The following is an 80,865-nucleotide window of genomic DNA, read 5'->3' on the forward strand; positions in this document are numbered from 1 at the left end:
TTGCGTTTTTAGGTTATGGATGTATGATTTCTATGGCATCGACTTCTATTATGATTGATCTTGTTAAAGGTAAAAAAGTTGAGGAAGCAAAGGAATATATTGATATTTTTATACGAATGATAAAAAGAGAAGCGACAGATGAGGAAATAAAAAAGTTGGGAGATGGATTAGTTTTCCAAAATATTCAAAATATGCCAGCTAGAGTAAAATGTGCCACACTTGCTTGGCATACATTAGATGAAATAATATAAATAATGGCTACGTATTTTTAAAAATTTACGTAGCTATATTTTTTATGTTATAATTCTTTGGTAAATAATTTAAATTTTTAAGTTATGTTTTTAAAATGGAGGTTATGGAAATGAATAATTATGATTCTAATGGTGAATTAGAAAAGCATGATAATAATTCAATAGTTAGTGTTGAAAATAAAACTAATGATTATGGACGTTTTGAAAATACTAAGGAAAAATTATCTGGAAGTTCTGTAGGTTATGTTTTAGGATTAATTGGATCAACATTCTCGTTTATAATATGTTTTTTTGCAGGTATAGGAGTAATTTTATTTCAAAATTCATTTGGATTTGATGGTGTGGTTCAAAGATTTTTGGGAGAAATTATTGATGATATTTATGATGAGTTTTTATATTTTGATACATTTTTGTATTCACAAGAATTTTTACAAAATGTTTTTGATGAAATTTTAAAGTTTGGTATTGTTTTATTTGTGATAATTTTAATTGGATTTATTTTAGGCATTATTGGAACTGTAAAATCTTGGAAAAATGTAAGTATAGCATCTTCTTCACTTATGATAGTTGGAGGTGTTTTTTCACTGTTTTGTTTAATAACACCAGGAATTCTTTTAATTGTAGGTGGTGGCTTAAATATGAAATGTGCTGTAGAAAGGTTAAAATAGCATTTTGAACTCGGAAACAATATAAAATTATTTTTTTAGATATGCTCATGTGTAATAATTTTCCATATGAGTATTTTTTATTTATATACAAATGTGTGGTATAATTATTATAAAAATTTTAGTTTTATTAGTAATAATTTTTTTGGAGGTAACATGGAAACTATAGAATGTGGAAATAATAGAAGAGAACCATGTAGAAGTACTGCAGGATATATATTGGGATTAGTCGCATCAAGTTTATCGTTTATAGTGTGTTTTGTAACTGGAATCTTAGTATTTTCGTTTGACGGTTTAATTCAAAGTATATTTGGAGGACTTTGGGACGAATTTTACGAAGATATTTTTATGTTTGATATTTTTGTAGGTTTTGAAAAGTTTTTTATTGGTGTTATGGAAATTAGCACCATAATTTTTTGGATTATGGTTATTGGTTTTATACTTGGTCTTATTGGTACACTTATTTCATTGAGAAAAGCAACAATATTATCATCTTCAATTATGATTATTGGAGGAGTATTTTCCATACTTTGTTTAATATTTCCAGGAGTTTTTTTAATTATAGGTGGAGTATTAAATATAAAATGTGTTAGGCTTAATTCAAAACTTAATGCAGAGTAAATTATTTTGGGAAAAAGGGAGTGTAAAAGGGGTTGAATAAATTTAAAATAACTGAAACTTGTTTGAGAGATGGACATCAAAGTCTTATTGCCACTCGACTTACAACGGATGAAATTTTGCCTATATTGGGCGAAATGGATAAAGTTGGATATAATGCGTTGGAAGTTTGGGGTGGCGCTACTTTTGATTCGTGTATAAGGTATTTAAATGAAGATCCTTGGGAAAGATTAAGAGAAATAAGAAAGATTATAAAAAATACAAAACTTCAAATGCTTCTTAGAGGGCAAAATATTTTAGGATATAGACATTATGCAGATGATGTAGTAGAAAAATTTATATTTAAATCAATTGAAAATGGGATTGATATAATTAGAGTTTTTGATGCTTTAAATGATTTGAGAAATTTAAAAACTTCGATTGATTCAGTAAAAAAATATGGGGCACATCTTCAAATAGCTATGAGTTATTCAATAAGCCCTGTTCATACTAATGAATATTATATAAAATTATCAAAGGATATTGAAAATATGGGAGCAGATTCTATATGTATAAAAGATATGTCAGGAATTTTACTTCCATATGAGGGATATGAACTTATTAGAGAAATCAAAAAAAATATTTCAATTCCTTTAGAAATACATACTCATTCTACATGTGGTTTAGGAGAAATGTTATATTTAAAAGCTGTAGAAGCTGGTGCAGATATAATTGATACTGCAATTTCAACATTTGGGGGTGGAACAAGTCAACCACCAACAGAGTCAATAGTAAAATCATTTGAGAATACAAAATACAGTACCGGGATAGATTTTGAAAGACTGGAAGTTATTGCAGATTATTTTAAGCCTATAAGAGAAAAATATTTAGATCAAGGTATATTGAGTTCAAAATCATATTATATAAATCCTCAGATAATTGAAACCCAATTACCAGGAGGAATGATTTCTAACATGGTAAATCAAATGAAGGCTCAAGGTGCAGAAAATAGGTTTGATGAGGTACTTGAAGAAATACCAAGAGTTAGGAAAGATTTAGGATATCCTCCTCTTGTTACTCCGCTTTCTCAAATGGTAGGGACTCAAGCAGTTATGAATATTCTAAGTAAAGAAAAGTATAAGATGGTTTCAAAAGAGATAAAAGATTATATAAAAGGTTTGTATGGTAAACCTCCTGCAGAGATAGATAGTGATTTGAAGAAGAAAATTTTGGGTGATGAAGAAGAAATTACATGTAGACCAGCTGATTTAATTGAAAATGAATTTTTAAAATTTAAAGAAGAAAGTGCAAGTTTTGCAAAAAATGATGAGGATGTATTAAGTTATATTTTATTTCCACAAATCGCAAAAAATTTTTTGGAGAAAAAATATAATCAAAATGATAAGCAAGTTATTAATATAAACTTAGAGTTTAATTAAAATAGGGAAGGGTGTTTATATGAATATAAACATTAATCTGAAGGACGCATTTATACTTTCAATATTTTGTATATTAATAGTTTTTATTGTTTTGATGGTTATTTCGTTAAGTGTAAATTTGATTAGAATTTTTATGTATAAACAAGAGGATTTGTCTAAAACAAAATATACTTCAGAAATGAAGAAACGATTGGAAGAGAATCATAATTTAAAATTTGATGAAATAAAAGATGATGATATGTTAATTGCGGCATTTGTAGCGTCTATTGATGCTATAGAAGAAAATGATAATAAAACTGTTAGGATTAAAAGTATTAAAAGAATTTAGGAGGTATATTGTGATGAAAATTTATAAGATAAAAGTTAATGGAAAAGTTTATGAAGTAGAAGTTGAAGTTTTTGAAAAAGAAGGAAGTATAGACAATGACAACAGTGTAAAAAGTACCTCCAATTCAGATTATAAATGTGAAAATAAAGGCGAATTAATTAAATCTCCTATGCAAGGAAATATAGTATCTTTAAAAGTAAAGAAAGGTGATAAAGTAGAAAAAGGTCATGTCCTACTGATTCTTGAAGCTATGAAAATGGAGAATGAAATTATATCTAGTGTTTCTGGAATTGTAGATGATATATTTGTGTCTGAAGGAAAAAGTGTAAATAGTGAAGAAGTTTTGTTAGTCATAAAATAGAGGAGATGAAAATTTGAGTATTAATTTTTTAGAAATGATGTATGATTTATATGATAATTCTGGTATAAAGCTTTTGATGAACAATCCTAAAAATTTAATAATGATAGCAATTTCTTTAATTTTTATGTATTTAGCTATATTTAAGAAGTATGAACCATATCTACTTTTGCCAATTGCTTTTGGTATGTTTATTGTTAATTTTCCATTTGTTAGAGGAGAAGGAATAATGGATGAAGGTGGACTTTTATATAATTTATATAAAGGTGTAAAATTTGGTATATTTCCTCCGTTAATTTTTATGTCAATAGGAGCATCTATTGATTTCGGTCCTCTAATTGCAAATCCTAAAAATTTTTTATTAGGAGCAGCTGCTCAAATAGGTATTTTTGTAGCTTTTTTAATTGCAATATTTTTAGGATTTAATGCCCTTGAAGCTGCTTCTATTGGAATAATTGGAGGGGCTGACGGACCAACTGCTATATATTTAACTAGTAAACTTGCTCCCCATCAATTGGGTTCAATTGCTATTGCAGCGTATTCTTACATGGCACTTATTCCAGTTATTCAACCACCAGTTATAAAATTACTTACAACAAAAAAAGAGAGAAAGATAAAAATGATACAGCTTAGGGAAGTATCTCAACGGGAAAAAATAATATTTCCTATAGTTGTAGCATCATTAACTATATTGATTATCCCAAGTTCTGCAACGTTAATTGGAATGCTTATGTTTGGAAATTTAATAAAAGAAAGTGGAGTTGTTCCGCAAATTGTTGAAAATGTAAAAAATGCGTTATTATTTATTGTAACCGTTTTTATTGGGTTGACTGTAGGAGCTACCGCAACAGCAGAAAGTTTTCTTCAGTTAGCAACGATTAAAATAATAATTTTGGGACTTGTAGCGTTTATATTTGGGACTGTTTTTGGTGTATTATTTGGTAAATTAATGTGTGTTTTAACAAGAGGAAAAGTAAATCCAATGATCGGTGCTGCAGGTGTTAGTGCGGTACCAATGGCAGCAAGAGTTGTTCATAAAATGGGGTTAGAAGAGGATTCCTCAAATTTTTTACTTATGCATGCAATGGGTCCAAATGTTTCAGGAGTTATAGGGTCTGCAGTTGCTGCGGGAATATTGCTTTCAATTTTTGGATGATATGAAAAAAGAAGAGTAGATTTATCTACTCTTCTTTTTTTATTTTAAATACTTTATATGAATTACGTATATTTCTTATATATCGATTTATTTTTTCGAATTCTATTCTGAAGTGTGAAGATAATTCAGATAGTTTATTTGTAGAATTTGATATTGATTTTAATATAGAATTATTTGATTTTGATTCATCATGAATGTATTTAATGGATGTTAGTATTAAATTATTTTTTTCGGTTAGTTCTTTTGATTTTAAAGATATATTTTCTAATGAAGTAGATGATTTTAAAATAAGTTCGTTTATAGTTTTTAGATTTTTTGAAAACATAGATGATTTTATAGCATGTTCTTTAAATATGTTTGATGTATCGATTGTTTCAGTATTTATGAAAAAAATTGTTTTAATAATTGTTGCAAGAGTATCTTGTATATGCGATACTGATTGACTTGTTTTGTATGAAAGTTCTCCTATTTCACGTGCAACTACTGCAAAACCATCTCCATGTTCACCGGCTGATGCAGCTACAATTGAAGCATTTAATGATAATAGTTTTGTTTGGTTTGCGATTTCATGAATTTCTTTTAAGATTTGTTTTATTTCAGTAGAAAGTTCATTTAAAAGTATTGTATTTGATTTGAAGTTTTCAAATTTTTGTATTAACGGAGAAATTTCCAAAATAAAAGATTGAATGTTTTCAGTATTTTCTGTACATATTTTTTGAGTACTATGACTAATTTCTTTTACGTTATGAATTTTATTAGACATTTTGTTTATTGATAAATTAAATGAAAAAATTTCATCTTTTACATTATTTGTATTTAAAAATATTTTTTCGTTTGATTTTGATATGTTAAATGTTAATGAGTTTATATCTAAAATTTTTGTTATTATGTCTGTTTTTTTGTTCTCTACTTCTAAAAAAGTTGAATCTATTTTTTGTGATGTCGTTATAATTGATTTTAAAATTTTCTTTATATTTTCAATCATATCTATAAATAAATTTTGTATATATGAAAATTCATTTGAGTGTTGAGAGTAACTAAATTTTTCAGATAGATTTCCTTTAGAAATTACTCTCAAAAAAGATTTGATTGATCTTATTGGTTGCATTAATTTTGATATTGAAAATCCTGTAATAATTAAAGAAAAACCGTATAGTATAAGTGAAAATTTTGTTATGAATGATAGTATGGCATTTTTTTCTTCACTTGTTATTTTGTTTAGAGCTTTTGTATCTAAATCTATACCGATCAAACTTATTATATTGTTATTTGAGTCTAATATTGGTGAATAAAATGAATAATATTCTCCCCAAGAGTTACTTACATATTGTGCTCTTATAAATTTTTTCTTTTTATAGGTTTCCTTAACTATAGCTGTCGGTTTATCTCTTAATACATATCCTGGAGGTAAAAATAATTCTCCATCTGTAGCGTCGATAAGCATGATTTCATTATTATTTTCATCCAGTTTAATTGTATATACATAAACGGCATTTACCATTTTTTTTAGATTTTTTAAAGAGTTTAAACATTTTTCAAAGTTGGCATTTTCTTGAGTGGGATTTTTTAAAAAATCTAAATATGACTCTATGTCAAATTTTTTAATATAATTATTTGATATTACTTGACCATAGGTTTCTAATGTATTTCTGGCGGTTGTATTTAGTAAAAATATTGAGCTTAATAAGAAAAATAAAAATAAAAGCAATAATATTAAAATATGAATTGAAAAAATTTTAATTTTTATGGAATTCCTTTTCAGTGTATAGTTTTTTTGAAGAAAGTCTTGATTAAATATAAAATCTTTCATGAATACTACTCCATTTTATAAAATTATAATTTGAATTGATTTAATTCGAATTTTATTTGGTTTATATTGTCATCTAAATCTTCAAAACTTTTTCTAAATGTTAAAGCATTATCATTAACTTTTGTTATTAGGTTTTCTATTTGCTTTATGGAATTAAGATTAGATGAAGAGTTTGAACTTAAAAATGTTACATTTTCTAAAATTATTTCATTTTTGTTATTGAGTTTTTCTGATGAAAAAGATATGTCCTTTAAAACAATAGTTATGTTTTTAATGGAATTATATATTTCAGATAAATTTGATGAAAATATTTTTGATTTTTCTGAGTGCTTTTTAAATGATTCAAATATTTCAATGGATTCTTTATTTAATAGATTTATAGTGTTGCTTATTTTTACCAGTGTTTGTTGAATATATCCGGTGGATTTTATTATATTTTGTGATAATTCTCCAACTTCTTTTGCTATAACTCCAAAACTTTTTCCATGTTCTCCAGCAGATATTGCAACTATGGATGCATTCAAAGAAAGAAGTTTAGTTTCATTTGTTATTGTTAAAATGTTTTCTAAAATATCATTTATTTTATTTGATAAAATTGTAAGATTTCTACATTCTGTTTGTTCAGTCTTAAATTTTTTAATTAAGATAGAGATTTCTATTAAGAATTCATTTAAAAATTCATTATTGTTTTGACAAATATTTATAGCAGTTATATTTGATTCGAGTATATTTTTAATTTCACTGGTTATTAAGTTTATATCATCTGAAAAAATTTGCATTTTATTTTTCAAATTAAATACTTCTTTATTTACATTTTCATTTGATTTTGAAACTTTTGATATATAGGTTATAGTTGATTTAATTTTATTTACCATTTCAAGAGAGCTTATTTTTACTTTCGAAATTGAAAATTTTATATATTCAAGGTAGATTATAAGACTAAGTATAAAATTATTTATCAGAGATATTGATTTAACAAACAATTTTTGAATTACATTAAATTCATGAGTAGAAAATGATATATTTTTATTTACTGCTAAAATTTTATTTGAAATATTTAAAACTTCGTTTTTGATTATATAGATTGGTTTTAAAATTTTCCAAAGACCTAATGTTGCGATGTATATGTAAAATATTGTTAAAAAAACATTTAATAAGAGTAATATACAAACTGTTTTGATAAATTTACCTAATGTTAATTTTATAAATGTATTTTCTGTAATATTGAAAGCTACAAGAGCTAAAACATTTCCAGCTTCATTTAAAATAGGAGAATAAAAACTATAATAATTTGAATTATTATCTTTTACATTTCCAGATATCATTTGTTTAGAGTTATAGGCTTCTAATCCAAATTTTGAATCGATAGTATCTCCAATTTTAAAATTAACATTGCTACCGTGTACAAGTAGCACCTCTTTATTATCAATTAAGTTAATTGTTGACAAATATACGTCATCAATTCCCAAGTTGTCTGAAAATTCTGAGAGATATGATCTTATATCTTTAAAAACGGGGCTTGATTTTGTTGGAGTTTCTAAAAAATCGTAAGTTAATTTATAGTCGAAACTCGAAGCTAAATTATATAAAACATCTTCATAATAATTAATTAAAACATTATTTGATGTAGTGATAACAATGTTTAGATATACAAAAATTGAAAATAATGTTATTATTGCTATAATTCCAATTTTTTGAATTAACATTGTCCGAAATAGTGTTTTTGATTTTAAATTTTTAAAGAGTATTTTTTGTATGATAATAACCCCCTTAGGTTAGTTTTACTTCAAAACGATAAATTTAAACGATAAATTTAATTGTGAAATATAATTTGGTACATTTTAAAAATTCTTTGTGTTTTATTATGTACCAAAAGTCTACTTAGTATTAAAAAATTTAAAGTTTTATTGTTTTTGAAAATATATAATGATAGAATTTTATATAGATTAGTGAAAATGGAGGAGGTTTTGTATGTTAAATGCAGTTTTATTTGATTTAGATGGTACACTTATAGATACGAATGAATTAATTATAGATTCGTTTAAGCACACGTTTGAGGTTTTAAAGAAACCGGTTCCAACGAGAGAAAAAATTATAAGTTGTTTTGGGGAGCCTCTACATGAAACAATGAATAAATTTTTTGATGATGCGGATGAGGCTGTAGAAATTTATAGAGAGTTTAATTTAAAATATCATGATGATAGAATTTCCTCTTATAAAAATGCTAGTGAAATGCTTGAAAATTTAAAAAACAAAGGATATAAATTAGCGATAGTAACTTCAAAAAATAGAAGTACGGCCTTGAGAGGGTTAAAATATTTGAAAATATTAGATTATTTTGAAGTTTTAGTAAGCAGTGATGAAGTTGAAAATCATAAACCTCATCCAGAACCAGTTTTGAAGGCGTGTGAAATTTTAGAAGTTTCTCCTAAAAATTCTATAATGGTTGGAGATTCCATATATGACATTATGAGTGGAAGAAATGCAGGAAGTAAAACTTGTGGGGTTTGCTATAGTTTTATGAAAGATAAACTTTTAGAAATGAAAGCGGATTATTATATTGATGATTTAATAGAAATCTTGGATATAGTACAAGCTGTATAGAAAATTTGAAAAAATTACTATCTTATTTTTTAATAGGATAGTAATTTTTTATTAATAAATTAAAATCAAATAGTTAATATTAATAGTGAGTTTTAATATGAAAGGAATAAATATGAATACAAATTTGATTTCTTTTAAACAGCAAACTATTTTTAATAGCTATGAAGAATTTCTTAGAGAAGTAGATTTATCAGATAGAGTTTTAATGTTTATGACTTATGACTTTGATGTAGAAAATTTAATACTGAATGATTTGATTTTAAAACTTAAATCTTCTAATACCCGTATTCATAATTTTAAGGTTTTAAATTGTAATCAAACAATGAAAAATGTATTTGATATAGTTAATTTCATGCAAAAGCACGGTGTTGATACGATTATTGCTATTGGTGAAGATTTTTTAGGTGAACTTTTGAAGGCTGTAAATGTTTTTTATAATAATAGAAATATAAATACTTTAGTTGAACTTGAAGCAAATAAAAAATATTTAACTTATGATAAACTGAAGGAAACAATATTTATTCCAACAACAGGTGGATGTAGTGAAGTTCATAAATATTTTAGGCTTATAGATGAGGAATTTTCTCAGGTAACAATTTTTGAGGATTCTATGGCTAAAATAGATAAAATAGTTTTAGATTGTAAAATTTCTAAATTATTACCAATTGAATATGTTATGTATTACATATTTTCAACAATAGCCAATTTAGTTGATATTGTTTTGAATGATAATGTAGGTGAAGATGTTAAAGAAGAATGTAAGAATATTTTGCGTGAATTAACAAATCTTCTAGAAAATGGAGAAAAATTTGGAGATAGTTTATTTTTTCGTGAGAAAATTTTAAAATACAGTATTGAGGTTTCAAAAATAATAGACAATACAGGATATGGAATTTTGTATTTGTATGGAAGTTTAATTGAAAGTGTTTTTTCTATTCCTAGAAATACAATTGATTCACTTGGAATTGAATTTTTACTAAGTGAAATAAACAAAAAGTATTCGCTTTTTTATTTGAGTAAATATTTTAATGTTTGTAGTAAAAAGATGGGATATGAAGAATTTATTAAATCTGTAAAAAAGAGATATGGTGCTAAGGATAATTTGAAATTTTATAAACTTAATAATCAAATTTTAGATAAAGTAAAAAGAGTGGCTTTGAATTTTTTATTCAAACATAAAATGGTTGAAAAGTATAGATCTCTTAATTTTAATGAGGAATTTAATAATAGACTTTTTGAGTATTATTTAGATGGTGTAAATGGTTAAAAAATGATATAGTTTTTCTATATCATTTTTTTGTTTAGTGAGGTAGAAAAATTGAAAAAGGGAGAAATATTTGAATTAGAAATAATTGGAATTAATTTTAGTGGAGAAGCATTTGGAGAATTTCAAGGTGAAAAATATTTTGTTAAAGGTTCTATACCTTTTGAAAAATTAAAAGTACGTTTTATAAAAATAAAGTCAGGAAAAAGAATTTGTAAAATTGTTGAAAGAATTAAAGAATCTCCAATTTCAATAATGCCTGTTTGTGAAAAGTTTGGTCAGTGTGGAGGATGTACATATTTAAATTTAAATTATGAAAATCAAATTAAATTTAAGGAAGAGGCATTAATAAATTTATTAAGAGATGAAAATATAAATTATGAAAAATTTTTAGGTACAATAAAGGCCCCAAGTCAGTTTGAATATAGAAATAAAATGGAATTTTCTTTTGGAGATGAATTTAAAGATGGTCCATTAGAATTAGGGTTACATAAGAAAGGAAATCCATTTGGGGTTGTTCCTACATATGATTGTCATTTAGTAAATCAAGATTTTAGAAAAATAATGAGAGTAACAGTGGATTATTTTAGAAGACTAAATGTACAAGCGTATAAATTGAAAAATCATAAGGGATATTTGAGAAATTTAATTTTAAGAGATGGAAAAGAAGAATTAATAATTTGTCTTGTAACTTCAAGTCAAGAAAATATAGATTTAAATAATTTCAAAAATGAAATTTTAAACTTAGATTTAAATAAAAAAGTTGGTGGGATAATTCATGTAGTATCTGATTCTTTAAGCGATGCTATAGATCCTAAGAAAATTGATATTATTTATGGTAATGATTACATATATGAAGAATTGTTTGGATTGAAATTTAAAATAAATTTATTTTCATTTTTTCAAACTAATACTGAGGGCATGAAAGTTTTATATGGAAAAGTTAAAGAGAATATTAAAAATGATGAGGGAACAATTCTTGATCTTTATTGTGGAACTGGAACAATTGGACAAATTTTAAGTCATGGATCTAAAAATAAAGTTATAGGAATTGAAATTGTAAAAGATGCTGTAATTATGGCGAGAGAAAATGCAAAACTTAATAATCTTGATTGTGAATTTATAGAAGGAGATGTAGCTGAAGTTGTTAAGAACATAAAAGATAAAATATCTTTTATTGTTGTTGATCCTCCAAGAGCTGGGATTATGGAAAAGGGAGTAAGAAACATTTGTAAGTTTAATGTAGAAAATATTATTTATGTTTCATGTAATCCCAAAACTTTAGTTGAAGATTTAAAAATCTTTTTAGAGTATGGATACAAAGTTAAAAGTATACAGGGAGTGGATATGTTTCCAAATACATATCATTTAGAAACTATAGTTGTTTTGTATAAGTAAAAGTTGGTTTTTAAATGGAATAGTATATTGAAAATATACCATTTGTTTGCATAATTTTTACACGGTTGTCAAAGATAAATTTTTAAATATCTCAACATATTTTTCAGACATTTTTTTGTAGCACGAGTATATGTACTTAAAGTTGTTTGTATGTTGTTATGATTTAATTTATATTGAACATATTTAATATTTGCGTTATTTTCAATTAATATAGCTGCATGAGTATTTCTCAATGAGTGGAAATTAAAGATAATATTTAGTTTATAGTTTATTATTTTCTATGCGTAATGGATGAATTAGGAGTTGTAATTGGCCATTCTCTTTTATACAAACCATGTTAACTTTTGGTGAGGGTAAATTAAGATGAGTGGAAATTATTAGGTTATTTTTTATATTGATTTATGTAATATTTCACTATATTTTGATGGCTTGGTTTTTTGTAGAGATAAAATACTATTGAGTTTGTTTTTGGTAAATAATTTTATTTATATTTATTATATTATTTATAAAATCAATGTCATTTCATGTTAAAGTGGGTACTTCTCCAATTCTATATCTAGTATAATATTCAATTAAGATAGGTAGATTAAAGTTGAACCAAATGAAAATTTGGTTATTATTTGTTTGAGTTTTATAACATTCATATTCCGTAAATTTATTATTGTATAAGATTTTCTTTAATAAATTTAGAAGGATAAACAGCGTATTTAAAGAATAATTTAATAAAGGTGTTATATTTATCAAGTGATTTTTACTTATACCTGTTAAAAATTTTTTATTTATAAATTTTTGTAACAAACTTGGAGATAATGATTTTTAATTTATAAATACCGAGATTTGGTTCTATATGGTTTTCTGTTATGTTTTTATAACATTATTGAGTATTATATTTATAATTAATTAAAACATAATTTTTATGCTGATAATTTATATAATCAGATATGGATATATCATTTGTATTTAAATGTTATCCATTTTGATTATATTCTTTTAAAGCTTTCTTTAAATCTGTTTCGGCTTCTTTCTTTTAGTTTTATTACAAACCCATTCTATTTTTTCTGTTGATCCTATCTGATTCAAACGAGTAATATAATTTGTTTCTCTGCTTTTTAATTCTATCAGTCATTTGTTTATTCTCCTTTTAATAAATTTTACATTTTTTTAATTTATTTTATTGTTGAATATTTTTTTGATTTTAACATATGCTTGATTTCTCCTCTTATTTCTCCTCTATCGTAGTGATCTAATTTACTATATAGTTTTATAGTTTTTAGACAGTCTTCTCCATATTTGTTTTTTATAATTAAATCAATATTATAATTTATGTCATTATTTAATTTTTCCATGGTTATGTCATACCCCATTAACCAAACAACATTTACATTTAAAGCTTCACTTAAAATAAAGAGTTTATGCTGATTTGGTTCAACTTTACCTGATAAATATTGGCTAAGATCTGATTTATTTAACTTTATTTTATATTTTGTAGAAATAGGTTTGGTTAAATTTAATATATCTATTTGTTTAAGTTTTTTTGTTTCCATAATTTGTTTTAGACGTTCTTTAGTATTAGAAATTCTAATTTTTATCACCACCTTTTTGTAATATTTTAATTTAATATATTTAAAAGTTCAATAAAATTAACTATATCTTATATATTGTTATTAGAATTCAAAATTTTTAACTAAGATGTCAAAAATTAGTAATATATTGAAAAAAATTATGTAGATTTGATATACTTTAATTAGTTCGATAATTTGAACTTTTATATAGGAAAGAAAGGGAGAGGTTGTTATTGAAGTTTGACTATTCAAAATTAAATTGAAGGATAGTAGAGAAATGTAAAACTCAAGGTAAGTTTGCTTTTTTAATGGGTCTTTCTCAAAAAAACAATATCTTCGAGATTAAATAATAAAACTGCATTTAAACAGCATGAAATCAGTAAAGCAATACAAGTTTTAAGTATTGATAATAAGGAAGTTACTGATTATTTTTTTACTCTAAGAAGTTCAAAATTTTTAACTATATTTATTAATAATAAATAAAAAAAGATTGGAAAAAGAGGAAGCAAAAAATAATAATTATTATACGTTAATATATTACTTCTTTTTTTATCAATCATTTTAAGTTCTAAATATTTCAAATAGTTTTATTAACAATTTTGTTTTTTGAAATATATTTTGATTTATAGTTATTTTCATTTGTAAATTAATTATAGCTATTATTTATTTTAGTATATTATCACATTAATTAGGGTCTGTTATAATTTTTAATTTTAATCCTAATATGTTGAAAAATAATTAACAAAATGTTAATATTATTAATATTAAAGATCTATTTGAAAATAACATCTAATTTATATTTTGATAGGTAATTATTATATGAAATTAAAATTTATAATTATGTTTATAACTACATTTGTATTAAGTATTTGTTTATATTTATATTTAATAAAAGGTTCAATATATGTTGGTGATATGCAAGTTTTTATGGCTAATAAAATTGTACATAGGGGAGCGTTTACAGATATAATTCCAGAAAATTCCTTAGGAGCTTTTGAAAAAGCAATAGAAGAGAATTACATAATAGAATTTGATGTAATGCTTACCAGAGATAATAAAGTTATTGTTTTTCACGATGATAATTTTAAGAGGCTTACTGGATTGGACAAAGAAGTAAAAGATACTACTTATTATGAAGTTGAAAATTTAAGGATAAATAATACAAATGAAAAAATACCATTGTTAAAAGAAGCTTTGGATGTTATTGATGGTAGGGTACCTATATTTATAGAGATAAAAAGTACAGATATTAATGATATTCAAGTAGTAGAAGAAGTTTATGAAATTTTAAAAGATTATAGTGGAGAATATGTAATACAAAGTTTTAATCCTTTTATATTACGTTGGTTAAAAGAAAATGCTCCTAATGTAATTAGATGTCAATTGTCTGGTGATTTTTCAAATGAAAAATTGGAATGGTATAAAAAGTTTATTTTAAAAAATTTATTATTGAATTTTTTAAGTAGACCTCATATAGTGGCATATGAATTAGGTTCATCTAATAATTTATCTTTTAATTTAATAAAAGATAGTATTCCTGTTATATTATGGACAATAAAAAATGAAAGTGAAATGAATTATGCTATTAGTAAAGCAAGTAATGTTATATTTGATTATAATATGTTGCAAAAAGAATAGAATTTTATTTTTAAGGTGAAATTACTAAAATAAATAGAAAATATTATAGTGAAAAAAACCACTTGATAAAATATCAAGTGGTTTTTTAAAATATTCTTTGAAATCCATGCTTTTTCTAATTATAGATATATGTTTTTCTATAATATATTTTTTATCTATATTACATAGGTTAGTATTTTGAATTTGATATAGTTTATACCATCTTTATGTTTGATTAATTTTTTATAAGTAGCTTCATCACCATTAACACAAATTATAACAATGTTTTTTGGTTTATTATTACTTTGGACGATTACAATATTGCTTTCTTTCATAATAGCAGACATAGAGTTACCTTTTATACGTAATGCAAAGAATTCACATTAGATAAGAAACATTTAAAAATTCTACGATGTTTTTGATCTTATTTAATAATACTGTAGGACTAGGAGCAATAATAGACGATTACTTGGTATTAAGTGAAATAAGATTTGAGTATATAAAAGATATATCAATTATAGCATTTATGATAAATGAGAGTTTAAGCATAGTAGAGAATTCTAGACTTGCAGGACTCAAAATACCAGATGTGTTTACTCGGTCTATAGAATTCTTAGATAATATAGAGCTAAGAAATAAAAATAAAAAATAACCTCTTTTCTTTAAGGTTAAAAGAAAGGAGGTTATTTTTATGCAAACTAAAAAGCTCCTTAAACTTTTAAAGGAGCTAACAAAAATATTCAAAAACTTAATATTTTCTAAACAGTTATTAAATTTAATAAAGTATATATTATTGTAATTATAACATTTTTTTTGGATGTTTATATAACAAAATAAATCTATAAAAATAAAAAGAGAGTTAGAAAATACTCTCTTTTTATAGGTTAATTATGAAAAATTTAAAAATACGTATTTAAATTATGCAACTATATTGTAATATATTGTCTTTAAATATTACAAAGTAAATTTATAAAAAGAAAACAATGGAAAATTAAATCTCCATTGTTTGAATTAAAAATATAAAACAGCAAAACAAGAATTTAACTTGTAAGTTTGATAATAATGTAAATTAATTGTCTTAATTAAGAAGGAATTTTTATAATAAAAAATAAACTAAACTAAAAACCCTATTTAGTTTAATCTAAATAAGGTTTAATAGAAAAGCAGAATTAACATCAAAAGTATTAACTATTTATAATATTATTATACATTAATTTTTAAAAATAGTGTTTAAGAACACTTTGTTTGTTTTGTGAGTTTATTTGAATTTTATTATAAATATAGGTCTTAATATAAATTATTTATTTATTTTATAATATTTTTTAATTTTAAATCAAAAAGGGGGTATTAATTCAATACGCCTTACATTATGTATTTGTTTAATTTTCTATGAATGAGAAATTCAACTAAATATTTAAAATATTGTATTCAATTTGATTATAAAATATTGGAGGTGTTTATGTAAGAGATAAAAATAAATGAAAAATTAATTAAATATAATTTTTCGAAGAGAACGGAAAGTGGAATAAATTTAAGGAAGATTTAAAGCAGATAGATAAAGAACAAAAAAGATTATAGAAGAATGATAAATTTTTTTATATAAAAATTTGTTTAACAGAGAAGCAGATAGTGAAGGGTTTAATTATTGCAATGAACAATTAAACTTAGAATTAACTTATTGAGATTATGTAAGGTAATGGGGAATAGTCAAGAATTTAATGAGAAATATGGTATAGATATTAATAGTTTAAAATATTTAGATAAATTTTGGAATTGTGGATACGGAAAAGGTGTAGCTATTATAAATGAAAATAATATGAGAATAGAAATGTGTATTAATAGAGAGAGATTTTAGAAAGACTTATAAAAGTACCTTTATGTTCAGTGGTAATAATTATGAAAAATGGCATAAGTTTAAAAATGATTTAGAAGATATGATTAAAGGAAAGAGATGAAGAAATTCATCTCTTTTTTATTGACATTTTTATAAATTAAAATTAGAATAAAATTGTAATAGTTACAAATTTATAATTATTATTAAAGAGAGAAGGGGTTTCTCATGACTGATAGAATAGAGAATTTGGCAGAATATCTGGTAGAAAATAATATTAAACCTTCTTTTCAACGTATGAAGATTTTTGAATATTTGATAAAAAATAATAATCATCCAACAGTGGACGAAATTCACAAAGAGGTGGTATCAGAGATTCCAACTCTATCAAAAACTACAGTATACAATACGTTAAATCTTTTTATTGAAGCAAATATTTTAAAAGGTCTTTATATTGAAGAAAATGAAGTAAGATACGATGCTATTTTATTTGATCATGGACACTTTAAATGTACTAAATGTGAAAAAATATATGATTTTGAAATCAATATAGATGAATTTCACACTGATGCTTTGAGTAAATTTCAAATCAAAGAAAAGGGTGTTTATTTTAAAGGAATATGTCCAGATTGTATTTAAGAAATTGAATCATGCGTGAGAAACTGCTAGTTACTATTACAAATATTAAATGAAAAAAATTAAATTGAATGGAGGTATTTTGAATGGGTGTAAACGATAATAACAAAGAAAAACTTACTACAGCTGCAGGTGCTCCTGTTGCAGACAATCAAAATGTTATGACTGCTGGGCCAAGAGGGCCAATGTTAATACAAGATGTGTGGTTTTTAGAAAAACTTGCTCATTTTGATAGAGAAGTAATTCCAGAAAGAAGGATGCATGCTAAAGGTTCAGGAGCATATGGAACTTTTGTTGTTACGCATGATATAACAAAATACACTAAGGCTAAAATATTTTCTGAAATTGGTAAGAAGACAGATTTATTTGTAAGATTTTCTACAGTTGCAGGTGAGCGTGGTGCTGCTGATGTTGAACGTGATATTAGAGGATTTGCTATTAAATTTTATACAGAAGAGGGAAATTGGGATTTAGTTGGTAATAATACTCCAGTATTTTTTCTTCGTGATCCACTAAAGTTTCCTGATTTAAATCATGCTGTTAAAAGAGATCCAAGAACTAATATGAGAAGTGCTAAAAATAATTGGGATTTTTGGACATCACTTCCAGAAGCGTTGCATCAAGTTACAATTACAATGAGTGATAGAGGAATACCACTATCTTATAGACACATGCATGGATTTGGAAGTCATACTTTTAGTATGATAAATGATAAAAATGAACGCGTTTGGGTAAAATTTCATTTAGTTTGTCAACAAGGAATTGAAACGTTAACAGATGAGGAAGCAGAAAAAATAACAGGAAAAGACCGTGAAGCACATCAGCGTGATTTATATGAAAGCATTGAAAAAGGAGATTATCCACGTTGGAAAATGTTTATTCAGGTAATGACAGAAGAGCAAGCTTTAAAAATGCCATACAATCCTTTTGATTTAACAAAAGTTTGGTATAAAAAAGATTTTCCATTGATAGAAGTTGGATATCTTGAATTAAACCGTAATCCTGAAAATTATTTTGCAGAAGTAGAGCAGTCAGCATTTAATCCTGCAAATATTGTACCTGGAATAGGTTTTTCACCTGATAAAATGCTTCAAGGAAGATTATTCTCATATGGAGATGCTCAGCGTTATAGACTTGGAGTAAATCATAATCAAATTCCTGTTAATGCACCTAGATGTCCATTCAATAGTTATCATAGAGATGGTCAAATGAGAGTAAATAATAATGCTGGTAGTACTTTAGGTTATGAACCTAATAGTTATGGTAAGTGGCAAGAACAACCAGAATATAAAGAACCACCATTAGCTTTAAATGGTGCTGCAGATCACTGGAACTTTAGGGAAGATGATAACGATTACTATACTCAGCCAGGAAAATTATTTAGATTAATGTCTCCAGAACAAAAGAAAGTTTTATTTGAAAATACTGCTCGTTCAATGGGCGATATTCCAAAAGAAATTAAATTAAGACATATATCAAATTGTTATAAAGCAGACCCAGAATATGGACAAGGTATTGCAGAAGTTTTAGGAATTTCTATAGATGAAATAAAATAATTCAAATAAATTGAAAATGGATAACAAAATATTTTGTTATCCATTCTTTTTATATTTTAAAATTAAAGTTCATCTCTTTTTATGTTCCATTTTACGTAATTACATACGAGTAAAGAGATTATACTGGAAAAAATTAAAATAGTACCTATGTTTATATTACTTTCCATTAAATATCCAAAAATTACTTGACCAACAGGAACAGAAGCTGTTGCAACTGCAGTTGATAGGGCGCTAACACTTCCAAGTATTTTTGATGGAACAGAAGTTTGAATGTAAGTAAGAGTTATAATGTTTCCGATACCCAAACAAAACATTATAATTATTCCACCTAAAGTTATTGTAATTATATTTAAAAAGTGTTTAGGAATTATTAAAAGCAATGTTCCCATAAATAAAATTGAAATAGGCATTAAATAATTCCATTTATAGTGAATCTTAAAATTGAACCATTTTGGTTTTAACGTAATTAAAAAACCACTAAAGAGCATTCCTCCAGCAATAATTCCTTCAATTATTCCGTAAACTTTGGACGAAATATTAAAATATAAATTCATAATAGTTGGTAGCAATATTGAATTAATTGGAACGATACAGATGTTGTACATGCAATATGATAAAATTATTCCTGAAGTTGTAATATGTTTTTTGCGTAAAATTTTCCAAGTATTTATCATGTGAGAATATGAAGATATTAAATTTAAAGATTTTTTCTGTGGTTTTTCTGTCTTTGGAATTTTGATAAAATATTCAAGAATTGCGGAGAATAAAAAACTTATTGCATTGAAAATTATAATAATTTTGATTCCGAATAATCCATAAAAGACTCCACCTAAAACAGGACCAAGAATATTAGACCAAGAGTTTACTTGACTTACATAACTATTTGCAATATGTAAATTTTCAGGTTGTACAACTTGTGGTATACATGCAGTAACTACTGGATTATAGCACGATGAAATTGCAGACAGTAATATCATAACAAGAGCTATTATTATCACAGATTTAATGTCGTAAATTAAGCAGGTATAAAATAATAAAAGCAAAATTCCAGATACTACATCAAGTATAATCATCATGTATTTTTTGTTGTAATTATCTGCTATGATTCCAGCAATAGGAGCTAAAAAAATGTATGGTAAAATTGATAAAGCTAAAATATTTCCATATATTGATGCGTTGCCTGTAAGATCTAATATGTACAAAGAAAGTGAAAATCTTTGTATTGAATTTCCAAATAAACTTATAATTTGTCCAAATAATATTAATGTAAAATTTCGATTAGTTTTCATTAATTATTGAGTAATCCATACAAATTGGATATCCTTTCTTTTTATCTTTAATTAATGTTGCTTCAATTTCGTAAAGTTTCTTGAGATTTTCAGTATTAATTACGTCATTTGGTGATCCTTCAAAAATAATATTTCCTTTTTTCATTCCAACAATATTATCAGCAAATTTTGATGCGTGATTTAATTCGTGAAGTACCATTAATATAGTCATTTTATTTTCTTTGTTGAGTTTTTGAAGCAATTCTAAAATTTCAAGTTGATGAGCCATATCAAGATATGTTGTAGGTTCATCTAAAATTAAAATATCTGTTTTTTGAGCAAGAGCAAGAGCTATCCAAACTCTTTGTCTTTGTCCGCCAGATAATTTTTCAACACTTCTATTTTTTAATTCAGAAATTCCAGTTTCTTCAATTGCCCAATCTATTATATCGTAATCTTGTTTTGTTAATCCAGATAAAAGTTTTTGGTGAGGAAATCGTCCGTACGCAACTAAATTTTTCACGTTAATTCCATCAGGAATGGTTGGAGATTGAGGAAGAAGAGCAATTTTTTGCGCAAGTTTTTTTTGAGATAAATTTTTAGTATTTATTCCATTTAAAAAAATTTTTCCTTTTTTAATTGGAATAATTTTCATAATAGATTTTAATAATGTTGATTTACCACATCCATTTGGTCCAATTAGTATTGTTATTTTATTTTCTGGTATTTTTAAATTTGCACAAGGAATTATAATTTTATCGTTGTATGCTATTTGAAGATTATGTATATCTATACTCATTGACTTAACCTCCTATTTTTTATAATTAAAAATATAAAGTACGGCACACCTAAAATTGATACAATAATTCCTATTGGAATTTCGATAGGAGAAAATAAATTTTTAGCAATAGCGTCTGAAATTATCAATATTATTGAGCTAATGATACCAGATAATGGAAGCATAATGTTATGAGAATTTCCAACAATTTTTTTTGCAATTTGTGGACCTAAAAATCCTAAAAATGCAATATTTCCTGCAACAGATGTTGCAAGTGCAGCTAGAAATGAAGAAGTTATCAAGAAAAATATTATTTCTTTCTGTACATTTACACCAATTCCATAAGATAATTCATCACCAAGAATAATGACGTCTAAAGTTTTACTTTTAATTAAAGTAATTATAATTAAGAGTAGTATTATAGGAAATGTTAGTAAAATATAATTCCAATTGCTTCCCCATAAACTTCCGCTTATCCATGTTAAAACTTGATTATAGTCTCCTTTTGATATGCTTAATTGATAAAAAGATATTAGGGCAGAAAATCCTGCATTTATACCAATTCCAGCTAAAATAAAACGTATTGGGTGAAAATCTTTTTTATATGCAAAAATGTATATCAATAATATTGAAGACATTGCACCAACTATTGCAACTATGGGTATTAGGAGAGTTGTTGATAATGATAATTTTGAATAATAGGCGGTGCTTTTAGATGAAATTAAAATTACAACAAATAATGCAGCTCCTGTGTTTATACCTATAACTCCAGGTTCTGCTAAAGGATTTTTTGTAATTGTTTGAAGAATTCCACCAGAAAAACTCAAAGCAAATGCAACAACAATAGCTAGTATGATTCTTGGAAGTCTTAATTGATAGATGGCAAAATTTTGAGCAGAGGTTCCGTTGCCTAAAAGCGTTTGAATTATTTCATGAAAAGTAAGTTTATAATTGCCAATACTTAAAGATATAAAAACTAATGTTATAAGGAGAATTGTGGAAGACAATAGAATTATTTTTGATTTTTTCATTTAATTGTTCTCCTTTCTAACAAGTAATAAAAATATTGGTACACCAATTAAAGTTGTGAATAATCCTATTGGAAGTTCATATGGTGCTAAGATTGTTCTAGAGAGAATGTCTGCAAAGGTTAAAAGAATACTTCCATATAAAAATGATAGAGGTACTATATTTTTATAATTGTTTCCTATTATTTTTCTGATGATGTGAGGAACAAATAATCCTACAAAACTAATGTTGCCAGCAGTTGCTACACAAACTGCACAAATAGGAATTAAAAAGATTATTGTTTTTAATTTTATTTTTGAGGGAGAAATTCCAAGACCTGTAGCAGATTCGTCTCCTAGATTTAATAAGTTTAAATTTTTACACATAAAAAAGGATGCAATACAAAAAATTCCACCAATTACAATTAAAAATAAAACTTGTATCCATCCACTTTGATTAAATGTTCCAGCTATCCAAAAAGCTAACTCCTGAGATTTGTTTTTAAGAAGTGCAATCATAGATGCTAAGGATAAAAATAATGTACTTATGGCAGTACTTGCAAGTAAAACTTTAGAAATATTTTGATTAGAAGTATTGATTGCAAATAAAAAAATTAGTATGCCACTTATTGATGCTCCAATAAGTGCCATAAAAAAATTACTATAAATTCCACCAAATATTGGAAAAATACTAGAGAGTGATATTGTTAGAGCGGCTCCTTGAGTAATTCCCATTATTGAAGGATCAGCAATTGGATTACGCATTATGCCTTGAATCATAGCTCCACTTAATGCAAGCATTCCTCCGGTTAATGCTGCACATAAAACACGTGGTATACGTACGTTAAGAATTAATTGTGCATTTAAAGAACCATCATAAAAAAATATTGCATTGTAAATTTCATTTGGGGGAATATTTTTGGCTCCAATATTAATTGAAGCCAAGATTCCTAAAAAAAGTATGAGTATTCCTATTACAGTCAATATAGATAATTTTAGTTTCATATTATTTCTCCATTAGTGAAGGAAATTCGTTAACAAAAATATTTCTTCCAATGCAACTATATCCCATGTTGAAGTACGGACTTGAAGGAAGTTCTATTACATTTCCATTTTTTACAGAGCGTAGATTTTGATATATAGGACTTTGTTTTAAATTTTCAACATCTGTATCTGTACCAACTAAAATTAAATAATCAGAATCTATTTCAGATAAACCTTCGTAACTAATAACTGGCAAACTTATATTTGTTTGTTCAGGTAAATTTTGTGGTTTTGATAAACCCATGTCATCGTATAAAATACTTCCTATTCCTGCGGCATCAAATACAAAAAGTTGTCCACCACTAGCGAGAAGTGCAAGATAAGTTGTATTTTCTCCGTAAGTATTTTTGATTTCTTCCCCTTTTTGTTGTGCATTTTTTTCGTATTGAGAAATCCATTCGTTAGCCACATCTTGTTTATTTAAAATTTCAGCTAATTTATGTAAATCTTGTTTCCAATCTATTTGTTCTAATTCAATCATAACTGTTGGAGCTATATTTTTTAATTGTTCGTATACTTTCTCTTGTGTTTTAGATATGAAAATTAAATCAGGATTTAATTCTAATACGATTTCAATATCAACTGTATCTTGAAGACTATATCCTAAAATTTTTGCATCTTTAAGAGTATCTTCAAGGTAAGATGGAAGTTTTGTATAATCATATGCATCTGAATTTGCAGTACCTATTACTGAGTATCCAAGTATGCTTAAAATATCACTGTTCCCACTTAGATCAACAATTCTTTGCGGATCTTTTGGAATTTCAACTTGTCCAACTGAATCTGTTATTGTTATTGTTTCTGTCATAAGAGAATTAGAATCATTATCATTTACAGTGTTTGAATTTGAACATCCAAATAAAACAATAATTAAAAATGATAGAAAAATATATTTCATCTTTGAAAAAATTCTCATTAAATTGGTAAACCTCCTTAAAAAATTTTTACTATAAACTTTGGTTCGTATTATAGCAAAGGAGATTTTTCTTTGCAATAATAATAACTTTTTACAAATCTAACAAAAATGTAAGTATAAGTTAACAAAAATAAATATTTTATGAGAAAATGTTTGTTTATAATAAATTTTTAAGGGGTGATTTAAGGTGAAAAAGTTTAATGTATTTCAATTGAAAACATTTATGATAATTTTGATGTTATTTGATCATATTTCTTTTATTCCTGGAGCTATTTCTTCTACTTGGAAATTAGTAATACATGCAGTAAGTAGATGTGTGGGAGTATGGTTTGCATATATGGCAGTTGAAGGTATTTTACACACTAGAAGTCGTGTGAAATGTAATTTGAGATTGTTTATAAGTGCTATGATAATGTTTATTGGAAATATATGTTTGAATTTTTTATTTAAAAGTAAGGGAGTTTACATTTATAATAATATTTTTTTAACATTGTTTATGGGATATGGGAGTTTTAGTAATTAATATTTTTTGTTTTGAAGTGGAAGGAATTTTAAAATTTTTAAAGTTAATTTTGGGATGTTTGATTGGGTTTTTAGGATTAATTTTTACAGAAGGTGGACAAATAATAATTCCATTTATGCTTATAACATACTTTTTAAGAAACAGAGAAATGATTAGAAATATTTTGTATGTACTGTATTCAATTTTAATATTAATTTTTTCCTATGTTTCATATGATTCCTTCAAAGAAACATTATTAATGTTATTGTATAATAGCGATTGGTTATTTATATTGGTTATACCTTTTATTTACTTGTACAATGGAGAAAGAGGAAATAATTCTAAATTCAGTAAATACTTCTTTTATGTTTTTTATCCACTGCATTTATGGATTATTAAGTTAATTGAAATTTTAGTAGTTTAAAAATATTTTTTAAAGTGTTTTGTATTAGAGTAATTTTGTTTATATTTCAAAATTTATAGTTATGTTAATTAAAGAAGAATTTTACAGGAGTAGTAAATGATTTTAATTATTATAGTTGGATTAATTTTAATTGGAGTTTTATCTAATTATTTTGGAAAAGTATTTGAAAAATTTAAACTTCCATCTTTAATAGGAATGATTATTTTTGGAATGATTATTGGACCTTCATTTTTAAATTTTGTTCCTAAAGTAATTTTAAATATTTCTTCCTATATAAAAGATATTGCGTTAGTTACTGTACTTTTTATTGAGGACTTGGAATTAGTCTTAATGATATAAAAAAAATTGGAAGGCCTGCAATTTTATTGAGCGTTATTCCTGCAATAATCGAAGGATTTACCATAGCAATTTTGTCTATGGTATTTTTAAAATTTTCATTTATTCAGGGAGGAATTCTTGGATTTATAATAGCAGCTGTTAGCCCAGCTGTTTTAATTCCATCTATGGTTTATTTAATAGAGAGAAAAATTGGGGAGAAAAAAGCAATTCCGAAGATGCTTCTTGTTGGATCATCTGCTGATGATACGGTTGCGATTACATTTTTTACAACATTTATGTCATTATATTTTTCAAAAATAGGAGGGGAAAAAACCTCAATTTTATCAGAGCTTTTAACAATTCCATTATCCATAATTTTAAGCATAATAATAGGATTTTTAATTTCTCTCACGACTAAATGTATTTTTAAATTTTTAAAATCAAATATTTTAAAAGTTGTATTATGTTTTGGGAGTTGTTTAGGAATGAGATGGGTTGAAAATTCATTTCACATAGAAATATTTAATTCACTACTGGCTATTATGGTTTATGGATTTTGCTTAAGAACATTCGCAGAAGAAATATCAAAAGATATTCAAAATAAAATGAATATTATTTGGAAGTATGGAAAGTTATATTTATTTGCTTTTGTTGGAATGGCAATTAATCCATTTTTAGTTGGAAAATATTTTTTGGTTGGAGTAATAATACTTATAATATCTTTAACCTTTAGATCTTTTGGGGTGATTTTATCTTTAATTGGTACAGATTTAACCTTAAAAGAAAAAATGTTTTGTGTTATTGCGTATTTACCAAAAGCAACGGTTCAATCAGCAAAAGCTGGGATACCACTTCAAGCAGGAGTTTTATATGGAGATATAATGCAAGCTATTTCAATTCTTAGTGTTTTAATAACAGCACCAATTGGAGCTATAGGAATAAAACTTACATCAACAAAACTTTTAAATGATGGTTCGTAAAAATTTTCCTATTATCTGATAGGATTTTTAATATTTAAACATAAATTTTAAACAAAAAAGTCTACTATAAAACTTATAGTAGACTTAAATTTTATTGAAGTAGCTCATTTACACGTTTTTGAACTTCATTATAATTATATCCAGCAGCAGTGAGTCGTTTTTTGCGTTCTTCTCCATTTTCCCATTTACCGTCTATTACTTCTCTTGCAATGCTATCTATATCTGAACTTGGAGGTGTATTATTTGAAGAGAGATATCCATTAAATCCACCTTTCATAATTATTGAAGGGAAATCTACATATCCGTAATCTAAATCACAATTATTTTGAATTCCATTTACAGATCCATTTGAAGTATATTGCCATATTCCATAAGGTCCATTGTAATTTAATTTATTTGCATAGTCTGCAACCCATACGCTATAACGAGATGAAACAGTTGGGGATACATATTCTTTTAAATAATCTAACGACATATAAAAGCCTGTGAAATATTTATATTTTTCAAGTTCATTACAAAAAGTTGTAATAATGCTATCACAAAATTCTTTTCCATTGGTAAAGAAGTAAGGTTCTTCCACATCTAAATATATTGGATAGTCAAATTGTTTTCCTTTTATAGCATTCATACAAGTATTAGCCTCGAGAAGTGCATCCTTAGTTGATTTAGCGTATGAATACCAATATGCTCCAACATTTAAATTTGCTTTTTTAGCTCTATAATAGTTTTGTTCAAATAATTTATCAATTCCACTTGAGTGTGAACCATATCCAGCTCTTATAATGACAAAATCAATTCCATTTGCCTTTACTGCATTAAAATCAATATTACCATCCCAAACAGAAACATCAATACCTTTTTTTATCATAGTGAATCTCCTTATTATTTTTGAAATATCTGTAAATTGGAATATCATATGTTTTTTTATTTGGAGTGTGTTATATAAAAAATTTTTTTAACAGATTGATATCAATTATCAAAAAAACTAGACAAACAGTTAAAATAGTGATATTATTTTAACTATCAAAAGAAATGATAATTACTATCAATTTATTATTTGTTTTAAATAATTTAACTTATTTGGGAAAGTGGTTATGAAAAAAATACTTTTATTTTTGGTGTTAATCATATTGTCAGTGGTTTCATTATTTTTGGGAGCTAAATCGATAACTTTTATTGATGTATTAAAAGGAAATGCTCAAAGCTTGCAGATATTTCTCATAAGTAGAGTTCCAAGATTAGTAAGCATTTTAGTTGCGGGTGTCGGGATGAGTGTTTGTGGACTTATAATGCAACAGATAAGTCAAAATAAATTTGTATCGCCAACAACTGGAGCTACAATAGATTCTGCTCAATTAGGAATGATTGTTGCAATTATACTTTTTCCAAGTGCTGGATTAATGGAAAAAAGTATAATATCGTTTGTATTTGCTTTGATAGGTACATTTATTTTTATGATATTTTTAAGAAATATAAAGATAAAAAATGCAGTGTTTGTTCCTTTGGTTGGAATAATGTTCGGGAATGTTATCGGATCAATGACAACGTTTTTAGGATATAAATTTGATTTGTTACAGAGTGTAAGTTCTTGGACTCAAGGAAATTTTTCAATGGTTCTTAAGGGAAATTATGAGTTGTTGTATTTGAGTATACCGCTCATGGTTATTACGATTTTTTATGCAAATAAATTTACGGTTGCAGGAATGGGAAAAGATTTTGCAAAAAATTTGGGATTAAATTATGAAAGTATAGTTAATATTGGGCTTATTATTGTTTCGTTAGTAACGGTGACTGTTGTTGTAACTGTTGGTAGTATACCGTTTATAGGTTTGATAGTTCCTAATTTGGTTTCTTATTTTAAGGGAGATAATATGAAAGGAAATATATTTTATACGGGAATAATTGGAGCTTTATTTGTTTTAATTTGTGACATAATTGGACGAGTTATTATTTATCCGTATGAGTTGCCTATAGGAGTTATGGTAGGTGTTATTGGAAGCGTAATATTTCTCTTCATTGTATTAAGGAGGAATTCACGTGCTGCATAGTAAAAATGCAAATTATATTAAAGTTATATTTATTTTTATAGTTTTAATTTTAATATCATCAATATTGTTTTTAACTTTGGGAATTCATAAAGGAAATTTAAGTTATGCGTTATCTCAACGTGTACCTAAATTAATTGCAATAATTTTTACAGGTTCATTAATAGCATTTTCAACAATTTTGTTTCAAACTACTACTGATAATAGGTTGTTGACTCCTAATGTAATGGGACTTGATTCGTTTTATGTTTTAATACAAACAACTATAGTTTTTTTGTTTGGATCTACTCATTTGTTCATAGTAAGTAAAAAATTAAATTTTTTGATTTGTGTTGCTTTGATGGTTTTGATTTCAACATTTTTATATAACATTTTGTTTAAGAAGGAAAAATCTAATGTTATTTTGATTGTTTTAGTGGGGATAATATTAGGTACGTTGTTTAGTAGTTTGTCAAAGTTTATGCAAATTGTTATAGATCCAAATGAATATTTAACTTTACAAAATAAATTGTTTGCAAGTTTTAGTAATATTAATGTTGATATTTTGATTTTTGCATTGATAATGATTTTAATTATCGGAATGTTTATATTTAAAGATATGAAATATTTAGATGTGATGAGTTTAGGAAGAGATCATGCTATAAATTTAGGAGTAGATTATGACAGGTTAGTTAAAAAATTTTTTATAGTAATTGCTATATTAACCTCAATAGCTACTGCTTTAGTTGGACCAATTACCTTTTTAGGATTGTTGGTTGTTAATGTAACAAGACAAGTTATAAAAACTTATAAGCATTTTTATTTGATAATATTTTGTGTTTTGATTAGTGTTTTTACTTTGATATTTGGACAACTTTTATTAGAGAGAATATTAAAAATTCAAACTCCTGTTAGTGTTGTTATTAATTTAATTGGTGGAGTTTATTTTATGTATCTATTGTTGAAGGAGAGTAAAACATGTTAGAAGTTAAAAATATATCAAAGCTATATGGGAATAAAAAAGTTGTTAATGATGTTTCTTTGAAAATAGAAAAGGGTAAAATAACATCTTTTGTAGGGCCTAACGGTGCAGGTAAAAGTACATTGTTATCTATAATAACTAGACTTATAGATAGACAATGTGGAGAAGTTTATTTGGAAAACAAGGTTATTGAAAATTATGGAAAAAATGAATTGTCTAAAAAAATTTCCATATTAAAGCAATCAAATAACATAAATTTGAGATTAACTATACGTGAACTTGTTAGTTTTGGAAGATTTCCATATTCTAAAGGAAGATTAAAAAGTGAGGATGAAAAATATATATCTGAAGCCATTGAATACATGAGACTTGAAGATATTCAGGATAAATATTTAGATGAGTTGAGTGGAGGGCAAAGGCAGAGAGCTTTTATAGCTATGGTTATTGCTCAAGGAACGGAGTATATTTTTCTTGACGAACCTCTAAATAATTTGGATATGAGTAATTCTGTTCAAATGATGAAAGTTCTTAGGAAATTATGTGATGATTTGGGTAAGACAATAGTTATTGTTATGCATGATATAAATTTTGCATCATGTTATTCAGATTATGTTGTCGCTTTTAAAGATGGTTCTATTGTTAAGAAGGGTACAACAGATGAAATGATAAACAAAAATACTCTTGAAGAAATATATCAGATGGAATTTGATGTCCAAAATATAAATGGAAGGAAAATTAGTATTTATTATTAGAAAGGAAATTTTATGAGTAGAAGAGGATTGAAAAGTTTTTTATCATTAATATTTATGGGATTATTTATGGGAGTTATTGTTTCATGTGGAAGTGAAGCAAATAGTACAGTATCTGCAACTGATAAAGTAGAAATGGTAACTGTAACAGATCAAAATGGTACAGTTGAGGTGAAAAAAGATCCAAAAGTAATAGTTACTTTTGATTATGGAGTTTTAGATATTTTAGATAGTATGGGAATAGAAATAGCTGGATTGCCTAAAGAAAGTCTTCCTAATAGATTTTCTTCAAAGTATTCAGATGAAAAGTACGTGGATTTAGGAGGGCTGAAAGAGCCAGATTTTGAATCTATAAATGCATTGAAACCAGATTTAATAATAATAAGTGGTAGACAAGCCGATATGTATGATAAATTTTCAGAAATAGCACCTACATTATTATTAAGTATAGATGGTGGAAAATATATGGAAGATTTTAAAAGAAACGTAGAAACTTTATCAACAATATTTGGAAATCAAGAAATCCAATCTAAAAAGTTAGAAGAAATTGATAATAAAATAAAAGAGATAAATGATTTTGTAACTGCTAATCAATTAAATGCTTTGACAATAATGGTAAATGAAGGTGCATTAAGTACTTATGGTGTTGGCTCAAGATATGGTTTAATATATAATGAGTTAGGATTTAAACCAGTAGATGAAAGTATTGAAATTAGTACACATGGTCAACAAATATCATTTGAGTATATTGTAGATAAAAATCCAGATTATATATTTGTTATAGATAGAGGAGCAGCTTTAGGAAATGAAGGGACAGCACAATCTATTTTGGATAATGATTTGATAAAATCGACTGATGCCTATAAAAATGGAAGAATATTATATATGGATTCTCAATCATGGTATACAATTGCAGGAGGATTTAGTTCTACAGAAACTATGTTAAATGATATTTGGGATTTTATTAAGAATAATCCTAAATAAAAAATGGTAGTAAATTTCTAAATTATTTGTATAATATAATTTATTGTATTAAAAAACTACATCGCTTTGGTGTAGTTTTTTTATTAAGTTTGTAGAAAATAAAAAATAATTTATGTTAGTTGGAAGGAAAAAATATATGTTAAAAAAATTTATAAGTTATTATGCGCCATATAAAAAACTTTTTTTTATGGATCTTTTAGCAGCTTTTTTGGTTGCATTAATTGATCTTGTTTATCCTTTGATTACAAGAAATATAATAAATGATGTTGTCCCTAACAAAAATATAAGAATGCTTATAATTTTTTCATTAGTTTTATTTTTTATATTTTCGGTTAAAGCAGGATTGAATTATTTTATGCAATATTATGGACATGTTGTTGGTGTGAGAATGCAAGGAGATATGAGAAGAAAAGTATTTACACATCTTCAAAAACTTCCAAATAAATATTTCAGCGATAATAAAACGGGAAGTATAATGTCTAGAATCGTAAATGATTTAATGGAAGTTTCAGAACTTGCACATCATGGACCTGAAGATTTATTTGTATCACTTGTAATGTTAGTTGGTTCATTTTCATTTTTGGTAGTGATAAATGTAAAACTTACTATTATAATTTTTTCATTTGTACCATTTATTGTAATTTTCGCAATACTTAAAAGGAAAAAAATGAGTAAAGCATTTAGAGAGACGAGAATAAAAACTGGAGATGTTAACGCTGTTATTGAAAATTCTATTTCAGGAATTAGAGTTACAAAATCTTTTGTAAATGAAAAAAGTGAACTTAATAAATTTGAAAAAACAAATGTGTTGTTTAAAAAAGCAAGAGAAGAAGCTTACAAAAAAATGGGAGAATTTTTTTCAGGAACATATTTTTTAGTTGATATTTTGGAACTTTTAGTTTTAATAGCGTCGGCTTATTTTACATTTATGGGACACATAACTGTGGGAGATTTTGTTGCTTATGTTCTTTATGTAAAAATGTTTATTCAACCAATTAGAAAATTAATTAATTTCACAGAGCAACTTCAAAATGGAATGAGTGGTTTTCAAAGATTTGATGAACTTTTAAATACAGAAATTGAAAAAGAATCTAAGAACGCTAAAATTTTAGAAAATGTGTCTGGGAATATAGAAATACAAAACTTAAGTTTTAAATATGAAGAGTCTAATGATTATGTATTAAAGAATTTTAATTTATCAATTGAAGCTGGAAAAACAATTGCTTTGGTTGGACCATCTGGAGGTGGTAAAACAACAATTTGTAGTCTTATTCCTAGATTTTATGATTTTAGTGAAGGGGATATAAAAATTGATGGTACAAGTATAAAAGATGTAACACTAGAATCTCTTCGTCAAAACATTGGAGTTGTTTCTCAAGAGGTGTTTTTATTTACAGGAACAATTAAAGATAACATAATAATTGGAAATCCAGATGCAAGTGATGAAGAAATAATTGGTGCTTGTAAAAAAGCAAGTATACATGATTTTATAATTGGGCTTAGTGATGGATATGATACGTTTGTTGGAGAAAGAGGATTAAAATTGTCTGGAGGACAAAAACAAAGAATATCAATTGCTAGAGTATTTTTGAAAAATCCTAAAATAATGATTTTAGATGAGGCAACTTCTGCACTGGATAATGTAACAGAGAGAGAAATACAAGAATCACTTGAAGAATTATCTAAAGGTAGGACAAACATAGTTGTTGCTCATAGACTTTCAACAATTAAAAATGCTGATGAAATAATTTTAATGGGTAAAGAAGGTATTATTGAAAGGGGAACTCATGAAGAATTGATTAATATTGATGGTGAATATAAAAAACTTTATGATAAGGTGTAGTTTATGAAATATGCAAATATTAAGGAAGGAATTTTTATAGAAAGAGTTAATAGGTTTATAGCTCATATTGATGTTGATGGGAAAGTAGAAGTTTGTCATGTAAAGAATACAGGAAGATGTAAGGAAATTTTAGTTAAAGGATGTAAAGTTTTTGTTCAAGAATTTGATTCTAAAATTAGAAAGACAAAATTTGATTTAATAAGTGTTTATAAGGGAAATAGATTAATTAATATTGATAGTCAAGTTCCTAACAAAATGTTTAGTGAATGGGTAAAATTAGGAAATTTATTTAAAGATATAAAAGTTTTTAAAAGTGAAGTTTTCTATAAAAATTCTAGATTTGATTTTTATGTTGAATATGAAGATAAAAAAGCTTTTATTGAAATAAAAGGTGTAACTTTAGAAAATGAGGGTGTTGTTTTGTTTCCAGATGCTCCAACCTCTAGGGGAGTAAAGCATTTAAAAGAATTGGTTTCTGCTAGAGAAGAAGGGTATGAGGCTTATGTTATTTTTATTGTACAAATGGAAGGAGTAAAATATTTTACTCCTAATTATGAAACACATAAAGAATTTGGTGATACATTATCATTTTGTAAAAATAATGGGGTAAACATACTTGCATTTGATTCGGTAGTTTTAAAAGATGAAATTTATATTAAAGATAGTGTAAAAGTTTTAATTTAGTTTTGGAAGGTGATTTTTTTGAAAAAATATATAGCTTATCCTTTTTTATATGATGATCCTAGTGATTTAAAATGTGATTTTGAAATTTTGACTGATGAACTTGCAAGTATGATTGGACTTTTAAGGGCATTTGTGAATCAAAATTATTTAAGAGATGAACTTGAAAAAATAAATGAATTAGTTTATCATTTGAATCCATCACTTAGAACTTTTGTTAGTGTTACACAAGATGATTTAGATTGGGTTTATGAGAGATATATTTTTTATAAAAGTGAAAATGAAAATTTGGTTAAAAGATTTGTTATACCTCAAGGTGGTATTTGTTCGGGGTATTGTCATGTAATACGTTCAAAATTTAAATCTGTTGTTAGACTTTTATATAGACATAAGCAAAATGGAAATGAATTTGATAACATATTATTTAATTTCTTTAATCTTTTGTCAGGATATTTTTTTGCACTTGCAATAAAGTTTAATAAAGATGAGGGAATAGCCGAAAAGGAATTTATAAGTAAAAATTATTAAGTATCTATTTTAAGAATAGATACTTTTTTTATTGTAAAAAAGTTTTCTTACTTAAGTTTTTAATTTTCGAATACGAAAAAAGTTTTAAGTGTTGTTTTATCGAGGTGATATTATGAAAAAAATAATATAAAAAAATTAGCTTTGCTATCTGCTGTTGTTTGTGGTATACAAGTTATTTGTGTTTCAACGGGTAAAGGTGAAGAAGCTAAGGCTGGATTTTTAAGTGGAGCAAGATCGGCGTTATCAAATTTATTAAGAAGAGGAACAAGTTCAGCTTCTAGAGTAAGTAATGTTTCAACAACTTCAACTGTAAATACAGCTGCTTATAGAAAAACAAATTATTATAAGCAAGGTGATAGAAGTAAAATAAGGGTTTTAAATACTGCAGTAAATCAAAAGAACAGTGCTATACCTCTTAAAGATGGATCAGATGGATTATTTCAAATAAAGAAATCATCAAATGGATTTGAACATAGAGTGAAAACTAATTCTGGAGGGTCGTATACAGAAACATACTCCAATGGAGAATTGGTATTGAAAAGCGATAGAAGTGGTGGAAAGTTAACAACAGAATGGATTGGTGGTAATGGGAAAGTGGTTACTAATAGGGAAGTAAGAAGTGGTTCTACTGTAACTACTACAACATTTGATGAGATGGGAAAACAAACATCTTCGATTACTATTAAAAGATAAAATTAGCAAGTTTATTGTTAGGCTTGCTTTTTTATTTACATAAATAATTGATTAAAGAGAAAAATATTTGAAAATGTATTTTTAAAAGGAGTATTTTTATGATACTTAAACCTGATTTTAAGTTTATTACATTTGAAAAAGATGGTACTATTTTTAAGTTTCTAGAAACTGGGGATATATTTGAAATTTTGTCTAATGAAATTATGATAAATATGTTTAATGGAACGGAAAAAGAAGGGTCTTTAAATAATATTTATTTGCGTTTATATAAAAAAGATTTAGTAAAAGCTATTCCTTTACTTGGTGTAAAATCAAATAGTAAAATTTTTTATGATGAAAATTCTATTTTATTTGAAGGAGTAGAGGAAGATTTAAATTATAAAATTAGATTCACTCTTTTGAATAAAAATATTTGGTTTTATGAAATCGATGTTTATGGAAATGATTATGAATTTGATATTTTATATTGTCAAGATATAAGTATAGCTAATAAAAAAGCTTGTATTACAAATGAATTATATACAAGTCAGTACATAGATCACAAAATTTTGGAAAGTGAAAATGGGTATGTTGTGTGTTCAAGACAAAATCAAGATCAAAATGGAAAATTTCCCTATGTTGAACATGGATGTTTAAATTCTAAAATAATTTCATATTCAACTGATCAAATGCAATTTTTTTCACAAGAATATAAATTAACAGATGTACCATTTTTATTGGATAAAAATCTTTCAAAAGAGAATTATCAATTTGAATTATCATATGTTGCAATGCAAACTGAAAAAATGAAATTAAATAAACATAAAAATGTTGTTTTTTATGGATTATTCAAAGAAAATTATGATACTTCAATTAAAAATTTAAAATATTTTCATGAGGTAAGAAATTATTTTGAGGAGCTTAGAAATGTAAAAAATAATTTTAAAGAATTAAATAGAGTTAAAATTAAAAATGAATTTGGTACGTCTTTGTCATCTGAAAAATTTTCTAAAAGTGAAATAGATGAAATATATAAATTGAAAAAATTTGAGGAATACAAAGAAGGAGAGTTATTATCATTTTTTACAGAAAATCATTCTCATGTTGTTTTACAAGAAAAGGAGCTTCTATGTGAAAGACCTCATGGGAATATTATAATAAATGGAATTTATAAAGATAGGTTAAGTACAGAAATTATATCTTCAACAAATTATATGTTTGGAGTTTTTAATGCTCAAATTGTTTTAGGCAACATAAGTTTAAATAAAATGATTTCTGTAAATAGGGGTCTTTTAAATGTTTTGAAAAATACAGGTCAACGTATTTATATAAAAATTGATGAGAAATTTCGATTATTAACTTTGGCTGGAATTTATGAAATGGGATTAAATTTTTCAAAATGGTATTACAAAATTAAAGATGATATTTTGATTATAAAAACTTATACTTTATTTGATTCTCCAAAAATATTTTTAGAAGTTGAATCTCAAAATAATATAAAATATGAGTTTATAATAACAAATCAGCTTGTTATGGGAGAAAATGAATTTGAAAATTCATGTAATGTATCTTCAAGTGGAGATAGCATTAAAATTGAACCTCAATTAAATTCATTTTTTAAAAATACATATCCAAATATTTTTTATGAATTAAGTTTGAGTAATTGTAAGTTTGATTTAAGTGATGATAGAGTTTTTTTTGAAGATAATGTTTCAAGAAATAAAACTCTTATGACTCTTAAAATTTATAGTACAAAAGATTTTAAATTATCGATTTCAGGTTCTTTTGAAAATGAAGTTAATAAAAGTATTACAAGCTTTGATGAAGAAAGAGAGAAATTTAATAATTTTTATTTTGATTTAGTTAATGGATTTAAAATTGAAAGTGAAAATTTAAAATATGATTTAGATAAATTAAATGAAATTATCTATTTTTATGCTCATAATGCACTAATCCATTTTGCATCACCTCATGGACTTGAACAATCAGGTGGGGCAGCTTGGGGAACAAGAGATGTTTGTCAAGGTGCAATTGAATTTTTTATGGCAACAAATAATTATAAGATTGTAAGAGAAATTATTTTAAAAGTATTTTCACATCAATTTAAAGAAACAGGAGAATGGCCACAGTGGTTTATGTTTGATAAATATAATATGCAACAAGATGATTCTCATGGTGATATTATATTTTGGCCAATTAAAGTAATATCTGAATACGTTTTAGTTACTGGTGATAAGTCTATATTTAATGAAAAATGTTGTTATAGAAGTTTTCCAAATTGTGAAATAACTAGTGATGAAACAATTTTTGAACATATAAAAAGAGCAATAGACTCTATTAAAGGAAGATTTATAAAAGAAACTTATTTGATTAGTTATGAAGGTGGGGATTGGGATGATACCCTTCAACCTATAAATGATTTATTAAAACAAAGATTAGTTTCAACTTGGACTATGGCACTTGCTTATGAAGCTATAAAAAAATTATATGAGGTTATAGATGTTAAAGAATTAAAGAATGAACTTGAACATATTTTTCATGGAATTAAAAAAGACTTTTTAAATTTTGCAATAAAAAACAATGTTATAAGTGGATTTATTTATTTAGATGAAAATGAAAGTATTGAATATATAATTCATCCATTAGATTTTAAAACAGGTATAAACTATAGATTGTTACCATTGACAAGAAGTATAATTTCTGAAATGGTTGATTTAAATCAAGCAGAAATAAATGAAAAATTAATTGAAGAGCATTTAACCTTTAGTGATGGTGTTAGACTTATGAGTAATACACCTAAATATAATGGTGGAATTTCTAAAATTTTTAAAAGGGCAGAAAGAGCATCAAATGTTGGACGTGAAATTTCTCTTCAATATGTTCATGCACATATTAGATTTATTGAAGCCATGTGTAAACTTTCTAAAGCTGAAAAAGTTTGGGATGCATTGTTTAAAATTAATCCTATAAAAATTGATGAAAGTGTTAAAAATGCAAGTTATAGACAGAGTAATTGTTATTTTTCTAGTTCAGATGGAGATTTTAAAACAAGATATGATTTTCAAGAGAATTTTTTAAAATTGAAAAAAGGTAGTGTAAATGTTAAAAGTGGTTGGAGAATATATTCAAGTGGTCCAGGAATCTATATAAATCAAATAATAACAAACGTACTAGGAATTAGAGAAATGGGTGATCGGATAATATTTGACCCTATAATTCCAAAAAGTTTTAATGATTTGAAGTTAAGATATAAGATTTTAAATAAGGATGTTAAAATTATTTACAAACTAAATGGTGGAACTAGGACTGAAAAAATTATTTTAAATGGGGAAGAGATTGAGACAATTAACGAAGAAAATATTTATAGAAATAATTTTAAATCTATTTCTAAGAGTATTTTAAAAGATAAGTTGAAAAATAAAGAAAATATTATTGAGATAATAATGATTTAAAGTTTTAAACTTCACAATGATTTGTTGTGAAGTTTTTTGTTTTATCTATAAAGAAATACAAATTATTTTCGAGAAAGAAGTATTTTAAAAATATTTTTGAAGTAATTTTTCTATGCAAAAGGATTTTTTTAATCATTCTTTAGATATAGATAAAGATAAAAAAGTTTGGATTTCCTAAGTTTGTGTAATTGATATATCTGATACATCAATTTTTATAGTTGTAACTATAGTTGTGTTTATAAATATTTTGGAGGAAATATAACTGAATATAGTGTTTTGTAATTTTATAGATAAGTGAATTTTAATAGAAAATAATTTATATAGTTATTATTTAATTTTTACATGCTTTTATTTATTTTAAAAATAAAATTAATAGATAGGAAATTGATTTTTTTAAAACTCAAAGATTGTGAAATTTTTAAACACATACAATTGTATAGGAAATGTTAAAAAATAGCTATGTAGCTATGTATATGTAATGGAAGCTTTTAAGATTAAAATTTTTTAATTTAAGTTTTATGTGATATTAATCTGAATTTAAAGAAAGTCTAGTTTATTTTGTATATAATTTAAATATGATAAATCATGACATTTAAATTAAGATTGATTTATTATTTGGAGGAAAAAATTATGAAGAATAGTAGAATTAGGATAGCGGCATGTATATTTTCGGTGGCATTACTTTTTGGGATTTTTAATACACAAGGTAGTTCTGATACTTCTTTGGTGGTTGGTGCGACTCAAACAGTTACAGTTGAACAACAAAATGAGTTATCATTAGGGCAACTTAAACAAAAAGCTCTACAAATTGTTCCAGGAAATATTATTAAAACAAAATATGATTATGATATGATGGTTGGAAGAATCGTAGAATTTAAAATTATAGATAAAAATGGAATTCAAAGAGAGGTAGAACTTGTTGCTTCAAATGGAAAAGTTTGGGATATAGATTATGATTATGATGAACAAGGAAATAGATTTATAAATAAAGATTTATTTACTGTTAAATTTTCTTTTGAACAGGCTCAAGAGATAGCTTTAGCAAGAGTTTCAGGAAAAGTTTTAGCTCATAAACAAGATGTTGAACGTGGAAAATTTGTATATGAATTTATGATTCAAGCGAATATGGGTGGAATATTTGAGGTGGATGTTGAAACAGAGACAGGAACAGTTATAAAAGTTGAGCGTGAAGATGATTTTGATTTTTATGATTACGCTTTAAGACCTGTTTTTTTCTCGACACCAGAAGTAGTTGGTACTACAATTACAGACCATAATTCTGGAACAGTAGCAGAAGTTAATACATCTGTTACGGAAGCTCAGGTTTCGGAGACATATGTACCACCAGCACCGATCCCAAATTATGGAACAGGACAAAAGTCTGAAGCAGAGTTAAGGCAAATAGTTTTGGGACAAGTACCAGGAACAGTTTTACATTTCTATCAAGATTGGGATGATGGAATGATTGAGTATAAATATATAATAAAAACAAATTTTGGTGCAATAGTTGAAGTGGAAATATTAGCAAATGGATATATAACTGATATAGATTATGAAGATGATTATTACTATTGGGATTAGAAGTAGAGCTTAAGAATTCAAAATTATTGATTTAATAAACGTATTATTTTAAAATTTAAGGGAGGTTTTAATTATGAATAATAAAAAAGGTTTGAAAAAATTAGTAGGAATTTTATCAGCATCATTAATGCTTTCAGGAATATTTGGAGTTTTTTCAACAATTTCTGGAGATACAGGTACAGCAGTAGTAGCTGAGGCTGCTACTAGGAAAACAGAGAAACAATTAAGGACTATAGTTTTAGAAAGATTCCCAGGAACAGTTCAACGTGTAAAGAGAGATTATGATGATGGCGTTAGGGAATATGAGTATACAATTAGAATGAGAGATGGAGTGGTAGTTAAGGTTGAAATTACTGAGTATGGATATATAACAGATGTTGACTATGAAGGACAATGGAAAAATGGACGTTATTACGATTGGGATTAATAGGTAGAAAGGTTAGTTTATACTAACCTTTTTTTTATAAAATTTTAAGCTTTTAATTGGACTTATGTTATAATTGTAATAAATATTTTGATTAATTTAGGAGAGTATTTATGTATAAAATACTTGTTATAGAAGATGAAGAAAATATAGCTTCTTTTATAAAAATGGAATTAACTTATGAAGGATATGAGGTTGAGAATTGTTACGATGGTAAAGAGGGACTCCATAAAGCACTTAGTGAAGACTATCATTTAGTATTACTTGATTTGATGCTTCCAACTTTAAATGGAATAGAAATTTGTAGAAGAATTAGAAAACTTAAAACAACTCCAATAATAATGCTAACTGCAAGAGATAGTGTAATGGATAAAGTTTCAGGTTTTCAAATGGGAGCAGATGATTATGTTGTAAAACCTTTTGCAATAGAAGAACTTATTGCTCGTATTGAAGCAATTCTTAGAAGAAGTAGTAATAATATTGAAAATCAAAATGTTATGGAGTTTAAAGATATTATTATAAATATAGAATCTAGAACTGTTGAGTGTAATGGTAAATTAATTAATTTGACAACAAAGGAATATGAATTGTTAGTTTATTTAGTGAAAAATCAAAACAAAGTATTAACTAGAGATTATCTTATAGAAAATATTTGGGGATATGATTATGATGGAGAAAATAATATTGTAGATGTTTATATAAGACATTTACGTTCAAAGTTACAAAATTATGATTATATCCAAACAGTACGTGGGATTGGATATGTGGTAAGGTAATGAAAACTATATTTAATCGATTATCTACTTTTTGGCAAATGTCGATTATTACCTTTGTTATAATGATAGGAATATTTATAGTAACATATTTAGCACATTTTTTTTTAGTGAAGGTGTGGATTTTTGATCAAGAAAAAGATAATGTAAGAGCTATATATGATCAGATTGCAATATTTTTTGATATAGATAATATTGATTATGTTAGTTATCTTAGAACTTTTGATTTAATGGATTTAGATCTTGTTATTTATAATGAAAATAAGGAAATTATTTTTATAACGGATAATGTGCCTGAGCTTATATATAAAACTGATGCTCCTTTTGAAGTGTTTATTGAATCTAGAAGTATAGATAGTGATGGTAAAATTATTTTGCATGGACCTATTTATTTAAGAGGATATAAGAATTATATTTACATGGAGAAAGAAATTGAAATATATGAAGACTTTGTTGATAATGTAGTACCTATAATGTTAACTTGTGTATTAATTATAGTTTTATTGAGTTTAATTGCTGGTATATATATTTCAAGAAAATTTTTAAATAGAATCAAAATTCTTAAATCTACAATGGAAAATGTTAAAAATGGAGGAGTTTCAGATAGGGTTAATATAACAAATCCTAGAGATGAATTTGATGAAATTGGAATTGTGTTTAACTCTATGATGGATGAAGTTGAAAAATCTTTTAATCTTCAAAAACAATTTGTTCAGGATGCTTCTCATGAATTAAGAACTCCTCTTACTATCTTAAAGGGTCATTTACGAATGCTTAATAGATGGGGAAAGAATGATAAAGATACTTTAGATAAATCTTTGAAAATTGCTTCAGATGAAATTGAGAGACTTATAAAACTTGTAAATGATTTGTTGTATTTAACAAAAATGGAGAATGAGGTAAAAGAAAATTTAATTAGTAAAAGTATTGATATTAATGGAGTTATTGAGGAGTTAATTTACGGATTTGATGTATTAAAACATGAGGTTAGGTTTGAATTTGAACGAGATGGAGAAGTTTATTTTAAAATTTCTAAGGAGCATTTAAAACAACTTATTATAATTTTTATAGATAATGCAATAAAATATTGTGATAAGGAGCTCAAGATTATTAAAATTAAAACTTATGAAGATGAATTTCAAGTATATATTTCTATTAAAGATAATGGAATTGGAATCAAAAAAGAAGAGATAGGTAAAGTTACTGATAAATTTTATAGAGTTGATAAATCACGTAAATATAATAATAGTTTTGGTATAGGTTTATCTATAGCATCTCAACTTGTAAAATTATATAGAGGAAAATTAGAAATTAAGAGTGAGTTTGGAGTTTCTACGGAAGTAGTAGTTTCTTTTCAAAAATAAAAATAATGGTGTTTTTAAAGACACCATTATTTTTTTATGTAAAAGTAGTAGTATAATGAAATTGAAAATATGAAATTGTTTAAGTATGATAAATTATGGGGTGAAAATATTTATGAATGATTTAAAATGTGAAATAATATGCGTTGGAAGTGAACTTCTACTTGGTGATATTGTAAATACAAATTCTTATTTTATAACAAAATCTTTAGCAGAAATTGGGATAAGTGTTTATTATCACACTTCAGTTGGTGATAATTTTGATAGAATTTTAAATTCCTTTGAAAATGCCTTTAATAGAGGTATGAATTTAATTATTACATCAGGAGGTCTTGGACCTACAGATGATGATATAACTAAAGAAGCATCAGCAAAATATTTTAATAAAGATTTGATTTTAAATGATGAGTGTGTTAAAGATTTAGAAAATATATTGAAAACTACGAAATCAAATATAACGGAAGCAAATTTAAAACAAGTTTATATTCCAGATGGTGGAGAATTTATTAAAAATGATGTTGGTACAGCTCCAGGAGTAATTCAAAATTTTGATGGGAAAATAATAATAAATCTTCCAGGGCCACCTAGAGAATTGTATCCTATGTTTAATAATTATGTAAAACCTTATTTGGAAAAATTTACTAACACGAAATATTATTCAGAATTTTTAAGGTTGTCAGGGACTAATGAAGGAGAAATAAATAAAGATTTAACGGACTTGTTTGAAAATGAAAATCCAACTCTTGCTCCTTATGCCAAAGAAGATGATTTAGTTTTGAGAATTACAGCTAAATGTAATGATGATTTGCATGGTAAAAATTTAATAAAACCATTTAAAGATAAAGTTTATCAAAGAGTTGGTAAATTTATATATGCAGAAGGAGAAGAACAAATAGAAGAACTTTTGTTTAAAGAGTTATTAAAGAGAGGATTTAAAATTTCTTTTGCGGAATCTTGTACAGGTGGAATGATTTCATCAAGGTTTGTAAATTTTTCTGGGGCTTCACAATGTTTTGATGAGTCGTTTGTTACTTATTCAAATGAATCTAAAATTAATAATATCGGTGTTTCAAGTGATGTATTAGATAAATTTGGAGCTGTAAGTAAAGAAACGGCCGAAGAGATGGTAAAAGGGCTTGCAAATAGAACAAATTCTCAAGTGTGTGTTGCTGTAACAGGAGTTGCAGGACCTAAAGAAAGTGAGAATAAACCTGCTGGACTTGTTTATATTGGAATTAAAATTTCAGATGAAATATATGTAAAAGAATGTAGATTTATAGGAGATAGACAACGAGTTAGAGAAAAATCAACTTTTGAAGCGTTAGTAAGTACCTATAATATTTTAAAGAATTTATAGTTATTTTAGGAGGAAAGATGAAAATACTTCACACATCAGATTGGCATATTGGGAAAAAGGTTAATGAATTTTCGATGTTTGAGAATCAAGAATATGTATTTGATCAAATATACCAAATTATAAAAAATGAAAAAATAGATGTTGTAATAGTAGCAGGTGATTTATATGATAAACCAATTGTTGATACAGAATCGGTTAAATTTTTAAATAATATTTTAGTTAAAATTGTTAAAGAATGTGGAAGTAAAATAATATTGGTTTCAGGTAATCATGATAGTTCGGATAGAATTTCATTTGTTAAAGAATTTTTGAAAGATTCAGGAATTTATATAGAGGGTAAGTTTAATGGAGAAATTAATAAAATTGTTCTAAATGATGAATTTGGAGAAATTAATTTTTATCCTCTTTCTTATTTTGATGAGATACATATAAAGCATTTGTATAATGATTCTTCTATAAAAACTTCTGATGATGCACTTAAAAATATAATTAATCGATTACATGTAGATTATTCAAAGAGAAATATATTTATTGGACATGGATATTTTTCAAATAAAAATGGAGATAAAATGATTGAAAGTGATTCGGAACGCAGACTTTCAATTGGTGGACAAGAAGTTATGGACGCTTCTATATTAAAAGATTTTGATTATGTAGCTCTTGGACATTTACATGCAAGCCAAAAAGTTATGTATGATCATATTAGATATGCAGGTTCTATTTCTAAGTATTCTTTTTCTGAGATGAAACATAAAAAATCAGTTACTATTGTTGAAATGCTTCAAAAAGGGAACTTAAATATAAAACAAATAGAATTGAAACTTAAGTATGATATGAGAGAAATTGAAGGATATTTAGATTCGTTAATAAGTGAAGAGTTTTATAAAAATTTAAATGTTATGGATTATTATAGAGTAATTTTACATGATTCAATTGGGTTGTCTGACCCTGTTTCAAGGCTTAGAAAAATTTATAAAAATGTTATGGAAGTTAAGTTTAAAGATACTCAATTTGATTTAGATATGGAATATCAAGTAAGTAATGATGATTTAGTTTCAAAATCTGCTTTTGAATTGTTTGAAAATTTTTATAAATCTGTTTCAAATAAAGAATTAAATGATACTCAAATAAAAATTATACAGGATGTAATTAAAGATTCAGAAATTTCAGAGTATTGATGGGAGGAATTTAAATGATTCCAGTACGTTTAACTATGCAAGCATTTGGACCTTATAAAGGAATTGAAAAAATTGATTTCACAAAATTTTTTAATGATAGATTGTTTTTGATAACAGGAAATACTGGTAGTGGAAAGACAATGATTTTTGATGCGATTTGTTATGCTCTTTTTGGAGAAGCGAGTGGACAAGATAGAAGAGTAGATACTTTTAAAAGTCAATTTTCAGACAAAAGTGTTGTTACATATGTTGAGTTTGAATTTTTTCATAAAAATAAAAAATATATAATTACAAGAGAGCCTGAGCAAATTAAAATTTCTAGAGGGAAGGAAATTCATCATAGACAATCTGCCAAAATTATATTTGATGATGAAGTTATAACGGGAATAAAAAATGTTAATCAAATAATAAAAGATATTTTGGGAATAGATTATTCTCAATTTAAACAAATTGTTATGATTGCTCAAGGTGAATTTAGAAAATTAGTTTCTGCAGATTCAAGAGAGAGAGAAAGTATATATAGAAAAATTTTTAACACCATGAATTTTGAAAGTATACAAAATATTTTAAAGGAAAGAGCTTCAGAACTAGATAAAAAAGTAGGTTCTTTAAACGAAAAAATTAATGGTTTACTAGATTCGATTCAATCTATAAAATCCATTTCTTATGAAGAATTATCTATGGAACAAATACTCAAGATTTTAGATGAGGAAATTTATAATTATAATTCTCAAGCTAGTAAATTAACTGAAAATAAAGAATTTTACAAGAAAGATATTGAAACGCATAATATTTTGTTTAATAAATTTAAAGAACTTATTAATTTTGAAAAACAGTTTAGAGAAATAGATATTCCAACATTAAAGCAAGAAGCAAACTATTTAAATAATGTTAAAAAAACATTTTTGATTCGAGATAAAGAAAATATTTTAAATAATTTGGAAATTACATATAAGGGATTTATAGATGAAAAAAATATTTTGAATAATAGTTTGATAGATTATGAAAAGAATTTAAAGAATTATGAAAAAGATTTGGAAAATAATGAAACAAATAATATTAAAATTCAAAATTTAAATAACAAAATTATTGAACTTGAAAGTTTAGAAAATATAATAGACGAAAAAATTAAATGTGAAAATGATATTTTAAATGAACAAGATAAAATTAAGTTTTTTAATTCGAGAAAAGAAGATATTTTAAAAAACATTTATAAGCTGGAAAATCAAAAAAATGAAATTTTAAAATTTGAATTTGAAAATAAGGATATAAATTTAAAAATTTTGGACATAAAAAGTAAAATTACTCATTTTGATTCACTGAAAAATTGTTTGGTTAAATATGATGAAAGTTTAAATCTTTATAACGAAAGTTTTTTGAATTATGAAAACATAATACCCTCATACAATGAAATTTTTGAATTGTATAACAAAAAAAGTGAAGAACTTAGAGAGTGTGAAGAAATTTATTTAAGAAATCAAGCTGGAATTTTAGCAAAAAATTTGGTTGATGATTCTCCATGTATGGTGTGTGGTTCTAGAGTTCATCCTAAGAAAGCTGAATTATTTAATGATTCAATTGATGAGGTATTTGTAAAAAATTTAAAGTTGGAATTTAGTGAATTGGAGACTAAAAGAAATAACATTAACGAACAAACAATATTTTTAAAAAATCAGCTTTCAGTTAGAAAAAGCAGTTTAGAAGAAAAATATAATGAATTGTTATCAATAGATACACAGAGAGAATTTATAACATTTTATGTATTTGAAAATAAAAAAGAGTTGTTAAGCGAAATAGATTTAATTTTAAATGATTTAAAATTTAATCTTGATGAAAGTAATAATATTTATGAAAAAATTTTAAAATCTAAAGATTACATGGTAGATATAGAAAATGATTTAAAAATTAATCAAAGTGAAAATGAAAATATAGATAAAGATATAAGCAAAATAGAAGCAAATATTTTAGCAACTAATGTTATATTAAATGAAAAAAATGATAAATTACTGAAATATAATGTACATAGTAAGGCTGATTATACAAATATTTTAAATGAGTTAAAAAATGAATATGAAGAATTATTTAAAAGAAATGAGATTTTGAAAAATAACGTAAAAAAATGTGAAGATGAAATTTTGAAGTTAAAAGCTCAAATTGATATTAAAAATAATGATATTAAAAAATTAGAAGATGAAATTAATTTGAAAAGGGAAGCGTTTTTGGAATCTATAAAAAATAATGATTTTCTAAATGTTGAAGAATATTTGAAATTTAAATTATCGGAAGAGGAATTTAATCAAAGAAATTCATTTTTGGAAAGTAAAAGAGATGAGTATAGATTTTTAGAAGGAAATATTTCAAATTTAAGAAAAGAACTTAAAGATATAGAGTTTAAATCCTTAAACGATTTTGAAAATAAATTGTTTGAATTAAATCAAAAACTTATTGAAATTGAGAATGTTGAAAAGAATTATTCTAATAAAATTTCTTTATTAGAAAGTGTGAGGGATAATATTTTTTCAATTAACAAGAAGATAGTAGATTTTGATAAATACAAAACTAATTTAAATGAATTAAATAAAATTTCAAATGGAAATAACAAATATAAAATAAGTTTTGAGAGATATATTTTAGGGATATATTTCAAAGAAATAATAGCCGCTGCAAACATACGTTTTTCAAAATTAACAAATGGAAGATATTTATTTAGACATTTGAAGGAAAATTTTGATTTGAGAATACAACAAGGGTTGGATATAAGTGTGTTTGATAATTACACATCAAATGAAAGAAAAATAAATACTTTATCGGGAGGAGAAAGTTTTAAAGCTTCCCTTTCTTTAGCACTTGGACTTTCAGATGTTGTACAAAGATATTCAGGAGGGATTTCTATAGATACATTGTTTATAGATGAAGGTTTTGGATCCTTAGACTCTGATTCTCTTCAAAATGCACTTGAATGTTTGATTGATGCAAATGATAAATCCAAATTAATAGGAATAATATCGCACGTACAAGACTTGAAAGATTTTATAAAATCTAAGATTGAGGTTTTAGATTCGATTGATGGAAGTAAAATTAAAATAATAAATTAGGGGAAAGAGAAAAGTTTTCGGTAGGGTGTATAAATATATTTAAAATTGTTATAATAATAGAGAACTCCTTTTAAAAAATATATTAATTAATTTTCTTATCCTCTTAATTTTAAAGGTGTATTGTTTAAAATTAACACCGTATTTTTAAAAATAAACTTAAAATAGCATTTGTAAAAATATAATAATTTCTGATTTTCAGATTTTATTATATTTTTTATTTTTTAAAAATAGCAATGTACTTAATTTAGTACATTGCTAAAATTTTTTAGTTTTGATTAACGTGTTCGTTTAATTGTGGCTTATTATCATTTGTTTCATTGTTATCTTCGTCTACTAGTTGACTTATTGTTACTCCCAAGCCAGCTAGAGAAGCAGCAGTTATACCCATTAGAGCATAGTCAGTAAATTTCAATCTAAATCTTGAATTTCCAGAACTAGAAGGGTTACTTGTATTTTTTGGAGAAGTTGTTGAAGTATTATTTGTATGAGAGTTATTACCATTATTAGAATGTACACTTCCTAGAGTAGAATTAAAATCAGCACTTCCTAAACTAGAACTAGAACCAACACTTTTTAGACTAGCAGAATTAACGCTACTAGAATCAGAATCATACATAGGATTGAATTTTGTAGTTAATGGATTTATAGGTGTTGGTCTATGAAGTTTACCTGAAGTAGAACTTGTACCAGCAGGGTTTATTGGTCTAAATAGCATCCTTCCATTCATTCCAGAATTTATTGGTGAAGATGGAGTTCTTGGTCTCATAGCTGCGTTTGATGTGAATGGAGCTACTAATAGGCTGTAAGATAAAATAGAAGAACTAATTGTGGTTATTAATTTTAAGTAATGTTTTTTCATTGTGAGTAAAATGCCTCCTTGAAGGTTTGTTTTAAATTTTATATGGAATTGAATTCTTTATCGTATTAAATAATGTTAAACTTTATATGTGAAATATTATTTTTAAATTTGGAGGTCTTATGGATTTATTTGAAAAAACAATTTCTAACGAAATTATTTATGAAGGAAAAATTTTTAATTTAGAAAAGGTTAGAGTTTTATTGCCAAATGGAAAATTTTCAGAAAGAGATATTGTTCGTCATAATGGAGCAGTAGCAATTATTGCTGTTAAAGATAATGGAAAAATAGTGTTTGTTGAACAATTCAGAAAACCAATTGATAAAGTTTTACTTGAGGTTCCAGCAGGTAAACTTGAAAAAAATGAAGATCATGAAAAATGTGCTTTGAGAGAATTGGAAGAAGAAACAGGTTATAAGGCTAAAACAATTAAATTTTTAGGCGAGATTGTAATGACTCCTGGATTTGCAGATGAAATTATTTATTTGTATTATGCCAGTGATTTATATAAAGGCTTAAAAGGTGGAGATGAAGATGAATTTATAAATTTACATGAGTTTGATTTAGATGAAATAAATGACATGATAATCCAAGGAAAAATATTTGATAGTAAAACTATATGTGCAATAAAATTTTTAGAAAATTTTATTCTTAATAATAAATAAAAATAAAAAATTTTATTTATTTTATAACATATATATATTTCTTTTCTCATATTTATTTATAATAAATAAGGGGGATGGAGAAATATGATAAAAAGTAGAACTTTAACAGTAGGATTAAAAGAAAATTATAGTAAAAATTTTATTATTTATATGATGGTTTTACTATTTTTATTTTCAGGTTTCTTAATAGGTGTTTATTTGTTTACATACTTAGATTCAGAAATTGTTACTTATCTTGAAAATGATTTTATAGAGTATATGAACACAATTAAAGATGGAAATTTTAATATGGTTTATATTTTTAAAACTACATTTTTAACAGTAGCTGTTCCTATTGTTATTTTCATTTTGTTTAGCACCAGCATTATATTTTCTCCGATAACATTAGTAACTTTAGCATTAAAAGGATTTACACTTGGGTTTACCGTTACTTTTATGCTAACAAGTTTTAGTTTTAAAGGAATTTTATTAACGATTTTGACCATAATAGTTCCAAATGCTTTAATTATATTTTTGTATATTTTATTGTGTGTAAAAAGTATTTCCCGTGGAATTTCAAGAACGAGATTTAAAGGGAAATTTTCTACAAATGATAGTTCTATTTCGTTTAGATTTATGAGTTTATTTATTTTGATTAGTGTTTTAATTTCTTTGTTGTTTCAATGTTTGGTTACACCGTTTATAATTAAATTAATATTTTAAAAAATTTGAGGTGATTATTTTTGATTAAGAGGGTTATTTTAATAATTTTAGATAGTTTAGGCGTTGGAGAAATGCATGATTCACTTAGTTATGGAGATAAAGATTGTAATACTTTTGCAAATGTAATAAAAAACTCAAAAAATATTATAATAGATAATTTTAAAAAATTAGGTATAGGAAATATAAAATCGTTAAATCTAGAGCCTTGTGAAAATCCAATGGCATCTATTGGAGTTTGTAATGAATTATCTCAAGGAAAAGATACAATTACAGGACATTTAGAAATATCAGGAGTTGTAACAAAAGTACCTCTTAAAACATTTCCAAATGGTTTTACAAAAGAAATTATTGATGAATTTGAAAGTAAGATTGGAAGAAAAATTCTTGGAAATTGTGTAGCTTCAGGAACAGAAATAATTGAAAGATTGGGAGAAGAACATATAAAAACTGGAAAACCAATAGTTTATACGTCTGCTGATTCTGTGTTTCAAATTGCTGCTCATGAGGAAGTTATATCTATTGAAGAATTATATAATATGTGTGAAATTGCTAGAGAAATGTTAGTTGGAGATAATTTAATTGGACGTGTAATAGCAAGACCATTTGTCGGTGAAGTTGGAAGTTTTAAAAGAACTTCAAATAGAAAAGATTATGCAATAGATCCACCAGGTAAAACAATGCTTGATTATCTTAAAGAGGATAATAAGGATGTAATAAGCATAGGAAAAATTTATGATATATTTAATGGATTTGGAATAACAGAAAAGATTAAAACAGTTAGTAATTTAGATGGAATAAATAAAACTATTGAGGTTATGAAAAAAGATTTTAATGGTCTTTTATTTACAAATTTAGTTGACTTTGACATGATGTATGGTCACAGGAATGATGTAGAAGGATATGCAAACGCAATATCTGAATTTGATTCAAAGATTCCAGAATTATTGGAAAATTTAAATGAAGATGATTTATTAATTTTAACAGCTGACCATGGTTGCGACCCTACAACTCAAGGAACAGATCATACTAGAGAACAAATTCCTCTTATCGTTTATGGTAAGAAGATGAAAGTTGTTGATTTAGGTGTGAGAAATAGTTTTTCAGACATTGGAAAAACAGTTTTAGATTTGTTTAACATAAAAAATGATTTACATGGAGTTAGTTTTAAAAATGATATATTAAGCTAGTTTTAGGAGTTTGTATGAATATCATAGATATAATTGATAAGAAAAAAAATGGACTTGAATTATCTAAAGAAGAGATAACATATTTTGTGAATGAATATACCAGAGGTAGTATTCCAGATTATCAGGCTTCAGCTTTAATTATGGCAATGTTTTTAAATAAAATGTCAGATGATGAGACTTCAAATTTAACTTTAGCTATGGCTTTTTCAGGGAAAACTCTTGATTTGAAAGATATTGATGGAATAAAGGTTGATAAACATTCTACAGGTGGTGTAGGAGATAAAATTTCTTTAATTGTAACTCCAATTGTAGCTTCGCTTGGTATTCCAGTTGCAAAAATGAGTGGGCGTGGACTTGGTTTTACAGGAGGTACTATAGATAAGCTTGAGTCAATTGAAGGATTTGAAACAAGCATGGCAATAGATGAATTTAAAGAGCGAGTAAAAAAATATGGAATGGTTATTGCTGGACAAACAGATGCATTAGCTCCAGCAGACAAAAAAATATATGCTCTTAGAGATGTTACAGCTACGGTTGATAACATTTCTTTAATAGCTTCTAGTATTATGAGTAAAAAAATAGCTTCAGGTGCAGATGCTATCGTTTTAGATATAAAAGTTGGAAGTGGAGCATTTATGAAAACATTAGATGATGCTGAGAAACTTGCAACAACAATGGTTAATATAGGAAAAAAATTAAACAAAACAACAATTTGTGTATTATCCAATATGGATGAACCTCTTGGTAATGGTATTGGTAATATAATAGAAGTTAGAGAAGCTATTGATGTTTTGAGAGGAAATGGACCTAAAGATTTAATTGAAGTTGCTTTAACTATATCATCACTTATGATTTATCTTGGAGGAAAAGCAAATTCAATAGAGGAAGCAAAAAAATTAGCATTAGAGAAAATTGAAGATGGGACTGCCTATGAAAAATTCAGAGAGTGGATAGTATCACAAGGTGGAAATCTTTCAATTATAGACAATATTAATGATTATAAAAATGCGAGTAATATTGATTTGTTTGTTGCTGAAGAAGAAGGATATATTTCATCTATTGATACCGAGGAGATTGGTAAAATTGCCATGAATTTAGGAGCAGGAAGAGAAACGAAAGACAGCATAATAGATCCTTCAGTAGGATTAATTTTTTCGAAAAAAGTTTCTGATTATGTAAAAGTTGGAGATGTAATTTGTAGTATTCATCATAACAATTTTAAAAACATGGAAAATATACATGAAAGACTAAAGAAAAATATTAAAATTTCAACACAATATAAAACGAAAAATGAACTAATTTATAAAATTATAAAATAACATTTAATATTATAACCATATTAAATAATATCACGATAATTGGTGATTATATTTGTATGGTTATTTTTTTATGTCAAAGGGAGGATATTCATGAGAATATTTAAATCGGTATTATTTGGTGTATTGTGTTCTTTTATAGTTAGTTGTTTTCCAGCAAAAGCTATGAGTGATTCTACACAAGGTATAGATGTTGAAGCAAGATCGGCTATATTAATGGAAGTTGAGACAGGAAAAATTATATTTGATAAAAATTCGAAGGAAAAATTTGCACCTGCCTCCGTTACTAAAATAATGACAATGCTTTTAACAATGGAGGCAATTGACAGTGGAAAAATTAAATTAGATGATGTTGTAACGGTTACTGAAAATGCGCAAAAAATGGGTGGAAGTACTATGCTTCTAGAAGCTGGTGAAATGAGAACAATTGAAGACCTTTTAAAAGGTGTTGCAATAGCTTCTGGAAATGATGCAGCCGTTGCACTTGCTGAGTATCTTGGAGGAACGGTTGAAAACTTTGTTAAAAAGATGAATGATAGAGCTAAAGAGCTTGGTATGAAAGATACTACTTTTCAAAATCCTACAGGGCTTCCAACAGAAAATCATTTAACTACTGCTTATGATATTTCTATAATGTCAAAAGAACTTTTAAAGCATGAAACTATATTAAAATATAGTGGTACATATATGGAAACGATTTCTGCAAATAGAAAAACTCCAATAGAACTTGTAAATCACAATAAACTTGTTAGATTTTTTAACGGATGTGATGGATTAAAAACTGGTTTTACAAATGAAGCTAAATATTGTATTTCAGCTACAGCACAAAGAAATGGCGTTAGAATGCTTGCGATTATAATGGGAGCACCAACTTACAAAATAAGAAATAGAGATGCTAGCATGTTACTCAATTATGGTTTCTCATTATTTGAGAGAAAAGAAATAATTGCACAAGATGCAGAAATATCAAAATTCCAATTTGGAAATAATAAAAATAATTTTATAATGTTAAAGGCTAAGCAACCTTTAAATGTAGTTGTTGAAAAAGGTAAGGAATTAAAAATTTCAACTAAGATTAATGTTGATAAGAGCAAGAAAAATATAAAACAAGGTGAAGTTGTTGGAGATGTGGCAGTTTTAATTGATGGTAAAGAGGTTGGAAGAGTAGAAGTTTATAGCGATCGTGATATAAAAATTAACGGTTTGTTTGATAAATTATCTGGAATTTTCAAAAAAGATGATCAAGAACAAAATGTTGAAAATAAGTAGATATTTTTAAAAATAGAGTAATTAATTTTAATTACTCTATTTTCATTTTTTAAAATTTGTTATAATTATGAAATTAAATTTGATTTTTAAATTAAAGGTTATAAAAATGAATATAAAAATAGAGAATTTTGAAGGCCCTTTTGATTTATTATTACATTTAATTAAAAAAAATAAAATGGATATCTACAACGTTAATATTTACGATATAACGGTTAAATATATAGATTACATAAATAAATTAAAGGAAATGGATTTGGATATAGCTTCTGAATTCATTGTTATAGCTGCGACTTTAATTGAAATTAAATCGCGTTCGCTTCTTCCTAAGAAATTAAAAGTTGAAGAGCAAGAGGAGGAAGAAGATTTACAAAAAATATTGTTTGATCGTCTTGTTGAATATAGAAAATTTAAAAAAGTTTCTGAATATTTGTTGTCTAAGTATGTATCTAAAGGTAATGTTTATTTTAAAAAGCCAGAAATAATATTTCAAAAAAAGGATTCATTACTAGATTTAAATGAAATATTTAAGGATATGGATATTTTGGATTTTTATCTTAAATATAAAGCTTTAATAAATGCTTATGTTGAGAAACAAAATATATCGAATCCAATTCAGAACAATATTTATGTAGATAAGTTTAAAATTCAAGATAAAATTGAATATTTAAAGCAAACAAAAGAATCAATTTTAAAATTTGATGAGATTATTGAAAATTGTGAAGAAAAAATTGAGATTATAGTTACTTTTATTGCTGTTCTTGAACTTGTAAAACAAAAATATTTTAAAGTCATTCAGGTTGATAGATTTACAAACATAATAATTCAAAAAATTCAAGAAACAGGAGAGGATATTTTAGATGAATAAAATTAACCTTGATATGGAATTAATAGAGATATATTTTTCAGCAATAGAATCTTTACTTTTTGTTCATGGTGACCCTATTTCATTGAAAGAGATGAGTAGTATTTTAGATGAGGATATACAAGTTGTTGAAAAACTTATGGAAGAATTTGAAAATTTATATAATAGACCAAATAGAGGTATAAAAGTTTTTAAAATAGATGATAAATATCAACTTGGTACAAAACCAGAAAATGAAAAATACATAGTTAAACTTTTAAAGACAAATCAGCGTCAATCACTTTCTCAAGCAGCTATAGAAACGCTGTCTATAATTTCTTATAAGCAACCAATAACTAGGGTGGAAATTGAAGAAATACGGGGAGTGCGTAGTGATAAGGCTATTCAAACGCTTTTAGAAAAGGATTTAATAAAAGAATCTGGAAGACTTGAAGTTGTAGGTCGTCCAATTTTATATGGAACAACAGATAATTTTTTAAAACAATTTGGAATAGAAAAACTAGAAGAACTTCCAGTTCTTGAAGAAATAGCAAATGATGAATAATTAAATAAATCCTATTAAACATCCTAAAAGGAAAAATAAAATACAAAAAATTATTCTTCGTAGTAAATATATCGTAGATTTCGACATAGAAATTCCTCCTTATGGGATATTATCTTATTAAATCTCTTTAAAGTCAAACAAAAAATAAAGAAACCACGTAAGAATTATAAGGTGCAGTTTTAATAAATAATCTACGTGCTTAAACTTTATACTTTAAATAGATGTTTATATTAAACATAAGTACAAAATCTAATCTTATAAATTCTTAAATGGTTTCCACTAATATATTATCCATTAAAAATATATTTTATTCAATAATGAAAATAAGATTATTTACGGAATTTATATAAAGTCAGCTTTATGACGTTCAATAAATAATTTTGTTTCATTGTCTGATTTAACAACTACTAATGGAATTCCAAGTTTTTGATTTGCTTTATATTCATCAAAAAGTTCATTATTGTCTCTAAAATAAAGATATTCTTTTAAATTTGCCATACTTTCTAAAATGTTTATGTATTCATAGTTTATATTTTTTTTTGAAAGATCCTCTTTCAACATAATACAAGCTTGTCATTTATCGTTTCCATAAATTTTTATATCGTACATCGTAATCACCTCTTAAATAAAATTTTTTTATAGTTTTCTCATAATTATAGCGAATTATTTTTATTTTTCAATTGTTTGTTTTCTATCAGGACCTACAGAAATTATAGAAACATTTATTCCAGTAATTTCTTCAATTTTATGTATATAATTTTTTGCATTTTTAGGAAGATTATTAAAAGATTTAACATTTGAAATATCTTCATACCATCCATCTAATTCAATATAAACAGGTTTACATTTATTAAGTTCTTCTATTGTTGATGGAATGTAATCTATTTCTTTTCCATCTAACATGTAAGAAGTACATATTTTTAATTTTTCAAATCCTGTTAATACATCTAATAGAGTAATTGCTAAGTCTGTAATTCCAGAAATTCTTTTTCCATGTTTTAAAACTACAGTATCAAGCCAGCCAATTCTTCTAGCTCTTCCAGTTGTTGTTCCATATTCATGAGCAGTTTCACGGATTGTATTTGAAATGTCAGAGAAAAGTTCTGTTGGAAACACTCCTTCACCAACGCGAGTTGCATAAGATTTTGTAATTCCTAAAACTTTTTGTATGCTTTGAGGAGGTATACCACAATTTAAGGCAACAGATGCAGCAGATGGTGATGAACTTGTAACGTATGGATATGTACCGTGATCTAAACATAACATTATGCCTTGAGCACCTTCAAATAATATTTTTTTGTTTTCGTTTAAAGCATTCATTAGAAATAAAGATGTATCTTTTATGTGTGGTTTTATTATGTTAGCGTAGGAAGTATATTCATTATAAAGTTCATTTACATCAAAAGTTGTAGAATTAAAAATTGATAAAAGTTTGTTTACGTATTCAACATTTTGAGAAAGTTTTTTGTAAAAAGAATCTTTGTTTAATAAATCTCCAATTCTAATACCTATTCGCATTGCTTTATCTGTGTAGCAAGGACCAATACCTTTTTTAGTTGTTCCAACTTTATCATTTCCCTTTATATTTTCGAAAATTTCGTCAAGTTGTATATGATATGGAAACAAAACATGTGCTCTATCTGAAATATGTAAGTTTTCACAATCAAAATCTTTTGATTTAAGTATATCAATTTCGTTAACTAAAGCTTTTAAATCTATAACCATTCCGTTTGACATTATGTTTTGAATGTTTTGATTAAAAATACCTGATGGAATTAAATTAAGAGCGTACTTGTTGTTGTTAAATTTTATAGTATGTCCAGCATTGTTTCCACCTTGAAATCTTACACAAATATCAAATTTTTTGGAAAGATAATCTGTTATTTTTCCCTTTCCTTCGTCCCCCCATCCAGTTCCAACAATAACTAATGAATTCATAATTAAACTCCTTGGATTTTTTAATTTAAGTATAACAAATTTTGTGGAATTTAGCTCTATTTTTAGTTAGAATTATTTTAAGTGAGTATGGATTATTTTTGTAAAAAGTTTTTTGAAGAGGTAGTTATGATTCAAAGATATTCGAGAAAAGAAATGTTAAATGTTTGGTCTGATAAAAATAAATTTGATGCTTGGTTGAAGGTTGAATTTTTTGCGAGTGAAGCATTTGAAAAATTAGGAATTATTCCTAAATATGATGTTAAAAAACTTTGGGAAAATGGAAAATTTGATTTAGATAGAATTTATGAATTGGAAAAAGAAACTCGTCATGATGTTGTAGCTTTTACTAGAGCAGTTAGTGAATCTTTAGGTGATGAAAAAAAATGGGTTCATTATGGACTAACGAGTACAGATGTTGTTGATACTGCTTATGGATATTTATTGAAACAAGCAAATGATATTATAAAAAATGATGTACAAAAAATTCTTGAAGTTTTAAAGGAAAAGGCGATTAAATATAAAAATACTCCGTGTATTGGAAGAACTCATGGAGTTCATGCAGACATAACTTGTTTTGGTCTTAAGTTTGCATTGTGGTATGATGAGATGAAAAGAAATTTTGAGAGATTTAAGTTAGCATCTCGAGAAGTTGAAGTTGGAAAAATAAGTGGAGCTGTTGGAACTTTTGCAAATACAGAACCTTTTGTTCAAGATTATGTTTGTGAAAAATTAGGTTTAATTTCATCAAATATTTCAACTCAGACTCTTCAAAGAGATAGACATGCTACATATATTTCAATTATTTCTTTAATTGGTTCAACACTTGAAAAAATTGGTATAGAAATAAGACATCTTCAAAGAACAGAAGTTCGTGAAGTTGAAGAGTTTTTTTCTTCGGGACAAAAAGGATCAAGTGCTATGCCACATAAAAGAAATCCAATTTCAAGTGAAAATATTGCTGGGTGTGCTAGAGTTTTAAGAGGATATATGGTTTCTGCTTTTGAAAATATACAATTGTGGCATGAAAGAGATATTTCACATTCAAGTGCTGAAAGAATAATTCTACCAGATTCTACGATTTTGATTGATTATATGTTAAATAGGTTTACAAATATTTTGGAAAATCTTGTGGTTTTTGAAGACAATATGATTAAAAATATAAATAAAACAAATGGAGTTATATTTTCTCAAAGAGTAATGACAAAATTAATTGATAAAGGTTTGTCGAGAGAGGAAGCGTATGATATAATTCAACCTCTTTCTATGAGTTCTTGGACAAGTGGTAGAAATTTTAAAGATATTTTGTTTGAAAGTGAAAAAGTATTGAAGCATTTAACAAGAGATGAAATTGAAGATAGTTTTTCTATTGAGTATCATTTGAGAAATGTAGATACGATTTTAAAAAGAGTTGGAATTTTATAATTTGTTCAAGGAGGAAAAAATGAAATCAGTAAGAGAAATTGAAGTTAGATATTCGGAAACTGATCAAATGGGGGTTGTTTATCATTCAAATTATCTTGTTTGGATGGAAATAGGAAGAACAAATTTTTTAAAAGATGTTGGATTTAATATGATGGATTTTGAAAAAATTGGATATTTGTTTCCAGTTTATTCTATGGAGATAAAATTTTTAAATCCTGCTAGATATGGCGAAAGTATAAGAGTTGAAACGGAAATTTATAAAAGTACCCAAATAAAAACAATTTACAAGCAAACAATTTTAAATGACAAAAATGAAGAAAAAGTTAGTGCTTTAGTTACAATTGTTTGCGTAAGTAAAAAAAATTTTAAACCAGTTCGCATTGATAAAGAACTTAAAAATCTTTATGAAGTTTATTCTAATATTTAAATTTGGAAAAACAAATAAAAAGGAATTTTAAATGTTTAAATTATTAGTGAGTATTTTCAAAGTTTTTTTATCTATGAATTGTATAATATTTTCTTGTTCCATTTTTTTAAGTTCTCTTGATATAGAGCCGCGTGCAATTCCTAAAATTTTTGATATTTCTGTTTTGGTATGATTCATATGAGTTATACCATTTTTTGTATTTTTTGATAAATAGTAGAGAAGTTTATCTCGAATACTTTTCAAACTTAAGATTTTTATTTTATCTTTAAGGGAAGTAATGTTGTTTGAAAGCATTTTTATAAAGTTCATCATAAAAATTTTATCACCTATTAAAAGAGAGTTTATTTGATTAAAGGGTATATGTATTATTTCTGTATCTTCATATGAAATAAGTGAAAATGGATAATTTTTGTTGTTACTTCCAAATAAGGCACATCCAAAAGCATCATTTTCTTTATACAATCTTATGCGTAGAGTATCTCCATTTTCAAGAAGTTGATTTATATATAAAGAGCCTTTTATTGTTATGCTTATATGTACACATTCTTCATACTCTTGAACTATTATGGAATTTTTCTTATATTTTGTTATGTTAATATAATTTTCATTGATAATTGATTTTATATTTTCATAATTACATCCTTTAAATAAATTGGTTTCTAGTAAGTTTTTAATTATCATAATTTTCTCCTTATATAGAAGTTTAATTACTTGGCGATTATTGTTGATTATACTATTTAGTGATATTTAGAACAACTAAATTGAGACTCAATGTTTTTAATGAAATTTATATAATCATAATATATAATAAAATTTGTGAATTATTAATTATAGATGATTTGATAATAATGATATTTGGAGGCAAAGTATAATGGATTTTATAGATAAGTTAAGACAACATGCGAAAAAAATAGAGATTATGAGGGATAATTTATTAACAGAAGAAGCAACAAAGACAGCTTTAGTTATGCCATTTTTTAGTTTGTTAGATTATGATGTCTTTAATCCAATGGAATTTGTACCAGAGTATGTGGCTGATGTAGGAACTAAAAAAGGTGAGAAAGTAGATTACGCAATAATGAATGATGGAAAACCAGTTATTCTCATAGAGTGTAAGAGTGTAAAAGATACTTTGACTAATCATGATGCACAATTATTTAGATACTTTATAGCTACAGAGTCTAAATTTGCAATATTAACCAATGGTATAATATATAAGTTTTTTACGGACTTAGAGGAATCTAATAAAATGGACGAGCAACCCTTTTTGGAGATAAATTTATTAGATTTAAATGAATTACATATATCTGAGTTGAAAAAATTTACAAAAGATAATTTTGATATAGATACAATATTTAATGCTGCATCAGAGCTAAAGTATACGAATTTGATAACTAAGCAGTTAACAGATCAGCTAAATAATCCATCAAGTGAGTTTGTTAAATTTATAATTAGTGATTTTTTTACTGGGTCGAAGACGACAAGTGTTATAGATAAATTTAAGCCAATAGTTAAAAAATCTATGTACCAGTTTGTTAATGATTTTATGAATGATAAAATAAAGAGTATATTAAATAATAGTAAGAATGATGAAAATGAAGATGTAAATATAGATGAGTTAGAAAATGAAGATATATTGGTTGATAATAAAGTTGTTACTACTGAAGAGGAATTAGAAGGTTTTAATATAGTAAGGAGTATATTATCAGAACTTGTTAGTGTTGAGGATATAGGATATAAAGATGTAGAAAGATATTTTGGAATATTATATCAATCTAATATTAGGAAATGGGTGTGTAGATTATATTTTAATTCGTCAAAGAAGAGCATAGCTATATCTGATGAAGATAAAAGGGAAGTTAGATATTATATAGATAATATAAGTGATATATATAAGTATAAAAATGAATTATTGAAATCTCTAGACAAGTATCTAGATAAAACTCATGTATAGAAATCTTTAAGATTTTATAGGATTAATATTAATTAAATGTAAAGGTGTAACAGGTGTTACACCTTCATTTTATTTTTAGAGTTTATAATCTATGTATTACATATTTTAGGAAGTTGGTGTAATTGTAATGATTAAAGATGGTGGTAATATGCTTTGTTATCAATGTCAAGAAGCTTCAAGAGGAATTGGTTGTACTGTTGTTGGTGTGTGTGGTAAAAATGAAAATGTAGCAAAATTATTGGATTTTTTAGGATTTACATTAAAAAGTATTGCAAAAATAATTATTGATAAAAAAATAGATGTTAAAGAAATAGATTATATTAATCATGCTGTTTTAAGATCTCTTTTTATGAGTATTACAAATGCAAATTTTGATGAGGACGCAATAATTGCACAAATTAAAAAAAATATATCAATAAAACGTGAGCTTAAAGGTTCATGTAATTGTGAGTGTGAAAATATAACAAAGGAAAAAATTTTAGAGAAAGCTGAAAAAATTGGAATTTTAAGTGAAAAAAATGAGGATATACGTTCTCTTAAATAAATGATTGTTTATGGAATAAAAGGAATGGCGGCTTATACTAATCATGCACTTAATTTAAATAGTGAAAATTATGAAATTTATGAATTTATTTATAGAGCATTAGATAAAATTTTAGATTCTGAAACAACAGTTGATGAGTTAATAAATTTAACTCTTGAAACTGGTGAATTTGGAGTTAAAGCAATGGAACTTTTGGATAAAGCTAATACAGATAAATATGGCCATCCAGAAATAACACAAGTTAATATTGGAACTAGAAATAATCCTGCAATTTTAATTTCAAGACATGATTTAAGTGATTTAGAAGAATTACTTGAACAAACAAAAGGAACAGGAGTTGATGTTTATACTCATAGTGAAATGCTTCCTGCACATTTTTATCCGTATTTTAAAAAGTATGAAAACTTGTATGGTAACTATGGGAATGCTTGGCACAAACAGTTAGAAGAATTTAAAACTTTCAATGGTCCAATAGTATTTACAACTAATTGTATTGTTCCTCCTAAAGATGAGGAAATAAAAAATAGAATTTTTACAACTGGATCAGCAGGATATACAGGATGTAAACATATTGAAAAAGATGAAAATGGTAAAAAAGATTTTAGTGAAGTCATTAATATGGCAAAAAAATTAAAATCACCAACTGAGATAGAGAGTGGAAAAATTATTGGGGGATTTGCTCACAATCAAGTAAGTATTCTTATAGATAAAGTTGTTGAAAATATAAAAAATGGAAACATAAAAGAGTTTGTAGTTATGGCTGGATGTGATGGAAGAATGAAATCGAGAGAATATTATACAGAGAAAGCAAAAAATCTTCCGAAGGATTCTGTAATTTTAACAGCTGGATGTGCAAAGTATAGATATAATAAATTGGAACTTGGAGATATAAATGGAATTCCTAGAATATTAGATGCTGGACAATGTAATGATTCTTATTCTTTGGTGCGTATTGCTTTAAAATTAAAAGAAATATTTAATTTAAAAGATATTAATGAGTTACCAATAAAATATGATATTGCATGGTATGAACAAAAGGCAGTTATTGTTTTATTAGCACTTTTATATTTGGGAGTAAAAAATATAAAATTAGGACCAACACTTCCAGCGTTTTTATCACCAAATATTAAAAATTTCTTGGTAGAAAAATTTAATATTTCAACTATTTAAAAATTTTTGGAGAGACTTTAGGAAGTCTCTCTATTTTTATGTAAATTTAAATTTAAAATGATATAATTAAATTTGAAAATTATAGTGGAGGAAGAAATTTATGAAAGATTATATACACACATATTCAGGAAAAAAGTTTTGCCCATTAGATCCTAAAATTGAAGATATAGATATTAATGATATTTCTCATGCGCTTTCTTTGATGACTCGAGCTAATGGACACTATAAATATTTTTATTCAGTTGCACAGCATTCTATAAATTGTTATAAAGAAGCATTTGCAAGAAATTATTCAAAAAAAGTTCAACTTGCATGTCTTTTACATGATGCAAGCGAAGCTTATATTTCAGATATAACACGACCAGTTAAGAAAAATTTATCTGAGTATAGAGTGATTGAAAAAAATATTCAAGATAAAATATACAGAAAATTTCTTGGAGAAGATTTAAATGAAAATGAAATTAAATTTATTGGCGATATAGACGATTGTATATTACATTTTGAATTTATAGAATTAATGGGAGTTACTAGAGAAGATTTTCATTGTGAATGTAATGCAAAATTTGATTTTTCAAAAAGAGATTTTGAAGAAGTAGAAAGAGAATTTTTAGAAATATTTAAAAGTTTCAATAAATTTTAAGTGCATACGTAATTGTATGCACTTTTTTTGTTAATAATATTGGAAATAATTCCATATCCACAAATTGAATATAATAAAATCTTATAACAATACTAATACTATAACAATTACATTTTCAAGGAAGTGAAGCTGATGAAAAAAGATAATTTAAGTTTAATTGGTATTGTTGTCGGTGTTGCAATGCTTTTATATGCAATGAGTGGAGGGGGAACCTCTCTTATGGCATTTATTGATGTAAAATCATTTGTAATTGTAATAGGTGGATCTTTCGCTGCACTTTTAGTTAGTTTTTCTATGAATGAAATTAAGAGTATCGGTAAATATATGACAATCGTTACTCAAGACACTAACAGAGATAAAATATCTTTTATTGAAGAAATTATAAATATTTCTAAAAAAGCAAGAAAAGAGGGAATGCTTTCATTAGAAAGTGAAATTGAAAAAATGGAAGATCCTTTTTTAAAGCAAGGTATAAAACTTATTGTTGATGGAGCAGAAGAAGATACATTAATTGCTATATTGGAAAGTGAAATTGAAAATCATGAAGAGAGAATGAAACAAGGAGTTAAATTTTTTAAACAATGGGGAGCATATGCACCAGCATTCGGAATGATTGGTACATTAGTTGGACTTATTCAGCTCCTTGGAAATATGGAAGATATAACTAAACTTGTTGCAGGTATGGCGGTTGCACTTATAACAACTCTTTATGGAGCTATTGCTGCGAATTTAATATTACTTCCGATTGCTGATAAAATTTCTCTTAATATTTCAAAAAGTATAGATTATATAATGCTTGAGTATAAGGCAATAAAATGTATAAGAGCTGGATATACGCCCAAAATGATACAAGAAATTTTAAGTACATATTTAACTGAACAAGAGAAAACAGTTTTAGAAACAAATATGAAGAATGCGAAGAGAAATTAATTTTGAGGTGAATTTATTATGCCAAAGAAGAAGGAAGAAGAGCAAGGGGGAGGCGCTCCTGAATGGATGGTAACTTTTTCGGATGCTATGACCTTGCTTATGGTGTTTTTTATATTGCTTTTTTCAATGTCTACAATAGATGAGAAAAAAGAGGCTCAACTCACTACAGCTTTTAACAATGTTTTTAATGGTGGTGGAAATAATCCTATTTTAGGAGAGAGTGTTGGAGAAGATATTTTGATGAATAACGAGGATCAATTGGATCAAAATCAAGAAAATGAAATTAATGAAACGTTATTAAATACTTTAAAAGATCTTATTCACCAAAAGGAGCTTCAAGATTATGTTTCTGTAGAAAAAGTTGAGCGAGGAGTATCAGTTGTTCTTGTTGACTCTTTACTTTTTCAATCGGGAAGAGCGGATTTAAAAGCAGAAAGTAAAGAACTTTTAATAGATATTGCTGGAGTTTTAAATGAAATAGATAATCAAATTATCATAGAAGGACATACGGACAATGTTCCAATAAACACTTATATGTTTTCGAGTAACTGGGAATTGTCAACGGCAAGGGCTGTTGTTGTTACAAGATTTTTAGTTGAAAATGCTAATGTTAATCCTGTTAGAATTTCAGCTCAAGGATACGGAGAATTTAGACCAATTGTTTCAAATGATACTGCAGAAAATAAAGCTAAAAATAGACGTGTTAATATTTTAATTTTAAATAAGTCAGAAGGGTGATGTTTAATGGCGAAAGATAATGGGAAAAAATCCAATAAAGGAATGCTAATAATAATTATTTTATTATTAATCGTGATAGTTGCTGGTGGAGTTGTTGGATTTTTAATTATAAGTAAAAATTCTAATGGTGGAGCAGCAGAGCAAAAAAATGTTGAAGAAGTTTTAACTCTAGAAGAAGTTGTAGTTAATATAAATGATCCATCTTTAAAGAGATATATAAAATTTGGTTTAGCTATTACATACAACTCAAAAGATAAAGATATTTTGGAAGATATAAATTCAAATATATACAAAATAAAAGATGGAATTATAGCTATCTTTAAAGAAAAAACAGTGGATGATATAGAAAGTAATCAGGGAATTGAAATGATAAAGCAAGAAATAAAAGAAAAAATTAATTTAATACTCGAAGATAATGAAATAATATCTGTTTATTTCACAAATTTATTGATTCATTAGTTTGATACATAGGTAAATTTGTTATGAATGTATTTGCACTTATTTTAATTTTAGTGTTGCTCATCTTTGTATATATAAAAATTAATTTTAGAAATATTGATATCCAAAGTAAATTGATGAAAATTATTTGTAAAATTTCTTTATCTAAAGATAACCATATTTTAATTGTAAAAATAATGGAAAAATATTATTTATGTTCTTCTACTCAAAATGATTTTAAAATAATTGAAAATTTGGATGAAAGTCAAGTATGTAGTTATTTAAATTCCAAGAAGAGCGTGCTACCTAAAAAGGAGTAGTTCTATGAAAAAAATTTTTAGCAGGATAATATTTATAACATTTTTAATCATTATTGTTGTTTGTTTTAAGGTAAATGCTTCAACTATTTTTTCCAATGAAGGTATGGAAGGTTTTATTAATAAGAACATTGAACTTATGATTTTTTTAACATTGTTAACGGTTTTACCAATGTTAATAATAATGACAACAAGTTTTACAAGAATAGTTGTTACATTTGCATTTTTGAAAAATGCTTCTGGTTTACAAAACGCTGTGCCTAGTGTAGTTTTAATTGGACTTTCTATTATGCTTACATTTTTTATAATGTTTCCTGTAGGGCAAAGAATTAATAATGAAGCGATAGTTCCATACATAAATAAAGAGATTTCAACAAAAGAAGCGTATGACAAAGGAGTTATTCCATTAAAAGAATTTATGTTTACTCAAACAAGGAAAGATGATTTGGATTTGTTTATAGAGCTTTCAAAATATGAAGGAGAAGTTACGGCGATTGCTGTTCCAATGACTACACTTATGCCAGCGTTTGCATTAAGTGAAATTAAAACATCTTTTCAAATTGGTTTTTTGATATTTATTCCATTTTTGGTTATTGATATGGTTATTGCTAGTATTTTGATGGCGATGGGAATGATGATGGTATCACCGGCTATAATTTCTCTTCCATTTAAAATACTTTTAATTGTTCTTGTTGATGGTTGGAAGCTTGTTATTAAATCAATATTTTTAAGTTTTGGGGGAGTTTAATGAGTCAAAACTTAGCAATTTCAGTTATGAAAAAAGCTTTAATTGTTGGATTTAAAATATCAATGCCATTTTTAATAGTTACAATGATAATTGGAGTAATTATAAGTATAATTCAGGCGGTTACTCATTTAAATGATCAAAGTCTTACGTTTGTACCAAAAGTTTTGATAATGGGAATTATGAGTATTTTACTTGCTCCATTTATAATAAAGCAGATAACTATTTTTACAAATGTACTATTTGACATAATTCAAAAAATTACAACTGGTTAGGTGAGAATTTTGATGTATGATTTAGATTTCAAAATTTTATTACTTATAATGATAAGAGTTAGTTCTTTTATTGTAGTTTCTCCAGTTTTTTTTCCAAAAGGAATAAATAATATTTTTAAAATTATTTTTTCATTTGCTTTTTCGTTAATTTTATTTTCAATAATAGCTCCAGATATAAAAATTACTGTACAAAATGAAGTACAGTATATTTTTTTAATTTTTTCAGAAGTTATTATAGGAATATTAATTGGAATTTTCGTAAATTTATTATTTCAATTATTTAGTGGAATTGGTTCAATATTAGATTCTCAAGGTGGATTTTCATCAGCACAAATATTTGATCCTATGACAAATAATAATTCTAGTGTTATTGAAAAGTTTTTTTATTGGATTTCATTGAGCGTATTTATAATTTTAAATGGACATCATTATTTTATAAGGGCATTTATATTTAGTTATGACAAAATAAAAATTGGTGATTTGAATTTTACAAGTAATCTTTTGGATAGTTTTGTTAATACAACGTTTATAATTTTTAGATCCTCATTTATGATTATAGTTCCAATAATAATTGTGCTTATATTTGTAGATGTCATTTTAGGAATAATATCTAGAATAATTCCCAAAATAAATATTATAGTTATTAGTTTTCCATTTAAAATTGTTGTTACAGTTGGATTGTTAATCATTAGTGTTAAAATTATTTTCAATAAATTTTTAAGTCTTTATGTTGATTTTAATGATTTGATTTTTAGAATTTTTTCATTTGCTCCCGTTTTGTTTGTATTTTCTGATGATAAAACTGAAGAGCCAACTCCGCAGAAAATTAAAAAGACAAGAGAAGAAGGAAATGTTGCAAAATCTGCATTTTTAATTTCAGCGATTTCACTTGTAGGAATTGTAATAATTATTATGATGGGAGGATTTATTTTAAATGAATTTAAAAATATTTTGATACATTTTTTAAGAGATGGTGTTGCGTATAATTATGGTCCTTATGATGTTGTTGATATTTTCAAGTCTGTAGTTTTCAAATCATTGATGCTTATAATTGTTCCAAGTATTGTTTTTGTAGTTCTTGCTATAATCTCAAATATTGTTCAAACTGGATTTTTAATTACCCCTAAATCATTAAAACCAAGTTTTAGAGATTTAAACCCAATAAGTAATATAAAAAATATTTTCAGTATTAAGGCGTTGTTTGATTTATTTAGAGATTCGATTGTTATAGCAATTTTGTGTTACATATCATACAAATTCATTTTGGATAATATCGAAGAGTTTTTCAGGATTTCAAATTTCAGAATTAAATATTCATTTTCTTCAATTGTCCCTTTGTTCATGTCTATCTTTTTAAAAATATTTATGATAGTTGGTGTAATTGGAATAGTAGATTTTGCAATTGAAAAATTTCGTTATAAGAAGAAATTAAAGATGACAAAGCAAGAAGTTAAAGAAGAGTTTAAACAAATGGAAGGTGATCCTGAAGTTAAAGCGCAGATAAAACAAAGAGCTAAACAGATAATAATGCAAAATATAATGTCAAATGTTAAAGATTCGTCAGTTATAATAACAAATCCTACACATATATCTGTTGCACTTAGATATAAGCAAGGAAAAGATTCAGCTCCAAGACTTGTGGCTAAAGGAATTAATCATATGGCGTATAGAATTAAAGAAATAGCACAAGAAAATAATGTGCCTATAGTAGAAGATAAATATTTAGCAAGATTTATATATAAAAATGTTGAACTTGAGGAGGAAATTCCTCAAGAAATATATAAGGCGGTTGCAGATATTTTAACTTATATTTTCAAACTCAATAATAAACGATTATAAAACATTTAGGAAGGAATTATTTTAATTGGAAAATGCAAAGGCTTTAGGTGGATTAAAGAAAAAAGATATAGTAGACGTTGCTGTGGCAGCTGGGATAATTGGCATTGTACTTATGATAATTATTCCTATGCCATCATTTTTTTTAGATATATTAATAGCTGTGAATATAACAGTTTCTGTTGTTATTCTTCTTATAACAATATTTGCTACAGAGGTTTTACAATTTTCAATTTTTCCAAGCGTTTTATTGGTAACAACGCTTTTTAGATTAGCAATAAATGTTTCATCTACGAGACTTATTTTGTCTGAGGCAGATGGAGGAAGTATAATTGAAGCTTTCGGAAATTTTGTTATAGGTGGAAATTATGTAGTTGGAATAATTATATTTTTAATCATAGTTATAATACAATTTTTGGTTATAACAAATGGAGCAGGTAGGGTATCAGAAGTTTCAGCAAGATTTACATTAGATGCTATGCCAGGAAAACAAATGAGTATTGATGCTGATTTAAATTCTGGAATTATAACAGAAGAAGAGGCAAAAAAAAGAAGAAAGAATCTTCAATTAGAAGCAGATTTTTATGGATCAATGGATGGAGCTTCAAAGTTTGTTAAAGGAGATGCAATTGCTGGTATTATAGTAACTCTTATAAATGTTATAGCTGGAATTGTTATTGGATCAATGATGCTTGGAATGGAAATTGGAGAAGCAGCTTCTACATATGTACGTTTAACGGTTGGTGATGGATTAGTATCACAAATTCCAGCACTTTTAATATCAACAGCATCAGGAATAATTGTAACTAGATCAGGTGAAGACACAAATTTAAGTCGTTCTCTTACAAATCAATTTTCAGCTTTTCCAATTGTTTTATTGACAGCATCAGGAATTTTAGGAATTCTTGCATTAATACCCGGACTTCCAACATTACCTTTTTTGATTTTGGCACTTTTAACTGGAGGAGGGTCAATTGTTTTATTAAAGAATGACGACACTCAAAGTAAAGATTCTCAAGAAGAATTATTACAAAAAGAGGCAGAAGCTGAAGCAGAACTTCAGCGTGAGCCTGAGAATGTAAACAAATTAGTTTTAATAGAACCAATTGAGTTAGAAATTGGATATGGATTAATTCCTTTAGCTGATGAAAAAAATGGAGGAGATTTATTAAATAGAATTGCATCTATTAGAAGACAAACAGCATTAGAACTTGGATTAATTTTAAAACCTATACGAATAAGAGATAATTTACAACTTAAAAGTAATGAATATGTGCTTAAAATTCGGGGAACAATAGTGATTAAAGTAGAGGTTATTCCTAATATGCTTATGGCTATTTCTACTTCAAATGAGGGATTAGATGGGATTCAAGGACTTACAACAAAGGATCCTACATTTGGTTTAGATGCTAAATGGATTAATAAATCTCAAAGAGAAGAAGCGGAGCTTTTAGGATTAACAGTAGTTGATCCTACTACGATAATTGTTACACATGTAACTGAAACAATAAAAAATAAAGCGTACGAATTATTGGGAAGACAAGAAACAAAAGAAATTATAGATACATTGAAAGAAAAATATCCAACTGTTGTAGAAGAACTTGTACCTGATTTGATGAGTGTAGGGGAAGTACAAAAAGTTTTACAAAATTTGCTTAAAGAAAGAATTCCAATTAAAGACTTGGTAACAATATTTGAAAGTTTAGCGGATAATTCTAGGCTTACTAAAGATGTAGAAGTTTTAACAGAACATGTTAGATTTGCTCTTAATAGGGTAATTTCAAGTATGTTTATTTATGAAGATAAAAAGATTGTTGTAGTTACTTTGAGTCCTAAGCTTGAGGAATTATTAACAAAAAGCATTCAAAAATCTACACAAGGTAGTTTTATAGCTTTGGAGCCAAATTTATCAAGAAAAGTATTTGAAGCAATAAGTTACACTATAAAAAGAGTTCAGTTTAATTATAGTCAGCCAGTAATTCTTGTTTCTCCACGTATAAGGCCAGCATTTAAAAAATTTACAGAGTTAGTGTTTGGAGATTTATTTGTAATTTCTCTAAATGAAATAACGCCAGATATTCAGATAATAAATGATAGGATGGTAGAGATAAATGATAATTAGGAAGTATTTAGTAGACAATATAAATGAAGCATTGTTTCGTATAAAGCATGAATTAGGAGATGATGCTTATATCATAAGTCAAAAAATGGTTAGGGAACCTGGAGTAAAAGGATTTTTTTCTAATAAGAAGCTTGAGGTTACAGTTGGACTTATAAATAAAGAAAATTTATCTGAGAATAAATACTTACCTAATGAAGAAGTTCAAGGTGGTGTATTAAGTTCATCAGTTAATCAACCACAAGCTGATTTAAATAATTCGATTTTAAGTAACAACGATGTTAAACAACAATTTTTGGGTTCATATGCGCAAAATAGTTATTCTCAAAATGATAAATCAAAGTCAATGAGTTATTACAATAAACTTTTTGAAGAAAAGCAGAAGATGTTTAACAATTTCAATAATGAATCATTTAATCAAAATTATCAAGACTTATCGAAAGAAGCTATTCCTAATCAAAATAATTTTCAAATTGAAAATTTGAGAAGAGAAGGACAAAATAGAAATTCAAGTTCTATTATTGATTTGAATTTAGATCAATTTTCAAATCGTTTGGTTAACAAGTATCCAGATGATTTAAATGAAAATTTAAATTATGTAAATCAAGTTGATAAATTTAATATTCTAAAACCTGAAATTCAAAATGAAAATAGTCAAGAGTTGAAAAAGGAACTTCAAGAAATTAAAGATATTGTAAAAGGACTTGTAAATAATAATAGTGCTTCACCACTAAATTGTTTAGATGAAATTTTACATAAGCATGATATTTGTAAAGAACTTTGTGAAGAAATTAAATCAAATTGTACACTTACAAGTGAAGAATTAAGAAATGAAAAGATTGTTAAAAAATATTTGAGAGATGTTTTTTCAAATATAATAAAAATTTATGAAAATGATGTTTCAAATAAATTTGTTGTAGTTGGACCAACAGGATCCGGGAAGACTACGACTGTTGCAAAACTTGCAGGTATGCTTTCGCTGAATTTAAATAAAAGAGTTGGGATGGTTACAATAGATACATTTAGGGTTGGAGCTGTTGAACAATTAAAAATGTATGCAGATATTATGAACATTCCATATAAATCAGTAATGACACTTAATGATATAAGAAGTGTTTTTGATGATATGAAAGCTTGTGATGTAATTTTAGTTGATACTATAGGTAGAGGGAATAAAAATATTATTCAATTAAATGAGCTTAGTATGTTTGTTCAATCTATACAGTCTAATGATGTTAGTTTAGTTGTTAGTGCTGGAATGAAAGAGCAAGATGTAGATCTTTTTATAAATTCATTTAAAGGAATAAAATTTACAAATGTTATTGTAACTAAGTTGGATGAAACAAATAGTTTCGGAATGCTTGTTAATATTTGTTATAAAACTTCAATTCCTATAAGTTTTTTGACAATTGGTCAAGATGTTCCTCTTGATATAAAGAAAGCGAATAAGAATGAAATTTTAGATATGATCTTAGGAGAAGAGGAGTTATGATTGCAAATCAATTAAATTTATTAATGAGTCTTTTGAAGAGAGATTCTCTTCAAAAGACTTTAAGAGTTGTCTCATTGATAGATTGTACTATTAAGGAAGACAATATTTTTTTGGGTAAACTTGTTGAAAATATGAGATTTAAAAATGAAGAGGTTATTGTTTTTAAAGATAATGAAAATGATAATAATGATTTGAAATCGATTACTATTGTTAACAATAACATTAAATATTTATTTGGACAAAATATTTTCAGTGAAGATATTTTTAAAAGTAAATATAATCAAGAAATTTTGAGGACATCTAGTGTTATGAATGATGGTGAATTTAAGGATTTGAACTTTATAATTATTGACGCAACAAATATTTTTAAAAAATTTATTTCTAAAATTTTAAAAATTAGTGATAATATTTTGATTTTAGCAGATACTAGTGAGGAAAGTTTTAAAAAAATTGTTTCAAACTTTCATGATGAAAAATTATGTGGCGAAAAAATTGATGTAGTCTTAATCAATAATAATGAAGATTTAGACTGGCAAAAATATTTTGAGAATTTTAAAAAGAATGTTAAAAATATCTGTAAGATAGATGTTAAAATATTGGATTTGATATTGAAAGAGTTTTCTAATATCGAATTGTATAAAACTGGTGAGAAAATTTATTTAAGTAGTATGACAAAAGAAAATGGTAAAAATTCAAATTTTTTTGATTTCATACTTAATATTTTAAATTAAAAAATTTTTTAATTGGGGGAATGTTTTTAAAACTTAGGAGGAAATTATTATGGTAGCAGGAGTCACTAAAGCTAAGGAGAGTATTGAAGTAAAAGATATAGAAAATAGTACAAGCGATAATGATTTAGATGATAGGGATGAAATAATTGTTGAAAATTATATCCCCATAGTAAAATATATTGCCTCGAAAGTAATTTCTGGGAAATCAAAGTATATTGAATTTGAAGATTTGGTTGGATACGGTATGGTTGGATTAATGGATGCTGTTAGTAAGTTTGATGGAAGTAAGGGAATGAAATTTTCAACTTATGCATCCATTCGAATAAAAGGTGCTATGATAGATGAAATACGAAAAAATAGCCCAGTTTCTAAAGGAATTATGGACAAGTTGAATAAATACAACAATGCAATAGAAACTTTGAGAAATGTTTTAATGAGAGAACCAAGTGTACAAGATATTGCAGATTATTTGCATTTATCTATTGATGAAATAGGTACAATTGAAAATTATATAAATTATATTTCAAAAACTTCACTTGAAAGTATAGTTTTTTCTGATGATGACAACATGTCATTAATGAGTACAATTAAGGATACTACGAGTCCAAGCCCTGAAGGAGTTCTTGAATCTAAAGAACTAGTAAAATATTTGGGAAAAGCTATTAATAATCTCAAAGATAAAGATAAAAAAGTTATTTATTATTACTATATAAAAGGTATGACTCTTAAAGAAATAGGAAAAATATTAGAAGTGTCAGAATCAAGAGTATGTCAAATTCATAATAGAGCGCTTAAGAATCTCAAATCAATAATGAAAAAATATGATTATGAGAATGTTTAAAACAAAACAATAAGAGTAGAAGGGGAAGGACGTAGTGACAATATTTTTATCTATGGTTATTACAGCTATAGTTTGTATTTATTTTTTTAAAATATCTCCAAACATGAGTAAGAAAATATTTGAGAGAAACTCAAAATTTAATATTTTTATGGATAAATCAGATTTTGAAAATAATATTGATAAATCTGATTTAATTTCATTTAGGCATGAATTTGGGGAAACAATTTTTGAAATACAAAAAGAAATAGAATCGTTAAAATTAGAGTTGAATGATTTGAGAAAAGACATATCAAACAATAAAATTTAAAAAATATGTTTTCTCTCTATTGAGAGGTGAATTTATGATTAGAGGAATGTATACAGCAATTTCTAGTCTTATAACTCTTGAAGCAAAACAGGGAGTTGTTACAAATAACCTTACAAATATAAATACTCCAGGATTTAAACCAGATGAACTTATAATTTCTCAATTTGATAAAGTAATGCTCTCAAATAAGGATAGTTCTTCAAAAAGTTTTAAGAATTTGGGTGAAATGTCTATAGGAAGTAAAATAGATTCAACAATAACAAAATTTACTCAAGGAACATTAAAGCAAACAGAAAAAATTACGGATTTTGCTTTAAATGGTCCTGGTTTTTTTACAGTTACTCAAGGTGGACAAGAATATTATACACGAGATGGTTCTTTTATTATTGATGTGCAAGGGAATTTAGTAACTTCAAATGGAGCTTCTGTTATGGGGACTAATGTAAATACTGGTAATTATGAGCCTATAAATTTGGCAGGAGCTACAGAAGTTTCAGTTGATTCTTTAAATAATATAAATGTAAATGGTGTTCCAGTTTATAAGATGAGGATTTCAAATTTTGGAGATTATAAAAATTTAAAAAAGATATCAGATAATTTATATTCATCAGAAGATAATGCGCTTGAAATGTTAACTGCGCGAGTACAAAATAGAGTTCTTGAAATTTCTGAAGTTGATCCTGCAGAAGAAATGGTAAATTTAACAAATATTTTGAGAAGTTATGAAAGTAGTATGAAGGTTTTAAATTATTTAGATGATAGTTTGAGAATATCAGCAAATGAGATTGGAAAAGTTTAAATTAAAGTTGTTATTGCTGGAGGATTAATTATGTTTTTTATTTTAAATAATAGTAAAAGTGGTATGATTGCTCAGCAACAAAAACTTGATATAATTTCTAATAATATGGTCAATGTTAACACTCATGGATATAAAAAAATAGATAGTTCATTTTCAAGTTTGTTTTATAGAGATTTAAATACAAATGGTATTCCAACATCTGAAAATAATGCTCTTATAGGAAATGGTGTAAAAAATACAGGAGTAACGAGAAATAAAACACAAGGTTCGCTTCAACTTACGGGACAAAATACTGATGTGGCCATTGATGGAGCTGGATTTTTTAAAATTACAGATGCAAATGGAGAAGTTGCATATACAAGAAGTGGTGCATTGAATGTTGATATATTTGGTAGATTAACTGATAAAGATGGAAATTTAATAGAGGTTTCTTATAATGAAGGAATTAATCCAGCAAATACAGGACTAACAAATACAAATGTTGTTATTGATAAAAATGGATTTGTATCAACTTCTGATGGAAAAGAAATTGGAAGAATTAATTTATATGATACAGTTGGTGGTGGTTCATTAATTTCAAAAGGTGATAATAAATTTGTTCCAATTGATGAAAATGTTATTATGTTTCAAGTTGAAGCAAATTTTTATCAAGGTCATTTGGAAATGTCAAATGTTGATGTTGGAGAAGAAATGAGTGATATGATTTTAGCTCAGAGAGCGTACCAAATGGCAAGTAAAGGTGTTACAACAGCTGATGAAATGTGGTCAATGTTAAATAATATTAGATAATTAAAATATTTTTAAAGAGAAAACTTTTACCAATTAAATTAAATTTTATTGGTAAATTTGGTTTTCTCTTTTGTTTTTTAAGTAAGTATTTTAGCTATCAAACATTTTTCTAATACGAGCAACATTTCCAGTAGGAGTGGAAGGTTGATTAGAACCTGAAGAAGAATTAGTGCTTGTTGAAGAAGAAGCGAATCTTTGAGATAAACGAGCAACATTTCCTGTTCCAGAAGGAGCAGAAGTTTTTCCAGAATTTGTATGAGAAGGAGTACTTGTTGAAGAATTAATGAATCTTTGAGTTAAAGTTTTAACATTTCCGGTAGGAGAAGACTGAGTGCTAAAACCTGAAGAAAGAGTAGCTAAAGCAGTACTATTACCACTAAATCTATCTGCTAAATTAGCAACAGTTCCTTTAGGGATAGGAAGTGGAGTAGAAGTTGATGAGGTAGTAGAAATATTGGAAGATTGGAGAGACATAATACGAGAGGCTATAGTTGATGAAGATTTACCAGTATTTATGATAGCCATTTTTCTATAAGATTCGCCAGAAAGATTTGATTTTGGAGTAGTAGTATTACCAGTACTAGTTGAAGAAGTAGTTGTAGTTTTAAGAGTATTTGCAGTCTTTACTGAAGATGAAGAAGTTCCACCACCTAATTTAATAAACATAGAAGCACTCCTTGGATTCCTAATCATTGAATTTGCATTTGTTGAAATTAATACTGGTAAAGTTAATGAACCAATTGTAATTGCACTTTTTCCAAATTTTATTAAATTAAATTTTTTATTACTAAAGTGATTCATAATTAATCTGTCCTTTCAAAAATGTAATTTAAAAAAAATTATTAAAATTTATAATAGTTATTAAATTGTAACCATTTTTAAATTAAAAAATCAACCATTTATTAATAAAAAATTAAAATAATTTAAACAATATAATTACAATTATAAGAATTTTATTTTTAAGTTTATGATCGTTCATTTATTGAGTTTAAAATTTTGATAGTTGAAAATGTTAAAATTATTTGGTGATTGGATTAATTGTTTATTTATTTTTTCTGTCAAGGTGTATTTTTGATAAATTGTGTTTTAGGAAATTTAGGTGGAAGATTTTGATTTATTATTGATCTAACTTTTGTTTTTTAATATAGATTTTATATTTTTATTTGTATTTTTTAAAATTTTGAAGGAGCATANNTATAAATTAAAAATATTGGATTTAGCAATTATAGTTGGTAACTTTGGTGCAAAAATTTCAGAAAATGTTTGATGTGAATATATTTTTTAATATTCAAATAGTGATTTAACATTTGAGTTAAATGATTTGTAGTTGTTAATGTAGAAGATACTCTTTGTGGATCTATTATGAATATTGTTTTTGTGAAATCAGGTTTGTTTATAAACGGAATTATATAAGAGAGTATAATTTATCCTTGTATAAGTTTTATCAAGGTATGTTTTTTATTGATAAAATAATCTATATCGATACTCTCTTTAATAAGAAAATTATGAATAATATTAAATTGGTTTTGTTTAGGATATTAGTGATAAATCTTAAATATTAATAGAAAAATTATTTATGTTTAATTGTTATTACCATTAAGATATCCTTGTATAGAATCCATAGAAGATTTATATACGAATCTTGATAAAACTAAATTTAATTCTTGACCTAATTTTTTATCAAATTTTAATTCAACTTTACCTGAAGAACCTTTAGGAAGATTTTCTTTGATTATCGATGCTGTAAAAACCTTAATTTGACTTTCTAAGTCTTCTAATCCTTTTTTAGAATAAGTTAGAGGTTTTAACTTAGGATTACCTCCAACTTTAAGATCCAATTTAAATGAAGTACTAGATGAAGATGTATTATTTTTAGAATTTGATTTAGAAGAAGTTGTAGCTGTAATAGAACTATATATTGATTTAAATTTATCGGCAGAATTAGCTATTTTATCATTTTTAAGGAAGTTTGTAGAACCAGAAGTATAAATACCAAAGATATCATCAGATTTAGCAGTCTTGATTGGAGATTTAGTGTTTTTGATAATAGTAGAATTATTGTTTTGATTATTTGTAAGAGTAGAGGTTGAGGATTTACCTGATATTTGTATAGATAATTTTGATACATATGTTTTTCCATTAGTCGAGGGTTTTGTTAAAGAACTTGTTTGTGTTTTAATTTTAGAATCTGTTTTTGGAATTGATGATGTTTTAGGTAGATTAGTTGATGGAGTACTAGTACCAGCACTTTCAAAAAATTTAATAAGTCTTTTAACATTTCCTCCATAATTTCCTGATAAATTTTTAGATGTTTTAAACATTGCTTGAGCTGAAGTGGAACTAAATATAACAATACACGAAGTAATTGAACTCAATAGAATGTAATTGTGTTTAAATTTTATATAGTTATGTTTTGAATTTTTAATTTTCATGGCAAGGCAATCTCCTTTAAATAATTTTAATTTAAATTTTATTTATTAATAAATTAAAAATCAATAAAATATTAATAAAAAATTAATAAAGCTATTTATTAATGGATAAATTTAGTTTTATTTTTTGTTTTTTATTTAGTCATTTTAATTTTTAAAAATTTTTATAAGTGAATCAAATTTTATTTAAGATATCGTTTGCAAATTTTAAACAATAATTTGTGTAAAAAATTTGTATTTAGTGTTAAAATTAAGAAAACATAAAAATAAGGAGGTTTAATAATATGAAATTTTTTATAGATACAGCTAATATTGAGGATATTAAAAGAGCTGAAAGAACAGGAGTTATATGTGGAGTTACAACAAATCCTTCACTTATTGCAAAAGAAGGAAGAGATTTTGGACAAGTAATAAAAGAAATAACAGAAATCGTAGATGGACCTATAAGTGGTGAAGTTAAAGCAACTACAGTAGACGCTCAAAAAATGGTTGAAGAAGGTAGAGAAATAGCTAAGATACATCCTAATATGGTTGTAAAAATTCCTATGACAGAAGAGGGACTTGCAGCAACTAAAATACTTTCAAAAGAGGGTATAAAAGTTAATGTTACTCTCATATTTACTCCAAATCAAGCACTTCTTGCAGCGAGAGCTGGTGCTCATTATGTATCACCTTTTCTTGGAAGACTTGATGATATTTCTGTAAATGGTGTTAAACTTATAGAAGAAGTTGCAGCTATTTTTGATATACATGGAATAGATACAGAGATAATTGCAGCAAGTGTTAGAAATCCTATTCATGTTACACAATGTGCTTTAGCAGGTGCACATATTGCAACAGTTCCTTTTTCAGTTATTAAACAGATGATGAATCATCCTCTTACAAGTTCTGGAATCGAAAAGTTTGCTGAAGATTATAAGGCTGTATTTGGTGAGTAAAAATATTTTAAAGAGATACGGTTGTATCTCTTTTTATTTTTAAAAATTTACTTAATAAATGTTGTGATTTCTTGGTAAAATTAATTTGTGTAAGTATTTATAATTTATTTTACGATACGATAGGGGTTATTTTATGCAATTTGAAATGTTTAAAGTTGAAGTATATGTGCCGTATAATTTTACTGATAAAATAAGAGAAGTATTGAATGAAATCGGAATAGGTAAAGTTGGAAATTATGATAATTGTGTTTGTGTTACAAAGGTTAGAGGAATGTTTAGACCGCTTAAAGGTTCGAATCCATATTTAGGTCTTGAAAATGAGCTTTGTGAAGTGTTAGAAAATAAAATCGAAACTATATGTAATAGAAAAGATTTGGAAAAAGTTATTGAAGCCATAAAAAAAGTTCATCCATATGATGAGCCTTTAATAAATGCTATACCAATTTTAAATATTGAAAATTTGGAAGATTAAAAATTTTAATCTTCCTTTTTTATTGTTGATTATTATTTTCTCCATGAATCATACCTTTAGAAATCAGTAATGATCTCATAAATGGACTAATATTAGAATAAGGGTCTTTCTTTGGTTGTTGTGGAGCAGTTTCTTTTTCAAAAATCATACCTCTAGATGCCATTGATCCAACTAGGACTGAATTTAAATATCGTTTTCTTTCTTGCAAAGTTTTTAAATTTTTATCTAAATTATTACCTGATAAAGGTGATTTAAGCTTAGGTAAGGATATATTTGTTTTGTTAAAACCATCTAAGAAACCTTGCTTATTTAGAACTTCATTAGATAACTTTAAAACTTCACTTGTAGAATACTTTTTTATAATTGGCGTTTTACTTTTTTGTGGTGAAGTAGTTTGATTAGAGTTTTTGATAACTGCCTCAAATCGAGAAACTATAGATCCTACACTTACGTTAGGAAGAGTTTCTTTTGAAGAAGATATTGATGATGTATTACTACTAATTGAATTTAATGAGACAATAGAGGATCGTGCGCTTAAATTGCCTAAATTATTTCTTAATGGAGTTTTTGTTGTAGTAGTATTAGAATGAAAATCAGATAAAGTTAATTTATTAATTGAAGATTGCACATTCACGTTACCGAGGTTTCCTAAAGGAGATTTTGTTACAGTAGTAGAAGTAACTCCATTATTAAACAGAGCAATAAGAGATTTTACAGATTTGGAAGGGTTTTTTACAACAGTAGCTTTTGTAACGATAGGACTTAATAATGTTAAGAAGCTACTTATTTTCGTTAAATATAATAAACCAGTAGATATTGATTTTTGTATTTTCATAAATTACCTCAATTTTTATAAACAGGATTTTTATTCCAGTATACTAAAAGAAGTATTTTATAACAACAAAATATTTAATATTGTGTAAATAAAAGGTAAATAAATANNTTTTTTAATAAAAAGTTCAATATCAAATAAAATTAAAATTTATATTATGGGAAGTAAAACGAAAGAAGAAGGTGAGTTTTTTATATGAAGTTTATAGATTTGAAAAATTTTTTTGATAATCTATCGTATGAAAAAGTTATTATGTTAATCTTAATTATATTTTTGTTAATGTATATTGATAAAAAGATTTCAATTAATAGTCTTGTAATTAATAAGAATAATTAAATTTAAAAAGTT

General features: G+C 25.8%; 82 protein-coding genes and 2 pseudogenes (1 of these 84 cut by a window edge). 66 read left to right on the forward strand and 18 right to left on the reverse strand.

The features are described 5' to 3' along the window. The 7 genes from sufU to A6P36_RS02965 all read left to right on the forward strand — a co-directional run. A protein-coding gene (gene sufU, locus A6P36_RS02935) for a Fe-S cluster assembly sulfur transfer protein SufU (protein WP_066760827.1) crosses the window boundary here: on the forward strand, positions 1–251 show its 3' portion. 166 nt of this gene lie to the left of the window's left edge; 251 of the gene's 417 nt are visible here — the last part of the coding sequence; its start codon lies beyond the left edge, outside the window; the stop codon is at positions 249–251. A gap of 110 nt (positions 252–361) precedes the next feature. After that, positions 362–919: a DUF4064 domain-containing protein gene (locus tag A6P36_RS02940; RefSeq protein WP_066760831.1), complete on the forward strand. Its 558-nt coding sequence runs from the start codon at positions 362–364 to the stop codon at positions 917–919. 153 nt (positions 920–1,072) lie between these two features. After that, positions 1,073–1,537 carry a hypothetical protein gene (locus tag A6P36_RS02945; RefSeq protein WP_066760833.1) on the forward strand — a complete coding sequence of 155 codons (465 nt, stop codon included), beginning with the start codon at positions 1,073–1,075 and terminating at the stop codon, positions 1,535–1,537. Positions 1,538–1,569: 32 nt separating this feature from the next. Continuing rightward, positions 1,570–2,952 (forward strand): oxaloacetate decarboxylase subunit alpha, encoded by a 1,383-nt coding sequence (locus A6P36_RS02950; protein WP_066760835.1) that lies wholly within the window; start codon positions 1,570–1,572, stop codon positions 2,950–2,952. Positions 2,953–2,971: 19 nt separating this feature from the next. Then, positions 2,972–3,280: an OadG family protein gene (locus A6P36_RS02955; protein WP_242861634.1), complete on the forward strand. Its 309-nt coding sequence runs from the start codon at positions 2,972–2,974 to the stop codon at positions 3,278–3,280. 13 nt (positions 3,281–3,293) lie between these two features. Further along, positions 3,294–3,641, forward strand: coding sequence for a biotin/lipoyl-containing protein (locus A6P36_RS02960; protein ID WP_066760837.1), 348 nt, complete (start codon positions 3,294–3,296; stop codon positions 3,639–3,641). A gap of 13 nt (positions 3,642–3,654) precedes the next feature. Further along, a complete protein-coding gene (locus A6P36_RS02965) occupies positions 3,655–4,794 on the forward strand; it encodes a sodium ion-translocating decarboxylase subunit beta (RefSeq protein WP_082917578.1) in 1,140 nt (379 codons plus the stop codon). Between the two features lie 25 nt (positions 4,795–4,819). On the opposite strand, the gene A6P36_RS02970 is transcribed toward A6P36_RS02965, so the two are convergent. After that, the gene (locus tag A6P36_RS02970) at positions 4,820–6,604 is read right to left on the reverse strand and encodes a methyl-accepting chemotaxis protein (protein WP_066760841.1); all 1,785 of its coding nucleotides are present in this window, start codon (positions 6,602–6,604) and stop codon (positions 4,820–4,822) included. A gap of 23 nt (positions 6,605–6,627) precedes the next feature. Then, positions 6,628–8,310 (reverse strand): methyl-accepting chemotaxis protein, encoded by a 1,683-nt coding sequence (locus tag A6P36_RS02975; protein WP_066760844.1) that lies wholly within the window; start codon positions 8,308–8,310, stop codon positions 6,628–6,630. A 265-nt stretch (positions 8,311–8,575) separates the two neighbouring features. On the opposite strand from A6P36_RS02975, the gene ppaX reads away from it, so the two are divergent. The 3 genes from ppaX to rlmD all read left to right on the forward strand — a co-directional run bounded on the left by ppaX (position 8,576) and on the right by rlmD (position 11,870). Beyond that, the gene (gene ppaX / locus A6P36_RS02980) at positions 8,576–9,208 is read left to right on the forward strand and encodes a pyrophosphatase PpaX (RefSeq protein ID WP_066760846.1); all 633 of its coding nucleotides are present in this window, start codon (positions 8,576–8,578) and stop codon (positions 9,206–9,208) included. 97 nt (positions 9,209–9,305) lie between these two features. Next, the gene (locus tag A6P36_RS02985; RefSeq protein ID WP_242861635.1) at positions 9,306–10,475 is read left to right on the forward strand and encodes an iron-containing alcohol dehydrogenase; all 1,170 of its coding nucleotides are present in this window, start codon (positions 9,306–9,308) and stop codon (positions 10,473–10,475) included. Positions 10,476–10,526: 51 nt separating this feature from the next. After that, complete coding sequence (rlmD, locus tag A6P36_RS02990) at positions 10,527–11,870, forward strand: 23S rRNA (uracil(1939)-C(5))-methyltransferase RlmD (RefSeq protein ID WP_066760848.1); 1,344 nt, start codon at positions 10,527–10,529, stop codon at positions 11,868–11,870. 68 nt (positions 11,871–11,938) lie between these two features. Here rlmD and A6P36_RS08340 read toward each other — a convergent pair whose 3' ends face one another. Together A6P36_RS08340 and A6P36_RS02995 are read right to left on the reverse strand one after the other, a co-directional pair. After that, complete coding sequence (locus A6P36_RS08340) at positions 11,939–12,103, reverse strand: tyrosine-type recombinase/integrase (protein WP_242861636.1); 165 nt, start codon at positions 12,101–12,103, stop codon at positions 11,939–11,941. A 933-nt stretch (positions 12,104–13,036) separates the two neighbouring features. Then, positions 13,037–13,414 (reverse strand): transcriptional regulator, encoded by a 378-nt coding sequence (locus A6P36_RS02995; RefSeq protein WP_066760961.1) that lies wholly within the window; start codon positions 13,412–13,414, stop codon positions 13,037–13,039. A 348-nt stretch (positions 13,415–13,762) separates the two neighbouring features. Between A6P36_RS02995 and A6P36_RS08480 the strand changes: the two genes are divergently transcribed. Both A6P36_RS08480 and A6P36_RS03000 read left to right on the forward strand, forming a co-directional pair. Continuing rightward, the gene (locus tag A6P36_RS08480; RefSeq protein ID WP_197487214.1) at positions 13,763–13,915 is read left to right on the forward strand and encodes a DUF739 family protein; all 153 of its coding nucleotides are present in this window, start codon (positions 13,763–13,765) and stop codon (positions 13,913–13,915) included. Positions 13,916–14,251: 336 nt separating this feature from the next. Further along, positions 14,252–15,070: a glycerophosphodiester phosphodiesterase family protein gene (locus A6P36_RS03000; protein WP_082917582.1), complete on the forward strand. Its 819-nt coding sequence runs from the start codon at positions 14,252–14,254 to the stop codon at positions 15,068–15,070. Between the two features lie 155 nt (positions 15,071–15,225). Here the strand turns inward: A6P36_RS03000 and A6P36_RS08345 are convergent. Further along, positions 15,226–15,414, reverse strand: a pseudogene (locus tag A6P36_RS08345) (S24 family peptidase); the annotation flags it as partial. Positions 15,415–15,461: 47 nt separating this feature from the next. Here A6P36_RS08345 and A6P36_RS03005 point away from each other — a divergent pair. The 5 genes from A6P36_RS03005 (at position 15,462) to A6P36_RS03015 (ending at position 19,072) form a co-directional block, all read left to right on the forward strand. Continuing rightward, positions 15,462–15,701 carry a phage holin family protein gene (locus A6P36_RS03005; protein WP_082917584.1) on the forward strand — a complete coding sequence of 80 codons (240 nt, stop codon included), beginning with the start codon at positions 15,462–15,464 and terminating at the stop codon, positions 15,699–15,701. Positions 15,702–16,638: 937 nt separating this feature from the next. Then, positions 16,639–16,731, forward strand: a complete 93-nt coding sequence (locus tag A6P36_RS08485; protein ID WP_156507970.1) for a DUF4214 domain-containing protein — start codon at positions 16,639–16,641, stop codon at positions 16,729–16,731. 14 nt (positions 16,732–16,745) lie between these two features. Beyond that, a complete protein-coding gene (locus tag A6P36_RS08070; protein ID WP_156507964.1) occupies positions 16,746–16,904 on the forward strand; it encodes a hypothetical protein in 159 nt (52 codons plus the stop codon). A gap of 204 nt (positions 16,905–17,108) precedes the next feature. Beyond that, positions 17,109–17,519: a Fur family transcriptional regulator gene (locus tag A6P36_RS03010; protein WP_066760851.1), complete on the forward strand. Its 411-nt coding sequence runs from the start codon at positions 17,109–17,111 to the stop codon at positions 17,517–17,519. An 83-nt stretch (positions 17,520–17,602) separates the two neighbouring features. Next, the gene (locus A6P36_RS03015) at positions 17,603–19,072 is read left to right on the forward strand and encodes a catalase (protein ID WP_066760853.1); all 1,470 of its coding nucleotides are present in this window, start codon (positions 17,603–17,605) and stop codon (positions 19,070–19,072) included. A 62-nt stretch (positions 19,073–19,134) separates the two neighbouring features. Here A6P36_RS03015 and A6P36_RS03020 read toward each other — a convergent pair whose 3' ends face one another. From A6P36_RS03020 to A6P36_RS03040, 5 genes are read right to left on the reverse strand one after another with little or no spacing between them, the layout of a single operon-like run. Next, the gene (locus A6P36_RS03020; RefSeq protein WP_066760854.1) at positions 19,135–20,361 is read right to left on the reverse strand and encodes an MFS transporter; all 1,227 of its coding nucleotides are present in this window, start codon (positions 20,359–20,361) and stop codon (positions 19,135–19,137) included. Then, a complete protein-coding gene (locus A6P36_RS03025) occupies positions 20,351–21,139 on the reverse strand; it encodes an ABC transporter ATP-binding protein (RefSeq protein WP_066760855.1) in 789 nt (262 codons plus the stop codon). The genes A6P36_RS03020 and A6P36_RS03025 overlap by 11 nt, the downstream gene beginning before the upstream one ends. After that, positions 21,136–22,149 carry a FecCD family ABC transporter permease gene (locus tag A6P36_RS03030; RefSeq protein ID WP_066760856.1) on the reverse strand — a complete coding sequence of 338 codons (1,014 nt, stop codon included), beginning with the start codon at positions 22,147–22,149 and terminating at the stop codon, positions 21,136–21,138. Before A6P36_RS03030 ends, A6P36_RS03025 begins: the two co-directional genes overlap by 4 nt. Beyond that, positions 22,150–23,130, reverse strand: a complete 981-nt coding sequence (locus A6P36_RS03035) for a FecCD family ABC transporter permease (RefSeq protein ID WP_066760858.1) — start codon at positions 23,128–23,130, stop codon at positions 22,150–22,152. Between the two features lies 1 nt (position 23,131). Then, positions 23,132–24,085, reverse strand: coding sequence for an ABC transporter substrate-binding protein (locus tag A6P36_RS03040; protein ID WP_066760860.1), 954 nt, complete (start codon positions 24,083–24,085; stop codon positions 23,132–23,134). 187 nt (positions 24,086–24,272) lie between these two features. Here A6P36_RS03040 and A6P36_RS08350 point away from each other — a divergent pair, with 187 nt between their 5' ends. The 4 genes from A6P36_RS08350 to A6P36_RS03050 all read left to right on the forward strand — a co-directional run bounded on the left by A6P36_RS08350 (position 24,273) and on the right by A6P36_RS03050 (position 26,309). Further along, a complete protein-coding gene (locus A6P36_RS08350; protein ID WP_242861638.1) occupies positions 24,273–24,608 on the forward strand; it encodes a hypothetical protein in 336 nt (111 codons plus the stop codon). Further along, the gene (locus tag A6P36_RS08355; protein WP_242861639.1) at positions 24,589–25,011 is read left to right on the forward strand and encodes a TraX family protein; all 423 of its coding nucleotides are present in this window, start codon (positions 24,589–24,591) and stop codon (positions 25,009–25,011) included. The genes A6P36_RS08350 and A6P36_RS08355 overlap by 20 nt, the downstream gene beginning before the upstream one ends. Positions 25,012–25,107: 96 nt before the next feature. Continuing rightward, positions 25,108–25,350, forward strand: coding sequence for a hypothetical protein (locus A6P36_RS08205; RefSeq protein WP_197487213.1), 243 nt, complete (start codon positions 25,108–25,110; stop codon positions 25,348–25,350). A 26-nt stretch (positions 25,351–25,376) separates the two neighbouring features. After that, entirely contained in the window at positions 25,377–26,309 is a 933-nt protein-coding gene (locus A6P36_RS03050) for a cation:proton antiporter domain-containing protein (RefSeq protein WP_242861640.1), read from the forward strand. A 91-nt stretch (positions 26,310–26,400) separates the two neighbouring features. On the opposite strand, the gene A6P36_RS03055 is transcribed toward A6P36_RS03050, so the two are convergent. Then, a complete protein-coding gene (locus A6P36_RS03055; protein WP_066760862.1) occupies positions 26,401–27,177 on the reverse strand; it encodes a GH25 family lysozyme in 777 nt (258 codons plus the stop codon). A gap of 226 nt (positions 27,178–27,403) precedes the next feature. Between A6P36_RS03055 and A6P36_RS03060 the strand changes: the two genes are divergently transcribed. The 16 genes from A6P36_RS03060 to A6P36_RS03135 all read left to right on the forward strand — a co-directional run bounded on the left by A6P36_RS03060 (position 27,404) and on the right by A6P36_RS03135 (position 47,993). Next, positions 27,404–28,357: an ABC transporter permease gene (locus A6P36_RS03060; protein ID WP_066760864.1), complete on the forward strand. Its 954-nt coding sequence runs from the start codon at positions 27,404–27,406 to the stop codon at positions 28,355–28,357. A gap of 25 nt (positions 28,358–28,382) precedes the next feature. Next, positions 28,383–29,318, forward strand: coding sequence for an iron chelate uptake ABC transporter family permease subunit (locus A6P36_RS03065; protein ID WP_369815414.1), 936 nt, complete (start codon positions 28,383–28,385; stop codon positions 29,316–29,318). Then, positions 29,312–30,067, forward strand: coding sequence for an iron ABC transporter ATP-binding protein (locus tag A6P36_RS03070; RefSeq protein ID WP_066760868.1), 756 nt, complete (start codon positions 29,312–29,314; stop codon positions 30,065–30,067). Before A6P36_RS03065 ends, A6P36_RS03070 begins: the two co-directional genes overlap by 7 nt. Before the next feature lie 12 nt (positions 30,068–30,079). Continuing rightward, a complete protein-coding gene (locus A6P36_RS03075) occupies positions 30,080–31,048 on the forward strand; it encodes a siderophore ABC transporter substrate-binding protein (RefSeq protein WP_066760870.1) in 969 nt (322 codons plus the stop codon). A gap of 136 nt (positions 31,049–31,184) precedes the next feature. After that, positions 31,185–32,891, forward strand: a complete 1,707-nt coding sequence (locus tag A6P36_RS03080; protein ID WP_066760872.1) for an ABC transporter ATP-binding protein — start codon at positions 31,185–31,187, stop codon at positions 32,889–32,891. Between the two features lie 3 nt (positions 32,892–32,894). Next, positions 32,895–33,575 (forward strand): DNA/RNA nuclease SfsA, encoded by a 681-nt coding sequence (sfsA, locus tag A6P36_RS03085; protein WP_066760874.1) that lies wholly within the window; start codon positions 32,895–32,897, stop codon positions 33,573–33,575. A gap of 18 nt (positions 33,576–33,593) precedes the next feature. Next, the gene (locus A6P36_RS03090) at positions 33,594–34,100 is read left to right on the forward strand and encodes an ATP:cob(I)alamin adenosyltransferase (protein ID WP_082917586.1); all 507 of its coding nucleotides are present in this window, start codon (positions 33,594–33,596) and stop codon (positions 34,098–34,100) included. Between the two features lie 141 nt (positions 34,101–34,241). Continuing rightward, positions 34,242–34,793 (forward strand): hypothetical protein, encoded by a 552-nt coding sequence (locus tag A6P36_RS03095; protein WP_066760876.1) that lies wholly within the window; start codon positions 34,242–34,244, stop codon positions 34,791–34,793. Positions 34,794–34,891: 98 nt separating this feature from the next. Beyond that, positions 34,892–38,224: a GH36-type glycosyl hydrolase domain-containing protein gene (locus A6P36_RS03100; protein WP_066760878.1), complete on the forward strand. Its 3,333-nt coding sequence runs from the start codon at positions 34,892–34,894 to the stop codon at positions 38,222–38,224. Positions 38,225–38,854: 630 nt separating this feature from the next. Further along, complete coding sequence (locus A6P36_RS03105) at positions 38,855–39,805, forward strand: PepSY domain-containing protein (RefSeq protein WP_066760880.1); 951 nt, start codon at positions 38,855–38,857, stop codon at positions 39,803–39,805. A 73-nt stretch (positions 39,806–39,878) separates the two neighbouring features. Next, positions 39,879–40,232, forward strand: a complete 354-nt coding sequence (locus A6P36_RS03110) for a PepSY domain-containing protein (RefSeq protein ID WP_066760881.1) — start codon at positions 39,879–39,881, stop codon at positions 40,230–40,232. Positions 40,233–40,342: 110 nt separating this feature from the next. Further along, positions 40,343–41,005, forward strand: coding sequence for a response regulator transcription factor (locus tag A6P36_RS03115; protein WP_066760884.1), 663 nt, complete (start codon positions 40,343–40,345; stop codon positions 41,003–41,005). Then, positions 41,005–42,366: a sensor histidine kinase gene (locus tag A6P36_RS03120; protein ID WP_066760886.1), complete on the forward strand. Its 1,362-nt coding sequence runs from the start codon at positions 41,005–41,007 to the stop codon at positions 42,364–42,366. Before A6P36_RS03115 ends, A6P36_RS03120 begins: the two co-directional genes overlap by 1 nt. 112 nt (positions 42,367–42,478) lie before the next feature. Next, positions 42,479–43,720, forward strand: coding sequence for a competence/damage-inducible protein A (locus A6P36_RS03125; RefSeq protein ID WP_066760887.1), 1,242 nt, complete (start codon positions 42,479–42,481; stop codon positions 43,718–43,720). 17 nt (positions 43,721–43,737) lie between these two features. After that, positions 43,738–44,898, forward strand: a complete 1,161-nt coding sequence (locus tag A6P36_RS03130; protein ID WP_066760888.1) for an exonuclease SbcCD subunit D — start codon at positions 43,738–43,740, stop codon at positions 44,896–44,898. Between the two features lie 14 nt (positions 44,899–44,912). Next, complete coding sequence (locus A6P36_RS03135) at positions 44,913–47,993, forward strand: AAA family ATPase (protein ID WP_066760890.1); 3,081 nt, start codon at positions 44,913–44,915, stop codon at positions 47,991–47,993. A 265-nt stretch (positions 47,994–48,258) separates the two neighbouring features. Here the strand turns inward: A6P36_RS03135 and A6P36_RS03140 are convergent, their stop codons facing one another. Continuing rightward, the gene (locus A6P36_RS03140; RefSeq protein ID WP_066760891.1) at positions 48,259–48,852 is read right to left on the reverse strand and encodes a hypothetical protein; all 594 of its coding nucleotides are present in this window, start codon (positions 48,850–48,852) and stop codon (positions 48,259–48,261) included. A 119-nt stretch (positions 48,853–48,971) separates the two neighbouring features. On the opposite strand from A6P36_RS03140, the gene A6P36_RS03145 reads away from it, so the two are divergent. The 7 genes from A6P36_RS03145 to scpB all read left to right on the forward strand — a co-directional run bounded on the left by A6P36_RS03145 (position 48,972) and on the right by scpB (position 55,394). Beyond that, entirely contained in the window at positions 48,972–49,514 is a 543-nt protein-coding gene (locus A6P36_RS03145; RefSeq protein ID WP_066760892.1) for an NUDIX hydrolase, read from the forward strand. Positions 49,515–49,598: 84 nt separating this feature from the next. After that, positions 49,599–50,216, forward strand: a complete 618-nt coding sequence (locus A6P36_RS03150) for a stage II sporulation protein M (RefSeq protein ID WP_066760893.1) — start codon at positions 49,599–49,601, stop codon at positions 50,214–50,216. Between the two features lie 23 nt (positions 50,217–50,239). After that, complete coding sequence (locus A6P36_RS03155) at positions 50,240–51,403, forward strand: phosphopentomutase (RefSeq protein WP_197487217.1); 1,164 nt, start codon at positions 50,240–50,242, stop codon at positions 51,401–51,403. A 14-nt stretch (positions 51,404–51,417) separates the two neighbouring features. Further along, on the forward strand, positions 51,418–52,722 hold the full coding sequence (locus A6P36_RS03160) for a pyrimidine-nucleoside phosphorylase (protein ID WP_066760895.1): 1,305 nt from the start codon (positions 51,418–51,420) through the stop codon (positions 52,720–52,722). 90 nt (positions 52,723–52,812) lie between these two features. Beyond that, entirely contained in the window at positions 52,813–53,988 is a 1,176-nt protein-coding gene (locus A6P36_RS03165) for a D-alanyl-D-alanine carboxypeptidase family protein (protein WP_066760897.1), read from the forward strand. 106 nt (positions 53,989–54,094) lie between these two features. Beyond that, on the forward strand, positions 54,095–54,853 hold the full coding sequence (locus A6P36_RS03170; protein WP_066760899.1) for a segregation/condensation protein A: 759 nt from the start codon (positions 54,095–54,097) through the stop codon (positions 54,851–54,853). Then, a complete protein-coding gene (gene scpB, locus A6P36_RS03175) occupies positions 54,846–55,394 on the forward strand; it encodes an SMC-Scp complex subunit ScpB (RefSeq protein WP_066760901.1) in 549 nt (182 codons plus the stop codon). Before A6P36_RS03170 ends, scpB begins: the two co-directional genes overlap by 8 nt. A gap of 342 nt (positions 55,395–55,736) precedes the next feature. Here the strand turns inward: scpB and A6P36_RS03180 are convergent, their stop codons facing one another. Continuing rightward, positions 55,737–55,955 carry a glutaredoxin gene (locus tag A6P36_RS03180; RefSeq protein ID WP_242861641.1) on the reverse strand — a complete coding sequence of 73 codons (219 nt, stop codon included), beginning with the start codon at positions 55,953–55,955 and terminating at the stop codon, positions 55,737–55,739. Positions 55,956–56,063: 108 nt separating this feature from the next. Next, positions 56,064–57,332: an adenylosuccinate synthase gene (locus tag A6P36_RS03185; protein WP_066760904.1), complete on the reverse strand. Its 1,269-nt coding sequence runs from the start codon at positions 57,330–57,332 to the stop codon at positions 56,064–56,066. Between the two features lie 126 nt (positions 57,333–57,458). On the opposite strand from A6P36_RS03185, the gene purB reads away from it, so the two are divergent. After that, positions 57,459–58,754 carry an adenylosuccinate lyase gene (gene purB, locus A6P36_RS03190; RefSeq protein ID WP_066760905.1) on the forward strand — a complete coding sequence of 432 codons (1,296 nt, stop codon included), beginning with the start codon at positions 57,459–57,461 and terminating at the stop codon, positions 58,752–58,754. A gap of 19 nt (positions 58,755–58,773) precedes the next feature. After that, positions 58,774–59,181 carry an acyl-CoA thioesterase gene (locus A6P36_RS03195; RefSeq protein WP_066760906.1) on the forward strand — a complete coding sequence of 136 codons (408 nt, stop codon included), beginning with the start codon at positions 58,774–58,776 and terminating at the stop codon, positions 59,179–59,181. Between the two features lie 27 nt (positions 59,182–59,208). On the opposite strand, the gene A6P36_RS03200 is transcribed toward A6P36_RS03195, so the two are convergent. Next, positions 59,209–59,862, reverse strand: a complete 654-nt coding sequence (locus tag A6P36_RS03200; RefSeq protein WP_066760907.1) for a Crp/Fnr family transcriptional regulator — start codon at positions 59,860–59,862, stop codon at positions 59,209–59,211. A 190-nt stretch (positions 59,863–60,052) separates the two neighbouring features. Here A6P36_RS03200 and A6P36_RS03205 point away from each other — a divergent pair, with 190 nt between their 5' ends. The 17 genes and pseudogenes from A6P36_RS03205 (at position 60,053) to A6P36_RS03285 (ending at position 75,846) form a co-directional block, all read left to right on the forward strand. After that, positions 60,053–61,135 (forward strand): type I restriction endonuclease, encoded by a 1,083-nt coding sequence (locus tag A6P36_RS03205; protein ID WP_066760908.1) that lies wholly within the window; start codon positions 60,053–60,055, stop codon positions 61,133–61,135. Positions 61,136–61,262: 127 nt separating this feature from the next. Further along, positions 61,263–62,849, forward strand: a pseudogene (hcp, locus tag A6P36_RS03210) (hydroxylamine reductase). Between the two features lie 100 nt (positions 62,850–62,949). Next, the gene (locus A6P36_RS03215) at positions 62,950–63,489 is read left to right on the forward strand and encodes a phosphohydrolase (protein WP_066760914.1); all 540 of its coding nucleotides are present in this window, start codon (positions 62,950–62,952) and stop codon (positions 63,487–63,489) included. A gap of 132 nt (positions 63,490–63,621) precedes the next feature. Beyond that, positions 63,622–64,419 carry a motility protein A gene (locus A6P36_RS03220; protein ID WP_066760916.1) on the forward strand — a complete coding sequence of 266 codons (798 nt, stop codon included), beginning with the start codon at positions 63,622–63,624 and terminating at the stop codon, positions 64,417–64,419. Positions 64,420–64,437: 18 nt separating this feature from the next. Continuing rightward, positions 64,438–65,157 (forward strand): OmpA/MotB family protein, encoded by a 720-nt coding sequence (locus A6P36_RS03225; protein WP_066760919.1) that lies wholly within the window; start codon positions 64,438–64,440, stop codon positions 65,155–65,157. A gap of 6 nt (positions 65,158–65,163) precedes the next feature. Further along, on the forward strand, positions 65,164–65,616 hold the full coding sequence (locus A6P36_RS03230) for a flagellar basal body-associated FliL family protein (protein ID WP_066760921.1): 453 nt from the start codon (positions 65,164–65,166) through the stop codon (positions 65,614–65,616). Positions 65,617–65,732: 116 nt separating this feature from the next. Then, positions 65,733–65,915 carry a hypothetical protein gene (locus A6P36_RS03235; RefSeq protein WP_242861642.1) on the forward strand — a complete coding sequence of 61 codons (183 nt, stop codon included), beginning with the start codon at positions 65,733–65,735 and terminating at the stop codon, positions 65,913–65,915. A gap of 4 nt (positions 65,916–65,919) precedes the next feature. Beyond that, positions 65,920–66,660 (forward strand): flagellar type III secretion system pore protein FliP, encoded by a 741-nt coding sequence (fliP, locus tag A6P36_RS03240; protein WP_066760926.1) that lies wholly within the window; start codon positions 65,920–65,922, stop codon positions 66,658–66,660. Then, positions 66,660–66,932: a flagellar biosynthetic protein FliQ gene (locus A6P36_RS03245; RefSeq protein ID WP_066760928.1), complete on the forward strand. Its 273-nt coding sequence runs from the start codon at positions 66,660–66,662 to the stop codon at positions 66,930–66,932. The genes fliP and A6P36_RS03245 overlap by 1 nt, the downstream gene beginning before the upstream one ends. A gap of 12 nt (positions 66,933–66,944) precedes the next feature. Then, positions 66,945–68,771 (forward strand): flagellar biosynthesis protein FlhB, encoded by a 1,827-nt coding sequence (gene flhB, locus A6P36_RS03250; RefSeq protein ID WP_242861643.1) that lies wholly within the window; start codon positions 66,945–66,947, stop codon positions 68,769–68,771. A 25-nt stretch (positions 68,772–68,796) separates the two neighbouring features. Then, positions 68,797–70,890 (forward strand): flagellar biosynthesis protein FlhA, encoded by a 2,094-nt coding sequence (gene flhA, locus A6P36_RS03255; protein ID WP_066760931.1) that lies wholly within the window; start codon positions 68,797–68,799, stop codon positions 70,888–70,890. After that, the gene (gene flhF, locus A6P36_RS03260) at positions 70,880–72,379 is read left to right on the forward strand and encodes a flagellar biosynthesis protein FlhF (protein ID WP_066760932.1); all 1,500 of its coding nucleotides are present in this window, start codon (positions 70,880–70,882) and stop codon (positions 72,377–72,379) included. Before flhA ends, flhF begins: the two co-directional genes overlap by 11 nt. Next, positions 72,376–73,110 carry a hypothetical protein gene (locus A6P36_RS03265; protein WP_066760933.1) on the forward strand — a complete coding sequence of 245 codons (735 nt, stop codon included), beginning with the start codon at positions 72,376–72,378 and terminating at the stop codon, positions 73,108–73,110. The genes flhF and A6P36_RS03265 overlap by 4 nt, the downstream gene beginning before the upstream one ends. Before the next feature lie 49 nt (positions 73,111–73,159). Further along, positions 73,160–73,951, forward strand: coding sequence for a FliA/WhiG family RNA polymerase sigma factor (locus A6P36_RS03270; protein WP_082917590.1), 792 nt, complete (start codon positions 73,160–73,162; stop codon positions 73,949–73,951). Between the two features lie 34 nt (positions 73,952–73,985). Then, positions 73,986–74,258, forward strand: a complete 273-nt coding sequence (locus tag A6P36_RS03275; RefSeq protein WP_066760934.1) for a hypothetical protein — start codon at positions 73,986–73,988, stop codon at positions 74,256–74,258. A gap of 34 nt (positions 74,259–74,292) precedes the next feature. Continuing rightward, positions 74,293–75,057, forward strand: a complete 765-nt coding sequence (locus tag A6P36_RS03280; protein ID WP_066760935.1) for a flagellar hook-basal body complex protein — start codon at positions 74,293–74,295, stop codon at positions 75,055–75,057. A 30-nt stretch (positions 75,058–75,087) separates the two neighbouring features. Continuing rightward, positions 75,088–75,846, forward strand: coding sequence for a flagellar hook-basal body complex protein (locus A6P36_RS03285; protein ID WP_066760937.1), 759 nt, complete (start codon positions 75,088–75,090; stop codon positions 75,844–75,846). Between the two features lie 90 nt (positions 75,847–75,936). On the opposite strand, the gene A6P36_RS03290 is transcribed toward A6P36_RS03285, so the two are convergent. Then, a complete protein-coding gene (locus A6P36_RS03290) occupies positions 75,937–76,647 on the reverse strand; it encodes a hypothetical protein (RefSeq protein ID WP_066760938.1) in 711 nt (236 codons plus the stop codon). Between the two features lie 779 nt (positions 76,648–77,426). After that, positions 77,427–78,278, reverse strand: coding sequence for a hypothetical protein (locus A6P36_RS03295; RefSeq protein WP_066760940.1), 852 nt, complete (start codon positions 78,276–78,278; stop codon positions 77,427–77,429). 281 nt (positions 78,279–78,559) lie between these two features. Here A6P36_RS03295 and fsa point away from each other — a divergent pair, with 281 nt between their 5' ends. Beyond that, a complete protein-coding gene (gene fsa, locus A6P36_RS03300; protein ID WP_066760943.1) occupies positions 78,560–79,213 on the forward strand; it encodes a fructose-6-phosphate aldolase in 654 nt (217 codons plus the stop codon). 133 nt (positions 79,214–79,346) lie between these two features. Continuing rightward, entirely contained in the window at positions 79,347–79,685 is a 339-nt protein-coding gene (locus A6P36_RS03305; protein ID WP_066760945.1) for a cytochrome C biogenesis protein, read from the forward strand. A gap of 19 nt (positions 79,686–79,704) precedes the next feature. Here the strand turns inward: A6P36_RS03305 and A6P36_RS03310 are convergent, their stop codons facing one another. Next, a complete protein-coding gene (locus A6P36_RS03310) occupies positions 79,705–80,319 on the reverse strand; it encodes a hypothetical protein (RefSeq protein WP_156507966.1) in 615 nt (204 codons plus the stop codon). 393 nt (positions 80,320–80,712) lie between these two features. On the opposite strand from A6P36_RS03310, the gene A6P36_RS08075 reads away from it, so the two are divergent. Continuing rightward, entirely contained in the window at positions 80,713–80,853 is a 141-nt protein-coding gene (locus A6P36_RS08075; protein ID WP_156507967.1) for a hypothetical protein, read from the forward strand. Positions 80,854–80,865 lie beyond the last annotated feature (12 nt).

This window comes from Candidatus Arthromitus sp. SFB-turkey (assembly GCF_001655775.1).
GTDB lineage: Bacteria > Bacillota > Clostridia > Clostridiales > Clostridiaceae > Dwaynesavagella > Dwaynesavagella gallinarum.

Coding starts and splice junctions, on each gene's coding strand:
- A6P36_RS02940 (WP_066760831.1), top strand. CDS start 362: ATGAATAATTATGATTCTAATGGTGAATTAGAAAAGCATGATAATAAT.
- A6P36_RS02945 (WP_066760833.1), top strand. CDS start 1,073: ATGGAAACTATAGAATGTGGAAATAATAGAAGAGAACCATGTAGAAGT.
- A6P36_RS02955 (WP_242861634.1), top strand. CDS start 2,972: ATGAATATAAACATTAATCTGAAGGACGCATTTATACTTTCAATATTT.
- A6P36_RS02960 (WP_066760837.1), top strand. CDS start 3,294: ATGAAAATTTATAAGATAAAAGTTAATGGAAAAGTTTATGAAGTAGAA.
- A6P36_RS02970 (WP_066760841.1), bottom strand. CDS start 6,604: ATGAAAGATTTTATATTTAATCAAGACTTTCTTCAAAAAAACTATACA.
- A6P36_RS02975 (WP_066760844.1), bottom strand. CDS start 8,310: ATGTTAATTCAAAAAATTGGAATTATAGCAATAATAACATTATTTTCA.
- ppaX (WP_066760846.1), top strand. CDS start 8,576: ATGTTAAATGCAGTTTTATTTGATTTAGATGGTACACTTATAGATACG.
- A6P36_RS02985 (WP_242861635.1), top strand. CDS start 9,306: ATGAAAGGAATAAATATGAATACAAATTTGATTTCTTTTAAACAGCAA.
- A6P36_RS02995 (WP_066760961.1), bottom strand. CDS start 13,414: ATGGAAACAAAAAAACTTAAACAAATAGATATATTAAATTTAACCAAA.
- A6P36_RS03000 (WP_082917582.1), top strand. CDS start 14,252: ATGAAATTAAAATTTATAATTATGTTTATAACTACATTTGTATTAAGT.
- A6P36_RS03005 (WP_082917584.1), top strand. CDS start 15,462: ATGTTTTTGATCTTATTTAATAATACTGTAGGACTAGGAGCAATAATA.
- A6P36_RS08070 (WP_156507964.1), top strand. CDS start 16,746: ATGGGGAATAGTCAAGAATTTAATGAGAAATATGGTATAGATATTAAT.
- A6P36_RS03010 (WP_066760851.1), top strand. CDS start 17,109: ATGACTGATAGAATAGAGAATTTGGCAGAATATCTGGTAGAAAATAAT.
- A6P36_RS03015 (WP_066760853.1), top strand. CDS start 17,603: ATGGGTGTAAACGATAATAACAAAGAAAAACTTACTACAGCTGCAGGT.
- A6P36_RS03020 (WP_066760854.1), bottom strand. CDS start 20,361: ATGAAAACTAATCGAAATTTTACATTAATATTATTTGGACAAATTATA.
- A6P36_RS03025 (WP_066760855.1), bottom strand. CDS start 21,139: ATGAGTATAGATATACATAATCTTCAAATAGCATACAACGATAAAATT.
- A6P36_RS03030 (WP_066760856.1), bottom strand. CDS start 22,149: ATGAAAAAATCAAAAATAATTCTATTGTCTTCCACAATTCTCCTTATA.
- A6P36_RS03035 (WP_066760858.1), bottom strand. CDS start 23,130: ATGAAACTAAAATTATCTATATTGACTGTAATAGGAATACTCATACTT.
- A6P36_RS03040 (WP_066760860.1), bottom strand. CDS start 24,085: ATGAGAATTTTTTCAAAGATGAAATATATTTTTCTATCATTTTTAATT.
- A6P36_RS08355 (WP_242861639.1), top strand. CDS start 24,589: ATGGGAGTTTTAGTAATTAATATTTTTTGTTTTGAAGTGGAAGGAATT.
- A6P36_RS08205 (WP_197487213.1), top strand. CDS start 25,108: ATGATTTTAATTATTATAGTTGGATTAATTTTAATTGGAGTTTTATCT.
- A6P36_RS03055 (WP_066760862.1), bottom strand. CDS start 27,177: ATGATAAAAAAAGGTATTGATGTTTCTGTTTGGGATGGTAATATTGAT.
- A6P36_RS03060 (WP_066760864.1), top strand. CDS start 27,404: ATGAAAAAAATACTTTTATTTTTGGTGTTAATCATATTGTCAGTGGTT.
- A6P36_RS03070 (WP_066760868.1), top strand. CDS start 29,312: ATGTTAGAAGTTAAAAATATATCAAAGCTATATGGGAATAAAAAAGTT.
- A6P36_RS03075 (WP_066760870.1), top strand. CDS start 30,080: ATGAGTAGAAGAGGATTGAAAAGTTTTTTATCATTAATATTTATGGGA.
- A6P36_RS03080 (WP_066760872.1), top strand. CDS start 31,185: ATGTTAAAAAAATTTATAAGTTATTATGCGCCATATAAAAAACTTTTT.
- sfsA (WP_066760874.1), top strand. CDS start 32,895: ATGAAATATGCAAATATTAAGGAAGGAATTTTTATAGAAAGAGTTAAT.
- A6P36_RS03100 (WP_066760878.1), top strand. CDS start 34,892: ATGATACTTAAACCTGATTTTAAGTTTATTACATTTGAAAAAGATGGT.
- A6P36_RS03105 (WP_066760880.1), top strand. CDS start 38,855: ATGAAGAATAGTAGAATTAGGATAGCGGCATGTATATTTTCGGTGGCA.
- A6P36_RS03110 (WP_066760881.1), top strand. CDS start 39,879: ATGAATAATAAAAAAGGTTTGAAAAAATTAGTAGGAATTTTATCAGCA.
- A6P36_RS03115 (WP_066760884.1), top strand. CDS start 40,343: ATGTATAAAATACTTGTTATAGAAGATGAAGAAAATATAGCTTCTTTT.
- A6P36_RS03120 (WP_066760886.1), top strand. CDS start 41,005: ATGAAAACTATATTTAATCGATTATCTACTTTTTGGCAAATGTCGATT.
- A6P36_RS03125 (WP_066760887.1), top strand. CDS start 42,479: ATGAATGATTTAAAATGTGAAATAATATGCGTTGGAAGTGAACTTCTA.
- A6P36_RS03130 (WP_066760888.1), top strand. CDS start 43,738: ATGAAAATACTTCACACATCAGATTGGCATATTGGGAAAAAGGTTAAT.
- A6P36_RS03135 (WP_066760890.1), top strand. CDS start 44,913: ATGATTCCAGTACGTTTAACTATGCAAGCATTTGGACCTTATAAAGGA.
- A6P36_RS03140 (WP_066760891.1), bottom strand. CDS start 48,852: ATGAAAAAACATTACTTAAAATTAATAACCACAATTAGTTCTTCTATT.
- A6P36_RS03145 (WP_066760892.1), top strand. CDS start 48,972: ATGGATTTATTTGAAAAAACAATTTCTAACGAAATTATTTATGAAGGA.
- A6P36_RS03150 (WP_066760893.1), top strand. CDS start 49,599: ATGATAAAAAGTAGAACTTTAACAGTAGGATTAAAAGAAAATTATAGT.
- A6P36_RS03160 (WP_066760895.1), top strand. CDS start 51,418: ATGAATATCATAGATATAATTGATAAGAAAAAAAATGGACTTGAATTA.
- A6P36_RS03165 (WP_066760897.1), top strand. CDS start 52,813: ATGAGAATATTTAAATCGGTATTATTTGGTGTATTGTGTTCTTTTATA.
- A6P36_RS03170 (WP_066760899.1), top strand. CDS start 54,095: ATGAATATAAAAATAGAGAATTTTGAAGGCCCTTTTGATTTATTATTA.
- scpB (WP_066760901.1), top strand. CDS start 54,846: ATGAATAAAATTAACCTTGATATGGAATTAATAGAGATATATTTTTCA.
- A6P36_RS03180 (WP_242861641.1), bottom strand. CDS start 55,955: ATGTTGAAAGAGGATCTTTCAAAAAAAAATATAAACTATGAATACATA.
- A6P36_RS03185 (WP_066760904.1), bottom strand. CDS start 57,332: ATGAATTCATTAGTTATTGTTGGAACTGGATGGGGGGACGAAGGAAAG.
- purB (WP_066760905.1), top strand. CDS start 57,459: ATGATTCAAAGATATTCGAGAAAAGAAATGTTAAATGTTTGGTCTGAT.
- A6P36_RS03195 (WP_066760906.1), top strand. CDS start 58,774: ATGAAATCAGTAAGAGAAATTGAAGTTAGATATTCGGAAACTGATCAA.
- A6P36_RS03200 (WP_066760907.1), bottom strand. CDS start 59,862: ATGATAATTAAAAACTTACTAGAAACCAATTTATTTAAAGGATGTAAT.
- A6P36_RS03205 (WP_066760908.1), top strand. CDS start 60,053: ATGGATTTTATAGATAAGTTAAGACAACATGCGAAAAAAATAGAGATT.
- A6P36_RS03215 (WP_066760914.1), top strand. CDS start 62,950: ATGAAAGATTATATACACACATATTCAGGAAAAAAGTTTTGCCCATTA.
- A6P36_RS03220 (WP_066760916.1), top strand. CDS start 63,622: ATGAAAAAAGATAATTTAAGTTTAATTGGTATTGTTGTCGGTGTTGCA.
- A6P36_RS03225 (WP_066760919.1), top strand. CDS start 64,438: ATGCCAAAGAAGAAGGAAGAAGAGCAAGGGGGAGGCGCTCCTGAATGG.
- A6P36_RS03230 (WP_066760921.1), top strand. CDS start 65,164: ATGGCGAAAGATAATGGGAAAAAATCCAATAAAGGAATGCTAATAATA.
- A6P36_RS03235 (WP_242861642.1), top strand. CDS start 65,733: ATGAAAATTATTTGTAAAATTTCTTTATCTAAAGATAACCATATTTTA.
- fliP (WP_066760926.1), top strand. CDS start 65,920: ATGAAAAAAATTTTTAGCAGGATAATATTTATAACATTTTTAATCATT.
- A6P36_RS03245 (WP_066760928.1), top strand. CDS start 66,660: ATGAGTCAAAACTTAGCAATTTCAGTTATGAAAAAAGCTTTAATTGTT.
- flhB (WP_242861643.1), top strand. CDS start 66,945: ATGTATGATTTAGATTTCAAAATTTTATTACTTATAATGATAAGAGTT.
- flhF (WP_066760932.1), top strand. CDS start 70,880: ATGATAATTAGGAAGTATTTAGTAGACAATATAAATGAAGCATTGTTT.
- A6P36_RS03265 (WP_066760933.1), top strand. CDS start 72,376: ATGATTGCAAATCAATTAAATTTATTAATGAGTCTTTTGAAGAGAGAT.
- A6P36_RS03270 (WP_082917590.1), top strand. CDS start 73,160: ATGGTAGCAGGAGTCACTAAAGCTAAGGAGAGTATTGAAGTAAAAGAT.
- A6P36_RS03280 (WP_066760935.1), top strand. CDS start 74,293: ATGATTAGAGGAATGTATACAGCAATTTCTAGTCTTATAACTCTTGAA.
- A6P36_RS03285 (WP_066760937.1), top strand. CDS start 75,088: ATGTTTTTTATTTTAAATAATAGTAAAAGTGGTATGATTGCTCAGCAA.
- A6P36_RS03290 (WP_066760938.1), bottom strand. CDS start 76,647: ATGAATCACTTTAGTAATAAAAAATTTAATTTAATAAAATTTGGAAAA.
- A6P36_RS03295 (WP_066760940.1), bottom strand. CDS start 78,278: ATGAAAATTAAAAATTCAAAACATAACTATATAAAATTTAAACACAAT.
- fsa (WP_066760943.1), top strand. CDS start 78,560: ATGAAATTTTTTATAGATACAGCTAATATTGAGGATATTAAAAGAGCT.
- A6P36_RS03305 (WP_066760945.1), top strand. CDS start 79,347: ATGCAATTTGAAATGTTTAAAGTTGAAGTATATGTGCCGTATAATTTT.
- A6P36_RS08075 (WP_156507967.1), top strand. CDS start 80,713: ATGAAGTTTATAGATTTGAAAAATTTTTTTGATAATCTATCGTATGAA.